Below are 115,343 nucleotides of genomic sequence, written 5' to 3'. Positions count from 1 at the left end.
GCTTGAACGATTTGATAGTATTTTTGGTTGGCAGCAAGCGACTGGTTGTACGCGGCCAATTGCTGATTTAATGTTGCGCGATTGGCAAATACGTCATTGACTTCTTTAAAAGCGGTTTGAATCGCTTTTTCATAAGTATTTAGCGCTTGTTGTTGCTCGATTTCACTCACTTGGTAGTTGGCTTTACGTAGACCTGCATCAAAAATTGGTAAGCTCACACTCGGTCCAAAACCCCAGCTAAACGCGCCTGTTTTAAACAAATCGCCTAAGCTTGAACTGGCAGCACCCACATTGCCCGATAGGCTAATCGTTGGATAAAACGCCGCGCGCGCGGCGTTAATATTTGCGCCTGCAGCTTTTAAGTTATATTCCGCTTGACGCAAGTCAGGACGATACAATAATAAATCACTGGGTAAGCCCGTGCCAAAAATACGATTATTGGTGATACTACTAATGCCTGCTGCGGGTAGCAGGCTATTATCCACCGGGGCGCCTACTAGGTAGCGTAGGGCATTTTGATTGGTCAACAAATCGGTTTGTGCTTGGGCGATAGACACTTTGGCGGCTTCAACTGCCGCTTGGGCTTGTACGCTAGTTAGCTGCGAATCAAGACCTGCTTTAAAACGCAGCTGGTTAATGCGAAGTGAATCTTGGCGCGTGGCTAAGGTTTGTTTGGCAAGTTGCAGTTGTGCCAGATTATAGCTGTATGCCACATAGCTTTGCGCAATGTTACTAATCAAGCTAATTTGCGCGGCATCTTTGGCAGCAGTGGTGGCAAGATAATTTTGTAAAGCGGCATCTTTGAGGCTCGCAATACGTCCCCAAAAGTCAAACTCGTAACTTGACATTGCCAGACCGACATTGTAAGTACTACTAGGATTCGCATCTCTTGAATTTGTTGCACCGTAAGAATATGAGCCAGAACTATTGATAGTAGGCACATCTGCGATGTCTTGGATTTGGTATTGTGCGCGGGCTTTTTGAATCGCCAAAATCGTGGCACTGATGTCTTTGTTGTTGTCTAACCCCAACTGAATCAGTTGTTTTAGCTTGGCATCGCTATAAAAGTCCTGCCAACGCTGAGACGCGATACTAGGCTGATTGGTACCGCTGACGGTCTGACTGTCGTAAGTTTCATAAGGCTGATTAATTGCGATATGCGGCTGCGCCACGACAGGCTCAGTTTTGGCTTTTGGAATGGTTTGACAAGCGGTAAGCGATAGTAGGGTAGCTACTACAGCAGTCAGGGGTACTAGGCGAAAGGTAGAATTCATATAACTTACCTGTATAAACATAATGTGTTTGTTATTGTAAAAATTAAATGGGTAAAATGTTTACCCATTTATGTCTTATTGATGGTTGGATTGTGAACTATCATCAGGCTTATAGATACTCACCTGTGTGGGCTGTGTGACAGCGACAGGTTCAGCAGGATTAGGCGAGTAGGGTGATACGGGTTGTAAATCACCCTCATTGCCATCATTGGGGTGGTGCGGTTTGTTACCTTTAATCAGTGATCGTATCCACACATAGAACATTGGGATAAAGAACACCCCTAGGATAGTTGCACTGACCACGCCGCCTAACACACTTGTACCAATCGCATTTTGGCTACCTGAGCCTGCGCCTGTTGCCAAGAATAAGGGTACCACACCAATACCAAACGCCAACGATGTCATGATAATCGGACGTAAGCGTTGGCGAGCAGCGACAGTAACCGAGTCATATAGACTATGTCCCAAATCTTGTCGTTCTTTGGCAAATTCAATAATCAAAATGGCATTTTTAGCTGATAAACCCACAACGGTCAACAAACCCACTTGCAAATAAATATCGTTTGAAAGCCCGCGCAAACCCGTAAACAGTGCAGCACCTAATACCCCAAGTGGCACAACAAGTAGCACTGCAAAGGGAATTGACCAGCTTTCATACAGCGCGGCTAAACATAAGAACACCACGAAAATCGAAATCGCGTACAGCATAGGTGCTTGGGCGCCAGATTTTTTCTCTTCTAATGATAAACCTGTCCATTCATAACTGATGCCTTTTGGCAGTTTGGCAATCATTTGTTCCATGGCAGTCATCGCTTGACCGGTACTAAGTCCTGGCGCTGCGCTACCTTGCAAGTTCATCGATGACAAGCTGTTATAACGCGTTAGCGTAGGCGAACCATACTGCCATTCACCGGTGGCAAATGAGCTAAACGGAATCATCTGATTGCCACTGTTACGTACATACCATTTGTTGATGTCCTCGGGGGTGGTACGGCTATCAGCTTCACCTTGCATATACACTTTTTTGATACGACCACGATCCATAAAGTCATTGACGTAGCTACTACCCCAAGCGGTACTAAGAACACTGTTAATCACGCTCGGCGCGACACCCATAGCAGCGGCAGAATCATAATTGACATTGACTTTGTATTGGGGTGAATCTTCTTGTCCATTTGGACGCACGCCCGTGACTTGTTTACTTTGCGCCGCCATGCCCAGTAGCATGTTACGGGCTTGCAATAAGCCTTCGTGACCTAAGTTGCCGGAGTCTTGTAGCTGCAGATCAAACCCCGTTGCCGTGCCTAAACCTTGAATAGCAGGCGGTGCAATGGCGTATACCTGAGCCTCATTGATTTGGGTCATAAAATAACCCATGGCACGTTTGGCAATCGATTGCGCGGTATTTTCTTTACCAGGGCGCTCATCCCAATCTTTTAAGCGGATAAATGCCAATCCCATGTTTTGCCCTTGACCTGCAAAACTAAAGCCATTGACCGTAAATACAGACTGCACAAGGTCTTTTTCTTGGGTTTTATAATAGGCATTGACTTTTTCGATAACCGCTTGCGTTTGATTTTGGGTACTACCAGCAGGCAGCTGCACCAATGTCATTAGCATCCCTTGGTCTTCTTCGGGGATAAACGAACTTGGAATACGGGTAAATAAGAATACCAATGCCGCAATCACCAAGGCATAAGGAATCATATACAGCCAGCGCATTTTGATACTGCGACCCACAAAGCTTTCATAGCCTTCACTAAGACGCATAAACATACGGTTAAATGCGCCAAAGAAACCGGTCTGATGCCCGCTGTGTTTGTCATGGGCTTTAGTGCGTTTGAGGATAGTCACACATAGGGCAGGGGTGAAAATCAAGGCAACTAGGGCAGATAGTACCATGCTGCTGATAAGCGTCACTGAGAACTGTCGATAAATCACCCCAGTTGAGCCGCCAAAGAATGCCATCGGTAAAAATACCGCCGACAAAATCAAGGCAATACCAATCACCACTTTACTGATTTCGCGCATCGATTCACGGGTGGCTTCCAGTGGCGTCATGTCTGGATTTTCTTCCAGCAAACGCTCAACGTTTTCGACCACGACAATCGCGTCATCGACTAATAGACCGATGGATAACACCATGGCAAACAGCGTCAACACATTGATGGTATAGCCAAATGCGTACAAAATACCAAACGTACCCAGTATTACCACAGGTACTGCCAACGTAGGAATAATCGTTGCGCGCCAGCTTTGTAAAAACAAGAACATCACTAAGAATACCAGCGCAATCGCTTCAGCAAGTGTTCTGACTACTTCCTCAATCGACAAACGTACAAATGGCGTGGTGTCATAAGCAACCGAGGCTTTTAAGCCCGCAGGAAAATTAGGTTCAAGCTCTTTGAGTTTGGCTTCTACGGCGTTACGTGTGCTTAAAGCATTGGCGCCAGATGACAGTGAGATACCGATACCTGCCGCATCCTTGCCATTGTAGCGGGCAATCTCGCTGTAGCTTTCACTACCAATTTCCACTTTGGCGACATCACCCAAGCGAATTTGCGCACCATCTGTATTACTTTTAAGCAAAATATTACGAAATTGCTCTGGGGTTTGTAAGTAACTTTGCACGGTCACTGTGGCATTAATGGCTTGACGGGCTTCGTCAGTCGGCGTTTGTCCTAGCTGACCGGCTGATACTTGCGCGTTTTGCGCTTGAATTGCGCTGGTGATATCCGAGGGTATTAAACCATAGGTACGCAGTTTTTCAGGGTCTAACCAAATACGCATGGCATACGCAGAGCCAAACACGTTGACGTTACCCACACCCTCGACACGGCTGATCTGGTCAACCACGTTGGAGTTGAGATAATCGGCAATATCGGCACGATCCATACTGCCATCTTCAGATGTCATCGCCAGTACCATCAAGAAGCCACTCGTGGACTTATTGACGTTGACCCCCATGCGCTGCACCATCTCTGGTAGCGAACTCATGGCAGATTGCAGTTTGTTTTGGACTTGGACTTGTGCCGTATCGGGATCTGTCCCGTTCTCAAAGGTCAAGGTAATTTGCGCAGCGCCACTTGATGATGAACTTGAGGACATATACATCAATCCATCAAGCCCTTTCATTTTTTGTTCAATCACCTGCGTGACGGAGTCTTCAATGGTTTGGGCAGCGGCACCTGGATAAGTTGCTGAGATACTAATGGTAGGTGGGGCAATACGTGGGTACTGCTCAATCGGTAATTTAAAAATTGCTAAGATACCCATCAGCATGATGAGCATGACAATCACCCAAGCAAAGATGGGTCTATCAATAAAAAAGCGTGACATGATATCTCCCGTGCTTATGGTTGCGCAGTTTTGGCGGTAGTTGAGCTATTTGTTACGGTCGTCTTGGTGGTCGTCGTGGTAGATGCATTGGTCGGTACCGCGGTTGAGGCTGATGTAGACGCCACATAAGGCATGGCTTTGACTTGCTGATCTGGTTTGACTTTGGCGCCGCCAACCATCACCACTTGCTCACCTTGTTTTAGACCGCTAGTGACAATCCATTGACCTTGGTGCGTGCCTTGAACCGTAACTGGGCGTAATTGGATTTTATTATTGGCGTCAACCACATACACGGTTGATTCACCTTTGGCTGTACGATTAATGGCACTTTGTGGTAATAATACGGCATTATTGATAATACCTTGAATCAACTGGGCATTCACCATCATCCCTGGCAACAGCACAAAGTTATCATTGCTAAATACCGCACGCAGATTGACCGTGCCTGTGGTACTATCCACTTTAGCTTCTTCAAAGCGAAGTTGCCCCACCATCGGGTAGGTTGAGCCATCGGCGAGCTTTAACTGAACCTGTGCGGTACGCGGTGTGCTAAGTTTACCAGCCGCAAATTGCTGACGAAGCGCCAATAACTCGGCGGCTGACTGACTGATATCGACATAAATTGGATTGAGCTGAGAAACAGTTACCATCTGCGTCGTGCCCGCGGTGGCAAGCGCACCGACATTGACATTTGAGCGACTGGTGATACCACTGATAGGCGCTTTAACCACAGTACGGCTCATGGTGAGCTGGTTGCTATTCACTGATTGTTGTGCGCCGCGAGCCGCTGCTTGGGCAGCATCAATATTGGCTTGTGCCACCCCGACTTGCGCCTGCGCATTTTTAACCGCTGCTTGCGCGGTACGCACGGCGGTCGCCCCTTGGTCATATTCTTGACTGGAGATAGCCTCAGTACCACGTAGCTGTTTTAGACGGTTTAAATTGGTTTGAGCCAGCGCAAGTTCGGCTTGGCGGGTTTCTAGCACCGCTAAGGCATTATTATAGTTGGCTTTTGCGGTATTGACACTAGCAAGGCTTTGGTCAAGGCTTGCGCGACTACCGGCAAGTACACTGGTATAGCTATCAGTATTGATTTGATATAACGGCTGATTTTGTTTGACAAAAGTGCCTTCGCGAAACAACTGGCGGTCAATAATACCTGACACTTGCGGCGTAACGGTGGCTTCTTGATACGCGACAACTTTACCTGATAACTCTTTGGTAAGTGGAATCGTTTGGAATGTTACAGGTTGTACATTGACTATCGTGGGTGGCATTTGCGCCTGTGCTCCTGCACCGCCGCCACTTTGTTGCTGGGCTGCTGTGTCTGACTTATTACACCCGATTAATAAGCTACAACTCGCTAATGACACCATGAACAACACTGGGTATCTCATACCGACCTCATAAAAAATAGGGAATCTTTGAAAAAATATTATAAAATAAATGCGACATTGTTGTTGCAATATTTACGATAAGACACAAAACTTTAGGATAACTAAAGGATAGCTACATTACTACCTAGTTATCGGCAGCCATTATTTTAAAAAAAAATCTCCAATTGGGAAACCAACAATATTAAACAAAGTAAGTGTTTAAGCAACAATTATCGCCTATTTGTATGGATAAAAATTTTAAAATTTCAAAGCCATTGATAGATTTTTTTAATAAGGAAGTATTTGCGCATGACTTTAAGTCGTAACAAGTCACCTGATTTACGTGTTGTCAAAACCCATAAAGCCATCCGTGAAGCCTTTATTATGTTGTTGTCTGAGCATGAGTACAACGATATCGCTATCCAAGCAATTTTGGAGCGCGCCAAAGTCAATCGTGCTACTTTTTATAAATATTACAGTGGCAAAGGTGATTTGGCAGGGCAGATGATTGCTGATTTCAAGCAGGAAGTTAGCCAGCTATTTCAAGACAGGCTCAATGCCGATAGTCAAATGCTACAAATGATTATGGAAAATCATTCACAAAAGCTGTTTGAACGCCGCCAACAGATGCTTGCCCTGTGGAAAATCCGTACCCAAGACCACAATCTTTATCATGATATGTTTTTGATGGGTAAACAAAACTTTATTGAACTGGCTAAAAAACAAAAGGCGACAGATTATTTGACGGCGGCGGCGATTGATTACCAAGCCACCATGATGGCCACTATTTTTATGGCAAGTTTGAAATACTATTTTGAAAAAGATTTGCCATTACCGAAGAAATTGCCAGTGGATTGGCAACAAATGCTGGACATCATAAAAAGCTAGCCCAGTTGGCTATCATAACGAAAATGATTAATAAAATAACTTGCTAATACCTCGACCAGTGCCACGGGCATATCGTGACCAAGCTCATCAATGAGTATCAATTGACTATGCGCAATATGCTTGGCAAGCGAATAGGCATGACTAAATGGAATGAGTTTGTCTTGTTTGCCATGAATGATGAGGGTGGGCTGGTGGATTTGTTTGTCAATATCGACCAGTGACCCCGTCGCCAAAATCGCCAGTAATTGCCGCTGCGTACCTTTTGGGTAAAAACGTCGTTTAAATAGTTTTTTAGCTTTGCTGAACGCCGCTTGTTCATCAAAGTAGTTGGGGCTGGCGATGGTCTTGATGGTTTGCACGAACTGCTGGGTCAATGCATCCGCATCTTGGCTTTTGGGTAGTGGCTGGGTAAAGGCCCTGATGGCTTCAATGGCGGGCGGGCGCGAAAAGGGTCGATTATTACTGGTGGATAATAGTCCCAATTTTTCTACTTGGTGTGGATAACGCACCGCCATGATTTGCGCAATCATACCGCCCATCGATTGACCAATCACAAAGTATTTTTTGATGCCCAACATTTTGAGCAGTTGATAGGCATCTTCTGCCATGTCGTACAAATCATACGGTGTTTGCAGGTTTTTAAGCGGTAAACCCAGTCCGAATCTGCCGAGCAATTTGGCTTTATAAATAGGCGAATCATGAGCGGGGGTTAGTTTTTTGTGCTTAAGTTTGCTGGATTTGCCTATGTCGCGATTGTCAAATCGCACGACCCGAAATCCAGCAGTGATTAGCGCATAGCAGAATTCATTGGGCCATACCAAGCTTTGCGCGCCTAGCCCCATAATCAGTACGATGGTAGGGTGAGCAGGATCGCCACCGACTTCAACGTAGAATTTATACTTTGGGGTGTGTACCTTGGCGGCTTGCATAAAATCCGCGTGTTTGGAAGGTCGAAATTTAATGTCGATGGTGGCAGGGTTAGCAGGGTCGATGGTGGCAAGTGATTGAATGGTGTCTAATGCCGATTGCGCTTGAATTTTTTTGGCTTTATCTTCGATAACTTGTTGTTTAATATCGGGTAATGAAGAGGGGGTGGTATTAGACATACAGCGTCCATAATTAAAAAGCTAACCATCAAAAAGCCATCAATCAAAAAACTATCAAAAATTAGCAAACTTGTATGACGATTTAATGACGTATGATTTACCGCGCCTCGAATTGGACATCAAACTAATCACCACCCAGCCTTTATTAATAATTAATAAAGCCGTTGGCTAGCAAGCGTAATCAAATCGAGTAGGCCTTGGCGGTATCGTGAATCAGGCAAGGTCAGTACGGCTTGTCTAGCAATCTCGCTTTCTTGCATCGCTTTGTCACGGCAATATGCCAGTGCACCACTGGTTTTGACAATCTCAATAATTTCGTGGGTATCGTTTACTTGACCTGTCTGAATGGCAATCCGCAATTTTTCATGCGTATCACCCGTGGTCATTTCCAATGCTTTAATCAAGGGTAGGGTTGGCTTGCCTTCAGCGATATCATCACCCACGTTTTTGCCGAGCACCTTACTATCACCGACAAAATCGAGCACGTCATCAATGATTTGAAAGGCATTACCAAAGTGCTGACCAAATATCGCGAAGGCGTCATTGTATTCAGGGCGATTTTCCAAAATAGCCACACCTTGACTTGCCATCATAAATAGCCGAGAGGTTTTGCCATCGATAATTTTCATATAATCGGCTTCGGTAGCTTTGGGGTCATGCTGATGTTGAAGCTGCAATACTTCCCCTTCAGCGATATCACAGGTGCCATCTGAGAATAACTGCAATAACGGCAACGAGCCAAAACCCACCAAAAGATTGAATGAACGGGCAATCAGATAGTCACCGACCAGTACAGCCGTTGCATTATCCCAAGTTGCATTCGCGGTCGGCTTACCACGGCGCATACCTGACGCATCAATCACATCATCATGTACTAACGTTGCGGTATGCAGCATCTCAGTGATTGCGCCCAAATGCATGGCGGCTTGTGAGGGCTGATCGTTACAAATGCGTGAGCAAAGCAGCGAAATGAGCGGGCGCATACGCTTGCCGCCTGCATTGATGACATGCTGACTCACCGACATGACCAGTTTGACTTTAGAGCTTAGACTGCCATACACCTGCTTATCCATAATCTCGAAATCGTCAGCGATAATAGATTGAATCTGCTGATAAGTGACAGGCGTGCTGTTACTGTCTTTAATGATATCAGCATTGATAGCAGTGGATGTAGGTTTTGATTGTTGATTGTCTAGCATAGGTTGGCTCAAAGCTTGGAGTGAAAATTCGTGAAATTTGGCTTGTGGTAAAAGTCGGCAAAATCATACCATACTGCCGTTTTTTGTGTAAGTTATAGCTGTGTATTTTTATTGGCGACTTGTATTACTGAGCATCCATTGCGTTGAGAAACGCGCAATAATTTATCAGCGAAAATCGCACCTGCATCCGTGAAGTTTTACTTGATTTTAACCACTAAAAACGTTAAAATCGCGACCTTATATTTCCCTGTGTATCCGTCGTAGAAGTGTTATCGCCCTTGGTAGCCACGGTGTACGGGTTTATTGGAGCAACCAAGATGTATGCAGTAATCAAAAGTGGTGGTAAACAACATCGCGTCGTTCAAGATGAATTTTTAAAAGTTGAATTGCTAAAAGCTGAAAAAGGCGATACCATCAAAATTGAAGACGTTTTAATGGTCGTTGATGGCAGCGATATCAAAATTGGTCAACCTGTGGTTGCCGGTGCAGTGGTCGAAGCTGAAGTAGTAGAACATGGTCGTGGCGAAAAAGTACGTATTGTAAAACACAGACGTCGTAAACACTATCATAAAGAACAAGGTCACCGTCAATGGTATACTTTGTTAAAAATCAAAGCAATCACTGCTTAATTGACTATTTCAAACATATTAATCTCTAGGAGACATCGACATGGCACATAAAAAAGCCGCAGGTTCTACCCGTAACGGTCGTGATTCAAACCCAAAAATGCTTGGCGTAAAAATCTTTGGCGGTCAACAAGTTGTTGCTGGTAACATCATTGTACGTCAACGTGGTACAGAATTTCACGCAGGTGAAGGTGTAGGTATGGGTCGTGACCATACATTATTTGCTTTAACTGACGGCGTGGTAAAATTTGCTGTTAAAGGTAAATTCAATCGTCGCTACGTATTTGTTGAAGGCGCAGCTGAATAATCATTTAGCTTGTTGTTAAACAAATTAACCCAATAAGTTGCACTTATTGGGTTTTTTATTGCTTATAGCCAAGTGTGTTAACGGGTTTTGGATAGTTTTTATGGCTTGGTATTACCAAGTCAGCGCCTAGTCAAAACTTTCTTAGCACTCAGCTATTGTTACATTTGTTACAACTTCAACAACAATCATTGCATGGGGCGTCTAGTAGGGTAAGAAAAATTTAGCGACAATATCTGTCAGCAAATTTAGCTTAACTTGTTAATTTTTAATTGATTGATTAGCCTGTTGAGCTGATATTATTTTTGAATACTTTTTCTAAACTTTTAACAATTTTTATTGAATGAGGAACCTACCATGACAATATCTACCAATAAAATTATCAGTAAATTAGCTACAGGTACATTATCAGCATTATTGATTACTAGCATGCCGATGACAGTCGCCATGCAATCAGCCAATGCCGCTGTCGCCAACTCAGCAAGCGCGGCAACAAACTTAAACAACCTACTTAAAAATGTCAAAAGCATGACCGCTAATTTTAGTCAAACCACCTCTGGCACAGGTGGCAAGGGCTTAAGTAAGGCATCAAGAAATTTCTCAGGTACCATGGCTGTGCAACGCCCAAACCAGTTTCGTTGGCAGATTGATGGTACGGCATCGCAACTGATTGTTGCCAATGGCAATATGCTTTGGGTGTATGATAAAGACTTAAATCAAGCGACCAAGCAAAGCGTGAGCAATCAAGTAGGGGATACCCCAGCACTGATTTTGTCAGGTGATCCTAACAAAATCGCCAATAGTTTTAATGTAACTCAGCCGATTGCTTCAAAAAATTATTATGTGCTGTACCCAAAAAGTGGCAATGCCAACTTTAAAAGCTTAGGTATCGCTTTTAACAGCGGTAATCCTGTGATGATGGTATTAAATGATAATTTGGGACAAACCACCAGTATTCGATTCTCCAATGTGAAACGCAATGCTTCAATTGCCAGTAATCAATTTAGCTTTACGCCTCCTAAAGGCGTTGACGTGATTAACCAGTAACTATTATTTGCATGAATTTTTTGAATGATTTTTGGCTAACAGACCCTGCAAACAGCAGGGTCTTTTTTTTAAAAGTGTTTGTATTTAATTGAAGATTGAACCCTGCTACTAGCATTTTTTACATAAAATGAGTAAACTATCCGTGTTTTAGCCAGTTAACAGCAATATATAGTTACTTTTGTTAAAATACGCATTTTTATAAAGTGATGTAATACTGCTTTATATTAGAGTTTCATCGTGGTTTTAGCAATATCTCTAACTAGCCTGTTTAGTAACTAGCCAATCACTCACCGATTACAATAATGGTCAATGGATGTGCAGCCTTGTTAGCTGGTACGAGGTAATCTTAAGCAAAATAGTTCTTAAGAAGTTATCTGCCATCGTCTTTGTGATATTGCGCTTGAGCCAGACGGGCTTGGTGGAAGTATCAAAAATATCGTCCCAACTTGAATTGCTTAACCCACGTAACGGTTAGTTGTATTGCCCAGGAGTATCCTCATGATTCCAGTCATTGATTGGTCTGCAATTGTATTTATTTTGGCAGCCATAGGACTTTGTATTTTCATGCTTGTTGTACCAAGATTGTTAGGTGGTACTTCTAAAGGCTTTCAAAAGCAAGAAAATTTCGAGTCGGGTGTGGTCAGTGCTGGTTCGGCCAGAATCCGTTTATCTGCAAAATTCTATATCGTCGCTATCTTCTTTGTTATTTTTGACTTAGAAGCATTATACCTATATACCTATGCGGTATCGGTCAAAGAAGCAGGTTGGTTAGGATTTTGGACCGTTGTGCTGTTTGTGGTAGAGCTATTAATCGGTCTATATTATCTGCTTAAACTAGGGGCACTTAACTGGTCACCTGCTGACAAAAAGCCAAAACCAAAGCGTTTGGCTGCTGCGCGTGCGGGCTTTAATCTCGCGGATATTACCCGCTTTAATGGTGTTGAAGAGTTAGAAATTGACCCTACTGGTAAAATCCCTGCCCAATTGTCTGGCGCAATGAACCAAAACCCAAACAATAACGCGGTAAAATAATAACCCGACTTTGCAATCTATGTTGCAAGGTCGTTTGCATTTGTAGTGATATAGAGCGAAATCCTGCTTTAAAAATCAAGGTGATCGAGCATTATGAAATATACATTAACCAAAGCCAATCCAGATGCCGACAGATTTCCAGACCAAACCCGTCAAATTATTGACGAAGAGGAAGTCAATAAAAACGTCGTCATGACGCGATTAGAAGATTTGACCCATAGCCTTGCAAACTGGGGTCGTAAGCATTCATTGTGGCCATTTAACTTTGGCACCTCGTGCTGCTATGTGGAGTACGCAACGACATTGACAGGCGTGCATGACTTGTCGCGCTTTGGCGCTGAGGTTATTCGCGCGTCACCACGCCAAGCTGACGTGATGATTGTGGCAGGTACTTGCTTTATGAAGATGGCGCCTGTTATTCAGCGTCTCTACGAGCAAATGCTTGAGCCTAAATGGGTTATCTCAATGGGTGCCTGTGCCAACTCAGGCGGCATGTACGATGTGTATTCAGTGGTGCAAGGCGTCGATAAAATCATTCCCGTCGATGTGTATATCCCTGGTTGCCCACCGCGTCCAGAAGCCTTGATTCAAGCCATCATGCTGCTGCAAGAATCGATTACTAAAGAACGTCGTCCCCTCGGTATTCATGTCAATGACCAAGGTATCTACCAACCTATCATGCAGCCAGAACGTGACCGTAAACAAGCCGATCGCATTGCGGTCAAAAATCTACGCAGCCCAGATAACATTGATTAATGCTAGAGATTGATTAATGCTAGAGTCAGTCTCTGGATGGATTTAGGATGAATTTTTCGCTAAGTAACAGCTTATCGAATTGCGTTCAAAACAAAAAAAGATATTCCATTACCTTCTTAATAATTGTGAATGAGGAAAGTGCCACTCATGGTAACGGTAACTGATAATCAAGCACAAACTGATGTCCCAGCAGTGATTGCAGAATTAAATCGCAAGTTTGAGGGGCAGTTTGTTGTACAAAAAACCTTTGACGCTTTTCCCACTATTTGGGTCAGCCGTGAACAGGTCATCGAAGTACTTCTGTACCTTCGCACCTTGCCACAGCCTTACGTGATGTTACTGGATATCTCAGCGATTGATGAGCGCCTACGCCAACATCGTAAAGATAGGGATGGCAATGCCTTACCTGACAGTGATTTCACCGTGTTCTATCACTTAATGTCGCTAGAGCGCAACACAGACATCCGCATCAAAGTGGCGCTCAAAGAAGCTGATTTACACATCCCAACGGCAACCCGTATTTGGCCGAATGCCAACTGGTATGAGCGCGAAGCGTGGGATATGTTTGGCATTACCTTTGATGGTCACCCACATTTAACCCGTATTTTATTGCCAAAATACTGGGAAGGTCATCCACTGCGTAAAGAATACGCCTCTCGTGCAACTGAAGTGCCGCCTTATTATCTCGATAAAGGCAAGCAGATGTTTGAGCAGGAGAACCTGCGATTTGTCCCAGAAGAGTGGGGCATGAAACGTAGTGGGCGTGACGAAGACTTTATGTTCCTAAATTTGGGTCCTAACCACCCTTCTGCGCACGGTGCCTTTCGCGTTGTGCTTCAGCTAGACGGTGAGGAAGTCATCGACTGTATCCCAGATATTGGTTATCACCATCGTGGTGCTGAAAAAATCGCTGAACGTCAAACTTGGCATTCATTTATTCCTTACACTGACCGTATTGATTATCTTGGTGGGGTGATGAATGAGTTGCCCTACATCATGTCAGTAGAAAAACTGGCTGGCATCACGGTGCCGGATCGCGCGAATACCATTCGTATCATGATGAGTGAGTTTTTCCGTATCACCAATAATTTGCTGTACTGGGGTACCTTTATTCAGGATGCGGGCGGTATGACGCCAGTGTTTTATATGTTCGCCGACCGTCAAAAAGCGTATGATGTGATTGAAGCGGTAACCGGTTATCGTATGCACCCAGCGTGGTTTCGTATCGGCGGTACCGCGATGGACTTGCCAAACGGCTGGCACAAACTGGTTCGTGAATTCTTAGATTGGATGCCAAAACGTATCGATGAATACGTCAAAGCTACCATGAAAAACAAGGTGCTACAACTGCGTACCCAAAACGTTGCCCAATACGATGCTAAATCTGCACTGGCTTGGGGCGTATCAGGTCATGGACTTCGTGCCACAGGTATCCCTTATGATGTGCGTAAAGCGCGTCCTTATCTTGGCTATGAAAATTTTGATTTTGAAGTGCCAATTGAGTTTAATGGCGATGCGTATGACCGCTGTTTGGTCAAAATTGAAGAGATTCGTCAGTCACTGCGTATCATTGAGCAATGCCTTAACAACATGCCAATGGGGGCATACAAAGCCGATCACCCACTGGCTGTACCACCGCCCAAAGACCGCACCTTAAATGACATTGAGACTTTGATTAACCACTTTATCTCAGTATCGTGGGGTCCTGTTATGCCAGAAGGCGAGTCCTCCTTTATGGTGGAAGCAGTGAAAGGTATTACCAACTATTATATTACGTCTGATCGCTCGACCATGAGTTACCGTACCCGTATTCGTACACCGACCTTTGCACACTTACAGCAAATGCCGTCAGTCATTAATGGTAGCTTGGTTTCTGACTTAATTATTTATCTAGCGTCAATTGACGTTGTTATGGCAGACGTTGATCGTTAGGAGAAAACCACCGATGAAGATTGTAACTGATAAAACCCCAAAGGTGGATGTCGCAAGCATTCTAACCGAAGCAGAAATTCACGACATTCATGAATTTATGCATCATTACCCACAAAGCCGCGCGGCGTCACTTGATGCGCTAAAAATTGTCCAACGCCGTAACGGCTGGGTGGATGATGCACAAGTCAACGCGATTGCTAATATCTTAAAAATCCCAGTCACCGATGTGGAAGGGGTTGCAACATTTTATAACCGTATCTACCGCTCACCAGTTGGTCGTCATGTGATTTTGGTCTGTGACTCGATTGGTTGTTATCTGGTAGGTGCAGAGAATTTAGGTCAAGCTTTTGAGCGCACTTTAGGCATTAGTTTTGGTCAAACTACCCCAGACAATCGTTTTACCTTATTACCCATTTGTTGTTTAGGCAACTGTGATAAAGGTCCAGCGGTTTTGATTGATGAAGATACCTACGGTCCTGTCCAAATTGAAGAGATTGCTGAATTGCTGGAGCAATACGCATGAATATAACCCGTCAAATTAATAATCGAAAAATTGGCAAATCACCCAGTCAATTGGGCGAGCAAAGCATTCCTATTTATGGTGATAAAGCGACAGCCACCAGTGAAACCAAGCCCCTGACTTGGCGTTTGGCACATTACGAATCAGTGCTAGATTTGGCAACCTATGAAAGCCTAAAAGGGTTTGAAGGTCTAAAAAATGCCTTGGCTAAATCTGCCAAAGAAGTTGGCAACATGATTAAAGATGCCAACGTGCGTGGACGTGGTGGTGCAGGCTTTAATGCAGGTCTTAAATGGACCTTTATGACGCCACCGGATGGCGGACCCCGTTACTTGATTTGTAATGCAGATGAGATGGAGCCAGGCACGTTTAAAGACCGTCTATTGATGGAGCGCCTACCATTTCAGCTGATTGAAGGGATGATTATCTCAGGTTATGCCATTGGTGCAACCGCAGGGTATATTTTTATCCGTGGTGAGTACATTGAAGCCGCGAAACGCTTGAATAATGCATTGGATGAATGCCGTGCCAAAGGTTATTTGGGTGATAACATTCTAGGTTCAGGTTATAGCTTTGATATACATGTGCATACCGGTGCAGGTCGTTATATCTGTGGTGAAGAGACGGCGCTCATTAACTCGCTTGAGGGTCGCCGTGCCAATCCACGTACCAAGCCACCCTTCCCACAAGTATCAGGGGCATGGGGTCGTCCCACTGTGGTCAATAATGTAGAGTCTTTAAACAACATGCCGGGCATCATGCTACATGGCGTAGAATGGTATAAAGGCTTGGCACAAGGCAAATCAGAAAACCCGGGCACCAAAATCATGGGTTGTTCAGGTCTAGTCAATGAGCCAGGGCTATGGGAACTGCCATTTGGTACCACGGCTCGCGAAATTATTTTTGATTATGCCAAAGGCATGAAAGACGGTCGTAAACTAAAAGCTTGGTTACCAGGCGGTGCGTCAACTGACTTTTTAACCGCCAGTGACGAGCATTTAGACCTGCCAATGGACTTTGAACCCATCATGAAAGCCGGTAGCCGTTTAGGTACCTGCTTGATTATGGTGGTAGATGAATCGCAAGATATGGTGTCACTGTCGCTCAATTTGCAAAAATTCTTTGCCCGTGAATCCTGCGGTTGGTGTACGCCTTGCCGTGATGGTTTGCCATGGGGGGTCAAAACCTTGCATGCCATCGATACAGGCAATGGTCAACCTGTCGATATTGACGTATTGCGGCAATTGACCAAAGATTTGTGGTTAGGTAAAACCTTCTGCGCCCACGCACCGGGTGCGGTTGAGCCATTACAAAGTGCGTTAAAATACTTTTTACCAGAATTTGAAGCTAAAATTGGTAACAATGTGGTGCCTGAAGAACAATTGTCCCCAACGGGCGTGCCTTCATTCGCAAACAGCGAAAAAGTTGAAGTGTATCAACCGGTTAAGACCACCAATGGGCAATCAGTGTAAGGAATTAGCATGGCAATTATTCATATAGACGGTCAAGACGTCGAAGTTGATGGTGCCGATAACTTGCTACAAGCTTGTTTATCGCTTGGCATCGATATCCCTTATTTTTGTTATCATCCAGCATTGGGCTCGGTGGGTTCTTGCCGCCAATGTGCCGTCAAGCAATATAATAACAAAGAAGATTATGAAGCCGGTCGTGGTCGTTTGGTCATGTCCTGTATGGTCAATCCGACCCCAGATATGTGGATCTCAGTGACTGACGCAGAAGTGAAAAACTTCCGTAAAAGCTTGGTTGAGTTCTTAATGACTAACCATCCCCATGACTGTCCAACCTGTGAAGAGGGCGGTCATTGTCACTTGCAAGATATGACCTACATGTCAGGTCACAATCATCGTAAATACCGCTTTACTAAACGTACCCACCAAAACCAAGATTTGGGTCCATTTATCAATCATGAGATGAACCGCTGTATTGCGTGTTATCGCTGCGTGCGTTATTACAAAGACTATGCAGGTGGTGAAGATTTAGGGGTTTATGCATCAGCAAGCCGTGTGTACTTTGGTCGTGATAAAGACGGTCAGTTTGAAAGTGAATTTTCAGGCAACCTCACCGAAGTTTGTCCAACTGGGGTATTCACCGACAAAACTCACTCAGAGCGCTACAATCGTAAATGGGACATGCAGTATGCCCCAAGCATTTGTCATGGCTGTTCGGCAGGTTGTAATATCTCAGCGGGTGAGCGCTATGGTGAATTGCGCCGTATCGAAAACCGTTTTAATGGGGAAGTCAACGCTTACTTCCTGTGTGACCGTGGTCGTTTCGGCTATGGCTATGTCAACCGCCAAGACCGCCCAATTCAAGCGATTGAAACATTAAACGGTAAACAAACCAATCTAAGCATTGACCATACTATCGATGCCATCAAAAACCGGTTGCAAGGTAAAAAAGCCATCGGTATTGGTTCGCCTGTTGCCAGCCTTGAATCAAACTATGCGCTAAAACGCTTAGTCGGTGCCGAAAATTTTAGCATTGGTATTACCAGTCAAGAAAAAACTGTGGTACAAAAATGTATCGATGTGTTGACCACAGAAAATATCCATAATCCAAGCATGCGTGAGATTGAGGATTATGATGCGGTATTGATTTTGGGTGAAGATATTACCCAAACCAGTCCACGTATTGCACTGGCAGTACGCCAAGCGGCAAAAAATCGCGCCAAACAAATGGCAGATGCACTAAAAACACCAGATTTCTTGGCAGAGCCTGTGGCTCGTATCGGTCAAAAAGACTATAGCCCAATCTTTATTGTGGATGTCAAAGATACGCGCCTTGATGATATTGCCGAAGTAAGCTGCGTCGCCACCCCAAGCGATATCGCTGAACTAGGCTTTAGCATCGCTGAGCACATGAAAACGTTGGCTACCTCACAATTACCAAAAGATTTGGTCATCGATGAAGACGATAATGCTGATATGCAGGCATTTGCTAAACGTATCGCGCAGACGCTGCTTAAAGCAACCAAGCCACTTATCATCTCAGGCTCATCACTGTACCACACTGCTATCATAGAAGCGGCGGCACAAATTGCCAATATCGCCGAACAAAAACGCGGTGAAGTGGTCATTTATGAAAAAGGCGTGGTTGACACCCACAACGTCCAAGTGGATGCAGAGATTGCCAAAATCGATGCAGAGCAAGCCAAACTCAAACAAGAGATGGATGAAGCGGCATTTGCTGAACAAGCCAAGCAAGTTAAACGTCCAAGCCGTATGAACCCAACCAAAGGCTACCAAGAAAAAGCAGGTTTGTACTTATCAGTACCTGCTGCCAATAGCATAGGCGTCAACTTACTCGGTGGTAAAGCGATTGATGAATTAGATGATGATGCCGATGTGGTGATTGTCATGGAAAATGACATCAGCCGCCGCCTAACCGCTGAGCAAATGAACCAATTGCTCATCAACAAATCACTGATTGTACTTGATCATGAAGCTTACCAATGGCATAACCATGCAGATGTGATGGTACCTGTAGCAACCTTTGCAGAAGCGGACGGTACACTAATCTCAGCAGAAGGTCGTGCACAGCGTTTCTTCCAAGTTTATGATCCTGTTTACTATCGCCCGCAAAGCATGGTAAAAGAAAGCTGGCGTTGGTTGCATGCGGTAGAGTCTGAGCTCAATGGCCGTGCGATTGACTGGACGCAGCTTGATGATGTGATTACTGCGGTCGCAGACACCAATCCACAATTAGCCGCAATCAGACAAGCAGCGCCATCAGCCGATTATCGTATTACTGGTCTAAAAGTCGCGCGTGAGCCACGCCGTTATTCAGGTCGTACAGCGATGCGTGCGCCGATTTCTGTGCATGAGCCAGAGCAGCCGAAAGATATCGATACGGGCCTAACCTTCTCACAAGAAGGTTATGTGGGCACCCAAACGGATTCATCAATGATTCCATTTGCTTGGTCAGCAGGTTGGAACTCACCGCAAGCTTGGAATAAATACCAAGATAAAGTGGGTGGTCATTTAAAACATGGCGATCCAGGGGTGCGTATTTTTGATGCGTTAACCGCATTGCCAAAACGTGAGTATATTGCGCCTGCGGCAGCTAGCCAACAAGGTTCAACCCAGCTAGTGCCGGTGTATAATATTTTTGCTAGTGATGAACTCACTGCTCGTAGTGAAGTGGTCGCCTCACAATTGATGCCAGCTGCTTTTAGTGTATCAACGGATGATGCGGATAAATGGCAGCTGCAATCAGGTGATATGTTAACGGTCACAGTGAAGGGTGTAGCGACCACCTTACCTGTGCAGCTTGTCGATTACTTAGCCGAAAGCTGTGTGGGCTATCCTGTGGGTCAGGCGGGTGAATTAGAAGCCTTGCTAGCACAGCCTTATACCGACATCAGTATCGTAAAATCAGCAACTACCAACATTGTCACCCAAGCGGTATCACCAGCTAATAATGGTGGTGTGACAGCTCAAGTAACTCGAGGGGAGGGGGTATAATGGACTATTCTGTTAGACAGATGCCCGATTTACCTGCATGGCTGGCTGGGGTAATGTCCCCTGAAGCTTGGTCAATTGTATTTTTGGCAGTGCAATCAATTGTTATTTTCTTGGCGGTGGTGATTTTTGCTGCGTTGATGATTCCTTATGAACGTCGCATGTTGGCACTGTGGCAAGACCGTTATGGTCCAAACCGTGTGGGTTGGCAAGGTTCGCTACAAGTTGCCGCCGATATGCTCAAAATCTTCTTTAAAGAAGACTGGACCCCCAAATTTGCCGATAAATTTATCTTTGTCTTGGCGCCTGCGATTTCATTGTTTACCGCTTTAGCCGCTTATATCATTGTGCCAGTTACGCCATCACTCGGTGGCGCGGACTGGAGTATCGGTATTTTGTTCTTTTTTGCGATGGCAGGGTTGGCGGTTTATGCCGTGATGTTTGGTGGCTGGGCATCAGCCAATAAATATGCCTTGCTCGGTGGTTTACGTTCTGCTGCCCAAACCATTAGTTATGAAGTCTTTCTAGGATTGTCGCTAATGGGTGTGGTGGCGTTGGCAGGGTCATTTAACTTACGCGATATCGTATACTCACAAGCCGGTGGTTTTTGGCACTGGAATGTATTTGGTCAAATTTTAGGGTTTTTAACCTTTATGGTCGCAGGTGTGGCAGTCACCCACCGTTTCCCATTTGACCAGCCAGAAGCAGAGCAAGAATTGGCAGAAGGTTACCATGTTGAATACTCAGGTATGAAATTTGGTATGTTCTTTGTCGGTGAGTATGTGAATATCGTGTTGGTATCATCGCTGATTACTATTTTATTCTTTGGTGGTTGGTTGCCATTATTTGATGGACTGAGTTTTATCCCGCCGATTATTTGGTTCATGTTAAAAACGCTGTTTTTCATGACCATGTTTGTATTGGCGCGTGGGGCGTTGATGCGTCCACGTTATGACCAAGTAATGAACTTTGGCTGGAAAATTTGTCTACCCATTACCTTGATTAATTTACTCGCGACGGCGGCCTACGTATTATGGCGCACCCATGGTGTAGGGTAAGGTGGAGATTAACGTATGTATTTGACTATGGTAAAAAACACGATTACGGGTTTTGGCTCAATCTTGCGCACCCTAATCATGGTCGCAAGTCATGCGACCCGTAAACGTGATACGATTTTATACCCAGAACAACCTGTTCCTGTACCGCCGCGTTTTCGGGGGCGTATTGTATTGACACGTGACCCGGATGGGGATGAGCGCTGTGTGGCCTGTAACCTATGTGCTGTCGCTTGCCCAGTGGGTTGTATTTCACTGCAAAAAGCGGAGCGTGAAGACGGACGCTGGTATCCAGAGTTTTTCCGTATTAATTTTTCGCGTTGTATCTTTTGTGGTATGTGTGAAGAAGCGTGCCCGACAACGGCTATTCAGATGACGCCAGATTTTGAGCTCGGTGAGTATAACCGTCAAAACTTGGTGTATGAAAAAGAGCATTTGTTAATTTCAGGCCCGGGTAAATTTCCTGACTACAATTATTACCGTGTGACTGGGATGGCGACCAAAGATAAACCTAAAGGGGCACACCAAAATGAGTCTGCACCGATTGATTTACGGAGTTTATTGCCATGATAACCGGAGCAACGATAGGGTTTTATTTATTAGCGATTGTCGCTATTTTGGCTAGTTTGCGCGTGATTACTCGTACCAATCCTGTGCATGCATTATTAAACATGATTGTCACGCTGCTGGCGTTATCAGGTATTTTCTTTGCTTTAGGTGCGCCATTTGCCGGTGCGCTTGAAATCATCGTTTATGCAGGGGCGATTATGGTATTGTTCGTCTTTGTGGTGATGATGCTGAACTTAGGCACCCAAAGCACTTTAGAAGAAGAAAGCTGGTTGGCATCCTCAGCTTGGGCAGTGCCGGCAGGACTTGCATTTATTGTGGGTTTGACTCTGTTTAGTCTGATTGGCATGAAACATGGGTTTGAAGGAATCATGCCAGCGTTTATCGGGGTAGAGCCAGTCACGGCAAAAATGATCGGTGCCAAATTATTTACCGAATATTTATTGTTGGTCGAAATTGCAGGGTTTTTATTACTAGCGGGTTTGGTGGCGGCTTATCATTTGGCAAAATCTGCCTTGGATGATGAAAACGAAAGTCATAACAGTGAGCTTGGTAATACCGTACAACCTGCCTTAACGAATTTTATTGATAAAGAGCCCAGCCAACCGGCTGTGTTACGCGAAGTTCAGGAGGAGAAGGCATAATGGGACACTTTCCATTAGAGCATGTGCCATTAGAGCACGGTCTAATCTTGTCAGCGATTTTGTTTGCCATTGGTTTTTGTGGTGTGATGGTACGACGTAATTTTTTGTTTATGTTGATGAGTCTTGAGATTATGATGAATGCTGCTGCCTTAGCATTTGTAGTGGCAGGTAGTCGCTGGGTCAGTCCTGACGGACAAATTATGTTTATTTTGGTGCTAACTTTGGCAGCCGCTGAAGTCGCAATTGGGTTGGCTATTCTTTTACAGTTTTATCATAAGCGTGGTCATTTAGATGTCGATACGGCAAATGAGATGAAAGGGTGAAATCAAAATGAGTATGTTACCTTTAACCTTTATGCTGCCGCTGATTGGCTTTCTGATTCTAGCGACCATGCGTGACCGCTTAAGCGAAAACGCAGCCGCAGTGGTCGGTGTCGGCAGTATGGGTTTGGCTGCTTTGTGTGCCTTGATGGCAGGCAGTGATTTTTTAATGAACCACCCACAAGGCGCTGTCATTAATCAGCCATTGTGGACGTGGATGCAAGTCGGTAGTTTTGCCCCAAAATTTGGTCTCATGCTGGATGGTTTGGGCGTGACCATGATGGGCGTGATTACCGGTGTCGGTTTTTTAATTCATATTTTCGCGTCATGGTATATGCGCGGTGAAACAGGCTACGCAAGATTTTTTAGCTATATGAACCTGTTTGTCGCAAGTATGTTGTTACTTGTGCTTGCTGATAATTTAGTGCTGTTGTACTTAGGTTGGGAAGGCGTTGGTATCTGTTCTTACTTATTGATTGGTTTTTATTATCACGAGCGCGCCAATGGCCGTGCTGCGATGAAAGCCTTTACTGTAACCCGTGTGGGTGATGTGTTTTTAGCGTTTGGCTTATTCTTGTTGTTCCGTGAATTGGGTACGTTAAATATCTCAGATATCAATGCCAATGTATCGCAAATGCTAACGTCGGCAGGGTCAACGGTGACGATTTTTGGTCATAGCTATCCTACCATCAAAGTTGCGGCTGTGATGCTAGTACTTGGTGCGATGGGTAAATCTGCACAGATTCCGCTGCATTCTTGGCTTGCTGATGCGATGGCAGGTCCTACGCCTGTTTCAGCCTTGATTCATGCGGCAACGATGGTTACCGCAGGTGTGTATTTAATTGCCCGTTTACATCCTGTGTTCTTATTGACCCCTGATGTATTGGCAAGTTGGGTAGGTATCGTTGGGGCAACAACATTGTTGGTTGCGGGTTTCTGTGCGCTGGCACAAACCGATATCAAACGTATCTTAGCTTATTCGACCATGAGTCAAATCGGCTATATGTTCTTGGCATTAGGGGTAGGCGCTTGGCAAGTTGCGATTTTCCACTTGATGACCCATGCGTTCTTTAAAGCTTTGTTATTCCTAGGGTCAGGTGCTGTTATCTTGGCTTACCATCATGAGCAAAACATCTTTAAAATGGGTGGCTTGTTTTATAAAAATAAATTCCTATTTGCGGTGTTTGCAATCGGGGGTGGGGCACTTGCTGCGATTCCTTGGATTACGGTGGGTTATTACTCAAAAGATGAAATCATTTGGGAAACCTTCGCATCAGGTCATATGAATTTATTTTGGATGTCAGTAGTGGGTGCGTTTTTAACCTCGATTTATACGTTTCGTATGATTTGGATTGTGTTCTTTGGTGAAGAAAAAACGCCTATTCACGATCTTAAAGGTTGGACATACTGGCTACCGCTCGCGGTATTGTTGGTGCTATCAACTGCGGTGGGGGCGATGATTCATCCACCATTAGCAGGCGTATTGCCACAGAGTTTTAGTGTGATTCATCCTGAGGTAGAATCAGGTAAGCACACGGCAGAAATGATTGTGATGGCTGCGATGTTGGCGGGTTTGATTGTGGGTGCGTTCTTGTTTGCCCTAGATAAAGGTCGCATCGTGAGTAAGTTTAACCAAACAGGTTTAGGTCGTGCGCTTAATTACTGGTGCTATAATGGTTTAGGCTTTGATGCTTTGTATGACATTGTATTTGTTAAACCATTCTTATTGATTGGTAAGTTGATTAAAATTGACCCGATTGACCGCACTTGGAATATTTTACCAGCCCTATCGTTGGCAGGTAACCGAGTGGCGACATGGTTCCAATCTGGCTCGATTCGTGGGTATGCTGCAAGCTTCGGTCTTGGCATGGCAGTATTGTTGGTGTTGGTAATGATGATGATAGGGAAGTAATAGTTATGCAAAATAATCTCTTATTACCCGCCTTGATATTTATTCCAATCATTGCAGGTTTTCTGTGCTGGTTGGTTGAAAAAGTTGATGAACGTTTTCCGCGTTGGATTGCGTTTCTTGGCATGCTATTAACGTTTTTGATTACGGTAGCTATTTGGCAAAACGGTAACTTTATTGGCTCAGCACAAACCATTGCTGAGGTGACTGCTAAACCGACTTGGTTGGCAGAGTTTCAACTATCTTGGATGCCCTCATTGGGGGTCAGTTTCCATCTAGCCATTGATGGGTTATCGCTGTTGATGGTGAGCCTAACAGCCTTCTTAGGTATGATGGCGGTGGCGTGTTCATGGGGTGAGATTACTCGCCGTGTGGGCTTCTTCCATCTTAATCTACTTTGGAGTTTGGGCGGTGTTATTGGTGTTTTCCTAGCAATCGATATGTTCTTGTTCTTCTTCTTTTGGGAGATGATGTTAGTTCCTATCTATTTCTTGATTGCAGTTTGGGGACACAATGCGATTGGCGGTAAAACCAAAGAATATGCCGCAACCAAATTCTTTATTTATACCCAAGCATCGGGTCTGATTATGTTGATTGGTATTTTGATTTTGGTGATGATTCATGCATCAACCACTGGTCAAATAACTTTTAACTATATGGACTTGCTAGGTACAGATCTTGGCAAATGGCAATACCCAATCATGCTGATGTTCTTTATTGGCTTTGCGGTTAAATTACCAATTTTCCCACTGCATGGGTGGCTACCCGATGCGCACGCGCAGGCACCGACTGCAGGTTCGGTGGATTTGGCTGGTATTTTGATTAAAACTGCGGCGTATGGTTTATTGCGGTTTGTCCTACCACTATTCCCAGAAGCCAGTGCTCAGTTTGCACCGATTGCGATTACCTTGGGCGGTATTGGTATTTTCTACGGGGCTTGGCTTGCGTTTATGCAGCAAGATATCAAGCGGTTACTGGCTTATACCAGTATTTCACATATGGGTTTTGTGGTACTTGCGTTGTATGCCGGTACGTTAATTAGTTTCCAAGGCTTGATGATTCAAATGTTGGCACATGGTCTTAGCTCAGCGGCATTATTTATCATGAGTGGTCAGCTTTATGAGCGTCTACATACCCGTGATTTGAGCCAAATGGGTGGTATGTGGGGTCAAATGCGTTATTACCCACCGTTACTTATGTTCTTTGCCGCGGCATTATTAGGTATTCCAGGTACCGGTAATTTTATTGGTGAGTTCTTAATTCTTCTAGGGTCTTTTGCCTCGCATCCTGTGGCAGTGGTGTTTGCTACCTTTAGCTTAGTCGTTGCAGGTTTATACGCATTAATTATGATTTATAAAGCATTATTTGGTACGCCAACAGCGACGATTGAGAAAATGTCACCGATGCGTGATATCAATGCGCGTGAAGCGGCAATCTTGTTGGTGCTTGGGTTTGGTTTATTATGGTTAGGTCTATATCCGCAATCATTCTTAGATACCTCTGATCACAGTATGCACTGGATTAGTGAGGCATATCATGTCCAGCAAGTTGCACCTACTTCTCAAGAGCCATTTGCTCATATGGAGGTAAAATAGATGAATCCTATTATTCCATTTGCTAGCAATGTGCTCATGCCATTGTTTCCAATGATTTTAATTTCAATCACCACGGTGGTGGTGATGATTGCCATCGCCATGAAGCGTTCAAATTTTGTGGCAGGTACCATTAGTGTGATTGGCCTTAATGCCACCTTGTTTGTTGTGCTTATACAATTATTGGGTGGCAATGCTGATAGCATATTGCATGGTCTGTATGAATTATTTACGCCATCGCAAGGCTTGATTGCTCCCTTATTTGTGGTGGATAGTTTTGCCCAGTTCAATATGGTGATTATTTTAATCAGCTCGCTTGCGTGTTTTACCTTGGCGTATGGTTACATTGGGGGCTATCGCGATAATAAAGAAGAGTTGTATTTGCTACTGCTTATCTCAACATTGGGCGCGCTGTTTATGGTATGCGCTGATAACTTAGCTTCTTTCTTTGTCAGCTTAGAGTTATTGTCGGTACCGCTATATGGTATGTTGGCTTATACTTATGCGCGTGGTAAATCGTTAGAAGCGGGTTTTAAATACCTCATTTTATCGGCGACAGCCTCTGCTACCATGTTGATGGGTATGGCATTAATCTACTCAAACACAGGTACTTTGTCATTCCGTCAAATTGGTATGGCAATCGTACCCATGTTTCAAAATGGTATCGTTATGCCGATTTTGGTAGTGGGGACTGCATTAATGTTATTTGGTATTGCCTTTAAACTCTCAGCAGTACCATTCCATACTTGGACGCCAGACGTTTACCAAGGTGCGCCTGCGCCTGTGGCGACTTTCTTAGGCAGTGTTTCCAAAGTAGCTATGATGGCGCTAGGATTACGTTTCTTATTGTCTACGGCAACTTTAGCCTTGCCAGCAATCAATACCTTGATTGTGGTGATTGCCAGTTTATCGATGATTATCGGTAACGTACTGGCGCTTCGTCAGCACAATATAAAACGTCTGTTAGCCTATTCATCTATTGCGCACATCGGCTATGTGTTAGCCATCATCAGCGCAGTGAAAGTTGAATCAGCAGGTTTTGTCAGCCTTTACATGGCAGTGTATGCGTTTACCACCATTGGTGCGTTCGGTGTCGTGACTATCATGTCAAGCCCGTACAAACGTCAAGGTGAAGCAGAGTTGGTTGAAAACTTCCAAGGTATTTTCTGGCAACGTCCTGTGCTAACCGCTGTATTGACTGTGATGCTATTATCATTGGCAGGTATTCCATTGACCGCCGGGTTTATCAGCAAATTCTTTGCGATTTTTGCTACCGTTTCTGCGCAAAGTTGGTGGCTCACTGCCATGATTATCGTGGGTAGTGCAATTAGCTTGTATTACTATCTAAATCTTATGGTCACCTTGTTTAGACGTCCCCAAGAAGTACAGCCGCACGATGCGGTCAATCATTGGGGTATTCAAGCAGGCGGCATCATGGTGTTGTTGGTGACGTTAGCGGTATTGTACTTCGGTATTTTCCCCGAAACATTATCAAAAATTATCACGCTAGTTCGCATATATTAATCCAATTTTAGTACTGCGACATAAAAAAGCGTATCTTAGTTCATTAAGGTACGCTTTTTTGTTTATAATGATGCAAAAAAATGGTCAAGATAACATGTCAGATGATAAAAGTATTCGCGTTAAAGTGATTGAAGTGACCCGTTGGGCGCCCACCTTGCTAAGTTTTAAAGTCACGCGCCCCGATGGCTTTAAATTTACCGCAGGGCAATTTGTTAGGCTCGGTATCCATGGCAAAGATTTACAATATTTTGCAAATAACCATGAGACCAAGTTAATAACTTCTGAGACGCAAGATGAAGAGGAGCAAGGTTATGAGGCGCAAGGTCAGCCCATTGACCTTGATGGCTATGTGTTTCGCGCCTATTCCGTCGCATCTTCGCCCTATGATGAATTTATTGAATTTTTCTCGGTGGTCATTCCTGAGGGAGAATTTACCAGTAAGGTCAATCATATCCAAGTGGGCGATAGTTTATTGCTTAATACCACGCCATTTGGCTATTTGACCTTAGCCCGCTACCAGTTACCCCTGCCTAATGATTTATGGTTACTGGCAACAGGCACAGGTTTAGCCCCATTTTTATCGATTTTAAAGACCATCGAGGTATGGCAGCAATATCAGCGCATTATTTTGGTGTACAGCGCACGCACCTCGCAAGAGCTTGCTTATCAAGCGGAGATTGGGTCAATTAAGTCAATCTATGGCGACAATGGGGCAGCGTTTGTATTTTTGCCCATTGTCACACGGGAAGCCGATTATGCCGGGGAAAAAGCGCGTATTCCTAACTTGATAGTGTCGAGCAAGTTAACCGAGTTGGTAGGGCAAAAACTGGATAAAGAGCGCAGTCATGTGATGCTGTGTGGTAACCCACAAATGGTCGAAGATACCAAAGAAGCCTTAAAATCGCTTGGATTGACCATGAATCGGCGCGGCGAAGGCAATATCGCCGTTGAAAACTATTGGTAAGCATCTCTTTAACTGGCAAAGTACAATCGGTAAAAAAATCAGTAGAGTAAAAGCGGTAAAGGATGAGGGTTAATACCGATGAAAAATACTAAGCCGCTTTTGTGGCGTTATTGGTCACTGCAGGATTATCCGCTTCGGTAATCAATTGGTCATTACTACCTATATTGAGAATTTCACCGACGTTGGCATTGGCTCTCAGCAGTAGTTGCTGTTCAGCAAGATAGCCATGATTTACCTGCACCTTGCGCAGCGTTGCCATGATTTTTTCGTTTTTCTTCAGCCAGCGACCAATATCGAGATACAAGATATCATCTTTTTGGTGCACCAAATTGATTTTCTCTAAAATCATGCCGAGCGGGTCTTTCTTTAACACCCGTTTAAAAAACCAAAGCGCCGCATGAATCGCTTTTGATTTAACATAGGAATCTGAATACAAGGCAATGACATCGGTGTCAGTTAATTGCTGAAATACCAAGCGTTGGCGATAACGGTCAAATTGGGCATGTACCACACCTAAGTTGACAGCAAGGTCAGCGAAAATGCCTTTATAGTTAACCGTTGCATACAGTCGAAGCCAGCCTTCATGAATCTCTAGATGCATGGCCAATATCGCTTTGACTTTTGCCACCACAAATTTTTGAATGGCATCGTTTAGCTGCTTTTCGGTGGCGGGCACGATAAACTCTTGACCGGCAAAATCTTCGATTTTTTCATACCACGTTTGTGATTTTTGTATCAGCGCACGTGCGATTTCTTCAGAATGGGTGGCAAAAAATTCATCCAGTTGCGTTTTGCTTGTTATCACTATCGTTTCTCAGTTTTTTTATATTTGTATTGAAAGCTATTATTGTAGTCAGTTTTTGGGCATTGTAAAGTTTCTAATCAACTTGTGGTTCTGTCTACAAAAAATCTTGTAACATTGATTGCTAACAGCTAATCGCTCACCACTGATTGCTAATGGTGTATGAATTTAGCTTCAGCCAAGGTTTGATTTAATCTATACTATCTGCGCGTTATAATACATGAGTGATTTGTATTTTTTTTAGTAAGGTTGTGGAGATAGCGTCGTCATCGCTCAAAGGGTTATATTTTGGTGTATAGCAAAGACAGCCACCGTGATGTTTTTCAAAAGTTAATGCCACATACTGCGGCTTGCAAAGACAGCGTCATGCTATTTGCTACCATTACGGCGGTGGCGATCCATGCGGCTGTTATTTTTGGTATTCAATTTGAAGATAAAAGCTCACCAACCGCAGCGGTGCAAGAAGTCACCACGGTGTTGACCGAAAATCTGCAAAAGAATGAAAAAGCCGATTTTATCGCCAATGCCGGCCAGCAAGGTGGCGGTGAGTCCAACGAAAAGCTACGGCTTGAAAACAATACCATGAGTCCTTTAGAAGACGAAGCAATCAATGACACCGATGATATCGTGAGTCAAGAACGCCAAAAGCGTCAAGAAGCGTTTCAAGAAAGTTATTTACGTACCACGTTAAGCTTTGAAAAAATCCGCAGAGAAAATAATAATAAAAAACAAGACGATAGCGAAAATCTAGCCGCGCAAGAACAACGGGTACAGGCACAAATTGCCACCCTTGAAACCAAAATCAGCAGTAACCGCCAATTACTAGCCAAAAAATCTGCGGTCAAAACTATCAGCAGCAACTCCACCACCACGGGTGAAGCCGCGCGCTATATCGAGAATTTTCGCCAACAAGCCTATCATATTGGCAACCAGCAATATCCCCAAGAAGCCCGCGCCAAAGGCATCAAAGGCGATGTCATGCTGATGGTGATTATCGAGCCTAACGGGCAAGTCAAATCTATCAAAGTGTTACAGTCATCAGGCGCTACCATCTTGGATGAAGCAGCAAAAAATTCGGTGCGTAAAGCCGCGCCATTTGGTAAGTTCTCAAAGGAAATGCAAGATTATTTGGAGCTGCGTATTATCCGTACTTGGCGATTTGGCGATACCTTAACCGTTGATGACCAAAACCCCGCAATTTAACTTTTCACTAACTATGCTAAAGGCTGTCTTATGTCAACCGTACTACACAAAGAATTGGCGCTATTTGACCTCGATAACACCCTCATTGATACCGATAGTGACTATATGTGGGGTGAGTTTTTGGTCAAACATCATCTGGTAGAAGAAGCGCTGTATCGGGCTAAAAATCGGGAGTTTTATGAGCACTATATCGCAGGGACGCTCGATGCAGTCGTCTATAATGAGTTTGTGGCAGGCTTTTTAAAACAGCATACTTTAGCGCAGTTGCACCAGTGGCGTGAGCAATATTTACAAGAAGAAATTGCGCCAAAAGTGCGTCCAAAAGCGGTTAACGCTATCCAATCGCATTTACAAGCAGGGCACGATGTGGTGGTGATTTCCGCCACCAATGCCTTTGTGGTTAAAGCAATTGCTAACAAATTATTTTTGGTAGAGGAAGATAATATTTTAGCCACTGAGCTTGAAGTCACCGAGCAGGGGTACACGGGTAAGGTCGCAGGGCAGCCAAACTTTAAAGAGGGCAAAATCATTCATTTAAAAAATTGGATTGCTCAAAAAAACGCACAAGGCATAACTTATACCAAAACTTATGCCTATTCGGATTCAAAAAATGATTTGCCGCTATTAGAATGGGCAGATGTGGCGATTGCGGTATGCCCCGATGATACTCTACACGCGCATGCCTTAGCGCATCATTGGGCAGTGGAAGATTGGTCGATAAAAGCACAGGCGTAGTAGGCAACAGCTAAGATGAATGGCGACAGCTGAGATGAATCCAGTGACAGATTCAGGTATAATGGCGCATTTTTCATAGTAACACGTTAAGGTAACCTCGCATGGAAATCAACCCGTATTTAGAGCATATCAAAGACTTAACTGACCGTGGCAACCAGCTTCGGGGGTATCTTTGACATCGAAGCCAAGCAAGAGCGTTTGGAAGAAGTCAATTTAGAGCTTGAGAACCCAGAATTGTGGAACGACCCAGAGCGTGCCACCAAAATCAGTAAAGAAAAATCGCAGCTTGATAATGTCATTGGCGTGATTACCGCTTTAGATGACAAGTTAGAAGACGCCAAAGCCATGATTGACTTAGCGGTGGAAGCCGATGATACAACGCTATTGGCAGACGTACAAGCAGAACTCGATGAGGCCGAAGCCAAAGTCGCAGATTTAGAGTTTAAACGTATGTTTAGCGGTGAAATGGATGGCAACAACTGTTATGTTGATATCCAGTCAGGCTCAGGCGGTACCGAAGCACAAGACTGGGCAGAGATGCTGCTGCGGATGTATTTACGTTGGTGTGAATCACATGGCTTTAAAGCCGAAATCATGGAACTATCAGCAGGTGGTGTCGCAGGGATTAAAAGCGCATCGATTCATGTCAAAGGTGACTATGCGTTTGGCTGGTTACGTACCGAAATCGGTGTGCATCGTTTAGTGAGAAAATCACCGTTTGATAGCAACAACGGTCGCCACACGTCGTTTGCGGCGGTGTTTGTATCGCCTGAAATCGATGATAATATCGAGATTGATATCAATCCTGCCGATTTACGCATCGATACTTATCGCTCAAGCGGTGCCGGCGGTCAGCACGTTAATACCACCGACTCTGCGGTGCGTATCACCCACCAACCGACAGGGATTGTGGTTGCGTGTCAAAATGAACGTAGCCAACATGCCAACAAAGACACGGCAATGAAAATGCTACGTGCCAAACTGTACGAGCGTGAAATGATGCAGCGCATGGAAAAACAACAAGCGCTAGAAGACACCAAATCGGATATCGGTTGGGGTAGTCAAATTCGCTCGTATGTGCTCGATGACTCGCGGATTAAGGATTTGCGTACAGGGGTGGAAACTTCCAATACCCAAGCGGTTCTGGATGGTGATTTGGATAAATTTATCGAAGCGAGCCTAAAAGCAGGGCTTTGATTTAACTGCATTGGCCACAATAACCCATTGCTAATTTATCCGCACTTGCTAAAATTAGAGGGTCAATTTTTTAGTTGACGCTCTTTTTTTTCATAAGGATTTGATATGCTGTACCAATGGCAAGACAAAAAACCCACCTATCAGGCACCCTTCACAGGCTGGGTCGCCGAATCTGCTGAAGTCATCGGCGATGTGCATTTAGCTGATAACGTCAGTGTATGGTTTGGCGCGGTGATACGTGCGGACAATGCACCGATTTATTTGGGCAAAAATAGTAATGTGCAAGAAAACAGTGTGATACACACCGATGAAGGTATCGCCGTCACCATTGGCGAAGGCGTGACGATTGGGCATTTGGCGATGCTTCACGGCTGCACCGTTGGTGATAATAGCTTGATTGGTATCGGTGCGATTGTGCTCAATAATGCCCAAATCGGCAAAAACTGCATCATCGGTGCCAATGCGCTTGTCACCGAAAATATGCAAATCCCAGATAATTCCATCGTGATGGGTAGCCCAGCTAAAGTTGTCAAAACCTTGCCGCAGGCGCGTGAAGTGATGCTTCAGCTATCCGCATTACATTATGTTGATAAAGCCCATGCTTTTAAAGCTGGACTTAAACCCATAGCGATTGAGTATTAAGTTTTTTGCGTATTAAGTTGTTATAAAGTAATTCAAAAAAAATTTGACTAAAAAAAGGATAGTCAATTTACTATCCTTTTTTTATGCAATACATGATTAAGCAATACGTTGTCTCAGCGCTGCCGCACGTTCTAGCAATGCCGGGTTATCGCTATCTTTGATTTCATCAAGCAAGCGTTTGGCACTGTCGTATTCCCCTAAATTCACATACTGTTCTGCCAAATCTACGTTTAACGTATCCGTGTCGATATCCTTAATCACATCAAGTATCGCTGATAAATCTTCAACAACTGGTGCTGTTGTTGGGCTTCCCTCATCTGCAATCGATGTTGTTTCAGGACTAGCGGTTGGGGTCGTAGTTGTCTGATTAGTTGCTTGAATAGCTGCATCATCAAAAGACAAATCAATCAAGTCGTCCGATGGGGTAGGCTCAGTAACCAAGACATTTGACGTAGCGTCTTGCGCTTTGGTCGTGTCATCGTCTAGCGCAAAATCAAACATATCATCTGAGATAAGTAGCGAATCAGATTGGCTAGGGGCGCTAACTTCTGTCAAGTCAACAACAGGCTCAGCGACCGATGGGGTAGCAGCTGTGGCTAATGTGGCTGCTTCTGTTTGGCGTAGTAATTCATCATCCAAAGCAAACGATGCGATATCTGTGGCTTCATCACTTGCAACCGGTACAGAAGTCGCTGCATCGGAAGTTAGATTGCTAGATGCTTTGGTATCTGACGCGTCAAAGCTTAAGGCTGCTTCTGCAGTAACATCATTGATTGGAGTAACCGCTGGCTCAGCGTTCAACTCAAAGTCGAAATCAAAATCATCTGCGATATTGTTGTCAGCGCTCGGTGCAGCCGTTGGGGTCGTTAGCATTGGCGCTGCAGCCGTAGCGGCAGTCGCTGACGGAATATTTGGTAAACTAAAGTCAAAATCAAAATCGCTGTCGCTAATAGCATTGTTATTAACGTTACTTGCCAAAGTGGTGTTTACAGGTTCATCTATCGGCGCAAAAATTTCGGTAGTCGATTCTAGGACAGGCGCTGGGACAGTCTCGGCGGTCGCGGGCTGTTTGCTAGGTAGATCAAAATCGTCAAAAGTGAACTCATTTGATTGTGATTGCGCCGCTGTAGTTTCAGTGGGGAGAGGGGCTATTTTGGTTTCAGGTACATCGAGTGCAAAGTCAAAATCTAATTCATTATCGGCTTTGCTGCTAATACCATCAACTGGGTTTGCTGGCTGTGCCACTTGAGTGACGGTCGGCCTGACAACATGTAAGGTGCTGTTGATTGCGGGTTTATCACTGTCTTGTTTAAACCCTGGCAAATCAAAATCAAGTCCATCAGGTTCAACCGCTTCAGCGGTATGGGTCATCGCTGTGCTGCGTGCATTTATCGATTGTTCTTCATCTACCAGCGTTTTTAGGTTATTGGCTTGGGCGTTGAGATTGAGGGTTTGAGCAGCCTGCAAAGTCGATTGCGGCAGGTTAGGCGCAGCATAGGGGCTTGGTTGCTGTGATTGACGTTGCAGTTCTAGTTCGCGTTGCTGCTCAGCCAAGGTTTTTGGACGTTTGACTTGGGTCTGAGTATTAACTATCGTCTGGTTTTTACCTTTTTTCATCAAGAAAACGCCAGCAACAATTACCAAAATCACCACTGCTGCGATACCTATCATTATCGGATCCATCTTTCACCTCATCGTTACGGTAGATAGTTATCATTAGGGCATAGCAAGATATGAGCTACCGCTTTATGCGACTAATGAATCACCACAAATTTGTTGTACGGTATGAAATGACACAGCACGCAGGCAATATCATCCACGCGCTGTATTATTTTTTGTTTAACTCTTTTAAGCGTTTTTCTAATTGGGCAAGCTTGGTGTTTTGTATTTTCAAGCGATTTTCCGCGCCTACTAAGTCTTGATTGAGTTTGTTAACTTTAGTGGCTTGCTGGGCGGTGGCTTGGCGTTTTTGCTGCACTTGCGCCGCTACTTGGGATGGCATCGCTTTGCCTAATTTGTTGTTGGTACTTTGACCCTGCACTGAACCATTGGTATGATTAGGTGCGATGATGGTCATTTCAGATTTTTTAGTCGCTGCGTATGGCCGCGGTGTTTTTTGTGCTTTACGTGTCTTTTTTGTCGTTTTTAGGGTGGCTGGTTGTTTAGCAGCAGATTTTTTGCTCGGGACGCGTTTTTTGTTTTGACGATATTGTTGTCGCGCTTTATTGGCCGATTTTATCCCAATTTGTGAAGGGACTACTTTATATTTTGGGATTTGTAATTGGGTATTGGCGACAAGTTTGGTTGGGTCATTATCGGGGAACGCGGTCGGGTTGGCTGACATGATATCTGCCATCACTTGATCGACATCTTTGCGGTTTGCCGCTGCGATATTACTGGCGATGGTCCAAAGGTTGTCATTGCGCTGTAGTGTATAAGTGGTTGTCTCGCCAATGATTTGCGGGTTCTTGGCGCTATACTTAAATTTGGATTTGGATTTGTCTGAAGGTTGATTGCCATAACTAGCTGCTGGGCTTGGCAATTGATTATCTGCGGCGCTGGTTGGGATGGGGTTTTGCGTTTGTGGCACGGCTTGCGTATAGACAGTGCCATTTGGCTGAACAGATCGAACCGTTCGCGTCTCTTGAATACGCAGGTAGTCACTGTTTTCGCTAGCCAGTGTCATTGGGGCGGCGCCAGCGGGCATACCAGTTGTAGGTAAATTAGGCAGCTGGTTGATGGTGGTTGATGGCAACGTTATCGCTTGCATGGGCATAGCGTCAGGTGACATAACAGGCAACTGCACAGGATTGGCCGAACCTATGACGATGTTTTGCGCGGGTGATTGAAAAGCCGTGGTATTGGCTTGCGTGGTGATTTTTTGTGCGCTGTCGATGGGCATCAACAAGGTTTTTGGCAGCGTTTTGGTCACGCCATTTTCCGTGATATTGAGCACCACATCGGTAAATGGGGCATTAATCGCACGTTTGGTGGTCAATACAATCTGACCGCCATTGCTACTGGTTGGGACAAATTTGATTTGAATATCGGCATCTTTTGATAAGCCTAGCTGGCGATACACATCAGCTTGGGCGACTGTGACAGAGAAAGTCCTTGGGTTGATATCACTGACATTAATACTGGCGTTTAAAGGTTGGTTTTGTTGAGTTTGTACATAAGTATCGCCAATATTGACGGCATAAGCGACAATGGGAAGCGATAATGGAAAACCCAATACCAAGTGTACAGAGTATTTTTGCCAAGACATAAAAAATCCTTGCTGAAGGTATCATAGCCTAGTTAGGGGTGTTAAAAAATGCCTACTTGTGTGGTCGCATGGTAGTCAATATACCGACAGGCAATATTCAAACATCGAATTAATCGATAGTCCAACAACTTGACAAAAGTTTCCGTCAAATTATCTGCTCAACTTTACACTTTTTGTCCAAAACTCTCAATAGTCTGACTCGCTTATTATTGGCATAAAGCTTGGGATAAAGCCCGCTGTTGATAGCAATTTGAGCGTGGATTGATGCTTGGATAATGACGCTGTACTATCAATACCGTGACAATACCCTGATAATGGCAATCCCTGTTTACTGGTCATGGCGTTTTTTAGGGGTAAATAACGGATTAACATTATCAGGTTTAGCCATTGAAGCATAAAAAAACACGCCCTAGTCAGCGTGTTTTTTATAAAACCTTGGGTTTATAATTGATTGCGGATAATCGCAAGTGTGCGGCGTAATGGCTCTGCCGCGCCCCATAACAACTGATCGCCTACAGTAAAGGCGGATAAATATTCGCCACCTAAATTCATCTTACGAAGACGACCTACGGCAACTTTAAGGGTGCCAGTGACCGCCACTGGGGTCAAACGCTCAACGCTTGCTGCTTTGTCATTTTCTACTACATCTAGCCACTCATTGCCACTGTCACGAAGCGCAGCTTCAATTTCTTCTAGAGGGATGTCTTTTTTTAGTTTGATGGTCAAGCCTTGTGAGTGACAACGCATGGCACCGATACGCACGCAGATACCATCAATCGGCACAATGTTGGCATTATTTTTGTCTGCATCATTGCCTAAGATTTTGTTGGTTTCAACACAGCCTTTCCATTCTTCTTTTGATTGACCGTTTTCTAGTTGTACATCAATGTATGGAATTAAGCTACCAGCAAGCGGTGCACCAAAGTATTGTTTTGGGAAGTCGCTGCTACGTTGTAATTCGGCTACTTTACGGTCAATCTCTAAAATTGCGCCTGCCGGGTTATTGAGTTCGTCTGCAACGCCATCATGGATGTAGCCCATGCCTTTGATAAGCTCACGCATATTATTGGCGCCCGCACCACTTGCCGCTTGGTAAGTCATCGCAGATACCCATTCAACCCAATCACGTTTGAACAACTCGCCAATCGCCATCAACATCAAAGATACTGTACAGTTACCACCGATAAAGTCTTTTTGACCATTTTTGATAGCGTCGTCAATGACATTGCGGTTGACAGGGTCTAGGACAATGATGCTATTGTCAGTCATACGCAGGGTGCTTGCTGCATCAATCCAGTAACCTGTCCAGCCTTTATCACGTAGCGGTTGATGGACTTCTTTAGTATAGTCGCCGCCTTGACAAGTAATAATGGCATCACAAGCCGCTAAAGCCGCTAAGTCATGTGCATCTTCAAGCTTGCTAGGGGCAATGCCATTTGGGGTAGGGGCATCGCCACCGGCATTACTGGTAGAGAAAAACACGGGGGTAATCCCTTCAAAGTCGTTTTCATCCATCATACGTTGCATTAATACCGAACCGACCATTCCACGCCATCCGACCAAACCTACGCGTAGCTGACTCATGATAACCCTTCCTTACTGTAAACAAAATAAAATAAATAGTGCAGAAAATCCACATTGATTTTTCAATTAGTAACCTGTTACCTTGCCTGTATTTGTCATGTTTTGCAAGTGAATTTTTTTTTACATGGGGCATCTATTTAGCTATAGATGGTAGGCTGATAGCGATGTCAGGGTGAAAAATAGCGTTTGGCAACACAACTGCAATTTATCAGCCGTATTTTTGTAGCTACTATATCGCCATGCTATTGATAAGAAGCTGATTATAAGAAGCTGATGATAAAAAGCTAATATTGAACAACATTAACCGCAATATAACATGAAAGGATAGACAATGACGCTGTTGTTACAGTTGCTAGCAGGTTTTGTGGTTTTTGCAACTTTTTGGGCAACCATCCCTAGGTTTGAATGGTGGTTTAGGGTTGCCGATTTTCCCAGAAATCAATTGATTTTTTTGGGGGTGGTGGCGCTCATTGGCTTATTTTGGCTGGGCGCTTTTGACAGTCGTTGGCAGATGGGATTGATTTTGCTGCTGCTTATTGCGCTGGCTATGCAAGCATACATGGTGTTGCCATATACGTTTTTGTGGAAGAAACAAGTGCAAACGGCAAAGCCAAAATCACGCGACTATCTAGTGAAATTGTTGGTTGCCAATGTGTTGACAACCAATCCAAATAAACAAGCTTTGATTGACCTTATCCATGCCCATCAACCCGATATTGTATTAACACTCGAAACTGACCAAGTGTGGCAAGACGCTTTAAGCACCATTGAGGCTGACTATCCATTTAACGTCAAAGTCCCACTCGATAATTTGTATGGTATGCATTTGTACTCAAAGCTTGAGCTTATCAATCCCCAAGTAAAATATCTGGTGGTTGATGATATTCCATCGATTCATACCCAAGTTCGCCTAGCAATGGGAAAGGTTGTTTGGCTATACTGCTTGCACCCCATGCCACCGAGTCCAACCGAAGCCGATAAATCGGTGACACGGGATGCTGAGCTGTTAATGGTAGGCAAACACATCAACGCCAACGATTTGACGGTGATTGTTGCAGGCGATCTCAACGATGTGGCTTGGTCGCATACCACACGCATGTTCCAGCGTATCTCAGGGCTACTAGACCCCCGCATTGGGCGAAAATTCATCAATACCTTTCATGCCAGTTACCCATTTTTGCGTTGGGCGCTTGACCATGTTTTTCACAGCAATCACTTCACGCTAGTATCGATGGCGCGTATGCCGAACATTGGCTCCGACCATTTCCCCGTGCTCACTACTTTACAATATGAGCCTGAAGTCATGGATGAGCAGCCTGAACCTTTGCCAAGCATCGCCGATCACCAAGAGGCGAAAGAAACCATCAAAGAAGGGATTAAAGAAGGCGAAAAGCTATCGGAAGCTCAGCGTGATAGCGCTAGTGATGCTAGCAAATTATTGAAAGGCGCATTAGAAAGCTAGCAGCGAGCAAGCTAAAACTTCATGTAAGCATTTGCTTACAACAGATTCCGCCTTTTGCGGCTAGTAACCAACCGTGCAACAAACTACAATGAACTCATCAACACAAGGATGATACCAAGGAATGGTAGTGTTGAAACGCTCAGGATGAGTAATATCATGGAAAGCCAATAATAATAACATAGTTGACATGAAGTGCCCTAAAACCCAAGTCTATTGCCCTAAGACTTGGGTTTTATCTTTTTTGGTACTTATCAATCATAATCTAGCCTAATTTAGCATAGTCTAGCTACCTTGTTTTGGCTACTTAAATACAAATGCTGCAAGGCTTATGGCAGATTTATTTTCACGGGCAGCAAATAGTCGCTGTCAATAGTCCTAGTCACCAAATAATAGCCACCAAATAATAGCCACCAAGTAATAGTCACCAAATAGTCGAAGTTTTTTAAAATAATCTTTGCTAAAATATCCGCACTTTTTAATCAAAGCTGACGGACAATGACGATGAACCAGTCTGAAATTCTTGAAGACTCACCTAAACAAGCCCCTAATAAATTTGCCCATCCAAATAATGATAGCCAATTTTTGATTGCCCCTTCGATTTTGTCGGCAGATTTTGCCCGTCTGGGCGAGGAGGTCGAGAAGGTTATTGCCGCAGGTGCGGATGTGGTGCATTTTGACGTGATGGATAATCATTATGTCCCAAATTTGACCTTTGGTAGCATGATTTGTCAGGCGCTGCGTGATTATGGGGTAACTGCGCCGATAGATGTGCATTTGATGGTGTCACCGGTTGATAGTATGATTGAGCAGTTCTTAAAAGCGGGCGCTAGCATCATTACCTTTCACCCAGAAGCCACGCAACATGTCGATCGCTCTTTACAGCTCATCAAAGATGGCGGCGCTGACTGTGGATTGGTGCTGAATCCTGCCACGCCGCTACACTATCTAGACTATGTGATGGATAAAGTTGACCAGATTTTATTGATGAGTGTTAACCCAGGGTTTGGTGGGCAAGCATTTATTGATGGTACCCTCAAAAAAATTGAAGCGGTGCGCGAAATGATTAGGCTATCGGGTCGCAATATTCGCCTTGAAGTCGATGGCGGTATCAAAGCCAGTAATATTCGTGCGGTTGCCGAAGCAGGGGCTGATATGTTTGTCGCAGGTTCAGCGATATTTAATCAACCTGATTATCGCCAAGCGATTGACGCGATGCGTGCCGAACTAGCTTTGGTCGGTCGCTTGCCAGCGTAAATGCTACACAAGCAATGATACACAAGGAAATTGGTATGGACGTTCAATCCCCATCTTTAGTACCCAAAGGGCTGACAATTGGACTGGCAATATTTGCGGTGTTGCTAGGGTTGGCAGGTTTTGGGTTTAGGTTGATGTTTGGCGATAGTTTCTCATCAATGCTGCCCTCACTGGTGAGCACCATTGCGATTTTTTGGTTGGGTATTCCACTGGCTTTTGTTGTGGGCTCGAAGGTGTTAAATCGCTACTCAGGGCGTGCACCGATTCAAAATCGCAATGCATTAACCTTGGGTTTGTTATTTAGCTGTGTGGCGATGCTATGGATGATGGCGGCATATTCGTAGCGTTTCGTTCGGCGAGTCAGTACCCCAAGACATTAACGCTAAAAATTGACGCTACACATCACACCAATCCTCAGTAATTATTAGGAATTTATTGAATGGCATTGCCACATTATACTAAGCAAGAATTATCGATTTATCCCAGTAATCTTCCAAAAGGCTTAATCAACACACTGATAGTTGCTTGCTTGCTGTTAGGGTTGGCGGCTTTACGCAGTAGTAAGGGAATACAAGGCTGGCTCAATGTCATCGAAAATTGGGTGTTTATGCTATTGTGGATTCCGCTTGCCGTCACCCTTTGCGCATTACCTTTTAAGTTACGGGATGACAGCTTTGAGCTTAAATTGGCGTATTATCTCGGCATGTTTGTGGCATTTTTATTTGAAATTAATAAACTTCGCTATTGGCATACCATGTAAACATGACGATTTAAGGTAACAGTTAATAGCTAAAAGTTTTGCGCAATACTTTTTTTGACCGATGAATTTTTAGGTTTAACCAACGCTAACATGCTTGAATTTTTAAACAGTTGCAATCATAGTAATACTATATTTGCTTTTTATAGGCAGGCTGTTATTGATAGACAAGCTGTTAGGGCGTATAGATGAATATTTTGCTCGGTATATTGTTGACTGTATTGATAAGCTTTTTGGTGTATCGATGGATAAGGCTGGCTTGGTATAAACTACATGACATGGCAGGCATTGAGGTCGGTATGTCTCAATATTCTGTGCCGCCGACAGCACCGCCGGCAAAATCAGAAACCATGCGCTTGGCGTACCAATCAAACCTGCCAATTCCCAATACCTTCGGTAGTGATAGCCGTTTTAACTTAATGCCACGTGCTAGCAAACATGCGCGCGACAAAAAATGGTTTAAAGCAAAAAATCAACAACCGCGATTATCTTCACCTTCGATTTTAGGTATTGATGGCGCGTCAATTGAACGTATGCCAACCGCTGCCGTGATGCTGCTTGATACCATCCATGACAAACTCATTCGTTATCAGGAGTGGCAACTTGACCAAAGCCAGTCAGCCAACCAACTAGACCACCCGCAAACCCAATGGTTGACTGAAAATAAGTTTGTGGTCAACCGCTTGATTGAGCAGACGATTCCCGAAGCTGTACACCAGTATGACCAAATTGCCAAATATCATCCCAGTCAGCTCAATCAAAAAATTCAGGGGGAGATGACCGCAGGCGAGATGCTGATTGAGGTATTGGATCGGGTCAATCGGCAATTAGATGAATTGCTTAATGAGATGTTTCATGAAGTCAGCCAGCAATTTGCGTCAACTTATCGCTATGTCAAAAATCGCACGTAGTTGATGGTAGATTAACATTGGTATATCAAAATGAAAAAAGCGTATCAATTTGATACGCTTTTTTTGTAAGTTACTTTTTGTGTAAATTTTATAGCGGTTAGCTACTTCTTTTTTCTTTATCGCGGCGTAAGTGATGACCCCCACGGCGCGCTTTCAGCGGTTTTTTCTCAAAGCGTTCTTGGCGGCGTTTGGCAATGCCATAAAGCCCTGTGCCTTGGCGCGGGCGAATGTTGACAAGTCCTGCTAAGGTGTCAATCTCACGGCGATCTAGCTCAAGATAGCGACCGGTACGAAGCTCCCTTGGGAGACTGACAGAGCCGTAACGGATACGTAGTAATCGGCTTACTTTTAAGCCTTGCGATTCAAATAAGCGGCGTACTTCACGATTGCGACCTTCTTTGAGTTTGACTTGGTACCATTTGTTGATACCTTCACCGCCTTTTTCAACGATGTCATCAAACTGTGCCATACCATCTTCTAGCATGACGCCACGTTTGAGATTTAAGATAATCTCCGGGGTGACTTCCCCCATCACACGCACCGCATATTCGCGCTCTATTTCATTTGATGGGTGCATCAGACGGTGAGCCAGTTCACCATCATTGGTAAATAGCAATAAACCCGTTGAGTTGATGTCTAACCGACCCACCATTACCCAGCGGTCATGGTTCAGTGGTGGCAGGCGCTCAAACACCGTGGGACGACCTTCTGGGTCATGGGCTGAGCAAATTTCGCCTTCTGGCTTGTAATACATCAATATACGGCGGCGTTTTTCGTTTTCTGCGGTATAGCGTAGCAAACGTCCATCGACTCGGATTTCATCGCCTTGTCCGACACGGTCACCAATGGTAGCGACAGTCCCGTTAACACTGACGCGACCTTCGCGAATCACATCTTCCATTTGGCGGCGCGAACCTAAGCCTAAACGGGCGAGCGCTTTTTGCAGTTTTTCGTCTTTCATTCAATAATCCTTTAATAGGTAGCAACATTTCACAATGTTGTGCTAGCATGAAACTTCATGCTTGTGCCTATTGTAGGACAAGCGATGGCTGAATGCTAGTATAAAGTCATGTGGCTAAATTTTAACCAGTATTTTAACCAAAAAGTTAACATAAATAATGTCACATTGTAAAAATTATTTTACGTTATAATTATCGACATAAGTAAATCAATACAACTACAAGGAATAATAACAATGAAAGGGCAAATAGCCAATTTCTCGCCGCAACATGGTCAAGGTATCATCATGGCGGATGACGGCAAAAATTACCCATTTACTAGCCAACAATGGCAACAAGCCACGGCACCGATGGCAGGACAACAAGTAGAATTTAGTGTTGATGCGCAGGGTTATGCAGTGGCAGTTGTCGGTCTTGCCGCAGGCAATGCAATCAATCTGAACAAACCGATAGATAGCACGATTGCGCCCATCCCTCACGGCTATACAGACACCCCTACAACTGCCAACTATGGTCAAGTTACTCACACAGCGGGCATGAATGCCGTCAATCCAGCATGGGCGATTGAAGAAAATTATGGCTTTTTTGATTGGGTTAAAAAAAGTCTCAGCAATTATGCCAATTTTAAAGGGCGCGCTAGACGTAAAGAATATTGGTATTTTTATTTGGCGTGGGTCATGTTGTATCTGGGTGCGGCAATCATCGATTATATGATTGGTACTGAGGGCATTGTGGCGGGGCTTATTGCTTTGGCGTTGGTGATTCCCAATATTGCAGTAGCTGTTCGCCGTTTACATGATGTTAATAAATCAGGTTGGTGGATGCTGATTGCTTTTATTCCCATTATTGGCGGGATTATGCTGCTGGTGTGGTATTGCACAGATACCAAGCCGAATGTCAACCAGTGGGGCGCCCCTGCTCGCCGCTTGCCTTAATGCATTCTTGATGCAGGGTCTTTAAACAGGTTCTTTAAGAAGCTGCCCAGTCGGCAGCTTTTTTATATCTCAAGCTGTTGCACATCAGCTAGCTTTGGCAAATCTTGCAAGCTTTTAAGCCCAAAGGCGGCTAAAAACGCTGGGGTGGTATGCAGTAGTGCAGGACGTCCCAGCGTATCGCGAAACCCTTGCTCAATAATCCAGCCCTTATCAAATAGTTGCCGTAAGATATTGCTCGATACAGTCACGCCACGAATTTGCTCAATATCGCCACGCGTTACCGGTTGTTTATAAGCAATCACACTTAACGTCTCTAATAACGCTTGGCTTAGGGTTTCTTGACGCTGGGGAAAAACTTGCTGAATCAGCGGGCTAAAGTCATTGGCGATTTGCAATCGGTAGCCGCTAGCGGTATCCGCTAAGGTTAACGCGCCTTGTGATAGACGCTGCTGCAAGACCGTGAGCGCCATGCTCAGTTGGTTTGGATTAATCGATAGCCAGTGACACAGCTGTTTGGCAGTAATCGGGGTTTCTGAAGCATGTAAAATCGCTTCAATAGATTTGCTATGCTGCTGGGCAAGCTGATGTTGTTGGTTAAAATCCGTCATGACGATGCCCATATCAAGGTTAGTTCGCTTACATCGGAAGATTCGTCATCGTCTTGTGCGATAAACTTTAGCATCCGCTGTTTGGCTAATTCCAAAATGGCGACAAAACTCACCACCACACCCAGTTTGCCTTGTGATTTATCTAATATGTCGTGAAAAGTGCCTTGACCCCGACTTGCCAACATACGGCTAATACTTGCCATACGCTCTGCTAATGGCACGATATCGGCTTTGACATGGTGCATTTGGTAATCGGGTTTTAGCTGCATTTTGATTAAACTGTCGGCAAGCATGGTGGCAGGATAGGGTGCAATCTCTTTGGCTAATATATCAGGGCTTGGCAAACTGGCATATGCCAAAAACACATCGCGCTCAAGCCGCATTAACGCATCGATACGCTGACTGGCGTGTTTGATTTGGGCGTATTGTTCAAGTCTGTCAATCAGCTGCTTGGTGGGGTTTTTTTCATCTTCTGGCCGTTGCGGGCTTGGTAGTAACAATTCGCTTTTGATAGCAATTAAGGTACTTGCCATCAGCAAATAATCACCTGCCAACTCAAAATGATTGTCATCCAACTCATCAATATAAGTCAGGTACTGCTCGGTAATCGGCAAAATCGCTGTGGTGGTGATATCAAAGTTATTTTTTTTGACTAAGTACAACAAAAAATCCAGCGGACCTTCAAACTGCTCTAGCCAAATGGCAAAGGCTTCGGGCGGAATATAGAGGTCTTCGGGCAGACTTTGAACAGGCGTCTCAAAAATTCGAATGGCTAAATTGGTCACTACTGTCGAACCGCCACAAACAAACCTGCCCCAATTGATAGGGTAGAGCACAGATAGTTGTTGTCCTGTTCAAAGGCTGACAAAAACACTGCTACTTCATCGGCATGAGAAATGACATTATCGACAATCAGCATATCGCCAAAGGTCAGCAATCGCTTAAAGTCAGCCACATAGTCACCATAAAACCTGCGCTCTGCATCCAAGAAAATCACATCAAAATGGGCGGTTGACTGACGTAAAAAATCCCTCGCATCGACTTGTTGTAGCGTGATATTGTGGTCAAACTGCAAGGTACGCAGGTGATTGCGCGCGGTTAGTAATCGCCACTCATCGATATCAATTGAGGTCAATGTGGCAGTATCCTCGGTATTGGCACGATTGATTTGGGCTAACGCATAGCCTAGCCATAGCGTAGAGTAGCCCGTTGATGTGCCAATTTCTAACATATTTTTAGCCCGCTTACTGATAACCAGACTGGCAAGAAACTCGGCTGAATCAGGCTCAAGGTGGCGATGTCGGTTAAGACGGTTGGGCTGGGCATCGTCAAAGGCTTTATCGGTTTGATAAAGCCTATCGGTGTAGGCTTTAAAGTGTGCAAATGACATGAGTGACTCGTTATTTTTTGAGTTTGGCAAGGGGTTTGATACCAATGGCTTTTCGTACTTTTTCTAGGCGTTTGCGCGCATCACGGCGGGCTTTTTCTGCGCCCATTTGTAGGATTTCTTCCAGTTCTTTTGGATTCGCCATCAATTCATTGTAACGAGCACGGAAAGGGGCAATTTCGCTGTTGATTTTTTCAAACAACACTTCTTTGGCATCCCCCCAAGCGATACCTTGCTCAAAACGTTGACGCAGTAGTTGTTGTTCTTCCGCGCTAGCGAATGCACGATAAATCTCAAAAATCGTGGATTCATCAGGGTTTTTGGGTTCTTCTGGCAATTGTGAATTGGTGACAATACGCATGATGGCTTTTCGCAGCGCTTTTTCACCATCTACTTGCGACTGATTTGATGAAGGGTCGCCAAACAACGGAATGGTATTGCCATAGCTTTTTGACATTTTACGACCATCAAGCCCCGTCAGTAGCGGCGTGTCATCATCTACCATGGCTTCCGGCAGTACAAAAATCGGTTTTTCTGGGTCACAATAGCGAAAATTAAAGGTACCTGCTATATCACGTGCCATCTCGATATGCTGGATTTGGTCTTTACCCACAGGGACATGGGTGGCATTGAACATCAAAATATCCGCAGCCATTAGCACAGGATAACTAAATAATCCCATCGAAATGCCATAATCAGGGTCAGTGTCTGGCGTTTCACGGTTAGCATCTACGGCGGCTTTGTAGGCGTGCGCACGGTTCATCAAACCTTTAGCACAGTTACAGTTGAGCACCCAAGTTAGCTCTGGAATTTCGATAATGTCCGACTGGCGGTAAAACACCACCCGTTCAGGATCGAGACCACAGGCAAGCCACGTCGCGGCAATCGCTTTGGTCGAGGCATGAATCGCCTCAGGGTCATGGCATTTGATGAGTGCGTGCAAATCCGCCAAGAAAAAATAAGCGTCGCTTTCTCCCGTACTGGCGCCTTGTATCGCCGATTGTATCGCTGGACGAATGGCACCGACGTAGTTGCCAAGATGGGGAATACCACTGGTGGTAATACCGGTTAAAATGCGGCGCGGCGCGGCTGTTTTGTCATTCATGTTCAAAATTCCAAACAAAAGCAAAAAAAGTACAAAATAGGCAAAAAAATTGTCCGTTAGTATAGCGGGTTTTGACTACAAATTCATGCCAAATTGGCTAAGCCCCATGAGTAATATTAGCGGTAATATCGAATACCAGTAGGCTGGGTTTTATAGCGCCGATGAAACCACATGTATTGGGTCGGGTCGATACGGATATAATTTTCTAATAGCTGATTGATGCGATTGGCATCCGCTAATTCATCTTCGGTTGGGTAGTTGTCAATAATAGGCGAGAAGATGATGTGATAATGCGGTTTGCGACCTTTTGGCATCTCATCTGGGGTTTCCCGATAAAAATGCAATATCATCACGGCAGGTGGATTGGCTTTATTGCCGAGTTTTGCCATACGACGTGGTGCGGTCAAGGTGGCAGCTGGCACCCCAAAAAAGTCTGCCATCACGCCTTGTTTAAGCCCAAAATCTTGGTCGGGGGTAATCCATACCACATGGTTGTCTTTGAGGTTTTTGGCAAAATGGCGCATATCGCGATGACTGATTTGGTCGCTATAAACCTTTGAGCGAGCATTAAAAATAAACCAATCAAGCAGCGCATTGTTTTGCGGTCGATACACCACATCCAGCGGGGTAAACATGGTGGTCAGCCGTCCACCCAAATCCAGCAAAGTCGAATGGATGCCAAGTAAAATAACCGCTTTACCTTGCGATTGGGCGTTTTTGACATGGTGCAGCCCTGATACAGTGACGCAGCGGGTAAATACATCAGGCCGATACCAGGCACACAGACTCTCAAACACACCCACACCGGCATTGATAAAAATCTTCTCTGCCATCTCTAAACGCTGATCTTCGCTGAGCTCTGGAAACGCCAATGACAGATTGGTCAAAGTATCGGCTCGGCGGCTTTTAATCAGTCCAAATAACAATTTTCCCAAAAAATGACCGATTTTAAATTGATAGCGCAACGGTAAATAAATCAATGGCAAAATTAGCGCAACCCCAAGCCAAATCCCCCAATATTGCGGCAACAAAAACTGCCACTGAAAAGGCTTACGCGCTGTACGGTTATTTGATTGCAGTTTTTGCAACTCGCTCACCTTTGGCATGCCTTCAAGTGTTACAGTTGACTTATGAAGCAGATTGGCATCGACATTACTGACAGTATCAACTGAAGTTATTTTGGCTGTTGGGTCAAACATTTGAGGCTTATGATTTTGGGTTGGTTTCATAGGGTATGTTTCATTGAAAAGAGCATAAGAAATACATAAAAAATGCAAAAATAAATGCCGTGGCAGTGACCTGGCCGATTAAGTTTGTAAAACTGGTCAAAAAATATAGGCTAAAATATACAGGCTTTTAAGCTGATTGGGTCATTATACCAAACAACGACGCAGGCTAAAGCCAGTAAATTTGGTATATATTGGGTAACAGTGATACTTTCAATGACGAAAGACCACCAATCCATGTTACAATTTGCAAAATATTACAAAAAAGAAGCAATAATGCTTTAACGTAATTACATGTTAATTTAGTTCAGTTGAAGATAATTGCTTTTATCTCTACCCCAGGATGACCTTATATAAAAAGGAGTTGACATGCAGACAAATTCCGCAATGACAAGTAACTCCCCCATGCTATCAAAGATAGTGTGGTTACTTGTTGCAATTATTGGCGCAGTGGCATTAGGGACAATCGCCCTGCACCGCGGCGAAAGTATCAATGCGGTGTGGCTCGTCGCCGCTGCCGTGTGTTCGTATAGCATTGCTTATCGCTACTATAGCTTATTTATCGCCAAAAAAGTCTTTGAACTCAATCCCCGCCGCGTGACACCGGCTCACCGCCTAAAAGATGGCTTAGATTATGTTCCTACCAATAAATACGTCTTATTTGGCCACCACTTTGCTGCGATTGCTGGGGCAGGTCCTTTAGTCGGTCCTATCTTAGCGGCACAAATGGGTTATTTGCCAGGTACGCTATGGCTCATCATTGGGGTGGTATTCGCAGGTGCGGTACAAGATTTTACTGTACTATTTATCTCGACCCGCCGTGATGGCAAGTCACTGGGTGAAATGGCAAAAGACGAGCTGGGTACTTTTACGGGTATTACGGTGATGCTCGGTGCACTCGGCGTGATGGTCATTATTCTTGCCGTACTGGCACTGGTGGTGGTCAAGGCGCTAGCGCACAGTCCTTGGGGACTATTTACCATCGCGGCAACGATTCCTATCGCGCTACTGATGGGCATCTACATGCGCTATCTACGCCCAGGTAAAATCATGGAAGTGTCTATCATCGGTTTTGTGTTGATGATGGCGGCGATTGTATTTGGTGGCGATATTGCCAAAGACCCTGCGATGGCTGAACTGTTTACCTTGACAGGTACCCAGCTGACTTGGGCATTGATGATTTATGGGGTGGTAGCCTCGGTATTGCCTGTGTGGCTGCTGCTTGCGCCGCGTGATTATTTATCAACTTTTTTAAAAATAGGGGTAATTGTAGGTTTGGCACTAGCGATTGTCTTTACCATGCCAGAGTTAAAAATGCCCGCGGTTACCAAATTTATCGATGGTACAGGTCCCGTATTTAAAGGCGGGTTATTTCCGTTCTTGTTTATTACCATTGCTTGTGGTGCTATCTCTGGTTTTCACGCGTTGGTATCGAGTGGTACGACCCCAAAACTTGTGGACAATGAAGTAGATACTCGCGCCATTGGTTATGGTGGTATGCTCATGGAGTCGATGGTTGGTATCATGGCAATGATCTGTGCCACCATTCTTGACCCTGGCATGTATTTTGCGATTAATGCGCCAGCTGCGCTTTTAGGTACAACCCCAGAGACAGCGGCAGCCGCTATCCAAAAATTGGGGTTTGTAATTACCCCCGATGCGCTTACAACGCTAGCGCAGCAAGTGGGTGAGAGCTCAATCATCTCAAGGACAGGCGGTGCACCGACCTTTGCAATTGGAATGGCGCATATCCTATCGTCTATCTTTGGTAGTACGGCGATGATGGGGTTTTGGTATCACTTTGCGATTTTATTTGAAGCCTTGTTTATTTTGACTGCAGTCGATGCAGGGACGCGTGCTTGTCGTTTTATGGTACAAGACACCATCGGCATCGTGGTGCCGTCGGTGCGTAATTCAACCAATCTCGGCGTGCATTTGCTTGCGACTTTGATTGCAGTCGCCGCTTGGGGCTTCTTTGTTTACCAAGGCGTGATTGATCCGCTTGGGGGCATTAACTCATTGTGGCCGCTATTTGGCATCGGTAACCAAATCTTGGCAGCGATGGCATTGACCCTAGGCACTGCAGTTTTATTTAAAATGAAAAAACAAAAATATGCTTGGGTCACTGTAGCACCCACGGTTTTCTTATTGATTACCTGTTTGACGGCAGGTTGGCAAAAAATCTTCCATGAAAACCCAGCGATTGGTTTCTTAGCACAAGCACAAAAATACAGCGCCGCGATTGCCAAAGGTGAAGTGTTAAAACCTGCCAAAACCTTGGATGAGATGCAAACCATCGTATTCTCAAACTATGTGAATGCCGTGCTTTGTGGCTTCTTTATGATTGTGATGATTGTCATGATTTTCGGTACCATTCGCGCATTAACAAAAGCCTTGGCAAGTGATAAACCTACCGTGGTTGAAGGTGAGGCGATTTATGAAGATCCAAAACCCTTGAATATTTCTGCACCGCATTAGTGAAAAATTACCAGCAATTGCACAATATTGTATTGTGCAATTGCTTTGATTTCACCAAAACCATGCTGGGCAGATAGAAGGAGAGTCACATGAGTAATAACGCGTTAATCGCCAACTTGATTAAAATGACCTTGAAGGCGCAAAAGGAGGTAATTTTTAGCCCAAAAAATATGACCCGCCTAATCACGCTGGTCAAACGGATGCAACAAAGCTTTCGTTTGATGGTCGGTGTCCCTGATTATGCGACCTACGTCAGCCACATGCAGGAGCAGCATCCTGACCTAGAGCCGATGGATGAAAAGACCTTTTTTCGCTACTGCGTCGATGCGCGCTACCCGAGTAATGGCGGTAGCATGAAGCGATGTCCTTGCTAATTCTATAAATCGGTAAAAAACAGTCTAAAATTAGGCTGTTTTTTTTATCAAAAATTGAATTGTTAATTTTTGTAAATATTGCCAATGATTGTCGGCAAAAATGACCCAAGCTTTATACACAATCGCCCGTTGGCAGGTCTGGTCGCAGTGTGTGTAGGCTCTGATATCATGCACCCTTTAGGCGGTTTATTGTTTCATTTTTCATGATTGCAAGTTGGCAGTCGCCCATGGATTTGGACATTGCATTCAGATACCGCTTTGCGATAGTTAAAGCTTCGCCATCATGTAAAATTTGCATATTTTAATTTTCGGGTTGGACTAAATTTAGATAAAGCTGATAATTTTCTGCATCAAAACAGACAAAGATAATGTCTTCAAATTCATTATTTTCGTTTTGCTTGACGAAATCTTTTACGGTGTTTACCGCAATTTGTGCGGCTTGTTGTTTTGGAAAACGATACACACCCGTTGAAATATTGGGAAAAGCAATGGTTTTAACGCCGTTTTGCTCAGCAAGTTTCAGCGATTCGGTGTAACAGCTTGCAAGTAGCGCTGACTCATTTGACTGTCCGCCATGCCAAACAGGTCCGACGGTGTGAATCACATATTTGGCGGGTAAATTCCCTGCAGGGGTAATCACGGCTTTGCCAGTAGGACAACCGCCTTGCTCATCATGAATCACTCGACAAGCCGCAAGCAGTGACGTGCCTGCTTTACGGTGAATAGCGCCATCAACCCCGCCGCCACCGAGCAATGAATTGTTGGCAGCGTTGACAATCGCATCAACAGCTAGGGTCGTAATATCTTGTTGTACGACACGGATTTGCATGCTTGTACTCCTTATGATTTTTAACATTTTAAATGTTCGTTTCTTTTGATGGTTTTTTTGGGTTATTTTTTTGTTTGCGAGTAGGATTCCTCGGCCAATTTTTCAAACCGCTCTTTGTCTTTATGGAGTTCATGTTTCGCGGTGGTCATATCGCTATCAAATAAGCTTTCGAGTTCTTGAATCGCCGATTGTGCTGAGGCAATCATCTCGGCTTCATCTTCATAGATGGCGCGCTGCCGTTCAATCAACGCGTCATCATAATCGCGGAACATTTGCACGGTTTTTCGGGCAGTTTGTGGTGCCATGCCCAATACTTCCAAGGTTTCGCGTGACATATCCAGCGAAGATAGGTAGGTTTCTCGCCAAATATACTTAACCCCCGCATCGCGCAAACGATAATAATGCTCACGGTTTTTGGCACGTGCCAAGATGGTCAGATGCGGATAATTGCGTACGGCATAATCGGCCACCGTTGCAGACAGCTCGATATCACCAATGGCAATAATAAAAACTTTGGCTCGCTGAAGCCCTGCTGCGCGTAGGATCTCGGGATTTTGGGGATTGCCATAGTATACTTGGTTACCAAATTTGCGGACGAAATCGACTTGGTTGGCAGATTTTTCAATCGCGGTAAATTCAATATTGTGCATACGTAGCACACGACCGATGATTTGCCCGACACGTCCAAATCCTGCAATCACCACTGCGTGCTCATGGTTGGGTATTTTGTCGTATTCTTTACTGGGCTTAGCTTTGGCAAATATCGGATTGCCAATTTTTTCCAGTAATAAAAATGCCAGTGGCGTCATTGCCATTGAGACAGTCACCACAAGGTTTAGAATATTTTGTTGTTCACGGGTTAACAGATGCTGGGCGGTCGCCACGCTAAAGAGTACAAACGCAAATTCCCCGCCTTGCGCTAGCGTCACCCCAAGACGGATACTGCTTTCGTTTTTGTTGCCCATGAGCCGCGCAATGATTGTCAGCACCACAAACTTAATGAGCATCAGCAATACTGCCAAACCAATGATGAGTAAGGGCTTGGCGACAATTAATTTGACGTTGGTGAGCATACCAACTGACATAAAAAACAGCCCAAGCAGCAACCCCTTAAATGGCTCAATACTCGCCTCTAACTCGTGGCGGTATTCGGAGTCAGCCAGTAGCACCCCGGTTAAAAATGCCCCAAGTGCCATTGACAAGCCTATATAATTCATCAATAGCGACACACCCAGTACGATAAATAACGCCGTGGCGGTGAGCAGCTCGGTGGCGTTACTAGAAGCCACAAACTTAAAGAAAGGACGTACCACAAACCGACTGACAAATATCATGCCAGCAAAAATACTGATGACTTTGGCAAAATAAATCCAATCGTAATTTTGCTCTTGCGCGCCTGACAAAAATGGCAATGCGGCAAGTAAAGGAATAACCGCGATATCTTGAAACAATAAAATAGTGAAGGCTTGCTGACCATGCGTGGTGGCAAGCTGCTTTTTTTCACCCAGTAACTGCAACACAAACGCCGTTGATGACAGCGCCAAGCCAAAACCGATGACAAAGCTATTTGATAGCCGAATATCTAAAAAATACCACGATAGCAGCATCAGCACCACGCCCGTGACAATCACCTGCAGCCCGCCTAACACAAAAATCTGTTGCCTAAGTGCCCAAAGCCGAGAGGGCTGTAGCTCTAAACCAATAATAAATAATAGCAGCACGACCCCAAATTCAGAAAAATGCAGCAAATCATCGGGGTTACCCGCAACTTTCAAAAAACTTGGACCCAGCAATAAGCCTGTAAACAAATAACCCAATACCGTGGCGATACCAAAACGCTTCGCAAGCGGTATCAAAATCACTGCCGCACCCAAAAAGATAGTTGCGTCAAGCATCATAGAACTATCAGCACTGGCAGCAAGCACAAACATACAAAACCTCAATTATTTTTAATTTTTGACAAAAATTTTCCAAATCCCGTTATCGGCAATGGCATTTTTATAGGCGTCATTGCGTTTTTTACGGGGAGTTTGCCGACTGTCCACCACTTTAAAGTCTGCTAATGTTTGAATAACCAAACCTGTGCGATAAAAACGAATCCGTTCAGGCTCTAGCAATTCACCTTTGGGATTGCGACAAAACACATAAGCACGTAAATCAATAAATTCACGATGCGCCACCAGCCGCACGTCTTCGCCTTTGGCTAGGGCATTTTCCATCGCCATCAACTGCGCATCCTCATACGGACCGCATTTTTCAACCAGTGCACCCACTGACCCAAAATTTTTGGATTCTTTGGCTTTGGTACGAGTCAAATGTAGTTTTTGCACATGATAAATAAACTGCGGTATCTCAAGGCTTGCGGGTAATGGCAGATAATCAGGCGGCAATCCTGCTGAAGGATAAAACCCTTTGGCGCGATCAATCAGAGCTTGCCAGGTTTGCTCATAGCTTTGCACCTCTGCCAAATTGCCTGCATAAATAGGCAAATCTTGAATTTGGGTGAGATAGGGCGGCGGAAAAAAATTATCCCGAAACTGGGCAATATCGGCTTGCAAGGTAGAGAGCAATAACTTGATCTGTTTTTTATGCGCCTTTTCATCGACCAGCAGTGCTGAGGGATTGCCATTATCTGAGTTGTCTGAGCCATCAGATTGGATAAGATGCAAGTTGGGTGCCACGAAAGGTGCAGAACGGTGTGTCATACGCGTTTACCTCCAGTAAGCTAATGATTTTTATATAGATTTAATAGAAACTTAATATAGATATTAAATACAGATGTTTAATTATTTAGCAAGCGTTTAGCAAACAAGGCTTGCCACAGCAGGGTGCTGATTCATCCTAACATATTTAGCCTAAGTAATGCGCACAATTAAGCAATTAATCGTAAGAAAAATTAAGCAAGCAAACAGCAAACCCCACAAAACAAAAACTAAAAACGCTCAGCGGCAACATCGACTTTTTGGCACCTTGGGTCAAAAAGTCGGTTAGTGCGCGTGCGCATGGACAGGGGGTGCGCTAGTAATATCACAATTAAACTGCGCGGAGTGCGCATGCAAATCACTCTCAAATTGCAGCGTACTGTGCCCAATGCCTAAATGCTGTAACTCGTGTTGTAAGTCTGATAATAGTGCATCAGTCTGCTGTAGGGTAAGCGAGCTTGGGACAATGATATGACAAGATAAACTATGTAAGCCGCTGGTAATCGTCCAGACATGTAAATCATGAACCGATAACACGTTTGGGTGGCCAGAGAGGGTTTGGATAATAACGCTTTGGTCAATATGATTGGGCGCGCCTTCCATCAAAATATGGGCGGCATTTTTGACGACAGCATAACCACTGCGAACAATCAGTAGCGCCACCAAAATACTCACTGCCGCATCTGCCCACACCCAGCCAAACAGCATAATCACAATAGCAGCAATAATCGCAGCCACCGAGCCTAGCAAGTCACTTAATACATGTAAATAAGCGCTTTTCATATTGAGATTATCAGTATCACCACCGTGCATCAGTTTGGCGACCACCAAATTGACGATAAGCCCAATAGTACTGATAACTAGCATACTCGTGGTGGCGATTTGTGGCGGCTGCTGAAAACGCAGCACGGCTTCATACACAATACCTGCACTGATAATCAGTAGCGTCAGACCATTGATAAGCGCAATCAAAATCTCAAAACGGCGATAACCAAAAGTTTTATGGGAGGTAGCAGATTTTTTACCGATGATAAATGCAAACAAAGTCATGGCAAGTGACACCGCATCACTAAACATATGACCTGCATCTGATAACAACGCCAAACTGCCGGTAATATAACCGCCGATGACCTCAACAATCATATAGCTTGCAATGATGGCAAACGCTATCGTGATGATACGCTGATTATCCGTATGGCTGTGGCTGTGACTGGGGCTGTGGTCAGCGTCCTCATGGTGTTGATTGTTGCCATGACCATGCGCATTAGGGTGCTCATGATGCGGGTCATGAGGGTCGACAAGGTGCGTGTCAGTAGGCTGCTTTGAATCTTGAAGCGGTTTTGGGGTCATTGTTATTTACTTACACTAATTAATGGTAAAAATTAGCTAAATTGTAGCCCAATCAGCGAGTTGAAAAAAGCCCATTTAAACATCAGCGTGAAATAAGCGCTTTAGCAAAAGCAATGGTTTTGCAAGTCATGTTAAGACCAACTCATTGGATCAATGTCAATCGATAGTCTGGCATACTTTGCCGATGGCAACGCAATTGTCTGTCGCCACCAGTCCGACAATAGCTGCTGGCGAACGTGGCGTGTTTTGGTCAAAATTAATAAATGCGAGTGATAGCGACTGTTTTTCTTTGCCATCGGCGCATCCACCGGGCCATTAATGGCAATACCCAAGGCTGTCATGTGCTGGCGTGATGGCAGCAGCGCAATTGCTTGATGCAAAATTTGCTGATTGTTTTCTAACGATTTGCTTTCCACCCGTACCAAACAAGCGTAAGTCAATGGCGGCAATCCCAACATGCGCCGCTCAACCAATAATTGCTGGGCAAAACTCAGATATCCTTCACGTACCAAAGTCAGTAACGCCGGATTTTCAGGTTGCAGGGTTTGTATCAGTACCAGACCTGCTTTATCGGCACGACCTGCACGACCTGCCACTTGGATAATCAGCTGGGCGGTATGCTCAGGTGAGCGAAAATCTGAGGATAAAAAACCACGGTCAGCATTGGGGATTGCCACCAAGGTCACATTGGGGAAATGATGCCCTTTTGCCACCATTTGCGTGCCCACCAAAATGGCTTTGGGGTTATCAGCAATACGCTGATACACTTGCTCCCAACTGTTTTTTTTACGCGTGGTATCGCGGTCAATCTGAATCACAGGCACATCGGGGAAAAGCTCAGTTAACCCTTCAACCATCCGCGCCGTACCCATGCCCACAGGGTCAAGATTGCTACTACCACAGCTGGGGCAATGTGTCGGGATGGCCTGTTGCCAATCGCAGTGGTGGCATTTTAGCATTGCCACTGGCTGAAAATGCACTGTCAAATGCGCATCACAGCGCGGGCAGTCTGCTTGCCAACCGCAAGCATCACACAATAAGATGGGCGCGTAGCCACGACGGTTTAAAAATACCAATACTTGCTCATCTTTATCTAACGTTTGCCGAATGGCTTGAATTAAGCTTTGCGCCAAACCGTTTTGCCATGCTTGTTGGCGCGCATCAATCAGCTGCATGATGGCAGGTTTGGCATCGCCTGCACGCTGGGTCAAAGTAAGCTCGGTGAGTTTACCTTGTTGTACCAGATATAGGCTTTCAAGCGATGGCGTCGCGGTGCCCAAAATCACCGGACAATTAAGCTGAAACCCCCGATAGAGCGCCACATCACTGGCGTGATAGCGCAGAGAGTCTTGCTGTTTGTAAGATTGGTCATGCGACTCATCGACAATAATCAGCCCTAAATTGGCAAATGGGTATAACACTGACGAACGCGTACCGATAATAATTTGCGCATAGCCCAGTCGGCATTGTTGCCAGCCATCAAGCCGCACGGTGTCATTAAGTCCCGAATGTAGCATCAATACTTGGGCTTCAAATCGTTGGGCAAATCGCTGTCTGGTCTGTGGGGTCAGCCCAATTTCTGGCACTAAGATAAGCACTTGTTTGCCTTGTGCCAGTACCGTTTGCATCACTTGCAAATACACTTCGGTCTTGCCACTTCCCGTAATGCCATTGAGCAAAAAACCTTCATAGTGTGGCTGCTGGCAGGCATGGGTGATTTTTTGCACCGCTTGTTGTTGCTGCAAATTTAAGGTGAGCGGCGTGGTGGCAAGCTTAGCAAGCTTGGGTAAAGATGGCATTTGATAAACAGGCGCAATCAGACCTTTCTGCTCAAATTTTTTTAAATAAGCGGGTTCAACGCCATGGTCTATCAGCGCAAACTCAGTTACAAGCTTTGTGTCATTGCTATGCGAATTGCCATGCGAGTTGATGACCAATTCACATAAAGCAAATTGTTGGCGTTGTTTTTTTGCAGTGGCGGAAAAATCCTCGTCAGTGGCATCGCGTAGTTGTTGCCAACATAATTGTCGGTAGTCGAGTGTCATTCCTTGGCGAATTAACGTCGGCAGCATGACAGAAAACACATCGCCAAGCGGATAGCAGTAATAAGCAGACAGCCAATAAGCGAGTTTTAACAATGCCTCATCGACAATCGGCAGCTCATCAAGTATGTCCAATACAGGTTTAATGGCATTTTGCGTAAGCTGACTGTGCTCAATATGCGCCACCACAATGCCGACCAATTTGCGCGCACCAAACGGTACTCGGACGCGGCAGCCAATCGCGGGCAACGCATCGCCCACAACGCGATAATCGAACACCGAATCAATGGGGACAGGTAAGGCAACTTGGATTAGCATATTATAAGTTTTATTCATTTTCTGATATTATCCTATATACCAAGCAAATTTACCAAAAATATTAGAATGAAAAATAAAAGAGTAGTTTTAAATGAAACTTAAATTTTTATTGAGCCTTACGATTCTTTTAATTTCAGCATGTAGTCAAGCAACTAATGAAAATTCAGAAATTGCTTCAGATTCAAAGATTGTTTTGATAGGGGATGAGATTCGTAACCAAGTATTGGCAGACTGCATGAAGACATTAGTATGTGTGGAGAATGATAAACAGAAACTTATCACGCCACCTGAAAATGCTGATGCTGTTACCACTGGTCAATATACTAATCAAGCCCAAGAAGTGGTCTTAATAGTTGATGCCAAAACTGGACCTTTGCCTATCACTAGAGAACATATACTCATATCACGGCAGACTAAAGCGCCTAAGATGTCAGTGTTATTCGTTGACTCTGAAATGATTGATGATAAAGAATTAATGGATATGGAAGTAGATGAAATCAAAAACTCGATAGCATCTTATGACATGCAAGATCAACTCACAAACATGTATTTTGGTAAACAAGGTTTGAAACAGTTATTAAACGACACTAAGCAAGTGACCAATAAAGACAAACCAACATTTGAAACAAAAACAACTCATATTCAAGCACAAATTTATAATATGACAAAAGAAGAATTGGGAGTGCCGCTAAAAAATAGCAGTGAGGTGCTGGTTTGGATAAGCGGTCAAATAACCAAAGCAAAAGTAATTGCAACACACAATATAGCCCAAGGAGAAATTGCGGATATAGAGTTAGAGTTTGAAAACCCAGTTTATACCAGTTTAGCAGAAAGATTTTTTATTCAAGTTGATAATAGAATTGTAGCGGCAGGCGTGTTAATTGGAATGAAATAAGAACTTATCAAATCATTTTAATAAGTTCTTAAATCTGATGAATATTTAGTCTAAATATAAAATCGCTTCAATTTCGACTACCGCACCTTTTGGTAAGGCAGCGACTTGTACGGCAGCACGGGCAGGGTAAGGCGCAGTTAGGCGCGCCGCAAATATCTCATTTAAGGCAGAAAAATCTGCCAAATCGGTGAGCGAAACATTAAACTTCACCACATTGGCAAGCGAACCACCTGCGGCTTGGCAGATAGCATCGATGTTTGACATGACTTGGTTGGTCTGATTAACAAAGCCATCGGCTAGGGTCATGCTGTTTGGGTCAAGTCCGATTTGACCTGAAATATAGACAGTCTTATCAACTTTCACGGCTTGTGAATAAGTGCCTACCGCAGCAGGCGCATTGTCAGTATGAATGATGTCACGGCTCATATTATTTCCTATTACAGTATGATGGGTTTATAAAATATCTTTATTTTTTGGTGCAGACGTGTTTTGGCTCTGAGAAAGTAGCACTTCGTCATTCCATTGATACAGTCTTACAATATTGGGGTAGCCCAAGAAGGTACGTAGGCGCTGAATTAAGCTTGCGATCTGGTCACGACTTTGCACCACTACAAACAGCAAGGTATAGCCATTACGCTGTTCGATATATTCAAAACCCGACTGAGTATCGCGCACAATAAAGATTAAATCGCTGATTTGCTCATCGGTCAAGTTTTGATTAATTTTTAGCGCAGCATCAAAATAAATACGCTTGGATACCTCATCGTCACTGCTCGATACTCGCCAATGTAGCGGAATCACTTGGTATTCATTGACACGGCGAATTTCATCAATTGAAAAACATTTATGTCGATGCACCACCAAGCCATTTTTTGAAATATGCCCGACAATCGGGTCGCCATACACAGGATGACAACAACTGGAAAAATTCATCTCCATATTGGCGGCATCCGCAATCAAGCTTTGCGGTTGGTTAGCGGCATGGGCGCTGGCTTGGTTTTTGGCAAGCTGCTCTTGGGTCAATAAGCGCGAAACGGCAATCTGCGGCAGCAATTTACCTGTGGTAAACTCCGTAAAGAACGCACTTTTATCCTGTAAGCCACGCCAATCAAGTAGCAATTGCCATTGTTCATCACTCACATCAGCGAGTGAAAGATTTTGCGTTTTAAGCGCGCGCTCAAAGGCGGTTTTACCTTCGTGCTCTTTTTGCTCAGGATTTAAGCCTTTTAACCATTCAAACAACGCACGCCGCGCTTTATTGGTTGCCACAAAACCCAGCCACTCCGCTTTTGGAATCGCATTGGGGTCGGTATGAATTTTGACCCTATTGCCAGTTTTCAAAATCGTACCCAGTTTGGCTTCTACGCCATTGATCTCAGCGCCCGTTGCGCGGTTACCGATATGGGTACTGATAGTATAGGCAAAGTCAAGCGCTGTGGAGCCGCGCGGCAACTCATAGGCATCACCGTTTGGGGTATAGCAAATAATTTTACGTTCGTGAAGATAGTCAATCAGTTTATCGACCACCGTCACCGCATCGGATGGCTGCTCTTCGATATCGCTTTCATTGTCGGCAATCAAGTTTTGCAGATTGCGTAGAGAAGCCTGAATCACCGACTGGCTAAGAGGCGATGCTGCTTCACCCATCAAAATCCCTAAACGGGTGGTTTTGAGCATGGTTTTAGTCAGAATGACCACTTTGATGGTGTCATGGTCGTTTTTATAAGTGATGGTAAATGATTGGTTGCCCCCCGCACGTGGATGGCGGATATTGTCTTCGATACACTCAGGCGCAATTTGGTATTTATTGATAAAATACTTGGCGATTTGGTCGCAGTCTTCCACTTTATCCATGACTAGCATAAATTCATAATGCCACAGCAAATCGGTGATTTCGCCGCGGTTTTTAAAAATCTGGCGAAACAAGGTCACGCGGTTATCGACATCTTTGACATAACCTTTAACATCCAGTCGGCTCAAAACGATATTTAAATAGTTATGAATAGCTTCTTGTTGAAAGGTGCGCCCCAAACCATGCTGCATAAGCTTATCTGATAACTTGTTATACATAGGCGCATTTAGGCTGCGATAACATAAAATCTCGATATAGTCGGCTAAATCATTAAGCCCCAGGGTACGAGCAAACGGCACATAAAAATCCAACGTTTCTTGTGCGGTTGCCTGTTGTTTTTTCTCAGGCACCGCTTCGATGGTGGTCATATTGTGCAGGCGGTCTGCCAATTTGACAATCAACACCCGCGGGTCTTCTAGCGTTGCGGTAATAATGCGATAAAAAGTCGCGGCTTTATTGATGTGTTTTTCATTGGAGGATTTTAATTTGGTGACACCATTGACGATTTGGGCAACTGGCTTGCCAAACTCTCGGGTCAAATCTTCTTCAGTGGTAGGCGTATCTTCCACGGTATCATGCAAAATCGCCGCCACAATGGTATCGACATCCATACGAAAACTACCCAAAATCTCCGCTACCGCCATAGGGTGGGTGATATAAGGCTCGCCAGATTTGCGTTTATCTTTGATATGGGCTTGGTCGCCAAAGGCACAGGCTTTGAGAACAATTTGCTGTTCGTCATCATCCAAATAATCCAATACACGCATTAGGTCAAACTGTGCAATATCCACATCAGGATGGCTTAATTTTGGTAAAGTTGATATATTCAAAAATGCGCCCTCAACGTACGATCGATAGGTTTAACCTGCTAAAAAATTCATATTGTCCTGGTCAGCAGTTAACTCTATCATAAAAAACGGTTGGATAAAAATAGCTGGTATCAAACCAGCTAAAGTTAGTAAAAACGTATTATAAAGATATCTTAATTATTCGCAAAATTACCGTGAATTGTCAAGCTAAGTTACATATAATTCCACGTTTAATTCAACTAAAAAGTCACCTAAAAAAGGTGACTCTTTATAAAATAATAGTCGCTAACTATTAACAGTGGCTTAAGCTAGCGTTAGAATCCATGACCACTTGAAATGCTCAAATCAACATGGTGAAATTTGTTAGGCAATTCGCGCTCAGGTTGGTTTAAGATTTCTTTAGTCACAAGGCCATCAGCGATTTCGCGCAGGGCAAGTACGGTTGGTTTATCATTTTCACGCTCAACCATAGGTTCTGATACACCGCGTGCGATTTGGCGCGCACGTTTACTGGCAACAAGAATCAAATCAAAACGGTTGTGGATATTTTCTAGACAATCTTCTACAGTGACACGTGCCATGACTATGGTTATCCTATTCAAAACTAAAAAAGTAATTGATTATTTTAACAAAATTAAACCCATATTGCCAGTGACAATGCACTAATCCAAGATTTTTAACCCTGCTTTGTTCTCACGTTTTGGACGTTGTGCTTCGGTGGACTCCGCTGGTTGACTGGCGTTGATTTCAGATTGCGGCGCATTATCGTATTCCGTTGGGTCAAAGAACATGCCTTGTGAATTTTCTCTGGCATAAATCCCCATCACCGCTTGCATCGGTACCCATAATTCTTGCGAAACACCGCCAAATCGCGCATGAAAATGAATAAAATCATTATTAATGACCAAATTACCTGTGGCACGGCTGGCGATATTAAGTACGATACGACCATCTTGCACATATTCGACAGGCACGGTGACATTGGGCTGTGTCGTATCGACCATGATATGTGGGGTCAGGTTATTGTCTTCAAGCCATTCAAAAATAGCGCGTACCATATAAGGGCGAGTCGGGGTGAGTTGAAAGTCGTTTTCCATGGTGATTCTCTTATTTTAATGATTACTATTTTAAACTAGTTTTAAAGGTTGGGCGATTAAACATCCGCTCCATATATTGATACAACGGACGGCACAGGTGCAGCGGCAATTCAATACCCATGGGTTTTAAGCGATATAAAATTGATGACAAAATGCAATCACATATACCCATGGTATCTGAAAGAAAAAAAGCTTTATGGGCAAACAGCGGCGCTATGGTAACAAGAGATTCAGTCAGTTGCTTTCTTGCAATCTTTGCTTGATTGACATCTAAGGTATCCTTATGGGTCAATAGCGTATCTGCTAATTTAATCCAATCTTTCTCAATGCGCCACCATAATTGACGGTATTGTGCCTTTTCAATCGGATTTTCAGGTAGCAGTTTGTTCTGGTGATAGCGCTCTTCAAGGTATTCAAAAATAATGCGATTGTTATATAAAATCAATTCACGATGAATAAATACCGGTAGCGTGTTGTAAGGATTGATATCAGGTAAATCTTCGGCAAAATCCTCATCATCACGAATGTTCGTCTCACTAAATTCTATTTTTTTCTCAAGTAAAACCAGTCTTAATTGGTGACTTAGGTAGCCATCATCGGCATAAATCAACGGGGTGTTCGAAGTAGGGGTCAACATAGTTAAAAATAATAAGCTGTATCAGCGTAAAGGATAAGCCTAGCTTAAAATGACTGAATTAGCAATAACTGTCAAAGTTATCATACCAATCAAGCAATAAATGCGCATAAAAAAAGGCAGCCTAAGCTACCTTTTTTTATATCAACCCTTATTTAACGTCTTTCCAAAATTCTTTATTGAGTAAGTACACTGGAATTAATAACGCAAGTAAGAATAAGATGACCCAAAAACCATATACTTTACGTTGGTGCGCTTGCGGCTCTGCCATCCACGCCATAAAGTTGACGATATCACCAATATTACGACGATATTCTTCTTTTGAGGTGTTCATTTGCATATCATGAAGGACGAACGGCATGGCAACATTCGGCAGTACGATATTGTTGGCACCCCAAGGACGACTTGGATCTTCATAGAAGGCTAACAAGTACGTATAAACCCAATCATTACCACGTAGACGGGTTTCAAGTGACAAGTCAGGTGGCTGGGCACCAAACCAAGCCTTTTGAAGCTCTGGGTCTACGCCTGCATTGATATGGTCACCGACTTGGTCAGTGGTCAGCATCAAGTATTTTTCCACCAACTCTTTTGGAATGTCCAAGTCTTTGTACATTTTTGAGTAGCGAACATACTGTGCTGAGTGACAGCCTGCACAGTAACTCATGAATAATGAGGCACCACGTTGAATAGACGCTTTATTGGTCAAATCTACAGGGGCGGTTTCACACGCCAAATGCGCTTCTTTACCATCAACTGTTTTATAAGTGCCACAGCCGCCTTCGCTAGCTTGTGCGGCTGTCGCGCCCAAACCTAATGCAACTGTCAAACCCAATCCAGCAACTAATTTTTTAACCGCTTTCATTAGTGACCTCCAGTTACACGTTCAGGTGGCTGTTTGCAAGTTTCAATCGATGTATAGATTGGCATTAGCAAGAAAAACAAGAAATACAAAATAGTACAAATACGTGCCACAATCGTTGCAGTATCACTTGATGGAATTACCCCTAAGTAGCCTAAGATCAAGAAACTAACAACAAAGATAGCAAGTGCAATTTTTGACAAAATACCTTTATAACGCATTGAACGCACGGGCGATTTGTCTAACCAAGGCAATACAAATAAAATAGCAATTGATGCTGCCATCACAATAACACCCGGCAGGGCTGAACCAAACATAGACGGGGTTGCACGTAACATCGCATAAAAAGGCGTATAGTACCAAACAGGGGCAATGTGAGCAGGTGTCTTAAGTGGGTTTGCTGCTTCAAAGTTTGGTGGCTCAAGGAAGAAACCGCCGCCTTCTGGGAAGAAGAATACCACGGTAAAGAAAACGATAAAGAATACCACGATACCAATCATATCATGCACGGTGTAGTACGGGTGGAAAGCCACACCATCAAGGGGTACACCATTTTTATCTTTAAGTTTTTTGATATCGATACCATCTGGGTTATTAGAACCAACATGGTGTAATGCTACCAAGTGAACAAATACCAGACCCACTAAAATCAAAGGAATCGCAACAACGTGTAACGCGAAGAAGCGGTTTAGGGTAATACCCGAGATGATATAGTCACCTTTTACCCATTCTCCCAATGCATCACCAATAAATGGAATCGCTGCTGGTAAGTTTAAAATAACCTGCGCACCCCAGAAAGACATATTACCCCAAGGTAATAAGTAACCGAAGAAACCTTCTGCCATTAAGCACAGATAGATACCCATACCGATGAGCCAAACCAGTTCACGGGGTTTTTGGTATGAACCATACAACAAGCCACGGAACATATGCAGATACACGACCACGAAGAATGCCGAGGCACCAGTTGAGTGCATATAACGGATTAACCAACCACCTTGTACATCACGCATAATGTATTCTACAGAAGCAAATGCGCCTTCTGCACTTGGGTTGAACATCATGGTTAGCCAAATACCTGTCACTAACTGATTGACCAATACCACCATAGATAACACGCCAAAGAAGTACCAAAAGTTGAAATTCTTTGGTGCGTAATACTTTGACATATGGTATTCATAAGTTTCTGTCGCTGGAAAGCGCGCATCCACCCAATGCATAAATTTCTTTGCACTCATATTATGCCCCCACCGTTAAGATAGTACCGCTGATGCTATACTCAGGAACTGGCAAATTACGAGGCGCAGGTTGACCCTTAAAAACACGGCCAGCTAAGTCATACTTTGAGCCGTGACAGGGGCATAAAAATCCGCCAACCCAGCTGCTGCCACCCAAATCTGCTGCGCCGACATCAGGACGATAACCTGGCGCACAACCTAAGTGAGTACAAACCCCTTCACACACTAGAACTTCACTATTGTCTTTTGAGCGGCTATTATTTTTGCAGTAGTCAGGTTGTAATGAACCTTCTGATTTTGGATCGGCAAGTGATGATTCTACTTTTGATAAATTATCCATCATCTCTTTGGTACGTTTGACAAGATAAATTGGTTTACCACGATATTTGATAACAATCATTTGTCCTGCTTCGAGTTTGCTTAGGTCTTGGCTAACAGGTGCGCCCGCAGCTTCTGCTTTTGCACTTGGATACCATGAACGCACAAACGGCGTAGCAATAGCAGCGACACCGACTGCGCCCATAGCGGCAGTGGATGCGATTAAAACTCTTCGACGCTTAACGTCGACGCCTTCGGCATGGCTCATTAAGAACTCCTCCAGATTAATGAAGTGGGTAACCATATTCCCACACTGGGTTTGTGGCTATTGTAAATCAGTTGTTACAGAATTGCCACCTTAGCTGTGCCTAAATTACGCTAATTTTGCTATTTTATGCTATTTTTGCAATAAAATAAATTACCTAAGGTAAATAAAAAAGACCCTTGCGGTAAACAAGAGTCTTTTTTGTAAACGCCAAAAAACGCGGTCGATACGAGAATTTCGACCACGAAAAATATTAACGTTTTGAGAATTGGGGACGTTTACGTGCTTTACGTAAGCCCAATTTTTTACGTTCAACTTCACGCGCGTCACGAGTCACAAAGCCCGCTTCTTTAAGCGCTGGTTTTAAGGTTTCGTCTGACTCGATCAATGCACGGGTAATACCGTGGCGAATCGCGCCCGCTTGACCATTGATACCGCCACCTTTTACAGTCACATAAATATCATATTTGCTAGCAACATCTAGTAATTCTAAAGGTTGACGAACAACCATTACTGATGTTTCACGACCAAAGTATTGATCAAGTGGCTTACCATTGACGACGATGTTACCTGTACCCGCAGATAAGAACACACGAGCTGTTGAAGTTTTACGACGACCTGTACCGTAATTGCGTTCCATGTGTTACTCCTTAGATATCTAATACTTGAGGTTGTTGAGCAGTATGAGGATGCTCAGTACCTGAGTAAACTTTTAACTTTTTAATCATCGCATAGCCCAATGGGCCTTTTGGCAACATACCTTTAACCGCTTTGTTAAGTACGTCAGCAGGTTTGTGTGCGATAAGTTTGGTAAAGTTAGTCTCTCTGATACCACCTGGGTAACCGGTGTGACGGTAGTATTTTTTGTCTTGCGCTTTTTTACCAGTCACGGCAACTTTCTCAGCATTAATCACAACGATATAATCGCCTGTGTCAACGTGAGGGGTGTAAGAAGGCTTATGCTTGCCACGTAAGCGTGATGCGATTTCGCTCGCCAAGCGACCTAATGTTTTACCTTCAGCGTCGACGATGTACCAATCGTGTGTCACTTCATGTGGTTTAGCACTGATAGTTTTCATGTTTAAAAACCTTTTTGAGTTAATAGTTGAGAGTGAGTGTCTGGGAAACGAGGGCTCTCAAAATTACGAACGCATATTATAAGGATTAAGATAGTGACTTGCAATACAAGTCAAGCGTTTTTAAAAAATAAACTTGCAAAAATAGGCAACTAAAATTGCCTATTTGTATCAATCATATTATGTCAATCAGCCTATGAGTGCATGATTTATACATTAAATCTAAAGTGCATGACGTCGCCATCTTGCACGATGTAGGTTTTACCTTCGAGGCGAGATTTACCTGCCGCTGCCGCGCCTTTTTCACCGTTGTATTCAATAAAATCATCAAACGCAATCACTTCGGCACGGATAAAACCACGCTCAAAGTCGGTATGAATCACGCCTGCTGCTTCAGGAGCAGTGGCACCGACTTTGACCGTCCAAGCGCGTACTTCTTTGACCCCTGCGGTAAAATACGTTTGCATATTAAGCAGCTCATAACCTGCGCGAATCACACGGTCAAGCCCTGCCTCAGTCATACCCATACTTTCTAAAAACTCTTGTTTTTCATCTTCATCCAGCTGGGCGATTTCAGATTCGATTTGGTTGCATAGCGCGACCACTAGCGCATCATCTTTTGCCGCAAATTCCCGTACTTGGTCAAGATAAGGGTTGTTGTCAAAACCATCCTCGCTCACATTGGCAATGTACATGGTCGGTTTTAGGGTGATTAAACCATAGCTACGGATGATTTTTTTCTCATCGTCATCCAGATTTGCCATACGTGCAGGCTTACCATCGGCTAAATATGGCTCAATTTTGTTAAACACATCCAGCATGGCTTTGGCGTCTTTATCACCGCCTTTGGCTTTTTTACCGACATTGATAATCGCACGGCTCACTGCTTCAAGGTCAGCTAGCGCAAGTTCGGTGTTGATGGTTTCGATATCGGATAATGGGTTGACGCGTCCATCGACGTGAATCACGTTGTCATCATCAAAGCAGCGCACCACATGGGCAATCGCATCGGTTTCACGGATATTGGCTAAGAACTGATTACCCATGCCTTCCCCTTTGGAGGCACCTGCCACTAGACCGGCAATATCCACAAATTCCATTGAGGTGGGCACAACGCGCTCAGGCTTGACGATATCGGCAAGTTGTTTGAGACGTGGGTCGGGTACAGGTACAATCCCAGTATTGGGATCTTTGGTACAAAACGGGAAGTTTTCTGCCGCAATCCCAGCTTTGGTCAATGCGTTAAACAGGGTTGATTTACCAACATTTGGCAGTCCGACGATACCACAATTAAAGCCCATACAATGCTCACTAAATAAAGGGTTAGTTAAATTTGTTGCATTATAACAACTTAGTCATCAGAATTCGACAGGCGATTGACGCATCAAAAAATTGAACCATCAAAAATTTAACCCATCAAAAATTTGTAGCATGATATAAACTACAAAAATTCAAATTGAGCGATTGGGCAGATTGTTGTCATGCTGTTGCGATGCTATTGCGAGCGTCTCGAGTTGTCATGAAATTGTCATAATGGAGCGTCAAGCTATGCTATAATTATCAGTTTAATAATGATTTGTGTCTGATGACGGTGAATGTTATCGTGTACTGCGCAACATTGATAATTATTTCATTTTTATAGGAATGTTTTGAGTGACGGTCTCTGCTTTTTTATCGCATCAGCCTAGAAAACGTTTTGGGCAAAATTTCTTACATGATCAGGTGATTATTGGGAGAATTATTGACAGTATTCATGCAGGTCGCGATGATTTGATGGTTGAAATTGGTCCAGGTATGGGCGCGATTACTGAGCCGCTACTCAAGGATGTCAATCGCTTGACCGTTGTTGAGCTTGATACGGATTTGGCAGACAGTCTGCGCATTCGCATTGGCGCCAATAGCAATGAGGGCTTAACCATTGTCAAAGCCAATGCCATGGAAGTGGATTACCGTGCGTTGTTCCAGCAAATCATTGGTGATAACCCTAATGATACAACCGAAAAAAAAATGCGCATTGTCGGTAACTTGCCATACAATATTTCTACGCCGTTATTGTTTCATTTACTAAGTTTTGCCGATGTCATTGAAGACATGCATTTTATGCTACAAAAGGAAGTAGTTGATCGCATCACCGCAGCGGTGGATAGCCGAGAATATGGTCGTTTATCCATCATGATGCAGTATTATTGTGAAGCCGATTATTTACTGACGGTGCCAAATGGGGCATTCAACCCCCCACCCAAAGTGACGAGTGCGGTATTTCGACTTAGACCTTATCAACAAAAACCGATTGTGGCTGACGATGAAAAGCTGTTTGCCCTTGTGGTGCGTGAGGCATTTAATCATCGCCGTAAAACACTGCGCGCGATTTTTAAAAAATCGCCGATTTTGCCTGCGGTCTCAGAACACCAGCTTGTGGCATGGGGACTCAATCCACTGGCGCGCCCCGAAACCTTATCAGTACAAGATTTTGTGACGTTGGCTAATGGTATCGCGGCAAACGGTATCGCAGAAAATGGTTAATTTTTTTGTAGCTGTTTAAAATTTTACTTTCAAGATCTATGAGGTGTTATGGGTTTTCGACATCAATTTGTCATTGGCGATATTCAAGGCTGTTATGCCGATTTGCAGGCACTGCTCAAGCAGATTGGGTTTGATGAACAGCAAGATAAATTATGGTTTGTCGGCGATATCGTTGCACGCGGTGAAGACTCGCTGAGCGCACTGCGTCTGGTAAAACGTCTTTGCGAAGCCGGTGCTGCCGAAATGGTGTTGGGCAATCATGATATTAACTTGATCGCGGTATGGCGTGGTGTCATAAAGATCAAAAAAAAGGATAGAACCCAAGCGATTTTTGACGCCCCAGATTGTGATGAATTACTCAATTGGCTTCGTCGCCAGCCGCTGCTTGTCTATCCCAATGATAAAACCGTGATGGTGCATGCAGGCATTCCGCCAAACTGGAGTATTACCCAAGCAGCCATGCATGCCTCAGAATTGCAAACTCAGCTGCAAAGTAGCTTATGGCAACTCGATAGACTGCTGCCAAACCTGTATAGCGATACGGCTGTTCCTTGGTCAAATATGCTGACAGGCTACGCGCGTATGCGGGCGATTTGCAATTATTTTACCCGTATGCGCCTTTGTCAAATGGACGGCACGCTAGAGTTTAGCTTTAAATCCAGTCTGGATGATAAAATGCCTGAGGGGTTTCGTCCGTGGTTTGAATGGCAAGTGCCGCGCGAACGTAAAATCTTATTTGGTCACTGGGCGGCGCTAAAAGCCAAAGTGGATTTGGCAAATGCCAGAGCCACGGATGCAGGCTGTGTGTGGGGCGGCAGTATGATGGCATACCGCCTAGAAGATGAGCAAATTACCTGTCAAACTTGTAAAGCAAAATAACCTTTCTTTGTAAAGCAAAACAATCATACAGTTACCGAGCGAGCTGCAGCAGCTGCACAAACGCTTTGGGCAAACGGGTAGGGCGAACTTGGGTTTGCCCTTTTTCATCTTTACTAGTAGCCACGCATACAATACTTATCTCCGCTTGGCTTAACAGCTGCTGGTGGCTATCATAAATCCGCTGCTCAAGCTGTAATGACGCAGATTTACAGTCTGCCGTCTCAATCACAACGGTGACTTCGCTATCAAGCAGAATCGGACGCAAATAGCGGATGTTGGCTTGGCTCACTACAAATTGGATATCGGGTTTGCCACTATCGCTATGGTGAGTAACGTCATGCCTCACAGCCTCGGCTGAATGCGCTTGATAAAAATAACTGCTCATCCCCAATGCACGTAACCAATCACGACGACAACGCTCAAACAGCTTTAAATGATTGGCGTGATACACAATCCCGCCTGCATCGGTATCTTCCAAATAAATACGGTATTGGGTGGCATAAACAGGCTGAGTGCTTGATTCAGTGTGGGGCTGATTCTGGAGCTTGGTCACGTGCTATCCTTAGGTTAATAATGTTAACAATAAGTCAGTAATTTTTAAAAACGACGAAGTGATAGCATAAAAAAAAGAATGGCGTTAAACCATTCTTTTTTGAAAATGTGTAGTTTTTTATATCCACACTCATCAAGTCAATTGACGATGATTGATTTTGTCTAATTTTAACGCCTCCAAATAACTGCGGATATGGGTGACGTAATCTAAGCACTGCACGTAACGGCTATTGCTTTGACTGTTGACTTTCAAATACTGATACACGGCTGCCCAATTGTTGCCATCAATACCGCGCTTTTGCAAAATCTGCTGGATATCTTTAATCGCTTGTGGACCCATATTGTAAGCCGCTAGGGTAAACCATACTCGATCCGATGCTGGCACTTGGGCAAATTCATGTTGCAGCTGACTGAGATACTTAGCGCCCCCTTGGATGCTCTGCGTCGGGTCAGTCCGATTATCAACGCCCATCGCATTGGCAGTGGCATTGGTCAACATCATGATACCGCGCACACCCGTTGGCGAAGTGGCTTCTGCATCCAGATGCGATTCTTGGTACCCCATTGCCACAAGCAGTTCCCAATCAAGACGGTATTTGTTTGCTGTCTGCTTAAAAGATGGTTCATAGATAGGCAACACGCGTGTCATGGTATCGGCAAAATGTTGTTGATTAAACGGCTCTGCCAATGGTGTTTGACTATAAAACGCGGCTAAATGTTGATTACGGGTGAGCGATTGACCGCCACACAGGAAGTTTTTTACATCGTCGTTGAGTTTGACATCATTGGGGTTTAGCTGTATGGCAACATGCTCGTTGAGACCCTGCTGTGATAAATAATCTTTGTCGCAGCTTAGACTCAGCGATGATAACGCAGTGGCGGTGGCGTTTTGGTAATCCGACCCATTGGTCAAGGCGACATCAGCTTTGCCCGTTTTGACAGCCGCCATCGCGTCCGCATCAGTGGCAAACACTTGGGTGCTCATGGTGACATCCAATCGCTTGGCATAATGGCGCATGACATCATAGCCAAAGCCGTGCTTAAAACCATCTTGAGCAAAATAGGTGGTATTACCATTGACGGTGGCAATACGCAGCTGCTTTTGAGATAGAATACTATCAAAAGTCGCCATTTTTGGTGCTGCAACCATGCTAGTAGGTGAGGCGAGGGTATTGATAGCATTGCCATTAACGACTTTGTCAGCAACACCCACCTGGGTGGCAACATAAGCTAAGGGCAAACCAATCCCCATCACAGCTGCCAGCTTTTTACTGGCACTCAACCATTTTAGCGGCTTGATAAAGCGATCAATAAGACTAGCAGACGGATTAGCCAGTTGCGCCAAATCTTGCACATGGCTAGGCACCGCTGGCACACGAGACTGGGCAATTTTTGGCGACATCACCCCACCCAAACAAGGCTTGAATTGAATCGGAAAGAATTGCAAGCGTTTAAATTGGGTCGCGTATTTACTAAAGTGTAATAAAGGGTGTTGAAACGGGTATAAAGTTAAAGGGCTTAAAAATGCTTTGACCGACATCGAAATCGACGCAGGATAGGTCAAAGCCAAATCATCACAATACTCAAATGATGAGTTTAGCGGCATGTGTCACTCCACGGTGCACATACGTTAGATACGTTAAATTAATAAAAAACAACTATGCCAAATGAAAACATTTTATGAAACTAAGAACCGAATCGATAGTTAAACCTAGTACCCATCAAACTAAGCACCAGTTAAACCAAGTACCAGTTAACTAAGTACTAATTCACTAAGTGCTAATCAGCCAAGCCAAATAAGTACATGGCTTCCAATTATCTAACTCTATCCTAAATCTCACCAAAAAAGCCTCCATCCAAAATAGGTCGTTATTAACTTAACGCTAAAAAAAGAGCCAAACAGGTTGGCTCCCCTTATACCTAGGACGGTGATAATGCCCTATCCATCGTAGAGAACTATCGAAACAAATAATAATCAAGTAGAACCCGAAAAAGGGTTAAAATTTTTGTAAGTACTGGCAAATTAAAAATTGTTTAATAAGCCCAAGCACTTATAGACAGAATTTAACGTAGGGTAACGTACGGCACGCATAAAATAAATAAACAATAACAATATTTACTGCATGGCATTACAGTTAGTTATATGAAACAATGGGGGTATTGTAGTGAAATTAAAGTTACGCGTCATGTTATTGACGGTAACGAAAGGCAAATTTATGATAAAAAGCGTAAAAAACCCGCTAAAATGCAACTAACGGGTAATAATTAGTCAATAAACTGCCCGATTTTACACGGGATTATCGATATCGACAAAATCAACGGTCAAAGCAAGATTTTCTTTGACATAATTTCCCAATGCGAGTACGCCACCGCGCTCGGTGGCATGATGTCCACAAGCAAAATAGTTAATACCCAACTCACGGGCTATGTGAGTGGTTCGCTCTGATACTTCACCCGAGATATAGGCTTGACAACCCATTTGTGCCGCTTGCTCAATCATATCCTGTGCGCCACCCGTACACAGACCGATGCGCGAAATGACTTGATTACCACCGGATAGATGTAGGGGCGGACGGGTTAAGGTAGTCGATAGTTTGTTGGTGAGCGCTGCAATCGACAACGGTGCTGCTAAATCCACGATATTACCAATCGGGTGTTTTTCGTCAGGGTATAGCGGCGACAAATCACTCCAGCCCAGTGCTAGCGCTAATTGGGCGTTATTGCCCAATTGGGGATGGGCGTCTAACGGTAAATGATAAGCCAGTAAAGAAATGCCGTGTTGCATCAACAAACGAATACGCTTGCCTTTCATGCCAATTAACGGCGCAGGTTCCCCTTTCCAAAAATAGCCATGATGCACCAAAATCGCTTGGGCATTGTGCGCAATCGCTTGTTCAATCAATGCCTCAGAGGCTGTGACACCGGTGAGGATGTGTTGTATCGGCTGTCCACCATCCACTTGCAGACCATTGGGGCAATAATCTTGGAATTCATTAATTTTTAATAGCTCATTTAACCGATGAGCCAATTGAGTCGGACTCATTGATGTCGCGGGTTGGTTCATTGTATTTTTCAAACTTGCATCTTTCAAAATTCTGTCTTCCAAACTTGTATCTCTCAAAAAATTCATCATGTTTTTACAGTCGTTTAGTGTTTCTAACGTCTGCAGTGTTTAACATACAGTATTTAATCGGTTATTTGGGTAGCTTGCTTGCCGTGTCATTTGGGGTGATATTGTCGACCGCCTTTTGCACCACTTTTTCTTTAATTGCCTGTTTTTTCTCTGCAATTTCTTCATCAGTCAATTTTTCCGTATGACTGATATTGTCGATATGGGGCGTAATAGCATGCGGATGTTCTTCTGGCTGTGATGTCAGGGCAGTTTTATGTCCATTGTTATTTTTACCATCGTTTGCAATCGGTTTATCATCATAGATAATATTACCGTCGCTATCGATGAGCGCATACTTCATCGGCTGTTTACGTGGGATAAAAAAGTCAGAGGGTTGGGTCATCAAATGCGACGCGACCAATTCAAATAAGAATTTCCACTCAAAGACTTTCACATTACGAGCGCGTAGGGCGGTCATTAAGGCGAGTGAAAAACTCACCAACAAGTTAATCATACCGATGACCATCACCCCAAATAGACTGACCAAAATAATACCGATTTCTGGAAACTCGCCCGTGTTGGCATAAATGTTAAAAATCCCATGAATAAAGTTGGCAGACGCAAAGGCAATATGGCGAATATCGAGCGGTAAGCCAAAAATATAACCGATGGTCGCCGTACTACCCAAAAAGCAACCGAATAAAAAGTTACTCATAATCGCACCCAGATTGCGCTCAATAAAATCACTAAAACGCAATAACGTTACAGGTGTCATCATCTGTTTGAGGGTAGGCTGGTTGCGGATACGCTCGCCAATTTTGTTGTGTACCGCAAGATTATCATAATAGCCTGCAATCAATCCTGAAATATACAAATACACCCCAGCAATCGCGGCATGAAAGATAGCAAGCGAGGTAAACGGGTTGAGATCATGCAGCAAGTGCTCGGCGGTAGCTGTCGATGTTAACGGACGACCCAGCCCATACAACCACAGGGACGAAATCAGTAGCGCAATGGGCATTGCAATTGAAATATTACCCATAATGGCAATAAACTGGGTGCGCATGATATCAACGACCAATTCTGTCAATTTGGTAAATCGTGCCGCTTTGCGTCCTTTTACCTCTGAGATGGTTGAAGCAATCGCGGCAGCCGTCATGGCAGGCTGTTTGGTCGCCACTGTGCCGCCAATGATATGAATTGCCACAAAGCCAAGACCATAAATCATACTGTTTAAAAAAGCCACGCCAAAGGGTGCCAGCGGTAAGGATTTCCCTAGGATTTTAAGGGTTGCCATAAAGCCGATGAGTAGACCACCCAATGCTGCTTTTTTATACATACGGCGATAGCCCGCTTTATCGGTACTGATATAATGCTCGCCGACCTTACTGGCAGTCTCAGTCACGCGGCGCGACAAGAGCGCGGTATTGATGCCAAATAAATATCTAAAACTACTGCGGTGGTATGAATCTTCATACAACGTGTTAATGAGCTCTATGATGGTTTTTTTCTTGATATGATCGTTGTCAGATAGCAGTGACACTAACAATTCAAGACGCTGCAGGCTCTGCTCAAGGCGCACCAACATATTGGTGGTACGCACAGTAATACCGGTTCGATGTATACGGCGACGGATGTTTTGCATCATAGTGCGCGCTTGGTCGGTCAACACTAAAATTTGACTGCTATCCACCTCAGGCTGAGGCATCGCTTGCTCATCCCCTGGCTGCATGCTGAGCTGGTATTGACTGACAAATTCAGCGACTTCGCGATTTAGGGCAATAAAAGTATCTTGATTGTCAATCGGATTGGGAAACGCCTTTATTAAATCGGCATTGAGCCCGATGCCGTTGATACGCGCCGTTAAAATAGTAATGGCTTTGAGCACATTGGCTTCAAGCGCTTGCACCAATGCTTCTTTGCCTGCGGGTACTTTAAGAATAAGTATCAGTTCAATCCACCAGCGCTCATGGATTAAGCGCACCCAGTAGCGGGTTTTTGGAGTGGCAAAAAACGCATTAAATAAGCCAATCAAATCGCGGTCATCGGGTACGGAGGGTAAGAGCTTTTCACCGACCAAATCAAAAAATTGCGAAGTAAAGCCAGCGTCTGACAAGATACCCAAATCCGTGTATAGCGACACCTGACGATAACGACTAATCAAGGTAAGCATAAACACACAAAACCCTTCTGCCCACACACGATTGCCGCGCAATAGTCGAACGAATAGTGCCATCTGTTCATTGGCGGTCGTAGCATCATTTGCACGGTTACGCAAGGTATCTAGCAGTTGTTTAAATAGCGCAACTTGCGGAAAATCACGCAGCGCATTAATTTCGTTTAAAATAGTAGTTAAACGCGCTTCTAAGGTTGGCATCACCTTTAATTGGTCTGCCATATCCGCCGCATCATAACGATGTTGGGCATTGGGTAACGTATCTTGATTATTAGGTTGCGATAAATTCGTCAAACTAACCTCGAAGTAAACAGAAAATTGAATCGTTTTTTTAAATAAGGTGCATTAAAAATATAAGAAAAAATACGAAAATAGATATCCTAAGATGAAAATTTAATCGACTCATCAAAAAAAATCCATCATTTATTTGCAACAAAAATCTTATGGGCTGAGGTTTTAAAGACAGTAAGGGATAAAATAACGCTACGTGTTACCGCATTTATGTATTCGAGAAAACAACCTAACGGATTATCCTAATTGATTATCTAGCCGCAGCGATTATACTATAGTTACTCTGTTGACTGATTTTTTTCTATGGCATCGACTATAACCACCCAATCAAAAAGCCCCAAACAATCCAATATCGAATCAACACACAATGAGGTAACCCAATACTACTATCCAGATCCCGTCAACCATCAGGTGATACAGCAGTGGCTATTTATGGATTTACTGCCGTGGCAACAGCCAACTTGGCAGTATTTGACCACCCATATAGATGCCTTGCCGCACGCGATGTTGTTTGCAGGCAATGCGGGGACGGGGAAACGCGCCTTTGTCTATCGGTTTGTCGCATGGGCTTTGTGTGAGAATCAGCGGGTCAATGAACAAGGAGTGGCAACTGCCTGTGGGCAATGCCAAAGTTGCCAATGGCTGATTGCCAATACCCACCCCGATCTTTATCAAATTCCCATACCCAGCGTGGCGCGTGACGCGTCGCCTAAATCTAAAGCAAATAATACCCTGATGGCGCAAGCTCCAACCCATCAGTCAAGTTATAGCATCAAGATTGACGAAATTCGGGAATTACAGCCCTTTGTCACGCAATCGAGTGGTGGATTAAGAATCGTAGTTATTCACCAAGCGGATGCGATGACTCTAGCCGCCAGTAACGCGCTCCTTAAGACATTAGAAGAGCCTGCCGAAAATGTGTTGATGCTGTTAATTAGCGATAGTCCTTCGCAGCTACTGCCAACAATTCGCTCTCGGCTACATTCATTTTCGGTGAGCCATGTGACCCCCGATCAGTCAATGCAAGCGATGCAGCAGTTATTGCCAAATACCGATACTGCGACGCTACAACAAGTGAGTGGATTGTCTGGTTATGCACCCTTTTTGGCACTGCAAATGTTAAACAGCGAATGGTATCAACACCGCCAAACTTGGATAAACAGCTTTCAAGCGGTTCGTAGTGGGCAACGTATGCCTGTACAAGCCAGCAACTATTGGCAAAAAACGCTGACATTGACGGACTTTTTATACCTGTCGCAAGCCTTGTTAGTACCATTGGGGCAATTTGCCGTCGGTATCTCAGCGTCAGTCAATGACTTGGATTTTGGCAAGCTGCAGCCACCACCAACGTTAAAGCAAATTAGCCAGTTACAACGGGTTATCGATCAAATCTGGCAAGATAGACAGCAACATATCCAAGATAAGTTATGCTATGATAAAATTTTTAGCACCATGCTTGATTGCTAATTTATTCAATTATCTATATTACTTATCATTCACCATGCGTTGGTAACCCCATGCGTTATTAAAAGGAACAATGATTATGGCAATGCCATCTCGTGGCGGTATCACCACCATTAACTATGATACGATCGAAAAATTGTATGCTAGCTATCTGCCTTTTATTGAAAACGGTGCGTTATTTATTCCTACTAACCAGCAGCAACAACTAGGCAGTCAAACCTTTGTGGCAATTACTTTGCCAAATTCGAGTGAGAGAATGCCGCTGCATGGTAAAGTGGTGTGGGTCAACCACCGCGCACAAGCACAGCGCCCCGCAGGCTATGCATTACAGCTGGGCAAAGATGAAGCAGGTTTACGCATCAAAAACGAAGTCGACCGCCTATTAGCAGGTCATATCAGCTCAGATAAACCCACCTTTACGCTATAAATTTTGGAAACTCTGGAAACTTTGGCAGTTTTAGTCGGTGATTGTTAAAAGCCAGCGATTGTTAAAGGTGAGCTTATGCTTAATCCTGTAAGTCGCTAGCTTTTTTTCTTCTATCGCGCAATGGTCAATCATGCCTCTGTGTCTTGATGCCTTTCTCATGTTTAGTCCATTCTTTGTGCATTTTTTCATTGACAAAAAATGAGGCGCAATTTAGTCAATCCTTGTGTCAAATTACTTGTATAAAATAGCTTTCAGGCGTAAAATATACGACTATTTTTGCTTTGTTCATAAGAATGGCATGTCACAAACGTTAACGCAACCGTCTTTTGATCTAACCGCAAGCCTGCCCGTCATCACCGTTGATGGCTCAAGTGGTGCAGGTAAAGGCACATTGACGGCAAGACTGGCAAAGCTACTGGATTATCAAATTTTAGATTCAGGGGCGCTGTATCGGATTGTGGGTCTTGCAGCCCACCAAGCGGGTTTGTTAACGGACAACATTGATGAAACTGCGCTAGCTGATTTAACCCAATCGTTGAAAATTGAGTTTGCAGCCGCAAAAGCGGGTTCTGAGCATGTGACCGTGCTCGTGAATGCCAACGATGTGAGCGAAGTGATTCGCACCGAAGAAGTGGGTAACTTTGCGTCAAAAGTCGCGGTATTCCCGAAGGTGCGTCAAGCGCTATTAGAGTTACAAAAAAATATGGCAACGTCGCAAGGCAACCCAAAAAAGGGCTTGATTGCAGACGGGCGTGATATGGGAACAGTGGTTTTCCCCAATGCAACGCTGAAAGTTTATTTGGTCGCATCCTCTGAGGCACGAGCCGAGCGCCGAGTCAATCAGTTAACCCATGCTGGCAAACAGGCAGATTTTGACGAAATTTTGGCACAAATTATTGCCCGTGATGAGCGTGATAGTACACGCAGTGCCTCACCGGCTAAGCCTGCTGCTGATGCGATAGTGATTGATAGCTCAGCGATCGATGCTGAGCAAGTGTTTAACCAAGTTTGGCAACTATGTGTTGAGCGTGGTTTGACAATTAACTAGGTGTTTTTAAAAGTTTTATCGATTTTTTATAGGCACTAAAACCAGCCTTATGTTTATAAAAAATCTTAATTTGAACCGTACTGTGCTGGACAGGCTACGGCTATACAAAGGTAAATTTTATGATGGAATCATTTGCTGAACTGTTTGAAGCAAGCCAAGTACTTGACGTAGAACGCGGTGCAGTTATCTCTGGTCAAGTAGTTGCAATTGATAGCGACTGGATTACCGTAGATACGGGTCTAAAATCAGAAGGTATCGTTGCGCGTTCAGAATTTTTGAATGAACAAGGCGAGCTTGAAGTAGCAGTTGGCGACCAAGTTCAAGTCGTTGTAGACGCGGTTGACAATGGCATGGGTCAAACCCTATTGTCACGTGAAAAAGCAAAACGTGCTGAAACTTGGAACGTACTTGAAAAACTTTACGAAAACAATGAGATCGTAACCGGTCTTATCTCTGGTAAAGTTAAAGGTGGTTTCACGGTTGATATCGGCTCAGTACGTGCGTTCTTACCAGGTTCATTGGTGGACACTCGCCCAGTACGCGACACTGCGCACTTAGAAGGCAAAGAGCTAGAATTTAAAGTCATCAAACTGGATCAAAAACGCAACAACGTCGTTGTTAGCCGCCGCGCTGTAATGGAATCTGAAAACTCAGCAGAGCGCGAAGCACTACTATCTAACCTTGAAGAAGGTCAAGAAGTGGTCGGCGTAGTGAAAAATTTGACTGATTACGGTGCATTCGTAGACCTAGGTGGTATCGATGGTCTATTACACATCACAGATATGGCATGGCGCCGTATCAAGCACCCATCAGAAGTGGTTGAAGTGGGTCAAGAATTAAAAGTTAAAGTATTAAAATTTGACCGTGAACGTAACCGTGTCAGCTTAGGCCTAAAACAACTAGGTACTGACCCATGGCAAGACGTTCTTAACAACTATCCGAAAGGTACTAACGTTAAAGCACGCGTCACTAACCTGACTGATTATGGTTGTTTTGCTGAAATCGCTGATGGTATCGAAGGCTTGGTACACGTTTCTGAAATGGATCATACCAACAAAAACATCCATCCTTCAAAAGTGGTACAAATCGGTGACGAGATCATGGTTCAAATCCTTGATATCGATGAAGATCGTCGTCGTATCAGCCTAGGTATCAAACAAACCATGCCAAACCCATGGGAAGAGTTTGATAAGAACCATCAAAAAGGTGACAAAGTATCTGGTACTATCAAATCAATCACTGACTTCGGTATCTTTATCGGTCTAGAAGGTGGTATTGATGGTCTAGTTCACTTATCAGACCTTTCTTGGACTGAAAGTGGTGAAGAAGCGATTCGTAACTACAATAAAGGTGATACCGTTGAAGCGGTCATCTTGTCTGTAGACGCAGAAGCTAACCGTATCAGCTTAGGTATCAAACAACTTAACAGCGACCCATTCAATGAATACCTAGTATCAAATGATCGTGGTGCGGTAGTGAAAGGGGTAGTGACTGACGTTGATGCCAAAGGCGCTAAAGTAAAACTAGCTGACGATGTAGAAGGCTACTTACGTGCGTCAGAAATCCAACAGGACAAAGTAGATGATGCGACCACTGTACTGAATGTCGGTGATGAAGTTGAAGCGAAAATTGTCAGCGTTGACCGCAAAACTCGCGGTATCAACCTATCCGTTCGTGCAAAAGACGAAGCAGAGCAACGTGATGCCATCAAAGCATTAAGTTCAAATGCTGCGGCAGATGCACAACCAAAAACGATTGGTGACTTAATCAAAGAGCAACAACAAAACCAATAATCGGTTTTGTGAGCAATAAAAAAAGCGACTAACTTAGTCGCTTTTTTTATTTTTGCCTTTTAGGTAACAAAATGAAAGATTTAGTCTAAAAAAAGACGACGAATTTAGTGCGGTTTTGTTATAATATGCGAAGAAAAGTAATGAAATGTAATTTTTCATTATTAGAATTGTTATTAGATTATTGGATGAAATTGGACTGTAACGAAGTTTTTAAAACAATCATTCTGTAATTTAGATTACGACAGTTACGTTTAGCGTGTTAGGGGTAGTATGGAAAAAGTGTTAAACAAATCTGATTTGATCACTAGATTATCAAGTGAATGTGAGAATATACCAGAAAAAACCATTGAGGAAGCCACTAAGCAAATCATTGATTTGATGGTCGATACCTTATCTCAAAACGGACGTGTCGAAGTACGCGGTTTTGGTAGTTTTAGTTTGCATCATCGTGAGCCACGTGTGGCGCGCAACCCTAAAACAGGCGAGAAAGTTACCGTGAAAGCAACAGCCATACCCCATTTTAAACCTGGCAAAGCTTTGCGAGAGGCAGTCAATCATCATCGTTAGTTGCGGTTTTTGAGTCATTTAACGTTATTGAACTAGCGATATGGTTTAATATATGATTGATCAAAAAAGAGTGGACAAAAAATCCACTCTTTTTTTTGAATTATCTGTAATAATAGTGGCATTCAAAAACGTAGATTAATTAAAATAACCAAGGAGAAAAATATGCGTTATCTGTTAGCGATTTTGTTGTTCGTGGTCGTTGGTTATTCATTGATGCTCGTATTGGTGAATAACAACCAAGTCGAAGTAAATTTACTGTTTAGCCAAGTGCCACAAATGAGTTTGGGGTTACTGCTGATTATTAGCATTGTTTTAGGGGTCATCGCGGGACTGTTGATGGGGTTGATTTTATTTCGTGTGTTACAGATGAAACTGGAAAATCAGCGCTTATCTAAAGAGTTAAAGCAAACCCAAGAAAAATTGATGCAAACGCAGCATAATTATGAACAGCATTTAGCGCAAACCAGCAATGCAACAATTGCACCTACCGCAGCCAACCCTAATTTACCACCCGTACGATAAGCAATCCATACTATCGAGTTAAAAAAAGAGTCAGTTTGTTATGAATCAAGTGGCAGTACCGCAAGCAACATCACTCATCAAATCAGCCATCAAGTCACCCATTATTGTGGCATTGGATAACATGGATGACCGTCAGGCATTAAGCTTGGCAGATAAATTGGATCCTACATTGTGCCGGGTGAAAGTTGGCAAAGAGCTGTTTACCAAATATGGTAGTAGCTTAGTGACATCCTTACATCAGCGTGATTTTGAGGTGTTTTTGGATTTAAAATTCCATGATATCCCCAATACCACCGCGCAGGCGGTACTAGCAGCGGCTGATTTGGGGGTGTGGATGGTCAATGTACATGCCAGTGCGGGGCGCAGCGCCATGCAAACGGTGAAAGCGCGTTTATCGGCGCAACATTACCAAACCTTAGTGATTGCGGTGACGGTGCTGACCTCTATGTCACAGCAAGATTTGGCTGAAGTGGGCATCACCGACTCGGTAGAAAATCATGTCAAGCGACTAGCATTATTGACGCAGCAGTCTGGACTTGATGGGGTGGTTTGCTCTGCACAAGAAGCCACTATGCTTAAACAGCTTTGCGGCAAGGATTTTCTGTTAGTCACGCCAGGTATCAGACTACCAGAAGACGCCAGTAATGACCAAACCCGTATTTGCACGCCCAAAGATGCCATAGCAAATGGGTCTGATTATTTGGTCATTGGACGGTCAATTACGGCAGCAGCGGATCCCACCGCAAAACTGCACTATATCTTGGATACGTTAAAATAATCCATTTCGAGTTATGTATGCCAGTACGTTTTCAAGTGTTAAGTGATTTACATATTGATAGCTATGCAAAAAGGGATTTGCCGATTGGTGAAATCCCTTACACAAATGCCGATGCTATTTTAGTAGCGGGCGACACATCCAATGGGCTTTTGGGCATCGAATGGCTCATCGGTGAATCGAAGCGACTTGAGAAACCAATTTTTGTAATTGTGGGCAATCATGAGTATTTTGGTCATAATATTCTTGATTTAGATGCCCAAATAAAGGCATTGACGCAAGATACGCAAGTGCATTTTTTACAATGCACGAGCTTTGAATTTATGGGTGTTAAAATTATTGGGACAACGCTTTGGACGGATTATCAATACCAACCACAAGATAATACGTTGGAGATTGCTCAGCAGTTTATGCGCGATTATCGCGAGATTTATTATGATAACCGACTGTTAACGCCCCAAGATACCGTATCTATTCACCAGCGGCAGCGGGCATGGTTGCAAAACGCCTTAAAACAAAGCCAAAAAGATGCTATGCCTACTGTGGTCATGACACATCACAGCATTAGCCCATTATCTATCGCACCAAAATATGCCAATTTCCCCAGTAATGCGGGATTTGTCGTTGATTTGAGCGAATGGCTACAGAGCGACTTTGCGCCTGATATTTGGCTGCATGGACATACCCATGAAGCCTTTGATTATCAGCAAGGTCATACACGGGTTATTGTCAATCCCAGAGCCTACCCCAATGAAATCAGTAGTACCGGGATAGTTTTTGACTGGCATAAGGTCATTGAAGTCATGGTATGATTGGCACGTTTGCCCCAGTAAAATCCCATTTAATCGCTTAAATTTTTGACCTCATCAATTTATAGTATCAATTTATGGTGCAAAGATAAAAAGATATAAGGAATGCGTATTTAAATGTCTAGTTCAATCAACACCATGCCTGCTCATTTACCGCCCAGTATGATTGACTCGGTCAAGCTACTGCCGAAACATGAGCGATTAATACTATTTACCCGCCATTCATTGCGCGAAATGTCAGATAAAAATGGCTTTGCCAGTTATGCATTACCACTGACACCAAAAGGCAGAGTGTTGGCGGAGTCTTGGGGGCGTTGGTTGGCTGCCAACTTAGAGTACTCGATGGATGTAGATAGCATCAGTAGCCCGATACAACGTTGTATTGATACCGCGATTTTAATGCAAGCAGGTGCTGGCATCTCTAGAAATGTGTCGCACCAATCGCTGTTGGTAGAGCCAGGTAGTTTGGTGGTTGACCATGAAGAAGTGAGTAAGGTATTCAAACAAATTGGTGCGCTAAACTTTATCAATCGTTTTTTGGCGGGCGACATGGCAGGGATTAAAGCGCCACATAAAGGCGGTTTGGATTTATTAGCGCTTTTATTTCAGCATCAGCCAAAGCATGGGCATTTATTACTGGCGGTTAGTCATGATACGCTATTGTCAGCGTTCTTAGCGGTGATGATGGGCGTGGGTGAAATTAGCTGGGATGACTGGCCAAAAATGATGGAAGGGGTGTTTTTGTGGTTTGATGATAAACCCTTTAGTGATGCAAAAGTACATTTTATTTGGCGCGGGCAGTGCTATGAACGCCGGTTGATTGAATTGTTAGACCCATTTTCACCCTCTTATTCGTTAAAAGATTAATCGATACCCAACAACACCACAAAAATAAAGGTAGGATTTTATCCTACCTTTTTTATGACACAGTCAACCTTCAAACATATTTAGATTTTAATCAAACATGTTTACCTTTTAAATGATTAACCAAATTTTCAATTTGCTGCGCATGATTGCGAAGTTTATTCTCAATGCCACTAAACTGGTCTTTTAGCTTATCATCGACTTCATGAATACGCTGAGCAAACTCATTTTTTTTCATCTCAATGGCTTGCGTTTTTAACGCTTGCCATTCTGCAATCGTTTGTTTAAAGGCTTGTTGTTCGCTATTTAAACGATCTTTTATCGCTTGAAAATCGCTGGTTAAATTTCCCGAAAAAGTCGCAACTTTTTTCTCAGCACGTTTGAATGCCATTTCTGTTTGCGCATGCTGAATGGTAACATCTGGGACACGTTTTAAATCCCAAGTCAAACCGATTTTTGACAAGCCATAAATAATCCATTTGCTAGGATCATATTGCCACCATTTTACCCCATTGCGATAGTCGTATTGGAAAAAGTGATGGTAGTTATGATAGCCTTCGCCCCAAGTGAAAATGGCCAGAATCGGATTATCACGCGCGGTGTTGGTATCGGTATAAGGACGGGTACCAAACATATGGCAAAGCGAGTTGATAAAGAAAGTAAAATGATGGCTTAACACCAAACGCAGTAGCCCTGCAAGTACTAAGGTACCCGCAACATCACCCACCATCCAACCAAACAGCGCCGGTAACCCAATATTGGCTAATAAAATCCACAGGGCATAATATTTATCTTGCGCCACTAACACAGGATCAGCTTTTAAATCTGGGATATTTTTGTAGTCATAATGGCCGCTTGGGTAGTTTTTGAGCATCCAACCGATGTGTGAGAACCAAAAGCCACGCTTGGCAGAGTAGGGGTCTTGATAGATATCATCGACGTGGCGGTGGTGCAAACGGTGTCCTGCACACCAGTCAAATACTGAGCCCTGAACAGCTAACGTGCCGCCAATCAGAAAGAACCATTTGACAATCGGATGCGCTTGGTAAGTACGATGTGACCATAAACGGTGATAACCGACAGTAATACTTAACCCATTCCAAGCCATAAAGAATGCGAAAATTGCCCAAACTTGCCAACTGACGCTATGTGTCCACAAGTAATAAGGTACAATCAATAAAGCCGCCAAAGGCGTGCTAATTAAGACAAACGCAGGGATCCAATTGATGGGTGCGTTTTCAAAAGATTGAGGTTGTGCCATAGAGATAAATGTCCTGAGGATGATCAAAATACGACATGTATTTTTTTAATCATTGACGCTATATTGTACTGAAAAAATGGAAAAAAGTGAACACATATACACTCAAATTCCCGACAATTTTGCTAAATTGATATCGATAAACTTACTGTAATATGAATGCTTTAGCCAAAAAATTCAATTAAAAATTTTAGCTACAAAGATATTTTAGACGGACGGTAAAGTTTTGGTTTGACAAATCATCCGAAAGCAAGTTTGCCCCTCACTTCGTACATATTCTAGATTGGCATAGTTTGCCTGGCAGAAGGCCTGCGACAAATAAAGCCCCAGACCCGTGCCCTGACTATCGGTGGTAAAAAACGGATTAAATAAATACTGAATATTTTCTTTGGCAACGCCGTGACCCGTGTCTATCACATCGATATGGATAGATTTGCCAAACTCATACACTTCAAGGGTGACAAAGCCGTGGGGCTCGGTTTTGCTACTAAAACGCAGCCCATTATTGATGAGGTTGACCAAAATCTGTGCTAGCTGATGGTTATCAAACATAAAGCCTTTATCCGTACGGCAGTGCAGAAAAATATCATGGCCGCTAAAGTTTTCTTGCACAAAATCGTTTAGCCAAGTTTTGGGTTCAATATAAACAAAATTAGGGCGCTGCTGACGAGATAATTTAAGCACATCTTCGATGATTTTATTGACCCGAATGGTTTGGTGATAAATCATCTCATATAGCAGGATATTATCATCGGATAAGCCACTGTCAGCCTCATTAACTTCTTCAATTAATAATTGACTGGCTTGGCTAATGGTTGCCAACGGGTTACGAATCTCATGGGCAATACTGGCGGATAATTGTCCCAGCGACGCAAGTTTTAACTGCTGCGCACGGCTAAACTCATCACGTAAATCTTCAATAAAAATAATGGCATATTGCTGTCTTAATTGGGTGATACGAAGTCGCAAGTCATTAAAGCTTTGGTGATTGGGCTCAATGCCAACGGCCAAAGGTGTGCTAGCAGTCGCTGCGCCTAGCCGCACTATTAAAGTTTCTTCAGGCTCTTGGATGATGGGTGCAAGTCTTGCAGCTAATAGGGGGGAAATATCTGGCAAATTAAAATTATCAAGGGCCTTGGGCAGATGTAGTTGTTCGAGTGCGGTATCATTGGCGATAAAAATTTCTAAATCGTGGGATAATACCACCACCCCTTGATCAATGATTTGCACAATTTTATTATTGATGGCATTTAGCGCATTGACTTCATTGACTTGGCGCTCAGAGAGCAGCTCAATTTGTTTAAGCCGTTTGGATAACGTATAACTTAAATAAGCAACCCCGATAAAGCTAATCGCCATCGATGCCACGTTGTTAACTAGCGCGTAGTTCACATCGTTTTTTAGGGTTTGATAAAACTGCTGATAAATAACCAGCGTGATGGCAAAAATAGTGAGCAAAATAGCTTGGTTGGAGCGCACCAACATAAAGGCCGCCGCAACTTGCACCAAAAACAGCAAAATCACTTGTAAATCATTACCACCGCTAAAATACAACAAGGTAGTGAGTACCAGCGCATCGACAGTTAGCCCGACCATCAACAGCGGATTTTTGGGATAAAAATAATACAAAATAAATAAAGCAATACTAAACAAAAAATAGAAAAAAGTGGGAAAAAGATTAATCAATACCCAATAGTCATGCTGGGCATTTTTTAATGCCAACATAAAACTAAAGGAAAAAAAGATAGCAATAATAATACGGTAACCATTGTAGACGTTACCGATTTTTTTGGTTCTAGCTTGGGTGCTTGGCTTGTCAAATAGCGATGAAAACGCAGGATTGGTAATCATGGTTTAGGGTTGAACTAAACCATGACGCATAGCCAAATGGGTAAGTTTGACATCACTATCGATATTAAGCTTTTCAAAAATACGATAGCGGTAGGTATTGACTGTTTTGACACTCACAAACAACTGATCGGCGATTTGCTGTGGACTTTTACAATTGACCACCATCATCGCCACCTGCATTTCTCGCTCACTTAGCGCATCAAATGGCGACTCTGAATTGTCAGTGAATAAAATATCAGCAAGCTGCTCGGCAACATCGGCGCTAAAATAACGCCCGCCTTGGTGGACTTTTTTGATGCCTTTAATCATCTCATCAAGCGGTGTCCCTTTGGTGATATAGCCACTCACCCCTGCTTTGATGAGCATGGATGGGTAGGGCTGCTGAACCAAAGAGCTGACTGCTAAAATCTTAGTATTTTTATCGGTTTGCAGCAAGCGCTTGGTGACTTCTAACCCGCCAATGGTAGGCATATTGACATCAAGTAATACCACATCAGGTTTTAATTGTTTGGTTTTGATAATCGCGGTTTCACCATCGGCAGCTTCACCAATCACATCAATATCAGGGCTATCTGACAGCATCCGTACGATGCCCATTCGGACTAAATCATGATCGTCAACGACCAATACTCTAATCATCATTTTTTATCTCCACCGCGCTTATCTTTATGCCAACAAAATTTTGTATCAATAACACTTTATATTAACAAGACTTTATATCAACAAAAATTTATATAAAAAAGAGTCAGCTAAAAAAACTCATTTTTCAACAATAACTATCTATCCCCAAGTTTTTATATTAGCACAGTTAGCGATTTAAGACGTGAGTTACTGTCTTAAATGTGACGAGATTTTTTGTTCATGTTATGGGTAAATTTAGGTAGGCAAATTTGGGCACATGACTAAAATTCGCTTAACTTGCCCAATAGCTTTATAATAGTCAGCATTCAAACCTTTATTACTGCTAAAAAAATGCGAATCCCATTATGAGAATTAGAAAGCTGTTTAAATTTGAAAATGCCCATATCGTGCGCAATTGTAGCTCCGATCGCTGCAAGTACTCGATTCATGGGCATAGTTACCAAATCGAGCTGATTTTAGAAGCGCACCGCCTCGATCACGGGCAAATGGTGTATGATTTTGGGCTGTTAAAATCATCGATTAAAGACATCATTGATAGTTTTGATCATGCTATTTGTTTTTGGGATAAAGATGACCCTGACTATATTGACGCCTGTAAAAAATTTAGCGCGCGCTGGATTAGTTTGCCTGTTTCGCCCTCGGCAGAGCAGTTTAGCCGCGTGGTGTTTTTTTGGGCAAGAGAAATCTTAAAACAAACCCAAATGCAAAACGGCGAAACCGATGTCAAAGTGTATTCCGTCATCGCCCACGAAACAGCGACAGGCTATGCACAGTGCTTTGAAGACGATGTCGATAATGCCCAAATGGGCGCATTGACGCTGGGTGATTTTGAATTTAGCGAGCAAGTAAAAGCCGAATGGCATGACCCAAAAATGTATGACAAATTAAAAAAAGGTGAAAAATTTGTCAACCCGACAGTGGTTTTACAAGTTGACTAAGCTGTTGGTATGTGACGGGGTTGTTGTAACGATTTTTGATTCAGGACAAACATGGGGCAAGCTGGGAAAATCGACATGAATAAAACTATCCTCTTAAAATCCGAAACCGACACCCAAGCCTTAGCTAAAGAGCTTGCCGAAATGAATTTAACCGGTAGCGTTTGGCTGTCGGGTGATTTGGGTGCGGGCAAGACCACGCTTACCCGCTATTGGCTACAGGCAATGGGGCATACAGGCGCGGTAAAAAGTCCGACTTTTACCCTGGTTGAACCTTATCGTATTACGCAGGACGATGGTACAATTAAGCCGGTTTACCATGCCGATTTATACCGTCTCAATGATCCTGAAGAATTGGAGTTTATCGGTTTTTATGAATATCAAGATGAGCCAAATAGTTTGGTGATTATTGAGTGGGCGAGTCGTGCAGCAGGCTATCTGACGCCGCCCAATGCAAGCATTGATATTAAACGCCTTGATGACGAACAACGAGAAGTGACGATAAGTTTTGCCTGACAACCGTATTCATAAATTATCCCCACTGCTTATTAACCAAATCGCCGCTGGCGAGGTAGTGACGCGCCCTGCTTCTGTGGTCAGAGAATTGATTGAAAATGCTATCGATGCCAACGCTACTCATATTCGAATCGATATTGAACAAGGCGGGCTTGGGTTGATTCAAATTAGTGACAACGGCATGGGAATTCATCCTGATGACATGACGCTTGCGGTCACTCGCCATGCCACCAGTAAACTTGCTAATGTCAGTGAGTTGGTTGGTATTCATAGTTTAGGCTTTCGCGGCGAGGCACTAGCGAGCATTGCGGCGATATCGCATTTGACATTAACCAGTAGTCACAATGACAGCGGTATAGGGCAACAGCTGAGCGTGAGCGGTAGTGAGGTAAGCCAAGCTACTATTCGTCCTGTCGTAAAACATCGCGGCACGTGTGTCAGCGTTCGCGATTTGTACTTCAATGTGCCAGGCAGACGCTCGCACCTAAAAAGTATTGCCACAGAATTTGCCCATATTGAACAAGTCGTGCAGCGATTAGCGATTAGTTTTGCCGATGTGCAGATTGAATTATATCATCAAGACAAGCTGCGTTTTAGCTTAACGCAGTCAGCCCAAGCCCCTCACCAAAATTTAGAGGGTGCTGCATTGCCTTTTTTGCCGGCGTTTAGTTTGGCGCGGCTTGAACAAGCGTTAAATTTGCCATTAGCTGAGATTGCACAGCCATTTTATTTATCATTGCAAGGTTTACAAGCACAGACAGAGGAGTTAAGTGCCCAAGTCACCGGCTGGTTTTTTATCGCCCCTAAAAATAATCTGCCAAAACTGATTTATATCAATCATCGTTTGGTCAGTGATTTGGCGATTAGTCAAGCCATACAAAAAGTGGGTCGCAAGCTAGGGATTGGCATCGATAATTCGCTACAAATGGGCTATGCGTTGTCTTTTGAGCTGCCTGCCGAGTGGATAAATGTCAATATTCACCCAAGTAAACAACAAGTCAAAATCCAGCCATTGACCAATATATTAGCTTGGTTGTCTCAGCATATGCTAGAGCAATTGCAGCCTAAAATGACTGAGTTAAATACCCTGCAACGGCAAGCTTGCGTGACAAAAACTGATGACAGTAACGTCGATAAATTTCAAAAATTGCCTACAGGTGAAGCTACGTCCATTCAGTATATAAAGACCGGTGAGATAAAGACGGGTGAGAAACCCAACGCCACCCATGAGCTAACCCATGTTGCCGAAAATCAGTCGATTTATCAGGTGGCAAGAAAGGGTGCTGTTGATAGGTTAACGGATAGCGACGCGATACAGCTAGTAACCTTATTTGAAAACAAGCATGAATTTGAAAGACAGCATCAATGTGAAAACCAGCATCAAACTTTTGCTTTAATTTTTTGGCAAGGATATTTTTATCTGATTGATTTACAATACCATCATATAGACAGTTATGATACAGCCTATGTTCAATCTTATTTGAATCAAGCTGATTTTACCCACATTGCCGATAATGCCATTCGAGTCAGTGAAGCTGACATGCTACAATGGCTGCTGTCGCATTCGCATTTACCTAATCCCTAGTTACCTCCCTAGTCACCTTAACAATCCCCAGAATAAGCTATGATAACAGCCGATAAACAAGACGTGATTTGCCTTATAGCACCTACTGCCAGCGGCAAGACAGCGTTGGCGTATGAACTCTACGAAACAGGCAAATATCGTCTTATTTCGGTAGATTCTGCCTTGATTTATCGGGATATGAATATCGGTACTGCCAAACCGACACGTGAAGAATTGGCAAAGTATCCACATGCCCTCGTTGACATCATCAGTCCTGAGCAAAGCTACAGCGTTGCCCAGTTTGTAAGCGATGTGGACTATCATATCAATCTTGCTCATCAGCAAAATAAAACACCTGTGTTGGTGGGTGGAACCATGCTGTACTATATGGCACTGATTCAAGGTATTAATGATATCCCAGCAACCTTGCCTGAGATTCGCCAACAAGTCACCCAATTGATTGCCGAGCAGGGGATTGAACAGCTACATGCTTATTTAACCCAGGTAGATCCTATCCTTGCTAAGCAACTCAAAACCACAGACACCCAAAGAATTGGCAGAGCGGTCGAAATCTATCTACAAACAGGCAAGCCATTAAGCGCTTGGCAAAACCAGCCAGCTAGGGCATTGGCCGATAACCCACATCAGCATTGGCAGATTTTAGCCGTCATGCCAGATCGTGATTGGTTACACAAGCGTATCGCACTTCGGTTAGATATCATGTGGCAACAAGGTTTTTTGCAGGAAGTGATTGCCCTGCGACAACGATATCACCTCACGGCTGATCTGCCATCCATGCGCTGCGTTGGCTATCGGCAAGCTTGGGATTTTTTAGAAAAAATACAAAATACAACATTGTTTACATATGATAATAATGAAGAAAATTTTCATGATGATGTGGCGCGTTTTTTACTAAACACGCACAGCTCCCCAATTCAAGATTATAGACAAACTATGCAAAATGAGGCATTATATGCTACAAGACAGTTAGCAAAACGCCAATATACATGGATGCGTAAGCTGGTTAGCACACAACAATTGGTTGAGCGTTTTGATATCAGACCCTTGGCAACTATTGATCAAGCAAGAAATTTGCTAATAAAAACAAGTTAACAGCAGTGACATGCTTGGGTGATACTATTTGAGTGCTTATCTAATATGGTGATTCGACAATCCATATTAAGCTAATAAGGTATAATTAAAAATTCGTTTAAAAATATAATAATTTAACCAACTTTCTGTTTATTTCTGGGAGAAACCTATGTCAAAAGGTCAAACACTACAAGACCCTTTCTTAAATTCTTTACGCAAAGACCGTATTCCAGTGTCTATTTTTTTAGTCAATGGCATCAAACTTCAAGGTCAAATCGAATCTTTCGATCAATATGTGGTATTACTCAAAAACACCGTCAGTCAAATGGTCTACAAACACGCCATTTCAACGGTAGTACCTGCCCGTAATCCCCGTTCAGCCACGCCAATGCCAGGGGCAAGTGGATATGGCCAATCTAGCCAACTGGGCTTTGGTCAAACAGGCGGTTTTGAGCCACAAGGCTATGGCGCAAATCGCACAGGGTTTGCTAATCGTGGGGGCTTTGGTGACCGCGGCTTTGATGGCGGTTATGACAATGACCCACGTGGCTATTCGCACGAGCGTACAGGGTTTGCCCAAGCACCGTATGATCGCAGTGGTTTTACTGACCGTGGTTTTGATAGCGGCTATGACACTATGAATTTTGAGCCTGCCAAAGATGATACTAATTTTGACGATGATGCCAATGGCAATGGTGAAGACAAGTTTTAATTTTAAATCCAACATCTTATATGACGTGGCGAACATTATCAGTGTTCGCCATTTTTTATAGCTTTTATAACTTGTCTTTTATAGTTTATTTGGAACTGATTTAGCAATGCCTGGATTGTTAATATAAACTCGATGAAATGTTGTCAAAATATGTATTTTCGGACTTATCCCGTGAATATTGGCTTAAATTGCGCTATGATAACGACAGTTTGAAAAAGTTTAAATTTTAGCTTTTAAGGTTGCTGATGGCTGAGCGATTAAGCGCACCAACAGCCATCTTGAAAAATTAGTGAGGAATTATCTTGGATGCATCGGTTGATTATTTAAAGCATGCCAAAGACGCTATCAAAACAGAACAACATGCTTTAGATTTGCTGATTGAACAGCTAGATGAACGATTTGTGACCGCTTGCCATTTGATTGAAAACTGTCAGGGGCGTGTAGTGGTGACAGGCATGGGTAAGTCAGGGCTTATTGGTCGCAAAATTGCAGCGACTTTTGCCTCAACGGGAACGCCGTCTTTTTTTATGCATCCTGGTGAAGCAGGTCATGGCGACTTAGGCATGTTGGTCAAAGGCGATGTGTTAATTGGCATCTCAAACTCAGGTGAGTCAGATGAAATCCGCACGTTACTGCCAGTGGTAAAAAAACTGGGCATTCCGCTCATTAGTATCAGCCGTGACAAACGCGGTATTTTGCCAAGATCTGCCGATGTGGCTTTGACTTTAGGAGCGTCTGAAGAAGCTTGTCCCCTTGGGTTAGCACCGACATCAAGTACCACAGCTACTTTGGCGCTAGGAGATGCGTTAGCGGTGGCGTTGGTGCATAGTAAGCATTTTACCTCAGAAGATTTTGCTTTATCACATCCTGCAGGGGCATTGGGTCGCAAATTATTGACCCAAGTAAAAGACTTGATGCATGTGAATAACCTACCAACCATTAATGAGCATTCAACGCTTAACGAAGCCTTGTTTAGCATGACAGGTGGCAGACTAGGGATGACAGTGATTACCAATGCGAACAATCAAGTCGTGGGTGTATTCACCGATGGTGACTTGCGGCGTAGCTTAGCGCGCCAATTGGGGCTTGATACGCCGATTAGTCAGGTGATGTCAACCAATCCAAAATCCGTCAATTCTGATATGCGTGCGTCTGACGCGCTGACATTAATGAATGAACAAAAGATAAATCAGCTATTAATCATTAATGATGATAAGACTTTAGCGGGTATTTTGACCTTGCATGAGCTACTGCATGCGGGTGTGAACTAATAGGCTTAAAATAACTAGGCTTACAATAATAAGGATAAGGTCATGCAAAGTCTGCTCACTAAAGCAAAAAACGTTAAACTATTGGTCATGGATGTGGATGGTGTATTGTCTGATGGAAAAATTATCTATGACGCCAACAGTGTTGAAATCAAAGGCTTTAATGTTCAAGATGGCTTTGGTATTCAGCGTATTCACCAAGCAGGGATTCAAACTGCCATTATAACGGGTCGTACTAGTGACATTGTCACGCATCGCGCCAAAGAATTAAAAATTACCTATCTAGTGCAAGGGCGGGAAGACAAATTGACAGCACTCAATGAATTGTTAGCTAATATTGGTATTTCGCTAGCAGAATGTGCGTATATCGGTGATGATTGGCCAGATATCAAAGCCTTGCAATCCGTCGGATTTGCTGTAGCCGTGGCAAATGCCAATGGCGAAGTCATCAAACGTGTGGATATGGTTACCACACGCTCAGGCGGAGAAGGAGCTGTTCGTGAGTTATGTGATTTGATTTTAAAAGCAACGGGTCATTACGATGATATTTTGGCAAGTTATGTGATTTAGTGCCTGTAAGTTGGTTTAAGGGATTTGTGCTAAGGGATTTGTTCTAAGTGATTTATTTTAAGTGATTTGGCGTATGCGGTTTAGTGTGGTAACGTCCGTTTTTATCAAATTTTTTGGCAATGTTAGGTGGCAATCGTGTCAACAAAAACGCTATTTATTTTAGGCTTATTATTTATTATCGTATCGGCCTATTTTTATGCGCAAAACGATGCTCGCTTGACCCAAGTGTCACTCAAACCGACCGATATTGATTACCAAGCAGAGCAAATCAAAGCGCTACAAACGACCGAAACAGGTAGTGTCGGCTATCAGTTAACAGCGGCGCAGGTAACCCATTACCAAAATGCCAATACCGCCGTGATGTCCAAGCCGCAGATTGTTATCCGTCCAAAAAATGAGCGTGAAGTAACCTTGGTGGCAGACCAAGCACAATTGGATGAAAATAAGCAGATTGCCAAACTGATAGGTAACGTGACCTTAACGAGCGTTCCGTTGCTCACCCAAAATACTAGTATGTCAAATTTGCCCGTAAAAATGATAGGTAAAAACTTTGTCGGTGATTTGGTCAATAATACAGTAATGACTAATGAACCGCTTACCTTTATCCATGGGAATAATCGGTTTGATGCCAAACAATTTAGTGGTGACTTGGCAACGGGTGATTACGGTTTTGGACAAGTGAGTGTGATGATTCAACCTGCACAGTAGCTAACCCTATCTCTATGGAGTAGAGTGGCTACTGTTAAGATAGTCATTCAGTTGCGATGTTGACGGGATTTAAGTGAGTATCAAAAATCTTTAACTTCGGTGCTAATTTAATCTATATTGTTGATTTTAAAATTTTTATATAAAAGGTTTAACATGATTGTGGTGAAGACTCGACAATTAATAATGGCTGGCGGTGTGTTAGTTGCTGGCATCCTTGCGGCATCGAACGTGGCAAACGCCCTGCCATCAGACGCCAATGAGCCGATTCGGTTATTGGCAGACAAAGCGACGTACAGTGAGCGCTCTGGGGTGACAAGCTATACAGGCAACGTCACCATTTCCCAAGGCACGCTCAAAATGGCGGCCGATAATTTAACCGTCAATTTGACGCCAACTCGCGCCATCGAAAGTGCAGTCGCAACCGGGCGTCCTGCCACTATCCAACAAATTGTGACACAAGAGAAGGGCTTGGCGAAAGGTCAGGCGAATCGAATTGATTACAATGTCAAAACAGGGCTTGTCACTCTGACAGGTAATGCGCGTTTGACCCAAAATGGCGGTAGTTTTTCTGGGAATGTCATCCATTACAGTCTAAAAGTGGGTGATATTGAGGCAAAAGCAGGGAATAACCAACGTGTTGAGCTGCTGTTTCCGCCACAAGCGAGCAACCGTGTGGGCGTTCGCAATCGCTAGTATTTTTTAACTTGCTTTCGCTCTGTTCATTGCCATTGTTTAGTTCTAGGATTTATTATGTCGCAACCGCAAGCCAACCAGTCTCTAATCATGCAGCACCTTGCCAAACGCTATGGCAAGCGTTGGGTGGTTAAAGACGTGTCTTTTTCGGTAGAACAAGGACAAGTGGTTGGGCTACTCGGTCCAAATGGGGCGGGCAAGACCACCAGTTTTTATATGGTCGTTGGTTTGGTCAATATGGACAAAGGGCAAATACAGCTGGGCAATCGGGATTTGTCGGCATTGTCCATGCACGAGCGCGCCGCATCAGGCATTGGCTACTTACCGCAAGAAGCGTCAATTTTTCGCAAATTAACCGTTGAAGAAAATATTTTATCGATTTTGCAGACTCGCACAGATTTGGATAAAGCGGGGCAGCAGCAGCAACTTGAGCAGCTGATTGGGGAATTTAATTTGGGTCACGTACGCCACTCATTAGGCATGAGCGTGTCAGGCGGTGAGCGCAGACGCTGTGAGATTGCCCGCAGCCTTGCCTCAAATCCCAAGTTTATTTTGCTTGACGAGCCTTTTGCGGGGGTTGATCCGATTTCGGTAGGCGATATCAAAGAGGTGATTATTAAGCTCAAACAGCGCGGCATCGGCGTGTTGATTACCGATCACAACGTGCGTGAGACTTTGGCTATTTGTGAACATGCGTATATTGTCAGTGAAGGACAAATTATTGCGGCAGGTACGCCAGAGCATATTTTAGACAATGAGTTGGTACGTAAGGTCTACTTGGGTGAAAACTTCATGGTCTAGCAAGCAGGGTTTAGTAAGATTGTTCAAGGCAAAACGTGATGACGATCAAAGCACGCATCTGGCAAGCAATGTTATTTGAGACAATCGCCATACTGCTATCGTTAGGCTGGGTAAAATTACTCAGCTTTTTTGGCTTTACGGGTAGTGAATCGCAGCATAACTCAAGTATATTAGCGCTGCTGATTGGCATTTCGCTCATCGCCATGATTTGGACATTTGTTTATAACTTACTGTTTGATAAATTTTTTACCGGTGAAAAACTGGCTCGTCCGCTATGGCTACGGGTACTGCATATACTGGGGTTTGAAGGTGGCTTGTTGGGCTTTACCTTACCACTGGTCATGTGGGTGATGAATATTGGACTGTGGCAGGCGTTTATGCTCGATATTTCGTTGACCTTACTTATTTTGGTGTATGGGTTTATTTTTTACTGGATTTATGACCTAGTCGCCCATAAATATAGTCGCAAATAACGGCAATCTTGCGTGTCAAAACTTGTGTGTCAAAAATAGTTCGCTATCCCTAATTTCATTGCATTAATTTCATCGCATTGTTTATCCCTCTCACCACCATCAATACGCTTTAAGTTTCTTTATTCTTTAATTTTTCTTTATTTCTAAATTTTTCATTGCAAATTGGAATCTATGGCAAAATCAAAATCATCCTACGTATGCCAACAATGTGGCGCAAACTTCGGTAAATGGTCGGGACAGTGTGCCGAATGTGGCGCCTGGAATAGCCTTGTCGAAGCCCCACCGGTCAGCATGCCACATCATAAACCCGTCACCAAAAAAGCTAGCAACTACGCAGGCGAACAATCGAGCGTCATGCCACTTAATGCCGTGCCTATGTCACTCGATACTAGGCTACCAACGGGTGTTGGTGAATTTGATCGGGTGTTAGGCGGCGGCTTAGTAGCAGGTTCTGTGGTGCTGATTGGGGGTGATCCCGGTATTGGCAAATCCACTATCTTGCTACAGACGGCGATTCACATGGCAGAAAATCACAGTCTAGCCGGCAGTGCGCTGTACATTACGGGTGAAGAATCGTTGTCACAGGTGGCGATGCGGGCTAGTCGTTTGGGGCTACCCAATAACAACTTAAAAGTATTGGCAGAAACCAATGTTGAAATGATCTGTCAAGCGCTAACCCAAGAGCAACCAGCCGTCGCCATCATTGACTCAATTCAGACTTTGTTTACCGAAGCCATCCAATCCGCGCCAGGCGGTGTCAGTCAAATCCGTGAATCAGCGGCGATTCTAACGCGCTATGCCAAGCAAACGGGCACAGCGTTATTTTTGGTCGGGCATGTGACCAAAGAAGGGGCACTGGCAGGTCCTCGTGTGCTAGAACATATGGTAGATGCGGTACTGTATTTTGAAGGGCAGTCGGACAGCCGTTTTCGAATGATTCGTGCGGTGAAAAATCGTTTTGGTGCCGTCAACGAGCTGGGCATTTTTGCCATGACAGATGCAGGGCTCAAAGAAGTGGCAAATCCATCGGCGATATTTTTAAGTCGCTATGATAAACCGATTGCAGGCTCAGTGGTCATGGTTAGCCGTGAAGGTACCAGACCACTACTGGTTGAAGTACAAGCGCTGGTGGATGAATCGCAAGGACAACCTAGGCGCATGGCACTAGGTTTAGATTATCAGCGCTTAGCCATGTTGCTAGCAGTCATGCACCGTCATGGCGGTATCCAAACCAATGGGCAAGATGTTTATGTCAATGTGGTAGGCGGGGTCAAGGTGCTTGAAACCGGCTCAGATTTGGCGGTGTTATTGGCCTGTGCGTCTAGTATCAAGGAAAAGCCTTTGCCTTATACCCTGGCGGTATTTGGTGAAGTGGGCTTATCGGGTGAAATCAGACCTGTGCCCAATGGTCAAGAGCGTCTAAAAGAAGCGGTGAAACATGGCTTTACCCATGCGATTGTACCCAAAGCCAATGCCCCAAAAACGCAATTAGAGCAATATCAAGGTCTCAAAATCATCGCGGTTGAGCGACTAGACGATGCGATTGATAGCGCCTTTAATTATCTATAAATAAAGGAATCATCTATAAATAAAAGACATAAAAAAAGCTGAAAAGTAATGTTTCAGCTTTTTTATAATTGACTTTTTTATTCCGCATCAGCCGCAAAATTAAAGTATTTGGATTGACTGCCAATGATTTTTTCAACCGCTTCAATCACTTCATCCACCACATCATCATACACCCCATAGTGAAGCTCATTGCGAAATGAGGTAAACGGACTTTTACGTAGGCCTGAACGCACTTCAGTGATACCATTTTTATGGTAAATAAAATCGACTTTACCATTGGTATTTAATACACAGCTTAACCGTCCATCTTTTACCATCATATCCACGCGCTCTGGCATAAAGATGTATTCATTGACATTTAACGTTTTGTCTTCGACAGCTTTCGTAACAAGTGATTTTAAATCAAACATAATGACCTCAAAGGATATTGTTTTTTATAATTAAAATTTAGGGAAAATAGCAGTATTATCACTGCTTGCTTATCCAGTGTTATTATGAAGAATTAATTTATCACTGTGTGTAAAAAAATGGATAACTTATGTTATCCATCTTCATCTTGTTAAGTGCTAGGGTTTATTTAATTTATTCTATTTAACTTATTCTATTTAACCCACCGTATTTAATTGGGCCCAGTTAAGTTAGCTCAAAATTAAGCTGTCATCTTCTACCACTTCGCCGCGGGTGCGTTCAAACATATTGAGTAAATCATGAACAGTCATGCCTTTGCGTTCATCGCCTGATACGTCTAGTACCACTTGCCCTTGGTGTAGCATGACGGTGCGTGTGCCGTGATTGAGCGCTTGTTGCATGGAGTGAGTGACCATCATGGTGGTGAGATTGTTTTCTTGGACGATTTTATCGGTCAGTTCCAAGACGAAAGCGGCGGTTTTTGGGTCAAGGGCAGCCGTGTGTTCATCGAGTAGTAAAATTTTCGACGGCTGCAGGGATGCCATTAATAGGCTAACCGCTTGGCGTTGCCCGCCTGATAATAAACCCATACGGTCAGTGAGTCGATTCTCTAACCCTAATTTTAAAATCGCCAGTTTTTCACGGAAAATTTCACGGTTTTTGTGATTCAATGCGCCTTTTAAAAAACGCGATTCGCCGCGCTTGTAAGCAAGTGCCATGTTTTCTTCAATGGTTAAGGCTTCACAAGTACCTGCCATTGGGTCTTGGAAAACGCGTGCTACCCAGTGTGCGCGCTGGTGGGCAGATTTTTTGGTCACGTCAATATTGTTTAAGGTAATTTTGCCGCTATCCACCCGAATAGTGCCAGCGACGGCATTTAAAAACGTCGACTTACCTGCGCCGTTGGTACCAATGACCGTGACAAATTCACCCGCCTCAATACGCAGGCTGATACCACGTAAGGCAGGGTTTTCAATGGGCGTACCAGGATTGAAGGTCAATCGTAGGTTGTCTGCGTTCATCATAAGGCATTGTCCTTTTACTTTACTTTTACTTTATAAGTTGTTAAGTGCCAAAGTTAACATCAACTATTTGATACCAAGTTAAGCAGCATGCTTATGGCGATTGCTCAAAATTTTTGATTTGATTTTTGGTAGGATTAAAGCAATCACCACCAGTAGTGCGGTGACTAAGTTAACATCTTGAGGACCAAAACCAATCGCACGTAAGGTATCATTTGACAACGCAATTTGGATAAAGAATTTATAAAGAATCGCCCCGACAATAGCAGATAGGGTAATCCACAGCATTTTTTTGGCAGGGATGATGGTCTCACCAATGATAACGGCAGCAAGGCCAATCACAATGGTACCAACACCAATGGAAATATCGGCACCCCCTTGGGTTTGTACGAAAATTGCACCAGCAAGCGCAATCAGTCCGTTAGAAATCGCCATACCTAACAAAATACTACGAGAAGTGGCAATCCCCTGTGCTTGTGACATTCTAAGGTTAGAGCCAGTTGCCCGCATCGCCAAGCCCATCTCAGTACTAAAAAACCAGTCTAGGAATAATTTGGCAGCAAGCACCACACCCCCAATCACCACACAGCGCATCCAATAGCCGTTACTATCGGTCACCAGTTCGCCAAATATCGTTGGCTCACCGAGCAATGGCAAGTTTGGCGCTTGCATAATACGCAAATTGACGGCATACAGCGCGACCATGACTAAAATACTTGAGAGCAGCTGTAAAATACCAAGTTTGACATGTAGCCAAGCCGTTACCAAACCTGCAACACCACCAGCAAGCATACCAAAGATACAAGCCAGCCAAGGGTTGACATCCGCGATGATTGCCACGCCTGCGACAGCACCGCCTAAGGGAAAACTACCATCCGCGGTCAAATCTGGAAAATCTAACACCCGAAATGAAATGTATACGCCCAAAGCCACTAACGCATAGATTAGACCACTTTCTAGGGCACCAAATAAAGCAAGTAACGACATAACTGTTCACACAAAAAAGTAAAGACCGCTTGTTAATTTAACAAGCAGTCAGATGTTAAGGTAAACCAAGTGGCATTAAGCGTAATGCGACTAAAGTACAAATACGCGCTTTGAAACTTTAGTTGCCACTGGGAAATTAAATTTGCAATCACATTAAAACAGCTAACATTAACGAATGACTTATTGTTTAGCTTTTGGCGCAGGCTCTACTTGTGCTGCCTGACTAATTAAATCTTGTGGCAGCGTGATGCCAACCTCTTGCGCGTGTTTTGGGCTAAGGTATAAATCAAGCTTATTCATAGTGATAGGCTTGATAGTACCTGGTTGTTCACCTTTTAGAACGCGTCCAACGATTTTACCTGTTTCGATGCCCAAATTTTTGTAGTTGATACCCATTGCCGCGACTGCACCACGGGCAACGGAATCAGTATCAGACGCCACTAGAGGGACTTTAATTTCTTTAGCCGCTTGGTAAAGCGACTCATAGGCCGATACCACGTTGTTGTCAAGTGAGGTATAGATGAGCTGAACTTTACCTTGTAGACCGCGAGTTGCTTGCGGAATATCGGTAGTGCGCTGTGCAGGTGCCGCAACGATGTTGATACCCATAGGTTTAAATTTTGCTTCAAGCGCTTTGAGTACTACCGTTGAGTTGACTTCCCCTGGGCTGTATACATAGCCGACTGATTTGAGATTTGGTACGACTTTTTTCATCAGCTCAATCTGTGGCTCAAGTGGCAACATGTCTGATGCGCCTGTCACGTTGGTGCCAGAGGCTTCCCAAGATTTTATCAGTTTTGCTTCGACAGGGTCGGTAACTGCAGAGAAAATGACAGGAATTGAGTTGGTCGCTGCAATGACGGATTGCGCCGATGGGGTAGCAATGGCAACGATGGCATCGGGTTTATCCGCGGCAAATTGTTTGGCAATCTGACCGGCAGTCGCCGTATTGCCTTGGGCTGATTGGAAATTTACTTTTAGGTTTTGACCTTCTTTAAAGCCTTCGTTGCCAAGCTCTTCAATCACACCTTGACGAACGGCATCTAATGCTGGGTGCTCAACGATTGCCGTGATAGCAACAGACTTGGTATCGCCTGACACAGCTGTCGTTGCGCTTGCCGTGCTTGCGCTACTGGCATCAGCTGTTTTATTGTTAGATTGGCTACAGCCCATCAGGCTTGCCATACAAATTCCACCTAGCATCATTGCTTTGGTCAAACGAGAAACACCAAATGTAGCGTTCAACATATATCACTCCAAAAATCCATCCATAGGGTAACAATTAAAAAGGTAATAAAAAGGTAAATCTTAAAAAGAAAATCTTACACTTCAATAACAATATCATACAGCATTGTTAAGCATTATTTACATTTTATCAGCTAATTTTGCAGTCGCATAGCGTTATATATAGTAGCCCTAATCAAAGTTTTGGGTAACTGGTCAAAAAGGTGTTTTCTGATAAATTCATACAATATAAAAATCTGTCTCATTTCGCTACTGCATCATTTTTTAATAATAATTCGCTAAGGCATCAGCTAACTAATAAGTCATAGCGCATTGTTTTTAAGTAGAAAGAAAATTACCACAGCATTGTCATATTAAGTTACATTTTAATTTCATAATATAGCTTCATACAAAATTACTTATCCAGCACAGAGAAAGGTGTATGACAATGAAAAAATCGACATTATTAACTAGCTTATTTTTAGCGGGCTCGTTCGTGGCTTCACCCGTTGTTTTGGCAGACCCCGGTCATGGTAAAGCTCAATATAAACAAGAAAAAAACTGGAAACAGCAACAACAACACTATAAAGATGACCGCAAAGAAAACCAACGCTACAACACAAACCATGATAGAGACCGCGACAGAGGCGACAATAAATACTACGATAGTCGTACGGGTCGCTACCTAACCCACGATCAGTATCGCCAATTGCCCCCAGGACTGCAAAAAAATGTCGCACATGGTAAAGCGGTACCACCAGGCTGGGCAAAAAAACTAGACAGTCGTTATTACAGCGTCAAGCGATATAATGACCGTAATGTCTATGTGTTAAATAACAATGCTTATCGCCAAGCAAAGGTTATCAGTCGCCCGCGCCCAGGTGAAGTGCGCCTACGTGTTGACAACCGCGTACTTGATGTCATTGAAGCGACACGTGTTATTTTAAATGTGCTTTAAATAACGCATCATTTTACTGTAGAGTTTGAACAACCCGTCTATTTAGGCGGGTTTTTTCTTATTTACCCATAGCAATTATTTGTCAATTTTTCGCTCGGGTGTAGTATCAACGTTAATCGCGCCTTTTAATAGTTCAGGATTTAGTGTTAAGCCTTGTGCTTGCGCGTGTTTTGGGCTCACGTATAAAGTTAATTGGTTCATCACTTCGGGTTTAACTTGAGTGACAGGTGTACCATCCAAAATTTTGCCTACCATTTTGCCTGTGGCGCGCCCAAAGTCATAATCATTGACACCGAGTGCTGCCGTAGCGCCGCGGCGGACGCTAAACTCATCGGAGGCGATGATGGGAAGTTTTAGTGCATTGGCTGATTGCACCATTGATTCAAATGCCGACGCCACATTATTGTCCATTGAGGTATAAATCAACTGGGCTTTGCCGCCAAGACTGTTAGTTGCCATGGCAATATCAGTCGGACGGTTGGCTGGGATATCCACTAAGTTCATGCCACGCTCTGGCAGCGCAATGTTGAGTTTATCTCGCAGCGCCACTGAATTCATTTCACCTGCGCTAAACACATAGCCAATGGATTTGGCTGACGGCATGATTTTTTGTATAAAGTCAAGCTGCGGTGCTAGCGGTAATTGGCTGGATAAACCTGTGATGTTGGGCTGAGTCGGGGTGTTTTGTTGAGTAATGAGTTTGGCGGCAACAGGATCTGACACCGCTGTATAAACAATCGGTATCTCTTTGCTAGCGGCAGCCAACGACTGAGCGGTAGGGGTGGAGATTGCCACGATAGCATCAGGTTTGTCAGCAACAAATTGTTTGGATATTTGTCCTGCCGTTGCTGTATTGCCTTGTGCAGATTGAAAATTTACCGTCAGATTTTGCCCTTTGATATACCCTTCAGCAGCCAATTCATCAAGGATACCTTGGCGAATGGCGTCGAGCGATGGGTGCGCCACAATCGCAGAAATGGCGATGGTTTTATTGGGTTTTTGGCTGGCAGTGGCTGAGGGTTTGCTAGACGTGTCTGCAGCTTGCGCGGCTGGTTTCTGAGGTGAGCAGGCGGCTAAAGATAAACCAAGAAGGGCGCAGATAGCGGATAATTGACCGTGTGTGGTTGACAACATAGTATTCCCCAATCATCAAAATTATTTTGTGAGCAGAGTATATCATTTCAACGTACTAGTTTGCTATAACATAAATGAAAGTTTGCTATCCTCTATACATATTATACATAAGTTTTTTATTGCTTAGCGGTTTTTATGAATATTGGTCTATTAAAAATGTTGTAAATATTGCTGTCTGAGTAGGTTTAATTACATAAAGCGCTTAATGGAAACAAAAAGACCTTAATTGAAACATAAAGAATCAAAATAATTGGATATTTCATGAAATTGTCATAATAAAATGGTATGAAAATCTTTCGATATCTTTTAGAATACAAATTCTACTCGCAGCATTATTTATCTTTTTTAAACGATTCGTTGCAGCGTTGATTAAGTTAAACATGTCTGTGCTTAGTAAAGGTAAATGATTCACAGATGGAATCATCGTACACTAACTCAACAAGGAGGCTATATGAACTCATCAAACTTGATGGCAGGCGTATTAGTAGTTGGTGCTATTCTACCTTCGGCTGAAGCACCCCATTATTGCCAATACAATAAGTCAGCTAATCCGGTTAGAGCCAATCGAAAATCTATACCCGTTCGCATCAGCGTTAGCAAAAGCGACCGTTAATCGGGCGACATTATCGATTTTTTGATATTTAGGATAGCTTAATAAAAAAACCGCTGGTAATTATCAGCGGTTTTTTGTTGTGATCAAAAAAATGATTAAGAATGTGTCAAAATGTTTCAGCTCATCGCAATCAATCACAGTTAAGCCAGTTAAACCCATTAAGCAAGGGTCGCACCCGCAGGGATATGGTCATCTAAAGTAACAACCGTCAATTGACCGGCTTTTTCAGCCGATAAAATCATACCTTCAGAAATACCAAACTTCATTTTTCGTGGCGCAAGGTTGGTGACGCAGACCACGGTTTTACCCACCAATTGTTCAGGGTTATAAAATTTGGCGATACCGCTAAACACATTGCGCGTTTTCACATTGCCCTGCGCATCTGTCTCACCCACATCTAGGGTAAATTGCAGCAATTTATCTGCACCTTCCACGTTGTTGCAGGCTAGTACTTTTGCTACGGTCATCGTGACTTTGGCGAAGTCATCGATACCAATCAATGCGTTAGCATCAGTGGAGTGTTCGCTAGCGGCGGCTTTGGTTTTACTCGCGCCAGATGGTCCAGTTGCGGCTTGATTGGCGATAGCAGGCTGCTTGTTTAAATCTTCTTTTGAGGCGTCCACCATCGCAGCAACTTTATCTTTGTCAACCCGCTGCATCAATGGGGTAAAGGCGTTAATGGTATGCCCGACCAATAACGCATGACGGCTATCAAAATCTAGGCTGTCAACATTGAGAAAAATTCGTGCTTTCTCACACATCAATGGCAATACAGGGGCAAGATAAACCACCAACTGACGGAAGATATTAAGCGCGACGGTACACACCGCTTGTACTTCGGCTTGTTGGCCTTCGACTTTGTTAAGAGCCCACGGTTTTTTGTCGTCGATGTACTCATTGGCTTTGTCTGCACACGCCATAATCAAACGCATGGCTTTGCTAAATTCGCGCGCTTCATAAGCAGCAGCGATGTCTTCGCCGGCATCAATGATTTGTTGCACTAAAGCAGGCTCGCTGATTGTCAGTGCCAGTTTACTACCATGGTTTTTATGGATAAACCCTGCGCAGCGGCTAGCGATATTGACGACTTTACCCACCAAGTCTGAATTGACTTTTTGCATAAAGTCTTCGAGGTCAAGATTGATATCTTCGACACTGGCAGATAATTTGCTAGCAAAGTAGTAACGCAAGTATTCAGGGTCAAGGTTTTGTAAGTAGGTATCAGCTTTGATAAAGGTGCCGCGAGATTTACTCATTTTCTCGCCATTGACAGTCAAGAAGCCATGCGCGTTGATGGCAGTTGGGGTTCTAAATCCTGCGCCTTCAAGCATGGCTGGCCAAAACAGGGCGTGGAAATACACAATATCTTTACCGATAAAATGATAAACTTCGGTGTTGTTATGATTTTCTTTTGACCAATAGTCATCAAAATTTAAGCCTAAATGCGCACCTTGTTGGTCACACAAGTTTTTGAAACTTGCCATATAACCGACGGGCGCATCGAGCCACACATAAAAATACTTGTCGGGTTCACTGGCTGGGGTGTTTGGGATTTTAAAGCCAAAATACGGTGCATCACGGCTGATATCCCAGTTAGCAAGCCCTGCATCAAACCACTCTTGTAATTTGTTGGCGATAGAGGTCTGCAGGCGACCTTCTTTACGCGTCCAATTTTGCAAAAATTCGCTAAAGTTGGGCAGATTAAAGAAATAATGGATGGATGATTTCAAAACAGGCGTTGCACCTGAAAGCGTTGAGTAAGGATTTTTGAGTTCGGTGGCATTGTAGGTCGTGCCGCAGACTTCGCAGTTATCGCCGTATTGGTCTTTTGCGCCACATTTTGGGCATTCGCCTTTGACAAAACGGTCTGCCAAAAACAAGCCTTTTTCTGGGTCATACAGCTGTTCAACTGCTTTGTGCGAGATATGACCGTTTTCATACAAGCGATTATAAATCATCTGGGAGTAATGCTCATTTTCAGGGCTATGGGTTGAGTAGTAGTTGTCAAAATCAACCAAAAATCCCGCAAAATCTTTTTCATGGGAGGCTTTGACATCGGCAATTTGCTCTTCAGGGGTGACGCCGTTGGCTTCTGCTTTAAGCATAATCGCTGTACCATGGGCATCATCGGCACATACATAGGTTACTTGATGACCCAATGATTTCATAGCGCGTACCCAAATATCGGTCTGGATGTACTCAACCAAATGACCCAAATGAATCGGACCATTGGCATAGGGTAGGGCGCTAGTAACTAAAATTTTTCTCACAATACACCTATCATTGATTTGTTTAAAAAAACGTTATTATTGCTGTATGATAGCTTAAATCGCATCATTTCCCAACCAATGGGCATCAATCAAACAAGAAAAATTACTTTTCACACAGATATGTTCAATCCGTCTCTGTGAAAATTGGCAATAAACCCCACTTAACAGTGGTTAAAATCGTTAAAATAACAACATTGGGGTAAGCAACTATCATGTTCAACTTTATCAAACCAAAAACCGTGGCAACAGTGGATGAGTCCACGCTTAATCAGTTATTTGATGAATATCATGTCAATAACCAACCAATTCGCCAATATGTCAAAGGGGCTAAACAGCAAGGTAATAGTCTGACATTGGATTTGCGCTTGCCCGATGATTGCAATCCTGAACAAATCCATCATGATTTGAGCCAAAAGCTGCATATTCATGGGGTCAGTGAAGTGAATATGAATATTACCTTATTTGACAGCACTACTGCGCCAAAACCTACGACCAAAGGCAGTGGCTCAACCCTACCTAAAACTACCAATGCCATGCCACCTGTCACTCAGGCCGCGCCACAGAGTGACAAATTAGTCACAGATACCCCTGAACCTGCGATTGCCAAAAAAGCCACTACCCAAGCAGAATTAACACCGCATCCACGTATCGCACATATTATTGTGGTGGCTTCGGGCAAAGGCGGCGTCGGCAAATCGACAACGACAGTGAATATCGCCTTGGCGCTGCAAAAAATGGGCAAACGTGTGGGCGTGCTGGATGCGGATATCTATGGCCCGAGTATTCCAAGTATGCTTGGCGTGGCAGGTCAGCAGCCGCAGCTCGAGCATGAGCAATTTGTACCGATTGCAGCGCAAGGTATGCCGATGCTATCTATCGGTAGCTTGTTGAGCGATGACACTACCCCGATTGCTTGGCGCGGTGCCAAAGCGACAGGCGCACTGATGCAGCTTTACAACCAAACCAACTGGCCAAATCTTGATTATTTGGTGATTGATATGCCACCTGGGACGGGGGATATTCAGTTGACGCTTGCCCAGCGTATTCCTGTGACCGGTGCGGTGATTGTGACCACACCGCAGCATATCGCCTTACTAGATGCGCAAAAAGGCATTGAGATGTTCCGCAAAACCCATATCCCTGTGCTGGGCGTGGTAGAAAATATGGCGCTGCATACTTGTAGCAGCTGTGGGCATACCGAAGCAATTTTTGGCGAAGGTGGCGGTGATAAAATGGCAGCACAGTATCGAGTGCCACTACTGGGGCAATTACCACTGGCGAAAGGCATCCGCGAGCAAGCCGATAAGGGCGAGCCGTCCGTCATTGCCAATCAAGGCGCAGGCGATGAATTTGCCGACTATTATCTCAATATCGCTAAAAATATCGAAGCTAATATCGCAAAATTTGCCAAACCGCATGATAATAATCGGATTTTCTAAATTGAAATCTGATAGTCAATGCGAGCGTATTTGAAAAATTACAAGCCTGTTTGCATGTTAAAATTCAAACAGGTTTTAAAATAATATAAGCCCCAATTAACCATGTCTTCAATTGGATGAGTTATGCAAAAAACGCTATTTAAAATTGCTAAAATGGATTGCCCATCTGAAGAGCAAATGATTCGGATGGCATTAGCGCCCAATACCCGAATTCACTCGCTAGCCTTTGATATTGCCAATCGTCAGATGACAGTAATTCACGAATGCGATGCTGCAGTGATATTGCAGCAACTACAGCCGCTAAATATTGACAGTTCTATCATTGGCTCGGAACTCACCCAAGTGACTGATGCAGCCAATAGCAAAACTAGCAACGATCACCAACAAAGCAAATTGTTATGGCAAGTGCTTGCTATTAACTTGCTGTTCTTTATCATAGAATCCGTGAGTGGTTGGCTAAGCGGCTCGATGGGATTGGTCGCTGACAGTCTTGATGTGCTCGCTGATAGTTTTGTGTATGGCTTAGCGCTATTTGTCGTGGGTCACTCCATACAAACCAAACAGCTAAATGCTAAGGTTGCAGCGATGGTTGGGAGTGGCGCGGTTAAAATTTTACGCTTGTCTAACAATTAAGCTTGCAAGTACTTTTTCAAGTGAAAAGGCAAGCAATCTGCCGAAAATACGTTAGACGAATAATTTAGTTAAATCTAAATTGCCAAAGTTTGCATCGGTTTTAAGATGATAAAACTGGTTAAAAGTTACTTGATAGCCGCTACCGACATTATCAAGCGTGACAGGCACACCGAGCGGAAAATTAATGCGTTGTGCCACATGCCCAAATGGGAAGTCAGTGTAGATGGGTCGCCCTGTCGCTTGTTGGATAGTACGGATGACGGAATCAAAGGTGTAATCGCCATTGTAAGCATCACTGATGCCGCTAAAATTAAATTTGCCCAGCACAATCGCTTGCTGTTTTGCCAAAATACCTGATAACACCAAGGTTTGTAGCATACGCTCGATACGGTACGGCTGCTCACCAGTATCTTCCAAAAACAAAATCCCGTTGTCGACAGTTGGCATATACGGCGTGCCCACCATCGCAGATAACACGCTAAGATTACCACCCCATAAGATGCCTTTTATCGGCTTAGCCAAAGGACGCGCAGTGTCACGATAAAGCTGAGCTTCTGGCACTTGGATACGTAGCTGGTTCTGGGTACAAAGGTTGATAAAGCTTTGGATGGTATCGGTATTCACCTCTGTTTTGCCAAAGTCACTACTGAGCATTGCCCCTGCTACATAAGGGAGATGACCTTTGGCGTACAGGGCAAGCTGCAAGGCAGTAAAATCACTAAATCCCATCAACAGTGTACCGCGCTCTTTGAGTTTTTGCGTCAGCATTCGCCACTGCTGATCACTTAATTTGTTGAGCAAACGCATCGCGCCATAGCCGCCACGCACGCCAAGTAATATCTTGGGCAGCTCATGTACAGGTCGATTGAGTAACGCGGTAATATCGCCCAAGCGCTCGCTGTCTGAACCTGCAAAGCGCAAATAACGGCGACCAATCACTTCTGGATTGTCGATATAAAATCCGGCTTGGGTGAGTCGGTGAATCGCCAGTAAGTTACGCTGTTCGTCACTGCCAAATCCCGATGGTGCTACCAAATGGAGGTGGACACCGCGACCTTTGAGGGCTTCACAATTGGCTTTGATGGTCGCAAAGTCCCATTGGGGGGTCATGGGTGTTGCGCTTGGCTCGCCAAAAGCCATGTTATCAGCATCATTGTTTGACCCATAGCGCTGTGAAGGTTGGCTAATCACTTGCCCGCCAATGGTCAAATCCGCTTTTGCGCCCGTTACCGTCGCTGCCGATAGCGCTATCCCTGTTTTTAGCAGTCGACGCCGCGTCAAGCCAGCCAAGTGGGTGGTAGTCATGTGGGCGTGGGTATTCGCCATTTTTTGAAACATTTTATTATCCAAACAAATTCATCGACTTACAAAATCATGGTTAACTAATCGGGTATTTTAATCAGGTATATTCATCTTGTTGTTGGTATCTGCCGAGATACCATAATAAAAAACCCCTGTCGCCACCAAACTCGATACCGCTACAAACATCATATCAAGCGCAGCTTTGTGCATAATATATAAATTCAATAGCGCAAAGACCACGAGCGCGATGACAAAAAAAATCGCCGCGTATTGCCATTTTTTATCATTTGGGATGGATGAGCCTTTGTACCGAAAATGACGGATACTAAAGCCACTGGCGTATGCCACCAAGCCCAGCACTAACCATGCAAAAAAATTCATCGCTTATTCTCTATCAATCGTTTGGGGTGAAATTTGGATATGATTTATCAAATCAAGCAGCAAACCAAGCTCATCAAGTCAAGCAACAACTCAGGTGATTAAAGGTTGGTGGTTTGCTCGCATGCCACTTTATAGACAGTATTGCTATCTTTGTAAATAAAACCCAGATACGGACTGTCAAATTGCGGGTTTAGGCTTGCAAAACTATCGGTGATTTTGGCGAGCACGAACACGCGGTCGGGACGGGCGATGACTTTTTCTAAGTATTGATGTTCATCGGCTTTGATGTCAAAGTATTTTTGTATATCTGGGCTGTCAGTGGCGATGACTTGCATGGCTTCAGGCTTGTCCCAGTTTTTGCTAGGGTCGTTAAACTCGCGCATTTGCATGGCGTAACTTTCACCATTTTTACTATCACCATTTTTGATGATTTTTATTTGGGCAGGTTCTGTATGGCTGACTGTGTAACAGCCCACAAACACATCATCGCTAGCGGCAGGTTGTGATAGTGCTGACGACGGTTTTGCGCCATCGCTGCTAGTGGTTGCAGGGGATTGGGGCTTGTTACAAGCCGCTAAATTTAGGCTTAGCGCACAGACCATAGCCATACCCACCTTGGTCAACACAGCTGACACGAGCGCACGAGATTTTTTTTGCATAGACGTCCTTTACAACCAGCAGATAGCAACGATAAGCGCTTATTATAGACGCTTTGGCATGGCTTTTTATGCTTTTTTTTCTTATACTGAGGGCGGTTTTTGATTGTTTTGCTGTTTCATATGGGTTGTTATCTATGTCAAATCATGCCTTAACGCCCCTTGTGGGTCGAACTCTTGCTTACACTGATGGCGCCTGCCGTGGCAATCCTGGTAAAGGGGGCTTTGGTGCTGTGGTGATTTTACCTACCGGTGAGCAAATTGATATTTGCGGGGGTGAGGCGCATACCACCAACAACCGCATGGAGTTGATGGGTGCGATTGCCGCACTGGAAAACAGCCCAAAAGCGTTACCGATTCAAATTTGGTCAGACTCTAGCTATGTCATCAAAGGTATCAGTGAATGGCTGGCAGGGTGGAAAAAGAAACATTGGAAAAATGTCAAAAATGTGGAATTATGGCAGCGACTTGATGGGCTGTGCGAGCAGCGACAAATTGACTGGCAATGGGTCAAAGGACATGCCGGTCATGATGGCAATGAATATGCCGATAAGCTTGCAAACCAAGGCATTGACCAACTGCCCAAAACCTTTAGCAAAGTGATTAAAAACCCACCCAATCCTACTACTGATTTTAACGATATAAAATCCGATTTTAGTGATAAAAACCCTGATTTTGATGATAAAAAAAAAGACCCGCCCATGAACCCAATATCAACCGATAACAACCCAGTCCTCAATCACTCAGCGTTAACCCGCAATTTTAGCGATACGTCTTTTGATGACGCGCAAGACCTAGAGTTTGCCGACAGTGAGATAATGGGGGATATCTTTTTGCAGGCACTTGACGGTGAACCCGCCGCAAGCACTATTCAAACAAGCAATACCCAAACAAGCAAGGCTCAAACCCGCCATACTCAAGCTAGCCATACTCAAACTAGCCATACTCAAACTAGCATCGATGTATCAACTCAGTCATCGTTAGGGGGACAGGCAACTGACTTGCCAACAAGTGCTAACCCACATTTTGCGGTGTTTACCAACCCACAAGGGCAATTTTTCCCGCAAGATGACAGCTTGATGGCTCAACGTCCCGTGTTTAACGGTATCACCAGTCAGCCCAACCCGACTTTTATACCTTTATTGCCCATCGCCAAACACAAAGGGACTGCCAATCGCCAGCTGATTCTCGATACTGAGACCACAGGGTTTGAAGCGCAAAATGGTGACCGTATCATTGAGGTCGGTATTGTTGAGATGATTAATCGACGTTTTACCGGTGAAAAACTACATGTGTATATTAACCCAAAAATTGAGATGGGTGAGGAAGTCATTCGCGTTCATGGCATTCACAATGCGTTTTTAAATGATATGCCCGTATTTGAGCAAGTCGGTGAAGCGATTTATGACTTTCTGCAAGGCGCAGAACTCATCGCGCATAATGCAGGGTTTGACATGAGCTTTTTGCAAGCTGAGTTTGCGCGCCTTGGCTTGCCCGATATCCACCAAGCCGTCACTGTGACAGACAGCCTTGCCATTGCCAAACGTATGTTCGCAGGGCAGCGCAATACCTTGGATGCGCTGGTTAAACGTCTCAATGTCGGTAAACAAGACCGTACCTTCCACGGGGCGTTACTCGATGCCGAGATTTTAGCGGAAGTGTATCTGGCGATGACTGGCGGACAGGTTGCGTTAGCGATTGATGATGAGGTCGGCGGCGGTGTGGGCGGCGCAACTGAGCATCAGCGTTTTAGCACGACTATCAAGCGCTTTTTAGCGAGTAGTGATGCTGAGCAGGCGCATCTTGAATGGCTTAACGCCTTAAAAGATAAAAACCCGCAGCTGGCTGAAAACTGGGCGAGTGTTTAACAATAAAAATTGTCTCATTAAATCTTGTCACGTCATTTCTTTGATGGGCAAAATTTCATGATAAAGTGTAATTATTGTGCGGGTATTAACACTTTGACATAGACACTGGCATAGGGACGTCTTACAATAATCAGCAATAAGCGTAGCTGTCATAGGCGCGTTGGATTAATATGCAAGTCTACGTTAAAAACGCCTAAACATTGTCATTTCACCTTTATCACCCTAAAATCATTTTGGATAAAAAAACATGAGTCTGCCAAGTCCTAACTCACAAAAACTAACGGCCACCAATTTTGATTTGCCTTCATTGCATTTATTAAGACCTGAAATTGCCGTGACGCTACATGATGCCGAGATGCATTTAA

The 115,343-nt window shown here is 43.9% G+C and carries 108 protein-coding genes and 1 pseudogene (2 of these 109 only partly in view); 61 read left to right on the top strand and 48 right to left on the bottom strand.

Annotated elements, in window-relative coordinates; translation table 11 throughout:
- From RT034_RS02615 to RT034_RS02605, 3 genes are all read right to left on the bottom strand, one after another.
- Positions 1–1,274 carry the 5' portion of an efflux transporter outer membrane subunit gene (locus RT034_RS02615; protein ID WP_313013227.1) on the bottom strand. 319 nt of this gene lie to the left of the window's left edge, so the window shows 1,274 of its 1,593 coding nt (coding positions 1–1,274); its start codon is at positions 1,272–1,274; its stop codon lies beyond the left edge, outside the window.
- A gap of 75 nt (positions 1,275–1,349) precedes the next feature.
- Entirely contained in the window at positions 1,350–4,613 is a 3,264-nt protein-coding gene (locus RT034_RS02610) for an efflux RND transporter permease subunit (protein WP_313013223.1), read from the bottom strand.
- 14 nt (positions 4,614–4,627) lie between these two features.
- The gene (locus RT034_RS02605) at positions 4,628–6,010 is read right to left on the bottom strand and encodes an efflux RND transporter periplasmic adaptor subunit (RefSeq protein ID WP_312535598.1); all 1,383 of its coding nucleotides are present in this window, start codon (positions 6,008–6,010) and stop codon (positions 4,628–4,630) included.
- A gap of 288 nt (positions 6,011–6,298) precedes the next feature.
- Here RT034_RS02605 and RT034_RS02600 point away from each other — a divergent pair, with 288 nt between their 5' ends.
- Positions 6,299–6,877 carry a TetR/AcrR family transcriptional regulator gene (locus RT034_RS02600; RefSeq protein ID WP_313013220.1) on the top strand — a complete coding sequence of 193 codons (579 nt, stop codon included), beginning with the start codon at positions 6,299–6,301 and terminating at the stop codon, positions 6,875–6,877.
- Here the strand turns inward: RT034_RS02600 and RT034_RS02595 are convergent.
- Positions 6,874–7,983 carry an alpha/beta fold hydrolase gene (locus RT034_RS02595; protein WP_050324065.1) on the bottom strand — a complete coding sequence of 370 codons (1,110 nt, stop codon included), beginning with the start codon at positions 7,981–7,983 and terminating at the stop codon, positions 6,874–6,876. The two genes, RT034_RS02600 and RT034_RS02595, sit on opposite strands and share 4 nt — an antisense overlap.
- A gap of 152 nt (positions 7,984–8,135) precedes the next feature.
- Positions 8,136–9,056 (bottom strand): polyprenyl synthetase family protein, encoded by a 921-nt coding sequence (locus RT034_RS02590; RefSeq protein ID WP_313013363.1) that lies wholly within the window; start codon positions 9,054–9,056, stop codon positions 8,136–8,138.
- 443 nt (positions 9,057–9,499) lie between these two features.
- Here RT034_RS02590 and rplU point away from each other — a divergent pair, with 443 nt between their 5' ends.
- From rplU to RT034_RS02505, 17 genes are all read left to right on the top strand, one after another.
- Positions 9,500–9,811, top strand: a complete 312-nt coding sequence (gene rplU, locus RT034_RS02585) for a 50S ribosomal protein L21 (protein WP_065252357.1) — start codon at positions 9,500–9,502, stop codon at positions 9,809–9,811.
- A 40-nt stretch (positions 9,812–9,851) separates the two neighbouring features.
- A complete protein-coding gene (gene rpmA, locus RT034_RS02580) occupies positions 9,852–10,115 on the top strand; it encodes a 50S ribosomal protein L27 (protein ID WP_036591251.1) in 264 nt (87 codons plus the stop codon).
- A 354-nt stretch (positions 10,116–10,469) separates the two neighbouring features.
- Positions 10,470–11,159: an outer membrane lipoprotein periplasmic chaperone LolA gene (gene lolA / locus RT034_RS02575; protein WP_313013213.1), complete on the top strand. Its 690-nt coding sequence runs from the start codon at positions 10,470–10,472 to the stop codon at positions 11,157–11,159.
- A gap of 498 nt (positions 11,160–11,657) precedes the next feature.
- Positions 11,658–12,191 (top strand): NADH-quinone oxidoreductase subunit A, encoded by a 534-nt coding sequence (gene ndhC, locus RT034_RS02570; protein ID WP_409566279.1) that lies wholly within the window; start codon positions 11,658–11,660, stop codon positions 12,189–12,191.
- 93 nt (positions 12,192–12,284) lie between these two features.
- Positions 12,285–12,947 carry a NuoB/complex I 20 kDa subunit family protein gene (locus RT034_RS02565; RefSeq protein WP_313013211.1) on the top strand — a complete coding sequence of 221 codons (663 nt, stop codon included), beginning with the start codon at positions 12,285–12,287 and terminating at the stop codon, positions 12,945–12,947.
- Positions 12,948–13,094: 147 nt separating this feature from the next.
- Complete coding sequence (gene nuoC / locus RT034_RS02560) at positions 13,095–14,879, top strand: NADH-quinone oxidoreductase subunit C/D (protein WP_007115469.1); 1,785 nt, start codon at positions 13,095–13,097, stop codon at positions 14,877–14,879.
- A 13-nt stretch (positions 14,880–14,892) separates the two neighbouring features.
- Positions 14,893–15,402 carry an NADH-quinone oxidoreductase subunit NuoE gene (gene nuoE, locus RT034_RS02555; protein WP_007115470.1) on the top strand — a complete coding sequence of 170 codons (510 nt, stop codon included), beginning with the start codon at positions 14,893–14,895 and terminating at the stop codon, positions 15,400–15,402.
- Positions 15,399–16,871: an NADH-quinone oxidoreductase subunit NuoF gene (nuoF, locus tag RT034_RS02550; RefSeq protein WP_313013206.1), complete on the top strand. Its 1,473-nt coding sequence runs from the start codon at positions 15,399–15,401 to the stop codon at positions 16,869–16,871. The genes nuoE and nuoF overlap by 4 nt, the downstream gene beginning before the upstream one ends.
- Before the next feature lie 9 nt (positions 16,872–16,880).
- Entirely contained in the window at positions 16,881–19,883 is a 3,003-nt protein-coding gene (nuoG, locus tag RT034_RS02545; RefSeq protein WP_313013204.1) for an NADH-quinone oxidoreductase subunit NuoG, read from the top strand.
- Positions 19,883–20,938: an NADH-quinone oxidoreductase subunit NuoH gene (nuoH, locus tag RT034_RS02540; protein WP_007115473.1), complete on the top strand. Its 1,056-nt coding sequence runs from the start codon at positions 19,883–19,885 to the stop codon at positions 20,936–20,938. The genes nuoG and nuoH overlap by 1 nt, the downstream gene beginning before the upstream one ends.
- 15 nt (positions 20,939–20,953) lie before the next feature.
- A complete protein-coding gene (gene nuoI, locus RT034_RS02535) occupies positions 20,954–21,505 on the top strand; it encodes an NADH-quinone oxidoreductase subunit NuoI (protein ID WP_007115474.1) in 552 nt (183 codons plus the stop codon).
- Positions 21,502–22,146: an NADH-quinone oxidoreductase subunit J gene (gene nuoJ / locus RT034_RS02530; protein WP_313013200.1), complete on the top strand. Its 645-nt coding sequence runs from the start codon at positions 21,502–21,504 to the stop codon at positions 22,144–22,146. Before nuoI ends, nuoJ begins: the two co-directional genes overlap by 4 nt.
- A complete protein-coding gene (gene nuoK, locus RT034_RS02525) occupies positions 22,146–22,469 on the top strand; it encodes an NADH-quinone oxidoreductase subunit NuoK (protein ID WP_007115476.1) in 324 nt (107 codons plus the stop codon). Before nuoJ ends, nuoK begins: the two co-directional genes overlap by 1 nt.
- Before the next feature lie 7 nt (positions 22,470–22,476).
- Positions 22,477–24,378 carry an NADH-quinone oxidoreductase subunit L gene (gene nuoL, locus RT034_RS02520; protein WP_313013196.1) on the top strand — a complete coding sequence of 634 codons (1,902 nt, stop codon included), beginning with the start codon at positions 22,477–22,479 and terminating at the stop codon, positions 24,376–24,378.
- Positions 24,379–24,383: 5 nt separating this feature from the next.
- Entirely contained in the window at positions 24,384–25,970 is a 1,587-nt protein-coding gene (gene nuoM / locus RT034_RS02515) for an NADH-quinone oxidoreductase subunit M (RefSeq protein ID WP_313013193.1), read from the top strand.
- Complete coding sequence (locus RT034_RS02510; protein WP_313013191.1) at positions 25,971–27,491, top strand: NADH-quinone oxidoreductase subunit N; 1,521 nt, start codon at positions 25,971–25,973, stop codon at positions 27,489–27,491. It begins immediately after the preceding gene.
- A 94-nt stretch (positions 27,492–27,585) separates the two neighbouring features.
- Entirely contained in the window at positions 27,586–28,455 is an 870-nt protein-coding gene (locus tag RT034_RS02505; protein WP_313013187.1) for a ferredoxin--NADP reductase, read from the top strand.
- A gap of 88 nt (positions 28,456–28,543) precedes the next feature.
- Here the strand turns inward: RT034_RS02505 and RT034_RS02500 are convergent, their stop codons facing one another.
- Positions 28,544–29,260, bottom strand: coding sequence for a hypothetical protein (locus RT034_RS02500; RefSeq protein ID WP_313013184.1), 717 nt, complete (start codon positions 29,258–29,260; stop codon positions 28,544–28,546).
- 288 nt (positions 29,261–29,548) lie between these two features.
- On the opposite strand from RT034_RS02500, the gene RT034_RS02495 reads away from it, so the two are divergent.
- The 4 genes from RT034_RS02495 (at position 29,549) to RT034_RS02480 (ending at position 33,034) form a co-directional block, all read left to right on the top strand.
- Positions 29,549–30,460 carry an energy transducer TonB gene (locus tag RT034_RS02495; RefSeq protein WP_313013359.1) on the top strand — a complete coding sequence of 304 codons (912 nt, stop codon included), beginning with the start codon at positions 29,549–29,551 and terminating at the stop codon, positions 30,458–30,460.
- Between the two features lie 30 nt (positions 30,461–30,490).
- A complete protein-coding gene (locus tag RT034_RS02490; RefSeq protein WP_313013182.1) occupies positions 30,491–31,195 on the top strand; it encodes an HAD family hydrolase in 705 nt (234 codons plus the stop codon).
- 101 nt (positions 31,196–31,296) lie between these two features.
- Positions 31,297–32,392, top strand: a protein-coding gene (prfB, locus tag RT034_RS02485; RefSeq protein ID WP_313013179.1) for a peptide chain release factor 2 whose coding sequence is annotated in 2 segments (ribosomal slippage) — positions 31,297–31,368 and positions 31,370–32,392 — 1,095 coding nt in all. Because the reading frame shifts where the segments join, the coding sequence is not laid out codon by codon here.
- A 105-nt stretch (positions 32,393–32,497) separates the two neighbouring features.
- The gene (locus tag RT034_RS02480; RefSeq protein WP_313013176.1) at positions 32,498–33,034 is read left to right on the top strand and encodes a gamma carbonic anhydrase family protein; all 537 of its coding nucleotides are present in this window, start codon (positions 32,498–32,500) and stop codon (positions 33,032–33,034) included.
- Between the two features lie 96 nt (positions 33,035–33,130).
- On the opposite strand, the gene RT034_RS02475 is transcribed toward RT034_RS02480, so the two are convergent.
- The 4 genes from RT034_RS02475 to asd form a co-directional block, all read right to left on the bottom strand.
- Positions 33,131–34,705, bottom strand: a complete 1,575-nt coding sequence (locus RT034_RS02475) for a hypothetical protein (RefSeq protein WP_313013174.1) — start codon at positions 34,703–34,705, stop codon at positions 33,131–33,133.
- A 157-nt stretch (positions 34,706–34,862) separates the two neighbouring features.
- Positions 34,863–36,302: a type IV pilus assembly protein FimV gene (locus RT034_RS02470; RefSeq protein WP_313013171.1), complete on the bottom strand. Its 1,440-nt coding sequence runs from the start codon at positions 36,300–36,302 to the stop codon at positions 34,863–34,865.
- A 186-nt stretch (positions 36,303–36,488) separates the two neighbouring features.
- Positions 36,489–36,674: a hypothetical protein gene (locus tag RT034_RS02465; RefSeq protein WP_313013168.1), complete on the bottom strand. Its 186-nt coding sequence runs from the start codon at positions 36,672–36,674 to the stop codon at positions 36,489–36,491.
- Between the two features lie 69 nt (positions 36,675–36,743).
- On the bottom strand, positions 36,744–37,886 hold the full coding sequence (gene asd, locus RT034_RS02460; RefSeq protein WP_313013166.1) for an aspartate-semialdehyde dehydrogenase: 1,143 nt from the start codon (positions 37,884–37,886) through the stop codon (positions 36,744–36,746).
- Between the two features lie 331 nt (positions 37,887–38,217).
- Here asd and RT034_RS02455 point away from each other — a divergent pair, with 331 nt between their 5' ends.
- From RT034_RS02455 to RT034_RS02435, 5 genes are all read left to right on the top strand, one after another.
- Positions 38,218–39,348, top strand: coding sequence for an endonuclease/exonuclease/phosphatase family protein (locus RT034_RS02455; protein ID WP_313013162.1), 1,131 nt, complete (start codon positions 38,218–38,220; stop codon positions 39,346–39,348).
- A gap of 501 nt (positions 39,349–39,849) precedes the next feature.
- Positions 39,850–40,602, top strand: coding sequence for a ribulose-phosphate 3-epimerase (gene rpe, locus RT034_RS02450; protein WP_198510511.1), 753 nt, complete (start codon positions 39,850–39,852; stop codon positions 40,600–40,602).
- A 35-nt stretch (positions 40,603–40,637) separates the two neighbouring features.
- A complete protein-coding gene (locus tag RT034_RS02445) occupies positions 40,638–40,946 on the top strand; it encodes a hypothetical protein (RefSeq protein WP_227523097.1) in 309 nt (102 codons plus the stop codon).
- A gap of 95 nt (positions 40,947–41,041) precedes the next feature.
- Positions 41,042–41,362, top strand: coding sequence for a hypothetical protein (locus RT034_RS02440; RefSeq protein WP_313013153.1), 321 nt, complete (start codon positions 41,042–41,044; stop codon positions 41,360–41,362).
- 185 nt (positions 41,363–41,547) lie between these two features.
- Positions 41,548–42,270, top strand: a complete 723-nt coding sequence (locus tag RT034_RS02435) for a hypothetical protein (protein ID WP_313013151.1) — start codon at positions 41,548–41,550, stop codon at positions 42,268–42,270.
- 97 nt (positions 42,271–42,367) lie between these two features.
- Here RT034_RS02435 and rluB read toward each other — a convergent pair whose 3' ends face one another.
- Positions 42,368–43,231 (bottom strand): 23S rRNA pseudouridine(2605) synthase RluB, encoded by an 864-nt coding sequence (gene rluB, locus RT034_RS02430; protein ID WP_036591148.1) that lies wholly within the window; start codon positions 43,229–43,231, stop codon positions 42,368–42,370.
- Between the two features lie 234 nt (positions 43,232–43,465).
- Here rluB and RT034_RS02425 point away from each other — a divergent pair, with 234 nt between their 5' ends.
- Entirely contained in the window at positions 43,466–44,164 is a 699-nt protein-coding gene (locus RT034_RS02425) for a DUF805 domain-containing protein (RefSeq protein ID WP_313013146.1), read from the top strand.
- 62 nt (positions 44,165–44,226) lie between these two features.
- On the opposite strand, the gene scpB is transcribed toward RT034_RS02425, so the two are convergent.
- The 5 genes from scpB to RT034_RS02400 all read right to left on the bottom strand — a co-directional run bounded on the left by scpB (position 44,227) and on the right by RT034_RS02400 (position 48,370).
- The gene (gene scpB / locus RT034_RS02420; RefSeq protein ID WP_007115978.1) at positions 44,227–44,772 is read right to left on the bottom strand and encodes an SMC-Scp complex subunit ScpB; all 546 of its coding nucleotides are present in this window, start codon (positions 44,770–44,772) and stop codon (positions 44,227–44,229) included.
- Positions 44,769–45,557, bottom strand: coding sequence for a segregation and condensation protein A (locus RT034_RS02415; RefSeq protein ID WP_313013142.1), 789 nt, complete (start codon positions 45,555–45,557; stop codon positions 44,769–44,771). The genes scpB and RT034_RS02415 overlap by 4 nt, the downstream gene beginning before the upstream one ends.
- Positions 45,557–46,162: an O-methyltransferase gene (locus RT034_RS02410; protein ID WP_313013138.1), complete on the bottom strand. Its 606-nt coding sequence runs from the start codon at positions 46,160–46,162 to the stop codon at positions 45,557–45,559. The genes RT034_RS02415 and RT034_RS02410 overlap by 1 nt, the downstream gene beginning before the upstream one ends.
- A 10-nt stretch (positions 46,163–46,172) precedes the next feature.
- Positions 46,173–47,264 (bottom strand): tryptophan--tRNA ligase, encoded by a 1,092-nt coding sequence (gene trpS, locus RT034_RS02405; RefSeq protein ID WP_313013136.1) that lies wholly within the window; start codon positions 47,262–47,264, stop codon positions 46,173–46,175.
- Positions 47,265–47,380: 116 nt separating this feature from the next.
- Positions 47,381–48,370: an LpxL/LpxP family acyltransferase gene (locus tag RT034_RS02400; RefSeq protein WP_313013357.1), complete on the bottom strand. Its 990-nt coding sequence runs from the start codon at positions 48,368–48,370 to the stop codon at positions 47,381–47,383.
- A 507-nt stretch (positions 48,371–48,877) separates the two neighbouring features.
- On the opposite strand from RT034_RS02400, the gene RT034_RS02395 reads away from it, so the two are divergent.
- From RT034_RS02395 to RT034_RS02385, 3 genes and pseudogenes are all read left to right on the top strand, one after another.
- Entirely contained in the window at positions 48,878–50,968 is a 2,091-nt protein-coding gene (locus RT034_RS02395; RefSeq protein WP_409566284.1) for a carbon starvation CstA family protein, read from the top strand.
- An 89-nt stretch (positions 50,969–51,057) separates the two neighbouring features.
- Positions 51,058–51,342, top strand: a complete 285-nt coding sequence (locus RT034_RS02390; RefSeq protein ID WP_036598588.1) for a YbdD/YjiX family protein — start codon at positions 51,058–51,060, stop codon at positions 51,340–51,342.
- Between the two features lie 90 nt (positions 51,343–51,432).
- Positions 51,433–51,534, top strand: a pseudogene (locus RT034_RS02385) (hypothetical protein); the annotation flags it as partial.
- A gap of 109 nt (positions 51,535–51,643) precedes the next feature.
- Here the strand turns inward: RT034_RS02385 and RT034_RS02380 are convergent.
- The 5 genes from RT034_RS02380 to RT034_RS02360 all read right to left on the bottom strand — a co-directional run bounded on the left by RT034_RS02380 (position 51,644) and on the right by RT034_RS02360 (position 58,601).
- Positions 51,644–52,171 (bottom strand): O-acetyl-ADP-ribose deacetylase, encoded by a 528-nt coding sequence (locus tag RT034_RS02380; RefSeq protein ID WP_050324091.1) that lies wholly within the window; start codon positions 52,169–52,171, stop codon positions 51,644–51,646.
- Positions 52,172–52,233: 62 nt separating this feature from the next.
- Positions 52,234–54,102, bottom strand: coding sequence for a monovalent cation:proton antiporter-2 (CPA2) family protein (locus tag RT034_RS02375; protein ID WP_313013126.1), 1,869 nt, complete (start codon positions 54,100–54,102; stop codon positions 52,234–52,236).
- Between the two features lie 18 nt (positions 54,103–54,120).
- Positions 54,121–54,876 (bottom strand): hypothetical protein, encoded by a 756-nt coding sequence (locus tag RT034_RS02370; RefSeq protein ID WP_313013123.1) that lies wholly within the window; start codon positions 54,874–54,876, stop codon positions 54,121–54,123.
- A 282-nt stretch (positions 54,877–55,158) separates the two neighbouring features.
- Positions 55,159–56,223, bottom strand: a complete 1,065-nt coding sequence (locus RT034_RS02365; protein WP_313013120.1) for a cation diffusion facilitator family transporter — start codon at positions 56,221–56,223, stop codon at positions 55,159–55,161.
- 131 nt (positions 56,224–56,354) lie between these two features.
- Entirely contained in the window at positions 56,355–58,601 is a 2,247-nt protein-coding gene (locus RT034_RS02360; RefSeq protein ID WP_313013116.1) for a primosomal protein N', read from the bottom strand.
- Between the two features lie 73 nt (positions 58,602–58,674).
- Between RT034_RS02360 and RT034_RS02355 the strand changes: the two genes are divergently transcribed.
- Entirely contained in the window at positions 58,675–59,478 is an 804-nt protein-coding gene (locus RT034_RS02355; protein WP_313013112.1) for a hypothetical protein, read from the top strand.
- Positions 59,479–59,523: 45 nt separating this feature from the next.
- Here RT034_RS02355 and RT034_RS02350 read toward each other — a convergent pair whose 3' ends face one another.
- From RT034_RS02350 to ychF, 11 genes are all read right to left on the bottom strand, one after another.
- The gene (locus RT034_RS02350; protein ID WP_313013108.1) at positions 59,524–59,904 is read right to left on the bottom strand and encodes a Rid family detoxifying hydrolase; all 381 of its coding nucleotides are present in this window, start codon (positions 59,902–59,904) and stop codon (positions 59,524–59,526) included.
- A 27-nt stretch (positions 59,905–59,931) separates the two neighbouring features.
- Entirely contained in the window at positions 59,932–62,097 is a 2,166-nt protein-coding gene (locus tag RT034_RS02345) for an HD domain-containing protein (protein WP_313013355.1), read from the bottom strand.
- A 356-nt stretch (positions 62,098–62,453) separates the two neighbouring features.
- Positions 62,454–62,720 carry a DNA-directed RNA polymerase subunit omega gene (gene rpoZ / locus RT034_RS02340; protein WP_050324096.1) on the bottom strand — a complete coding sequence of 89 codons (267 nt, stop codon included), beginning with the start codon at positions 62,718–62,720 and terminating at the stop codon, positions 62,454–62,456.
- Positions 62,721–62,801: 81 nt separating this feature from the next.
- A complete protein-coding gene (locus RT034_RS02335) occupies positions 62,802–63,236 on the bottom strand; it encodes a ClpXP protease specificity-enhancing factor (RefSeq protein WP_284034401.1) in 435 nt (144 codons plus the stop codon).
- Between the two features lie 25 nt (positions 63,237–63,261).
- Positions 63,262–63,873: a glutathione S-transferase N-terminal domain-containing protein gene (locus tag RT034_RS02330; protein ID WP_313013101.1), complete on the bottom strand. Its 612-nt coding sequence runs from the start codon at positions 63,871–63,873 to the stop codon at positions 63,262–63,264.
- Positions 63,874–64,021: 148 nt separating this feature from the next.
- Positions 64,022–64,735: a cytochrome c1 gene (locus tag RT034_RS02325; RefSeq protein WP_007116514.1), complete on the bottom strand. Its 714-nt coding sequence runs from the start codon at positions 64,733–64,735 to the stop codon at positions 64,022–64,024.
- A complete protein-coding gene (locus RT034_RS02320; protein ID WP_239743629.1) occupies positions 64,735–65,952 on the bottom strand; it encodes a cytochrome b in 1,218 nt (405 codons plus the stop codon). The genes RT034_RS02325 and RT034_RS02320 overlap by 1 nt, the downstream gene beginning before the upstream one ends.
- A gap of 19 nt (positions 65,953–65,971) precedes the next feature.
- A complete protein-coding gene (gene petA / locus RT034_RS02315; protein ID WP_007116512.1) occupies positions 65,972–66,556 on the bottom strand; it encodes a ubiquinol-cytochrome c reductase iron-sulfur subunit in 585 nt (194 codons plus the stop codon).
- A 250-nt stretch (positions 66,557–66,806) separates the two neighbouring features.
- Positions 66,807–67,193: a 30S ribosomal protein S9 gene (gene rpsI, locus RT034_RS02310; RefSeq protein WP_313013096.1), complete on the bottom strand. Its 387-nt coding sequence runs from the start codon at positions 67,191–67,193 to the stop codon at positions 66,807–66,809.
- A 10-nt stretch (positions 67,194–67,203) separates the two neighbouring features.
- Complete coding sequence (gene rplM / locus RT034_RS02305) at positions 67,204–67,632, bottom strand: 50S ribosomal protein L13 (protein WP_007116509.1); 429 nt, start codon at positions 67,630–67,632, stop codon at positions 67,204–67,206.
- 206 nt (positions 67,633–67,838) lie between these two features.
- A complete protein-coding gene (gene ychF, locus RT034_RS02300; protein ID WP_313013091.1) occupies positions 67,839–68,930 on the bottom strand; it encodes a redox-regulated ATPase YchF in 1,092 nt (363 codons plus the stop codon).
- A 352-nt stretch (positions 68,931–69,282) separates the two neighbouring features.
- Between ychF and rsmA the strand changes: the two genes are divergently transcribed.
- Both rsmA and RT034_RS02290 read left to right on the top strand, forming a co-directional pair.
- Positions 69,283–70,152, top strand: coding sequence for a 16S rRNA (adenine(1518)-N(6)/adenine(1519)-N(6))-dimethyltransferase RsmA (gene rsmA / locus RT034_RS02295; protein WP_313013088.1), 870 nt, complete (start codon positions 69,283–69,285; stop codon positions 70,150–70,152).
- A gap of 48 nt (positions 70,153–70,200) precedes the next feature.
- Positions 70,201–71,031: a symmetrical bis(5'-nucleosyl)-tetraphosphatase gene (locus RT034_RS02290; protein ID WP_313013085.1), complete on the top strand. Its 831-nt coding sequence runs from the start codon at positions 70,201–70,203 to the stop codon at positions 71,029–71,031.
- 31 nt (positions 71,032–71,062) lie between these two features.
- Here RT034_RS02290 and RT034_RS02285 read toward each other — a convergent pair whose 3' ends face one another.
- The 4 genes from RT034_RS02285 to RT034_RS02270 form a co-directional block, all read right to left on the bottom strand.
- Positions 71,063–71,584, bottom strand: coding sequence for a thioesterase family protein (locus RT034_RS02285; RefSeq protein ID WP_313013082.1), 522 nt, complete (start codon positions 71,582–71,584; stop codon positions 71,063–71,065).
- 132 nt (positions 71,585–71,716) lie between these two features.
- Positions 71,717–73,189 (bottom strand): transglycosylase SLT domain-containing protein, encoded by a 1,473-nt coding sequence (locus tag RT034_RS02280; protein ID WP_313013080.1) that lies wholly within the window; start codon positions 73,187–73,189, stop codon positions 71,717–71,719.
- Positions 73,190–73,870: 681 nt separating this feature from the next.
- Entirely contained in the window at positions 73,871–74,626 is a 756-nt protein-coding gene (locus RT034_RS02275) for a Nif3-like dinuclear metal center hexameric protein (RefSeq protein ID WP_313013351.1), read from the bottom strand.
- A gap of 151 nt (positions 74,627–74,777) precedes the next feature.
- Complete coding sequence (locus RT034_RS02270) at positions 74,778–77,165, bottom strand: site-specific recombinase (protein ID WP_313013079.1); 2,388 nt, start codon at positions 77,163–77,165, stop codon at positions 74,778–74,780.
- A gap of 300 nt (positions 77,166–77,465) precedes the next feature.
- On the opposite strand from RT034_RS02270, the gene RT034_RS02265 reads away from it, so the two are divergent.
- From RT034_RS02265 to RT034_RS02225, 9 genes are all read left to right on the top strand, one after another.
- A complete protein-coding gene (locus tag RT034_RS02265; protein WP_313013076.1) occupies positions 77,466–78,629 on the top strand; it encodes a DNA polymerase III subunit in 1,164 nt (387 codons plus the stop codon).
- A 76-nt stretch (positions 78,630–78,705) separates the two neighbouring features.
- Complete coding sequence (locus RT034_RS02260; RefSeq protein ID WP_007116499.1) at positions 78,706–79,053, top strand: PilZ domain-containing protein; 348 nt, start codon at positions 78,706–78,708, stop codon at positions 79,051–79,053.
- Between the two features lie 298 nt (positions 79,054–79,351).
- A complete protein-coding gene (cmk, locus tag RT034_RS02255) occupies positions 79,352–80,101 on the top strand; it encodes a (d)CMP kinase (protein WP_313013074.1) in 750 nt (249 codons plus the stop codon).
- Positions 80,102–80,223: 122 nt separating this feature from the next.
- Entirely contained in the window at positions 80,224–81,894 is a 1,671-nt protein-coding gene (gene rpsA, locus RT034_RS02250) for a 30S ribosomal protein S1 (RefSeq protein ID WP_313013348.1), read from the top strand.
- 270 nt (positions 81,895–82,164) lie between these two features.
- Positions 82,165–82,461, top strand: a complete 297-nt coding sequence (locus tag RT034_RS02245) for an integration host factor subunit beta (protein ID WP_007116365.1) — start codon at positions 82,165–82,167, stop codon at positions 82,459–82,461.
- A gap of 162 nt (positions 82,462–82,623) precedes the next feature.
- Positions 82,624–82,983 carry a lipopolysaccharide assembly protein LapA domain-containing protein gene (locus RT034_RS02240; protein ID WP_036603687.1) on the top strand — a complete coding sequence of 120 codons (360 nt, stop codon included), beginning with the start codon at positions 82,624–82,626 and terminating at the stop codon, positions 82,981–82,983.
- 76 nt (positions 82,984–83,059) lie between these two features.
- Positions 83,060–83,761: an orotidine-5'-phosphate decarboxylase gene (gene pyrF, locus RT034_RS02235; protein WP_313013346.1), complete on the top strand. Its 702-nt coding sequence runs from the start codon at positions 83,060–83,062 to the stop codon at positions 83,759–83,761.
- 17 nt (positions 83,762–83,778) lie between these two features.
- On the top strand, positions 83,779–84,570 hold the full coding sequence (locus RT034_RS02230; RefSeq protein ID WP_313013070.1) for a metallophosphoesterase: 792 nt from the start codon (positions 83,779–83,781) through the stop codon (positions 84,568–84,570).
- Positions 84,571–84,684: 114 nt separating this feature from the next.
- A complete protein-coding gene (locus RT034_RS02225; RefSeq protein ID WP_313013068.1) occupies positions 84,685–85,434 on the top strand; it encodes a histidine phosphatase family protein in 750 nt (249 codons plus the stop codon).
- A gap of 91 nt (positions 85,435–85,525) precedes the next feature.
- Here the strand turns inward: RT034_RS02225 and RT034_RS02220 are convergent, their stop codons facing one another.
- The 3 genes from RT034_RS02220 to RT034_RS02210 all read right to left on the bottom strand — a co-directional run bounded on the left by RT034_RS02220 (position 85,526) and on the right by RT034_RS02210 (position 89,179).
- Complete coding sequence (locus RT034_RS02220; RefSeq protein ID WP_313013065.1) at positions 85,526–86,692, bottom strand: acyl-CoA desaturase; 1,167 nt, start codon at positions 86,690–86,692, stop codon at positions 85,526–85,528.
- Between the two features lie 204 nt (positions 86,693–86,896).
- Positions 86,897–88,540 (bottom strand): sensor histidine kinase, encoded by a 1,644-nt coding sequence (locus RT034_RS02215; protein ID WP_313013062.1) that lies wholly within the window; start codon positions 88,538–88,540, stop codon positions 86,897–86,899.
- A gap of 3 nt (positions 88,541–88,543) precedes the next feature.
- Complete coding sequence (locus RT034_RS02210; RefSeq protein ID WP_040403691.1) at positions 88,544–89,179, bottom strand: response regulator; 636 nt, start codon at positions 89,177–89,179, stop codon at positions 88,544–88,546.
- Positions 89,180–89,526: 347 nt separating this feature from the next.
- On the opposite strand from RT034_RS02210, the gene RT034_RS02205 reads away from it, so the two are divergent.
- The 12 genes from RT034_RS02205 (at position 89,527) to radA (ending at position 100,083) form a co-directional block, all read left to right on the top strand.
- A complete protein-coding gene (locus tag RT034_RS02205) occupies positions 89,527–90,120 on the top strand; it encodes a 6-pyruvoyl trahydropterin synthase family protein (RefSeq protein ID WP_313013059.1) in 594 nt (197 codons plus the stop codon).
- Positions 90,121–90,195: 75 nt separating this feature from the next.
- A complete protein-coding gene (tsaE, locus tag RT034_RS02200; RefSeq protein WP_239741803.1) occupies positions 90,196–90,633 on the top strand; it encodes a tRNA (adenosine(37)-N6)-threonylcarbamoyltransferase complex ATPase subunit type 1 TsaE in 438 nt (145 codons plus the stop codon).
- Positions 90,626–92,218: a DNA mismatch repair endonuclease MutL gene (mutL, locus tag RT034_RS02195; RefSeq protein ID WP_313013056.1), complete on the top strand. Its 1,593-nt coding sequence runs from the start codon at positions 90,626–90,628 to the stop codon at positions 92,216–92,218. The genes tsaE and mutL overlap by 8 nt, the downstream gene beginning before the upstream one ends.
- Before the next feature lie 39 nt (positions 92,219–92,257).
- Positions 92,258–93,310, top strand: coding sequence for a tRNA (adenosine(37)-N6)-dimethylallyltransferase MiaA (miaA, locus tag RT034_RS02190; RefSeq protein ID WP_313013054.1), 1,053 nt, complete (start codon positions 92,258–92,260; stop codon positions 93,308–93,310).
- A gap of 148 nt (positions 93,311–93,458) precedes the next feature.
- The gene (gene hfq, locus RT034_RS02185) at positions 93,459–94,001 is read left to right on the top strand and encodes an RNA chaperone Hfq (protein ID WP_050324114.1); all 543 of its coding nucleotides are present in this window, start codon (positions 93,459–93,461) and stop codon (positions 93,999–94,001) included.
- A gap of 302 nt (positions 94,002–94,303) precedes the next feature.
- Positions 94,304–95,272, top strand: a complete 969-nt coding sequence (locus tag RT034_RS02180; protein WP_313013051.1) for a KpsF/GutQ family sugar-phosphate isomerase — start codon at positions 94,304–94,306, stop codon at positions 95,270–95,272.
- Positions 95,273–95,314: 42 nt separating this feature from the next.
- Positions 95,315–95,839 carry a KdsC family phosphatase gene (locus RT034_RS02175; protein ID WP_313013048.1) on the top strand — a complete coding sequence of 175 codons (525 nt, stop codon included), beginning with the start codon at positions 95,315–95,317 and terminating at the stop codon, positions 95,837–95,839.
- Between the two features lie 135 nt (positions 95,840–95,974).
- On the top strand, positions 95,975–96,547 hold the full coding sequence (gene lptC / locus RT034_RS02170; RefSeq protein ID WP_050324506.1) for an LPS export ABC transporter periplasmic protein LptC: 573 nt from the start codon (positions 95,975–95,977) through the stop codon (positions 96,545–96,547).
- 183 nt (positions 96,548–96,730) lie between these two features.
- On the top strand, positions 96,731–97,240 hold the full coding sequence (gene lptA / locus RT034_RS02165) for a lipopolysaccharide transport periplasmic protein LptA (RefSeq protein WP_313013343.1): 510 nt from the start codon (positions 96,731–96,733) through the stop codon (positions 97,238–97,240).
- Positions 97,241–97,297: 57 nt separating this feature from the next.
- Positions 97,298–98,041, top strand: coding sequence for an LPS export ABC transporter ATP-binding protein (gene lptB, locus RT034_RS02160; protein ID WP_312523111.1), 744 nt, complete (start codon positions 97,298–97,300; stop codon positions 98,039–98,041).
- 38 nt (positions 98,042–98,079) lie between these two features.
- Complete coding sequence (locus RT034_RS02155; RefSeq protein ID WP_313013042.1) at positions 98,080–98,514, top strand: PACE efflux transporter; 435 nt, start codon at positions 98,080–98,082, stop codon at positions 98,512–98,514.
- A gap of 171 nt (positions 98,515–98,685) precedes the next feature.
- Positions 98,686–100,083 (top strand): DNA repair protein RadA, encoded by a 1,398-nt coding sequence (gene radA, locus RT034_RS02150; RefSeq protein WP_313013040.1) that lies wholly within the window; start codon positions 98,686–98,688, stop codon positions 100,081–100,083.
- 77 nt (positions 100,084–100,160) lie between these two features.
- On the opposite strand, the gene RT034_RS02145 is transcribed toward radA, so the two are convergent.
- The 4 genes from RT034_RS02145 to RT034_RS02130 form a co-directional block, all read right to left on the bottom strand.
- Positions 100,161–100,493 carry a hypothetical protein gene (locus RT034_RS02145; protein WP_096488671.1) on the bottom strand — a complete coding sequence of 111 codons (333 nt, stop codon included), beginning with the start codon at positions 100,491–100,493 and terminating at the stop codon, positions 100,161–100,163.
- 228 nt (positions 100,494–100,721) lie between these two features.
- Positions 100,722–101,516, bottom strand: a complete 795-nt coding sequence (locus tag RT034_RS02140) for an ABC transporter ATP-binding protein (protein WP_036593505.1) — start codon at positions 101,514–101,516, stop codon at positions 100,722–100,724.
- A 78-nt stretch (positions 101,517–101,594) separates the two neighbouring features.
- Positions 101,595–102,500: an ABC transporter permease gene (locus tag RT034_RS02135; RefSeq protein WP_219298865.1), complete on the bottom strand. Its 906-nt coding sequence runs from the start codon at positions 102,498–102,500 to the stop codon at positions 101,595–101,597.
- 180 nt (positions 102,501–102,680) lie between these two features.
- Positions 102,681–103,748 carry an ABC transporter substrate-binding protein gene (locus tag RT034_RS02130; RefSeq protein ID WP_313013035.1) on the bottom strand — a complete coding sequence of 356 codons (1,068 nt, stop codon included), beginning with the start codon at positions 103,746–103,748 and terminating at the stop codon, positions 102,681–102,683.
- Positions 103,749–104,172: 424 nt separating this feature from the next.
- On the opposite strand from RT034_RS02130, the gene RT034_RS02125 reads away from it, so the two are divergent.
- Positions 104,173–104,682 (top strand): hypothetical protein, encoded by a 510-nt coding sequence (locus tag RT034_RS02125; protein ID WP_313013031.1) that lies wholly within the window; start codon positions 104,173–104,175, stop codon positions 104,680–104,682.
- Between the two features lie 75 nt (positions 104,683–104,757).
- On the opposite strand, the gene RT034_RS02120 is transcribed toward RT034_RS02125, so the two are convergent.
- Entirely contained in the window at positions 104,758–105,816 is a 1,059-nt protein-coding gene (locus tag RT034_RS02120; protein WP_313013029.1) for an ABC transporter substrate-binding protein, read from the bottom strand.
- Positions 105,817–106,267: 451 nt separating this feature from the next.
- On the opposite strand from RT034_RS02120, the gene RT034_RS02115 reads away from it, so the two are divergent.
- Positions 106,268–106,429, top strand: coding sequence for a hypothetical protein (locus tag RT034_RS02115; RefSeq protein ID WP_007116336.1), 162 nt, complete (start codon positions 106,268–106,270; stop codon positions 106,427–106,429).
- Between the two features lie 158 nt (positions 106,430–106,587).
- Here the strand turns inward: RT034_RS02115 and metG are convergent, their stop codons facing one another.
- Complete coding sequence (metG, locus tag RT034_RS02110) at positions 106,588–108,699, bottom strand: methionine--tRNA ligase (RefSeq protein ID WP_313013025.1); 2,112 nt, start codon at positions 108,697–108,699, stop codon at positions 106,588–106,590.
- A gap of 212 nt (positions 108,700–108,911) precedes the next feature.
- Here metG and apbC point away from each other — a divergent pair, with 212 nt between their 5' ends.
- Together apbC and RT034_RS02100 are read left to right on the top strand one after the other, a co-directional pair.
- Positions 108,912–110,138, top strand: coding sequence for an iron-sulfur cluster carrier protein ApbC (apbC, locus tag RT034_RS02105; protein WP_313013021.1), 1,227 nt, complete (start codon positions 108,912–108,914; stop codon positions 110,136–110,138).
- 123 nt (positions 110,139–110,261) lie between these two features.
- The gene (locus tag RT034_RS02100; protein WP_313013018.1) at positions 110,262–110,771 is read left to right on the top strand and encodes a cation efflux transmembrane domain-containing protein; all 510 of its coding nucleotides are present in this window, start codon (positions 110,262–110,264) and stop codon (positions 110,769–110,771) included.
- 51 nt (positions 110,772–110,822) lie between these two features.
- Here RT034_RS02100 and RT034_RS02095 read toward each other — a convergent pair whose 3' ends face one another.
- The 3 genes from RT034_RS02095 to RT034_RS02085 all read right to left on the bottom strand — a co-directional run bounded on the left by RT034_RS02095 (position 110,823) and on the right by RT034_RS02085 (position 113,113).
- Positions 110,823–112,109 (bottom strand): LD-carboxypeptidase, encoded by a 1,287-nt coding sequence (locus RT034_RS02095; protein WP_313013014.1) that lies wholly within the window; start codon positions 112,107–112,109, stop codon positions 110,823–110,825.
- 57 nt (positions 112,110–112,166) lie between these two features.
- The gene (locus RT034_RS02090; RefSeq protein WP_313013011.1) at positions 112,167–112,454 is read right to left on the bottom strand and encodes a hypothetical protein; all 288 of its coding nucleotides are present in this window, start codon (positions 112,452–112,454) and stop codon (positions 112,167–112,169) included.
- Positions 112,455–112,552: 98 nt separating this feature from the next.
- A complete protein-coding gene (locus tag RT034_RS02085; RefSeq protein WP_313013009.1) occupies positions 112,553–113,113 on the bottom strand; it encodes a hypothetical protein in 561 nt (186 codons plus the stop codon).
- A 134-nt stretch (positions 113,114–113,247) separates the two neighbouring features.
- Here RT034_RS02085 and dnaQ point away from each other — a divergent pair, with 134 nt between their 5' ends.
- Together dnaQ and RT034_RS02075 are read left to right on the top strand one after the other, a co-directional pair.
- The gene (gene dnaQ / locus RT034_RS02080) at positions 113,248–114,978 is read left to right on the top strand and encodes a DNA polymerase III subunit epsilon (protein ID WP_313013007.1); all 1,731 of its coding nucleotides are present in this window, start codon (positions 113,248–113,250) and stop codon (positions 114,976–114,978) included.
- Positions 114,979–115,225: 247 nt separating this feature from the next.
- On the top strand, positions 115,226–115,343 hold the 5' end (the start) of the coding sequence (locus tag RT034_RS02075) for a hypothetical protein (RefSeq protein WP_313013005.1). 1,559 nt of this gene lie beyond the right edge of the window; the window shows 118 of its 1,677 coding nt (coding positions 1–118); the start codon lies at positions 115,226–115,228; its stop codon lies off the right edge, out of view.

The organism is Moraxella sp. CTOTU48841 (genome assembly GCF_032061225.1).
GTDB lineage: Bacteria > Pseudomonadota > Gammaproteobacteria > Pseudomonadales > Moraxellaceae > Faucicola > Faucicola cinerea.
Note: the sequence above shows the minus strand (reverse complement) of the source record. Positions and strands in the feature narration are given on the sequence as shown.

Coding starts and splice junctions, on each gene's coding strand:
- RT034_RS02610 (WP_313013223.1), bottom strand. CDS start 4,613: ATGTCACGCTTTTTTATTGATAGACCCATCTTTGCTTGGGTGATTGTC.
- RT034_RS02605 (WP_312535598.1), bottom strand. CDS start 6,010: ATGAGATACCCAGTGTTGTTCATGGTGTCATTAGCGAGTTGTAGCTTA.
- RT034_RS02600 (WP_313013220.1), top strand. CDS start 6,299: ATGACTTTAAGTCGTAACAAGTCACCTGATTTACGTGTTGTCAAAACC.
- RT034_RS02595 (WP_050324065.1), bottom strand. CDS start 7,983: ATGTCTAATACCACCCCCTCTTCATTACCCGATATTAAACAACAAGTT.
- RT034_RS02590 (WP_313013363.1), bottom strand. CDS start 9,056: ATGGATAAGCAGGTGTATGGCAGTCTAAGCTCTAAAGTCAAACTGGTC.
- rplU (WP_065252357.1), top strand. CDS start 9,500: ATGTATGCAGTAATCAAAAGTGGTGGTAAACAACATCGCGTCGTTCAA.
- rpmA (WP_036591251.1), top strand. CDS start 9,852: ATGGCACATAAAAAAGCCGCAGGTTCTACCCGTAACGGTCGTGATTCA.
- lolA (WP_313013213.1), top strand. CDS start 10,470: ATGACAATATCTACCAATAAAATTATCAGTAAATTAGCTACAGGTACA.
- ndhC (WP_409566279.1), top strand. CDS start 11,658: ATGATTCCAGTCATTGATTGGTCTGCAATTGTATTTATTTTGGCAGCC.
- RT034_RS02565 (WP_313013211.1), top strand. CDS start 12,285: ATGAAATATACATTAACCAAAGCCAATCCAGATGCCGACAGATTTCCA.
- nuoC (WP_007115469.1), top strand. CDS start 13,095: ATGGTAACGGTAACTGATAATCAAGCACAAACTGATGTCCCAGCAGTG.
- nuoE (WP_007115470.1), top strand. CDS start 14,893: ATGAAGATTGTAACTGATAAAACCCCAAAGGTGGATGTCGCAAGCATT.
- nuoF (WP_313013206.1), top strand. CDS start 15,399: ATGAATATAACCCGTCAAATTAATAATCGAAAAATTGGCAAATCACCC.
- nuoG (WP_313013204.1), top strand. CDS start 16,881: ATGGCAATTATTCATATAGACGGTCAAGACGTCGAAGTTGATGGTGCC.
- nuoH (WP_007115473.1), top strand. CDS start 19,883: ATGGACTATTCTGTTAGACAGATGCCCGATTTACCTGCATGGCTGGCT.
- nuoI (WP_007115474.1), top strand. CDS start 20,954: ATGTATTTGACTATGGTAAAAAACACGATTACGGGTTTTGGCTCAATC.
- nuoJ (WP_313013200.1), top strand. CDS start 21,502: ATGATAACCGGAGCAACGATAGGGTTTTATTTATTAGCGATTGTCGCT.
- nuoK (WP_007115476.1), top strand. CDS start 22,146: ATGGGACACTTTCCATTAGAGCATGTGCCATTAGAGCACGGTCTAATC.
- nuoL (WP_313013196.1), top strand. CDS start 22,477: ATGAGTATGTTACCTTTAACCTTTATGCTGCCGCTGATTGGCTTTCTG.
- nuoM (WP_313013193.1), top strand. CDS start 24,384: ATGCAAAATAATCTCTTATTACCCGCCTTGATATTTATTCCAATCATT.
- RT034_RS02510 (WP_313013191.1), top strand. CDS start 25,971: ATGAATCCTATTATTCCATTTGCTAGCAATGTGCTCATGCCATTGTTT.
- RT034_RS02505 (WP_313013187.1), top strand. CDS start 27,586: ATGTCAGATGATAAAAGTATTCGCGTTAAAGTGATTGAAGTGACCCGT.
- RT034_RS02490 (WP_313013182.1), top strand. CDS start 30,491: ATGTCAACCGTACTACACAAAGAATTGGCGCTATTTGACCTCGATAAC.
- RT034_RS02480 (WP_313013176.1), top strand. CDS start 32,498: ATGCTGTACCAATGGCAAGACAAAAAACCCACCTATCAGGCACCCTTC.
- RT034_RS02475 (WP_313013174.1), bottom strand. CDS start 34,705: ATGATAGGTATCGCAGCAGTGGTGATTTTGGTAATTGTTGCTGGCGTT.
- RT034_RS02470 (WP_313013171.1), bottom strand. CDS start 36,302: ATGTCTTGGCAAAAATACTCTGTACACTTGGTATTGGGTTTTCCATTA.
- RT034_RS02465 (WP_313013168.1), bottom strand. CDS start 36,674: ATGTTAATCCGTTATTTACCCCTAAAAAACGCCATGACCAGTAAACAG.
- asd (WP_313013166.1), bottom strand. CDS start 37,886: ATGAGTCAGCTACGCGTAGGTTTGGTCGGATGGCGTGGAATGGTCGGT.
- RT034_RS02455 (WP_313013162.1), top strand. CDS start 38,218: ATGACGCTGTTGTTACAGTTGCTAGCAGGTTTTGTGGTTTTTGCAACT.
- rpe (WP_198510511.1), top strand. CDS start 39,850: ATGAACCAGTCTGAAATTCTTGAAGACTCACCTAAACAAGCCCCTAAT.
- RT034_RS02445 (WP_227523097.1), top strand. CDS start 40,638: ATGGACGTTCAATCCCCATCTTTAGTACCCAAAGGGCTGACAATTGGA.
- RT034_RS02440 (WP_313013153.1), top strand. CDS start 41,042: ATGGCATTGCCACATTATACTAAGCAAGAATTATCGATTTATCCCAGT.
- RT034_RS02435 (WP_313013151.1), top strand. CDS start 41,548: ATGAATATTTTGCTCGGTATATTGTTGACTGTATTGATAAGCTTTTTG.
- rluB (WP_036591148.1), bottom strand. CDS start 43,231: ATGAAAGACGAAAAACTGCAAAAAGCGCTCGCCCGTTTAGGCTTAGGT.
- RT034_RS02425 (WP_313013146.1), top strand. CDS start 43,466: ATGAAAGGGCAAATAGCCAATTTCTCGCCGCAACATGGTCAAGGTATC.
- scpB (WP_007115978.1), bottom strand. CDS start 44,772: ATGACGGATTTTAACCAACAACATCAGCTTGCCCAGCAGCATAGCAAA.
- RT034_RS02410 (WP_313013138.1), bottom strand. CDS start 46,162: ATGTCATTTGCACACTTTAAAGCCTACACCGATAGGCTTTATCAAACC.
- trpS (WP_313013136.1), bottom strand. CDS start 47,264: ATGAATGACAAAACAGCCGCGCCGCGCCGCATTTTAACCGGTATTACC.
- RT034_RS02400 (WP_313013357.1), bottom strand. CDS start 48,370: ATGCCAAAGGTGAGCGAGTTGCAAAAACTGCAATCAAATAACCGTACA.
- RT034_RS02395 (WP_409566284.1), top strand. CDS start 48,878: ATGACAAGTAACTCCCCCATGCTATCAAAGATAGTGTGGTTACTTGTT.
- RT034_RS02390 (WP_036598588.1), top strand. CDS start 51,058: ATGAGTAATAACGCGTTAATCGCCAACTTGATTAAAATGACCTTGAAG.
- RT034_RS02380 (WP_050324091.1), bottom strand. CDS start 52,171: ATGCAAATCCGTGTCGTACAACAAGATATTACGACCCTAGCTGTTGAT.
- RT034_RS02375 (WP_313013126.1), bottom strand. CDS start 54,102: ATGTTTGTGCTTGCTGCCAGTGCTGATAGTTCTATGATGCTTGACGCA.
- RT034_RS02370 (WP_313013123.1), bottom strand. CDS start 54,876: ATGACACACCGTTCTGCACCTTTCGTGGCACCCAACTTGCATCTTATC.
- RT034_RS02365 (WP_313013120.1), bottom strand. CDS start 56,223: ATGACCCCAAAACCGCTTCAAGATTCAAAGCAGCCTACTGACACGCAC.
- RT034_RS02360 (WP_313013116.1), bottom strand. CDS start 58,601: ATGAATAAAACTTATAATATGCTAATCCAAGTTGCCTTACCTGTCCCC.
- RT034_RS02355 (WP_313013112.1), top strand. CDS start 58,675: ATGAAACTTAAATTTTTATTGAGCCTTACGATTCTTTTAATTTCAGCA.
- RT034_RS02350 (WP_313013108.1), bottom strand. CDS start 59,904: ATGAGCCGTGACATCATTCATACTGACAATGCGCCTGCTGCGGTAGGC.
- RT034_RS02345 (WP_313013355.1), bottom strand. CDS start 62,097: ATGCGTGTATTGGATTATTTGGATGATGACGAACAGCAAATTGTTCTC.
- rpoZ (WP_050324096.1), bottom strand. CDS start 62,720: ATGGCACGTGTCACTGTAGAAGATTGTCTAGAAAATATCCACAACCGT.
- RT034_RS02335 (WP_284034401.1), bottom strand. CDS start 63,236: ATGGAAAACGACTTTCAACTCACCCCGACTCGCCCTTATATGGTACGC.
- RT034_RS02330 (WP_313013101.1), bottom strand. CDS start 63,873: ATGTTGACCCCTACTTCGAACACCCCGTTGATTTATGCCGATGATGGC.
- RT034_RS02325 (WP_007116514.1), bottom strand. CDS start 64,735: ATGAAAGCGGTTAAAAAATTAGTTGCTGGATTGGGTTTGACAGTTGCA.
- RT034_RS02320 (WP_239743629.1), bottom strand. CDS start 65,952: ATGCATTGGGTGGATGCGCGCTTTCCAGCGACAGAAACTTATGAATAC.
- petA (WP_007116512.1), bottom strand. CDS start 66,556: ATGAGCCATGCCGAAGGCGTCGACGTTAAGCGTCGAAGAGTTTTAATC.
- rpsI (WP_313013096.1), bottom strand. CDS start 67,193: ATGGAACGCAATTACGGTACAGGTCGTCGTAAAACTTCAACAGCTCGT.
- rplM (WP_007116509.1), bottom strand. CDS start 67,632: ATGAAAACTATCAGTGCTAAACCACATGAAGTGACACACGATTGGTAC.
- ychF (WP_313013091.1), bottom strand. CDS start 68,930: ATGGGCTTTAATTGTGGTATCGTCGGACTGCCAAATGTTGGTAAATCA.
- RT034_RS02290 (WP_313013085.1), top strand. CDS start 70,201: ATGGGTTTTCGACATCAATTTGTCATTGGCGATATTCAAGGCTGTTAT.
- RT034_RS02280 (WP_313013080.1), bottom strand. CDS start 73,189: ATGCCGCTAAACTCATCATTTGAGTATTGTGATGATTTGGCTTTGACC.
- RT034_RS02275 (WP_313013351.1), bottom strand. CDS start 74,626: ATGAGTCCGACTCAATTGGCTCATCGGTTAAATGAGCTATTAAAAATT.
- RT034_RS02265 (WP_313013076.1), top strand. CDS start 77,466: ATGGCATCGACTATAACCACCCAATCAAAAAGCCCCAAACAATCCAAT.
- RT034_RS02260 (WP_007116499.1), top strand. CDS start 78,706: ATGGCAATGCCATCTCGTGGCGGTATCACCACCATTAACTATGATACG.
- cmk (WP_313013074.1), top strand. CDS start 79,352: ATGTCACAAACGTTAACGCAACCGTCTTTTGATCTAACCGCAAGCCTG.
- rpsA (WP_313013348.1), top strand. CDS start 80,224: ATGGAATCATTTGCTGAACTGTTTGAAGCAAGCCAAGTACTTGACGTA.
- RT034_RS02245 (WP_007116365.1), top strand. CDS start 82,165: ATGGAAAAAGTGTTAAACAAATCTGATTTGATCACTAGATTATCAAGT.
- RT034_RS02240 (WP_036603687.1), top strand. CDS start 82,624: ATGCGTTATCTGTTAGCGATTTTGTTGTTCGTGGTCGTTGGTTATTCA.
- RT034_RS02230 (WP_313013070.1), top strand. CDS start 83,779: ATGCCAGTACGTTTTCAAGTGTTAAGTGATTTACATATTGATAGCTAT.
- RT034_RS02225 (WP_313013068.1), top strand. CDS start 84,685: ATGTCTAGTTCAATCAACACCATGCCTGCTCATTTACCGCCCAGTATG.
- RT034_RS02220 (WP_313013065.1), bottom strand. CDS start 86,692: ATGGCACAACCTCAATCTTTTGAAAACGCACCCATCAATTGGATCCCT.
- RT034_RS02215 (WP_313013062.1), bottom strand. CDS start 88,540: ATGATTACCAATCCTGCGTTTTCATCGCTATTTGACAAGCCAAGCACC.
- RT034_RS02210 (WP_040403691.1), bottom strand. CDS start 89,179: ATGATTAGAGTATTGGTCGTTGACGATCATGATTTAGTCCGAATGGGC.
- RT034_RS02205 (WP_313013059.1), top strand. CDS start 89,527: ATGAGAATTAGAAAGCTGTTTAAATTTGAAAATGCCCATATCGTGCGC.
- tsaE (WP_239741803.1), top strand. CDS start 90,196: ATGAATAAAACTATCCTCTTAAAATCCGAAACCGACACCCAAGCCTTA.
- miaA (WP_313013054.1), top strand. CDS start 92,258: ATGATAACAGCCGATAAACAAGACGTGATTTGCCTTATAGCACCTACT.
- hfq (WP_050324114.1), top strand. CDS start 93,459: ATGTCAAAAGGTCAAACACTACAAGACCCTTTCTTAAATTCTTTACGC.
- RT034_RS02175 (WP_313013048.1), top strand. CDS start 95,315: ATGCAAAGTCTGCTCACTAAAGCAAAAAACGTTAAACTATTGGTCATG.
- lptA (WP_313013343.1), top strand. CDS start 96,731: ATGGCTGGCGGTGTGTTAGTTGCTGGCATCCTTGCGGCATCGAACGTG.
- lptB (WP_312523111.1), top strand. CDS start 97,298: ATGTCGCAACCGCAAGCCAACCAGTCTCTAATCATGCAGCACCTTGCC.
- RT034_RS02155 (WP_313013042.1), top strand. CDS start 98,080: ATGACGATCAAAGCACGCATCTGGCAAGCAATGTTATTTGAGACAATC.
- radA (WP_313013040.1), top strand. CDS start 98,686: ATGGCAAAATCAAAATCATCCTACGTATGCCAACAATGTGGCGCAAAC.
- RT034_RS02145 (WP_096488671.1), bottom strand. CDS start 100,493: ATGTTTGATTTAAAATCACTTGTTACGAAAGCTGTCGAAGACAAAACG.
- RT034_RS02140 (WP_036593505.1), bottom strand. CDS start 101,516: ATGATGAACGCAGACAACCTACGATTGACCTTCAATCCTGGTACGCCC.
- RT034_RS02135 (WP_219298865.1), bottom strand. CDS start 102,500: ATGTCGTTACTTGCTTTATTTGGTGCCCTAGAAAGTGGTCTAATCTAT.
- RT034_RS02130 (WP_313013035.1), bottom strand. CDS start 103,748: ATGTTGAACGCTACATTTGGTGTTTCTCGTTTGACCAAAGCAATGATG.
- RT034_RS02125 (WP_313013031.1), top strand. CDS start 104,173: ATGAAAAAATCGACATTATTAACTAGCTTATTTTTAGCGGGCTCGTTC.
- RT034_RS02120 (WP_313013029.1), bottom strand. CDS start 105,816: ATGTTGTCAACCACACACGGTCAATTATCCGCTATCTGCGCCCTTCTT.
- RT034_RS02115 (WP_007116336.1), top strand. CDS start 106,268: ATGAACTCATCAAACTTGATGGCAGGCGTATTAGTAGTTGGTGCTATT.
- apbC (WP_313013021.1), top strand. CDS start 108,912: ATGTTCAACTTTATCAAACCAAAAACCGTGGCAACAGTGGATGAGTCC.
- RT034_RS02100 (WP_313013018.1), top strand. CDS start 110,262: ATGCAAAAAACGCTATTTAAAATTGCTAAAATGGATTGCCCATCTGAA.
- RT034_RS02095 (WP_313013014.1), bottom strand. CDS start 112,109: ATGTTTCAAAAAATGGCGAATACCCACGCCCACATGACTACCACCCAC.
- RT034_RS02090 (WP_313013011.1), bottom strand. CDS start 112,454: ATGAATTTTTTTGCATGGTTAGTGCTGGGCTTGGTGGCATACGCCAGT.
- RT034_RS02085 (WP_313013009.1), bottom strand. CDS start 113,113: ATGCAAAAAAAATCTCGTGCGCTCGTGTCAGCTGTGTTGACCAAGGTG.
- dnaQ (WP_313013007.1), top strand. CDS start 113,248: ATGTCAAATCATGCCTTAACGCCCCTTGTGGGTCGAACTCTTGCTTAC.